Genomic DNA, 115,343 nt, shown 5'->3' with positions numbered 1-115,343 from the left:
TCCAGACCGAACCCGGTCGCCCGGTGCCGGCGCAACTGCTCGACCTCCTGGAACGAGCCCGCGTCCAGCAGCAGCTCGATCCGCTCCCGCGCGGTCAGCTTGCCCTTGGCATGCTGCGCCTCGGTCGCCTTCTCGCTGGGACCCCGCAAGGCCTCCGCACGGATGGCGTGCAGTTCCGCCACACGGCCACGCGCGTCCGTCGGCTCGCCTGTGGGGATCGTGGTGCTCGCGGTGTCGGCCTCGTCCAAAACGGTCATGTAGCGACCATACGAAGTCCGCCAAGGAAAGAGGCCCGTCGACTCTGCACAGTCCTCGGACCGTTTTCCTGGTGCCCCTGAACAGAACCACCATCACATGCAGGCGATCCGACTGCCCGGAGGGGTTCGGGTTTGTTGAGGTCACACAAACCGTTCGGCCGCGTGCCACCCGACATTCATGAGCGGCCCATGCCGTCACCGGGGTGACACGACCCCCCGTTCAGCGGTCCGCGCACCCCCGCGCGCGTCCGGGCCCGGTGCCGGGGGGCCGCGTACGCCTCACCGAGCGTCACCTTCCCTCCACCTTACGGATACTGTTGAAAGTTGAACGGAATAGGTCTACGGTGGTCCACGTTGACCTCGTTGAACATTCAACAGAACGCCGCCGTGGCTCTCCCCGGAACCGCGGCCCGTCCCCCAAGGAGCATCTGATGGGCATCTTCGGCCGCAAGACCACCGGCACCACCGAGACCTCCGCCGCCGCGACGGCCACCGCGACGACCGGCGTCGTCAGCCCGGACCTGGCCGCGCTGACCGGCGACTACACCATCGACCCGGCCCACTCGACGATCGGCTTCGTCGCCCGGCACGCGATGGTCACCAACGTCAAGGGCTCGTTCAAGGACTTCGAGGGCACGCTCCACCTGGACGGCGGCGACCCGTCCCGGTCCACGGCCTCGCTCGACATCACGATGGACAGCATCGACACCGGGTCCGCCGACCGCGACGGTCACCTCAAGAGCGCCGACTTCTTCAAGACCGACGAGTTCCCCGCGATGACCTTCCGCTCCGTCAAGGCGGAGGCCCTCGGCGGTGACGACTACCGGATCACCGGCGACCTGGAGATCCTCGGCACCACCAAGCAGATCAGCATCGACCTGGAGTTCAACGGCTCCGCGAAGGACCCGTTCGGCAACGAGCGCGTGGGCTTCGAGGGCAAGGCCGAGATCCTGCGCTCCGACTGGGGCCTCACCTGGAACGCGGCCCTGGAGACCGGCGGCGTCCTCGTCTCCGACAAGATCAAGCTGAACTTCGACATCTCGGCGATCAAGAACGCCGGCTGAGCCGCGGGCCGACGGCCCCCGCACCGCCGAACGCTGTTCTCCGGCGCCGGGCTCCCCTCACGGGGGTGCCCGGCGCCGCCGTGTGCGCGGACGACGGCACCTCGCGTGAGCTGTACGCGGCGCCCCGCGAAGCCTGTGCGCCGCACCGCGTGAGCCGTGCGCCGCATCCCTTGTAGCCCGTGCGCGGCACCGCGTAGCCAGTGCGCCGCACCCTCGTAGCCCGTGCGCCGCACCCCTCGTGAGCCGAGCGCCGCACCCTCAGAAGCCGCCCCCGAAGTCGCCACCCCCGCCGCCGAAGTCGCCGCCCCCGCCGTCGCCGAAGCCGCCTCCGAAGTCGCCGGGGTCGAAGTCCGCGCCGGAGACATCGCCTCCGTCGTAGCCGCCGCCGAAGTCGCCGTAGCCGGTGCCGTACGCCGCCCCGTACCCGGGGCTCGCCATCATGCTGCCGAGCACGGTCCCGACGAGCAGGCCCGGCAGCACTCCGCCGCCGAAATAGCCGCCCGCCCAGGGCCCGTACGCCGGGCCCGCGTCCCAGTACGGGCGGCGCCCGCGGTCCGTCTCGACCTCGCGGACCGCCGGTTCCTCACCGCCGGACAGACGCATCCAGTCCGCCTTGCAGACCGGGACCTCGCGGGGCGCGCCCCCGGCGGGCGTCCAGGCCGTGTCGGTCACGGACGGACCGTGGCGGGGGTCGAAGAAGCAGGGCGCGCGGCGCTCGGGGACCGGGCGGCCCTCGCGGCGCGCCGCGAGCACGGCGAGCGAGAAGCGGCCCTCCTCCAGCGACCGGGTGACCCCGCGTACGTCCTCCGGCCGCTGGGCCTTGGCCATGAAGGACTTCGCCTGTTCGTAGGCGTCCAGCGCGCGTTCGTAGTCCGCGCGCATCGCGTCGTCGGCGCCGGCCTCCGCCGGGTGGAAGTCCAGCCGGTCCAGTTCCTCGCCGAAGGCGGTGATGTCCTCGTCCACGACCACGCGGAGCCGGTCGAGCGCGGCCCGCTGCTCCTCCCGCTCACGGCGCCGGTTGCGGCGCACGACCGCGTAGGCGCCCGCGCCGCCGAGGACGGCCACCGCGCCGACCACGATCAGCGCTCCGGTCGGGACGCTGCTGCTGTCCATGCTGCCGCCCCAGCTCTCGGGGGCCGAACCGTGGATGTTGGCGAGAGCGCGGTCGGTGAACTCGTTCAGCTGGGTGTTCGCGTCCGAGACGCCCTGGACGCTGGTCACGAGGTTCTGGACGGCCGAGCGGGACATCACCGCGGAGTCGGCGCGGGCGTCGAAACGGTCGCCGAGTCTGATCGCGTAGAGGCCGGTGATCCCGGTGGCGGTGCGCAGGTCCTGGAAGAGGTTCGCGGTGGGGAAGCCGGCGGGGAGCACGGCGACGAAGACAGGCCGGTCCGCCTTCTCGATCTTGGCGGTCAGAGCGTCGGCCTCCGAGGCGGAGAGCTGGCCCGAGGCGGCCGGGTCCACATAGACGGGGCCCTTCCTCAGGGCCGCCGCGACGGTGGAGACATCGGTGGCGGCGTGGGCCCGGGGTGCCGGGATCCACACCATCGCCAGGGCCGCGAGCGTCAGTGCGACCAACAGGCCTGGAAGTCCTCGGGTGCGTGCGGCCCTCATGCCTTGAAGCTACCCGAACCGGAGCGAAACAGGACATCGGAACGGCTGTTCCGCGGTCGCGCGGGAGCCGGTCGGGCACCCCGGCCCCGGGCCCCGCGGCCGTCTCACACGACCTCGGGCTCGGCGTCGGACTCGGCGTCGGACTCGGACTCGGCGTCGGGCGCGGCGTCGGGCTCGGCGTCGGACCGCCGGCACGGAACGATTCGGTTCCATCTTCCGGAACTGTGGCCTCCATCACAGCCGCGCCTGACATGAACCTGCTGAAGTGGCCGGATGATCGGACTCATCCTTCGCGTGCTCCCGTTCTGGGTGCGCGAGCCGCTGCTCATCGCCGTCGGCTTCCCCTTCAGCGGTTTCCTCTTCTACGCGGCGGCCAGGGACGGGTCCGCCTTCGGCGCGTTCCTCGGCCTCGCGGTGCTCGTGTTCTCCGTGATCCGCGTGTACACCGTGGTCAAGGCCCTCCAGGCCCGCAGGCTCGCGAAGGAGCTGAGGAGCGCCGCTCCGGTGACGCCGCCCGCGACGTAGGGACCGCGGAGGAGAACGCGGGCCGGCCGGGGCCGATGTGCGGCCCCGGCCGGCCCTGCGCGTTCTCCCTCATCCCGCGCGGTACGCCTGGGCCAGCTTCGCCACCGCCTCTCCGTAGTGGCCGGTCAGGAGCAGATGGTCCGCGTCCGCGAAGGGACCCGCGTTCGCCGCGGTGACCGCCGAGCCGATCTTCTGCTGGACGAGCAGGCGGGCCTTCGTCACGGCCGCGCGGCCCGTCCCGTCGGCGCCGCGCCGCTCCGCCGCCGAGGCCACCCGGGCGAGCTCCCTCAGCGTGGCGGTCCCGCCCGAGGAGACCTTCGTCAGCGTCGTGAGGCCCCATCCGTACGGGAACTGCGGGTCGTAGGTGGTGTCACCGACGTTGATCGGCAGCTGGGCCTCCGACTTCGGCCAGGTGACCGGGAGCTGTCCGGTGAAGGCGCGCCTTCCGTAGAGGACGTCCGCGACCCCGTCGCCCTCGGTGCCCGGCAGCCACGAGGCCACCAGGGCGTTCACCGAGCCGAGCCGGTCGCCGATGAGCTGCGGGCGGCCCGAGACGATCAGCACCGCGCACTTCATGGCCGCGCAGACCTTGTCGACGGCCGCCTTGTCGGCCGCGGTCAGCTCCAGGTCGTTGCCGTTGCCGACGTCACCGACGCCCTCCGCGTACGGGGTCTCGCCGACGACGACCACACCGACGTCGTATCCGGCGGTCGGCGCCGAGGCGTCCTTGGAGTAGGTGACGTCGCCCCCGGCGTTGCGCATGCCCTGGAGGATCGTCGTGCCCTTGGTGACCGCGCCGGACGAGCCCTGCCAGGTGAGGGTCCAGCCGCCGGTCTGGTTGCCCAGGTCGTCCGCGTTCGAACCGGCGACGTACACCTTCTGGGACTTCCTCAGCGGCAGCACACCGCCGGCGTTCTTCAGCAGGACCTGGGACTCGGCCGCCGCCTGCCGCGCCACGTCCCGGTGCGCGGCCGAGCCGATCCGCGCGGCGCCGCTCGTGTCCGCGTAGGGCTTCTCGAAGAGGCCCAGCCTGAACTTCTGGGTGAGGATGCGCGACACGGCGTCGTCGATCCGCCGCTGGGTGACCCGGCCGGCCGTCACCTCGTCCATGAGCGTCGTCCGGAAGTCCTTGTACGCGTACGGCACCATCATCATGTCCACGCCCGCGTTGACCGAGGTGCGGACGTGCGCGGCGTAGTCGCCGGGGAGCTGGTCGATGGCGTTCCAGTCGCTGATCACGAAGCCGTCGAAGCCCATCCGGCCCTTGAGCACGCCGTTGATCATGTCGGCGCGGGCGTGCATCTTCACCGGGCCCTGGCCGTCACCGACGATGTCGAGCGAGGAGTACGAGGGCATGACCGTGCCGACACCCCGGTCGACGGCCGTCTGGAACGGTGCCAGGTGCACGGCTTCCAGCTGCTTCCTGGTGACCGTGGTGACGCCCTGGTCGAGGGTGTACGAACCGGTCGTGGACGTGCCGTAGCCGGTGCCGCCGTCGCCGACGAAGTGCTTGGCGGTGGCGAGGACCTTGTCGTCGTCCTTCAGGTCCCTGCCGTCACGGGCGCCCTGGAGGCCCTGGATGATCGTCTCCATGGACTTCACGAGCGCAGGGTCCTCGCCGAAGGACTCGTAGGAGCGGCCCCAGCGTTCGTCGCGGGTCACGCACAGGCAGGGCGCGAAGTCCCAGGGGATGCCGGTGGCGCGGACCTCGGAGGCGGTCACCGCGCCCGTCCGCTCGGCCAGCCGGGGATCACGGGTGGCGCCGATGCCGATGTTGTGGGGCATGATCGTCGCGCCCGCGAGGTTGTTGTGGCCGTGCACGGCGTCCACGCCGTAGATCAGCGGGATCTGGAACCGGGTGGCCCGCGCCCGCAGCTGGTAGCCGTCGATCATCCGCGCCCAGGCGGCGGGGGTGTTGGGGGTCGGGGTGGAGCCGCCGCCGGAGAGCAGGGACCCCAGGTCGTAGGAGGCGATGTCACCGCCCGTGCCGATCGCGCCGCGCTCGGCCTGGGTCATCTGCCCGGCCTTCTCCTCCAGGGACATCCGGGAGAGGAGGTCGGCGACCCGCTTCCTGACGGGCAGCTTCGGGTCCAGATACGGCAGTCCGTGGGCGTCGATGACCACCTGCGGGGTCTCGGCGGGGGCCTTGGCACCGGTCACCGTGAACGTGAGGGGGATCGTCTCGGCGGCCTCGGCTGACTTGTCGTGCCGGGTCGCGACGGTGACGGTGCGGCTCGTGCCGGACGTCGTGCCCGCCGGGAAGGTGATCTCGCCCTTGACGGGGGTGTAGTCCCGGCCCGGCTCGGCGGTGCCGCCCGCGCTCTCGTACGCGACGGTCACCGGTTCGTCGATCGGGGCGGAGCCGGTGGTGGCGACGGAGACCTTCACGGCGGCCGTGCCGCCCTCCCGTACCGGGTAGACGGCGGCGTCCGTGGTGACGGAGGCCCGCAGGGACTGGTCGGCCTTTCCGTAGAGCTCGACGTCGTCCATGGCGAACTGCCCGTGGACACCGACCGGGAGGGTCAGGGCGTAGCCCCACATCTGGCTCAGCCCGAGGACGTGGTCGATGCCGCCGACGGGCTGGTAGTCCGTTCGGTAGACGAAGTCGCCGAAGGGGATCTCGATCTGCTTCCAGCCGGTGAAGTCGTCCGTGAAGGACGTCGTCCACAGCTCGGAGGCCTCGCCGTTGACGCCACCGTCCTTGATCTCGAAGGAGATCTTCTTGGCGGTGTTCCGGCCGTCCCACCAGAAGCGGATGCCCTTGTGCGCGGACCAGTCGTGGGCCGGCTGGTCCGCGGCGAAGTCGTGGGTGAAGCCGCCGTAGCCGCTGATGTCGTAGTCGCCGGTGAGGACCTTCGCCCCCTCGGGCGCGTCGGACCACGCGGTCAGGGCCAGCTTGGGCGGGTCGTCGCTGTCGCCGCCCCAGGTGAAGAGGCCCTCGGCGGGCTGGCTCGCGAAGGGCACCTCGCCCTCGAAGCGGTCGACGGGGACCGGCGCGGGTTCATCGGCCGCCGCCGCTCCCGCCGAGGCGAGCGGAAGCAGTGCGGCGATCAGCGCGGCACCGGCCAGCAGAGCGGTTCTTCGTACGGAATTCCGATCGAGCCCGGTCAATGGGGTTCCCCTCGACTCTCACGTTGTTCTGACGACGTGCTTCCCGACGATGACGTGCTCGTTCTGTTCCCTGCTCCTCGGACGCTTTGTCTCACGGCTTAGATCACGGCGTGAGTTAACTGGCGTCCCGGCAAGGCGTCAAGACTTCACGCCAGAACCGGTACACACTCAACTCCCGTCCGGATCAGAGCAGTTGTTCCTTCAGAATCTGAACGCGCAACCCCTTGACGCGCCCCCGAAGCCGTCATTTACTCACGCCTCGCACGCCTCCCACCCCCACCTCCAGAAGGGCGGCGCTCCATGAGGAGATCCAGCAGGAGATCCACTCGGGCGGTTCGGGCGGTCCTCGCCGGGCTGCTCGTCACCGCCGGATTCACGGCGGCCGCGCCCGCGCACGCCGCGGGTGAACAGGTCACGGCCTATCTGACGACCACGGACGACGACGGCGGGCGCCATGTGGTGCGCGGGCTCCAGGCCCAGGCTCCGTTCGCCTTCCAGTCGGGCAGCGGCGGCGCCGGCGAGAACATCACCGTCGACGAGAACACCCGGTACCAGACCTTCACCGGCGGCGGCGCGTCCTTCACGGACACCGCCGCGTGGCTGATGAACAGCAGCGGGGCCCTGTCGCAGAGCACCCGCGACGCGACGATGCGCAAGCTCTTCTCCCCCACGGACGGCATCGGGCTGTCCTTCCTGCGCAACCCGATGGGCGCCTCGGACCTCGCGCGCTACGGCTACACCTACGACGACGTGCCGGCCGGGCAGAGCGACCCGAACCTGGCGCAGTTCTCCCTCGCGCACGACCTGGCCGACGTGGTGCCGCTCACGAAGCAGGCACTCCAGCTCAACCCGGCCCTGACGGTCATGGCCTCGCCGTGGACGGCACCGGCCTGGATGAAGGACAGCGGGTCGCTGAACGGCGGCTGGCTGAAGGCGGAGGACTACGGCGCGTACGCCTCGTACTTCGTGAAGTACCTCCAGGGCTACCGGGACCAGGGTGTCCCCGTCGCGTACGTCACCGCCCAGAACGAGCCGACCTGCTGCTCGGGCTATCCCTCGATGAGCTGGAACGCCTCGGGGCTCGCCTACTTCACCAAGAGCGAGCTGCTGCCGAAGCTCCAGGCCGCCGGGCTGTCGACCAAGGTGCTCGCCCACGACTGGAACTGGGACGTGTACGACTCCTACGCCGCCCAGACCGTCGACGACGCGGCGGTCCGCTCGCACCCGAACTTCGGCGGCATCGCCTGGCACGGGTACGGCGGTGACGTCACGAAGCAGACGAGCGTGCACAACCAGTACCCCGGCCTCGACGCCTTCGGGACCGAGCACTCGGGCGGCACGTGGATCGCCAACCAGCAGCGCGAGGACATGCTCAACATCGTCGACTACACCCGCAACTGGGCGAAGTCGGTGACCAAGTGGTCGCTCGCCGTGGACCAGAACAAGGGCCCGCACAACGGCGGTTGCGGAACCTGCACCGGGCTGATCACCGTGCACAACGGGGACGGCGCGAGCGGGACCGTCGACTACACGGTCGAGTACTACACGATGGGCCAGCTGACGAAGTTCGTCCGGCCCGGGGCCCAGCGGATCGCCTCCACCGCCTCCTCCGCCGTCCCGAACGTCGCCTGGCGCAACCCGGACGGCGGCAAGGCCCTGATCGCCTACAACGACGCGTCGGCCGCCAAGACGGTGACGATCAACTGGGGTTCTCAGCACGCCACTTACTCACTGCCGGGCAAGACGTCGGCGACCTTCACCTGGTCCGGCACTCCGTCGGACGGGGGCGGCCGGTCGGGCGCGTTCGTCGGGCTGGCCGGCAAGTGCCTCGACGTGGCGGGCGGTTCCGGTGCCAACGGCACGGCGGTGCAGCTCTACGACTGCAACGGCACCACCGCCCAGTCCTGGACCGTGGGGACCGACGGTTCGGTGCGCGCCCTCGGGAAGTGCCTCGACGTCACCTCGGGGTCGACGTCCGACGGCGCCAAGATCCAGCTCTACGACTGCAACGGTTCGGGCGCCCAGCAGTGGTCGTACAACTCCTCGACGGGTGACGTGGTCAACACCGCGGCGAACAGATGCCTCGACGTGACGGACAACTCGTCGGCCAACGGGGCGCGGGCGCAGATCTGGTCGTGCACGGGGGCCGCCAACCAGAAGTGGCAGTTGCAGTAGCGCGGTCCGTGTCCCGTCCCCGGCGGGGACGGGACACGGACTCCCGCCGGAGCCCTAGGAGGCCGGTTCGACGCCGGCTCGCAGCAGGCCGTACGTGTACGCGTCCTCCAGCGCCTGCCAGGACGCGGCGATGACGTTCTCCGCCACGCCGACCGTGGACCACTCCCCCGTGCCGTCGGACGTGGAGATCAGGACGCGGGTCGTGGACTGCGTGCCGTGCTTGCCCTCCAGGATGCGGACCTTGTAGTCGACCAGCTCCAGCTTGGCCAGCTGCGGGTACAGCGTCTCCAGGGCCACGCGCAGGGCGCGGTCCAGGGCGTTGACCGGGCCGTTGCCCTCGGCGGTGGCGACGATGCGCTCGCCCTTGGCGAAGAGCTTGACCGTGGCCTCGTTGGCGTGGCTGCCGTCGGGGCGGTCCTCGACGATGGCCCGCCAGGACTCGACCTCGAAGTAGGTGCGCCTGCGGCCCTCGGCCTCCTCGCGGAGCAGGAGTTCGAAGGAGGCGTCGGCGGCCTCGTACGTGTAGCCCTTGAGCTCGCGTTCCTTGACGCGCTCGACGACCCGGGCGACCAGTTCGCGGTCGTCGCCGAGGTCGACGCCGAGTTCCTTGCCCTTGAGCTCGATGGAGGCGCGGCCGGCCATGTCGGAGACCAGCATCCGCATGGTGTTGCCGACCTGCTCGGGGTCGATGTGCTGGTAGAGGTCGGGGTCGACCTTGATCGCGGAGGCGTGCAGGCCCGCCTTGTGCGCGAACGCCGACACGCCCACGTAGGGCTGGTGGGTGGAGGGGGTGAGGTTGACGACCTCGGCGATCGCGTGGGAGATGCGGGTCATCTCCCGCAGCGCGCCCTCGGGGAGCACCTTCTTGCCGTACTTGAGCTCCAGCGCCGCCACGACGGGGAAGAGGTTGGAGTTGCCGACCCGTTCGCCGTAGCCGTTGGCGGTGCACTGGACGTGGGTGGCGCCGGCGTCGACCGCGGCGAGGGTGTTGGCGACCGCGCAGCCGGTGTCGTCCTGGGCGTGGATGCCGAGGCGGGCGCCGGTGTCGGCGAGGACGGTGGAGACCACGGCCTGGACCTGGGCGGGGAGCATGCCGCCGTTGGTGTCGCACAGCACGACCACGTCGGCGCCGGCCTCGTGCGCGGCGCGGACCACGGACTTCGCGTAGGCGGGGTTCGCGCGGTAGCCGTCGAAGAAGTGCTCGCAGTCCACGAACACCCGCCGGCCCTGCGCGACCAGGTGGGAGACGGTGTCGCGGACCATCTCCAGGTTCTCCTCCAGCGTGGTGCGCAGCGCCAGCTCCACATGCCGGTCGTGGGACTTGGCGACCAGCGTGATCACCGGGGCGCCGGAGTCCAGGAGCGCCTTGACCTGGGGGTCCTCCGCGGCCTTGCCGCCTGCCCTGCGGGTCGCCCCGAAGGCCACGAGCTCGGCGTGCCGGAAGTCGATCTCCTGGGCGGCGCGGGCGAAGAACTCGGTGTCGCGGGGGTTGGCGCCGGGCCAGCCGCCCTCGATGAAGCCCACCCCGAAGTCGTCCAGGTGCCGCGCGATGGCCAGCTTGTCCGCCACGGTGAGGTTGATGCCCTCGCGCTGCGCGCCGTCGCGCAGCGTCGTGTCGAAGACGTGGAAGGAATCGTCGACTTCGCTGGTTTCCGTCATGGTCTCAAGGCTCCTGTATTGAATCTCGGTCTACCGGAATGACCGGCTCCACCGTCCCCCAATGATCCCTCGCGCTGCGCTCCCGGCTGAAGGTGGGCCAGAAAAGCGAAAAACCCCTCGCGGGTGCGAGAGGTCTGCGCGCGGGTCGAGGACGACGGTGTCCGCCCGTACCTGGTCGTACGTGGCGGTCACTGCGGACCGGCGCGCCTGCTGCCAATAATCGTGGCGAACGAGAGCACGGGGGCAGTGTGGCACATACCGCCCCCGTGATCACACGGTGTCTCAGGATGCGAGCACTGGGCTACAGGACCGGCGGGCCGGCGTCCGCTCGGCCCAGCGCCTCGTCGAGGAACTCCCGCACGTGGGACAGGACCTGCGCGCGGCTGGTGCCGCGCAGGCCGATCGCCACATGGATGGAGAAGCCGTCCAGCAGGGCGCGCAGCCGGGCACCGAAGCGGTCCGCGTCGAGGGGCCGGAACTCGCCGCGCGAGACGCCCTCGGCGAGCAGGGCGACGAGGTCGCGGTGCCAGGCGCCCTCGATGGCCACCTGCCGTTCGCGGGCGTCGTCGTCCGCGTTCTGGGAGTGGTTCCAGACCTCCAGCCACAGGGTCCAGTGCGGGTCCCGGTGGCCGTCGGGGACGTACAGGTCGACGTAGGCGTCCAGGCGTTCGCGGGCGGTTCCGCGCGCGGCGAGCAGCCTGCCGCGTTCGGCGCCGAGGCGGCCCTCGCTCCACTCCAGGGTGCGCAGCAGCAGCTCGTCCTTGGAACGGAAGTAGTACAGGAGATGGCCGCTGCTCATGCCGACCTCACGGCCGAGCGCCGCCATGGTGAGCTTCTCCAGACCGCGTTCGGCGATCATCTCCATGGCGGCGGCGAGGACCTCCTCGCGCGGTGGCGCGTTCTTCCGCGCACCGGCCATCCGTGACTCCCGTTGTCAGACCTTCGGCTGCTGCTGGGTGATGCAGTGGATGCCACCGCCGCCCGCGAAGATCGTACGTGCGTCCACCAGCGTCACGGTCCGCTCGGGGAACAGCCGGCGGAAGATGTCCGCCGCGGTCTCGTCGCGCGGGTCGTCGAAGCCGCACAGGACGACGCCGTCGTTGCAGAGGTAGTGGTTGATGTAGGAGTAGTCGGCCCAGTGGCCGTCGGCCTCCAGGACGGTCGGGGCGGGGACCTCGACGACCTCGATGGCGCGGCCGCGCGCGTCGGTCTGGGCCCTGAGCAGCCCGATGACCTCCCGGCTCACCTCGTGGTCGGGGTGCGCGGGGTCCTGCTGGGAGTGGGCGACGATCACGCCGGGCCGGGCGAAGGCGGCGACGATGTCGACGTGGCCGAGGGTGCCGAAGCCGTACGGGGGGTAGTCGCCGGTCAGGCCGCGCGGCAGCCAGATGGCCTTCTCGGTGCCGAGCTGGGCGTGGATCTCGGCCTCGACCTGCTCGCGGCTCCAGCCGGGGTTGCGCTCCGGGCCGAGCTGCACGGTCTCGGTGAGCAGCACGGTGCCCTCGCCGTCGACGTGGATCGCGCCGCCCTCGTTGACCATCCGGGAGGCGTACGTCTTCGCCCCGGCCAGGCCCGCGACCTCGGCGCCGATCTTGGAGTCGTGCTCCCAGCGGGCCCAGTCCTGGGCGCCCCAGCCGTTGAACGTCCAGTCCACGGCCGCGAGTTCACCGTGCCCGTCGGTGAGGAAGGTGGGGCCGATGTCGCGCATCCAGGCGTCGTCGAGTTCCCGCTCGACGAGGTCGATGCCGGGGCCGAGGAGTTCGGCGGCCGGCGCGGACTGGCCCGGGCCGCACACGACCGTGACCGGCTCGAAGCGGCGGACCGCACGGGCCACCTCCGCCCAGGCGGCGCGGGAGGCGGCGAGGTCCTCGGGGCTGTCGAAGGTGGGGTTGGGGCCCGGCCACGCCATCCAGGTGCGCTCGTGCGGGGTCCACTCGGCGGGCATGCGGAAGCCGTCGGCGGCAGCAGACATGGGGTGTTCCTTACGGGCTGTGTCCATCAGAGGAAGTACAGGCGGTTGAGGGAGACCGAGTCGGCGGGCTCGGAGCGCAGCGGGTCGCCGTCGAGGGTGACCAGGCCGGTGCGCTGGTCGACGTCGACCGCTCCGGTACGGGAGTTGAGGCGCAGGTCGGCGGGTCCGATGCCGCGGGTGCCGCGGACCGCGACGCGGCGGCGGCGGGTGGGCATGGTGTCGTTGCCCTGGTCGAGCGCGGCCTGGGCGACGAAGGCCACCGAGATCTCGGCGGGGGTCGCGCCGTGCGCCCCGAACTGTGGTCCGAGGACGAGGGGTTCGCAGGTGTCGGTGGCGGCGTTGGGGTCGCCGACGACTCCGTAGGCCGGGAAGCCGGACTTCAGGACGAGCTGCGGTTTGGCGCCGAAGTACTCGGGGCGCCAGAGCACGATGTCGGCGAGCTTGCCGGTCTCGATGGAGCCGACCTCGTGGGCGAGGCCGTGCGCGATGGCCGGGTTGATGGTCAGTTTGGCCATGTAGCGCAGGACGCGTTCGTTGTCGTGGTCCTCGGGGGCGCCGAACTCGGCCTTCATCTTCCCGGCCATGGCGAAGGTGCGGCGGACGGTCTCGCCTGCGCGGCCCATGCCCTGGGCGTCGGATGAGGTGATGCCGATGGCGCCCAGGTCGTGCAGCACGTCCTCGGCGCCCATGGTCCCGGCGCGGATGCGGTCGCGGGCCATGGCGGCGTCGCCGGGCAGGTCGGTCTTCAGGTCGTGGACGGAGACGATCATGCCGTAGTGCTCGGCGACCGCGTCCCGGCCGAAGGGCAGGGTCGGGTTGGTGGAGGAGCCGATGACGTTCGGGACGCCCGCCATCTTCAGCACGTTCGGGACGTGTCCGCCGCCGCAGCCCTCGATGTGGAAGGCGTGGATGGTGCGTCCTTCGAGGACCCTGAGGGTGTCCTCGACGGACAGGCACTCGTTCAGCCCGTCGCTGTGCAGGGCCACTTGGACGTCGTGGTCCTCGGCGACCCGCAGGGCGGTGTCGAGGGCGCGGGTGTGGGCGCCCATGTCCTCGTGGACCTTGAAGCCGCTGGCCCCGCCCTCGGCCAGCGCCTCGATCAGCGGGGCGTCGTGGGAGGACGAACCCCGGCCCAGGAAGCCGATGTTGACCGGCCAGGCGTCGAAGGCGGAGAACGCGTGACGCAGCGCCCAGGGCGAGTTGACGCCGACGCCCCACACCGGGCCGAACTCCTGGCCGATGATCGTGGTGACGCCGGAGGCGAGCGAGGCCTCCATGATGCGCGGCGAGAGCAGATGGACGTGGGTGTCGACGGCTCCGGCGGTGGCGACGAGTCCCTCGCCGGAGACGATGGACGTGCCGGTGCCGACGACGACGTCGACGCCGTCGAGGGTGTCGGGGTTGCCGGCCCGCCCGATCGAGCAGATGCGGCCCTCGCGGATACCGATGGACACCTTGCGGATGCCCTGGACGGCGTCGATCACCACGACGTTGCTGATGACGACGTCGCAGGTGTCCCGGACGGCGGCGGCCTTCAAGTGCAGTCCGTCGCGGGCCGTCTTGCCGAATCCGGCGAGGAACTCGTCCCCGGGGAGCTGGGCGTCGGACTCGACGCGGACGGTGAGCCCCGAGTCGCCGAGCCTGATCCGGTCGCCGGCACGGGGGCCGTGGGTGGCGGCGTACTCGTAGGGGGTGAGGCGGCGGGCCTCGGCGGGGTGGCCTCCGGGGCGGCTCATCGCTCGGCCTCCTGGTCGCGGGTGTCGGGGACGCCGAGGTATCCGCAGGCGGCGGCCCGGCGCAGGGCCTCTTCCCTGGCTCCGGGGGCGTCCAGCGGTCCGTCGACGAGACCCGCGAAGCCGATGGCGACGCGTGCTCCGCCGATGGGCCGCAGCCCGACCTCGGCGCTCTCCCCCGGGCCGAAGCGGACGGAGGAGCCGGCGGGCACGGCCAGCCGCATGCCGTAGGCGGCCGCGCGGTCGAAGTCGAGCCGCGGGTTGGCCTCGAAGAAGTGGAAGTGGGAGGTGACGGAGACGGGGACGCCGGCCGTGTTGGTCACGGACAGGCGCACGGCCGCCTCGGGCTCGGTGTGCTCGGGACCCGGCAGCAGCGCGCCGGGGGCCCGGTCGCCGAGTCCGCCGCCGATCGGGTCGGTGACGACCGCGAGGCGCGAGCCGTCGTCGAAGACGGCCTCGACATGCACCTCGGTGACGATGTCGGCGACGCCGGGCAGGACGTCGTCCGGGCCGAGGACGCAGCGGGCCGCCTCGATCGCCTCGGCGAGCCGTCCGCCGTCACGGGCGGTCTCGCAGACCGTGTCCGCGATCAGCGCGGTGGCCTCCGGCACGTTGAGCCTGAGGCCGCGCGCCCTGCGGGCACGGGCCAGTTCGGCGGCCGAGAACAGCAGCAGTCGGTCACGTTCCGTGGGGGTCAGTCTCACGCCGCGACACCTCCTCGCCTTCCTCCGTTTAGAGCATCACTCTAAACGCCCGATTCATGGAAGGGAAACATTGACGTAGCAGCATCTGAGGCGCCACATTGAGCGTCGCTCTAACTCTTGGCGCTTCCCGCGCCACGCCAGGCGGCCGTCAAAGGAGACCCAGCCATGCCGATCGAACAGCGCGGAGTCGACACGATCCCCGACGAGGAACGCACCAGCGGGCCGCGCGATCTCGTGTCGATCCTGCTCGGTTCCAACCTCTGCCTCGGGGTGATCATCTTCGGCTGGCTGCCGCCCTCGTTCGGGCTCGACTGGTGGTCCTCGGTCAGCTCGATCGTGGCAGGCACCGTGGTCGGAACCGCGCTCACCGCGCCGCTTGCGCTGGTCTCGCTGCGCACCGGCACCAACCTCTCCACCTCCTCCGGCGCGCAGTTCGGCGTGCGCGGACGGCTCGTCGGCTCGATCGTCGGCCTGCTGCTGGCGCTCGGCTACACCGCGCTGACCGTGTGGATCGGGGGCGACGTGATGATCGGCGTGCTCGGCCGCCTCTTCGGACTCCCGGCGAACGGGGTCTCGTACGCCGTGGTGTACGCGGTGCTGGCCGCGGCGACCGTCGCGGGTGCCGTCTACGGCTACCGGGTGCTGCTCGCCATGTCCCGGGCCCTCGCGATCGGCATGTCGGCCCTGCTGGTGGTCGGTGTGATCGCGTACGCCCCGCACTTCACCACCGCGGCGCTCCCGGAGGCCGGCGGCTATCTCCTCGGCTCGTTCTGGCCCACCTGGCTGCTGGCGGCGGTCGCGGCCGGCCTGTCGGGCCCGATCGCGTTCATCACGCTGCTCGGCGACTACACCCGCTACATCTCGCCCGAGCGCCACTCCTCCCGCACGGTCCTGCACGGCACCTGGCTCGGCCTGATCGCCGGTCTGCTGGTCCCCCAGCTCTTCGGCACCTTCACCGCGTACGGGGCCCGCGCGGCCCTCGACTACGCGGGACCGCTGGTGTCCGCCTCCCCCGGCTGGTACCTGGTCCCGCTGCTGCTGGCGGCCTCCGCGGGCTCGGTGGGCAACGCCGGTCTGATGCTCTACTCGATGGGCCTCGACCTCGACGCGATCCTGCCCCGCGCCTCGCGCGCCCGCGCCACCTGCGCGGTCGCCGTCGTCGCCATGCTCTGTGTGTTCGTCGGCCACTACGCCTGGAACGCCCAGTCGGCGATGACGTCCTTCGTCCTGCTGCTGACCGCGATCGGCACCCCGTGGGCGGTCATCACCCTGATCGGCTTCGTCCGCTGCCGCGGGATCTACGACGCCGACGCCCTCCAGGTCTTCAACCGCCGCTCCCGCGGCGGCGTCTACTGGTACCGGGCGGGCTGGAACGTCCAGGCCACGGCGGCCTGGGTACTGGGAGCCTGCGTCGGCCTGCTGGCCGTGTCCCTCCCGTCGTACGAGGGCCCGCTGCTGTCCCTGACCGGCGGCGTGGACTGTAGCTTCATCTTCTCCGGCCTGGTCGGCGGCCTGGTCTACCTGGCGCTCACGGCCGGCAAGCCGTCACCCGGCTTCGAGCCCCGGCAGGAACCGGCTCGCGCCGAAAGCCGGCTTTAGGTCGCTCCACCAGGTGGCGCGCTCGTCGTAGGCGGCGAAGAACGGGCGCCCCACCAGGTCCGGATCGCGGGCCTGGATGAGATGGAGCACGAAGACCTTCTCGCCCGCCACCTCCGCCGTCCCGTCCACGCACACCTTGCCCGGCATCGCCGACATGACCGGGCCGCGCACGGTCCGCGCGAGGCCCGAAACCTGGGCGTAGGCGTCGCGGAAGATCTGGTGGCAGCGGGCCAGCGGCACCCCGAAGTAGCCCTGCGGACCGGTGTCCCGCTCCACGAACTGGTAGTAGGGCACCGCCCCCAGCGCGGTCGTCTCGTTCCACAGCTCGGCCCACGCGCCGGCACTGTCGTTGATCCCCCTGACCAGGGGACCCTGGCAGCGGATCACGGCCCCCGTGTCACGCACCCGGCGCATCGCCGCGCGCACGGCCGGGGGCCGCAGCTCCTGGGGATGCGTGAAGTGGGCCATCAGGGCGAGGTTCCGGCCGCTCGCGACCACCTTCTCCAGCAGCTTCAAGAGGTCGTCCGCGTCGCGGTCGGTGAGGAAGCGGTACGGCCAGAAGGCGAGCGACTTGGTCCCGACCCGGATCGAGCGGACGGTGTCGATCTCCAGGAGCGGTTCGACGTACCGGCGCAGCACCTCGGTGCTCATCACCATCGGGTCGCCGCCCGTGATGAGCGTGCTCGTGACCTCCGGGTGGGCGCGCAGATAGGCGGAGGTGGCGGCGATGTCGTCGGTGGCGATGCGCAGGTCGGACTCGCCGACGAACTGGGGCCAGCGGAAGCAGTACGTGCAGTAGGCGTGGCAGGTCTGGCCCTGGCGCGGGAAGACCAGGACCGTCTCCGGGTACTTGTGCTGGAGACCGGTCAGGCGGACGCCCTCGTGCACGGGGACGTTGGCGTCGAGCTGGCCGGACGGGTGCGGGTTGAGCCTCATCCGGATCTCGTGGGCCGCACGCAGCACCTCGGCCTTCGGGGCCTCGTGGCGGAGCAGGTCCGCCATCTGCTTGAGGTCGGGCTCGGGCAGCATCCCGGCCTGCGGGAACGTCAGCCGGAAGATCGGGTCGTCGGGCGCGGCCGCCCAGTCGATCAGTTCGTCGACCACATAGCTGTTCGTCCGGAAGGGCAGCACGGCCGCGACGGCCCGCAGGGCGAGCCGTTCGTCGGGCGACAGCGCCACGCGCCGGAGCAGGCCGTCGAGGTCACGCGGGGTGAAGGCGCGAAAGCGGGGGCTCGTGCCGGGGAGTCGGGTGCTCGTGTACGAAGCCGGGTGGAGCGCAGAACTCATTGGTGCCGGAGCCTCTATTCCGTGAACGAAGCCGGTGGCCGGAGTTCGACGAAGGCGGTCGAGGAGGCATCGTACTTCTCCGTGAAGTGCTGGAGGAGCAAGGCGTGCAGCTCGCTCTCGTCGTCCACCACGACCAGTTCGTGTGCGCCGGGGGCGCTCAAGGCATCGCTGTGCGCCGACAGTTGATCCAGCCGGTGGCGTGCCATGTACGACACGAGGTCGTGCCCCGCGACGTACAGGGCGTCGTCCGCGTAGACGAAACGGCAGCTGAACGCCCTGCGGCCGTCGGTCGCGTCGACCAGGGTCACCGGCAGATGGGTGAACCGCTCCATGGGCTTGCCCTGCTGCCACAGTTCGTCGAACCTCTGCTCGACGAACGTGCCGAGCGGGGAACGGACGGCCACTTCGAGCTGGACGCCCTCGCCGGAGAGACGGCCGACGGTGAGGAAGGAGACGAGGGAGCGGTCGTCCCAGCGGTACAGGGTCACCCCGGGGGACGTGGAACACAGGCGTACTTCGAGGAGATGGCGGCAGTCCTCGTCGAGCCGGTGCGCGAAGCGGTCCAGGGTGCGCAGGTTGCGCATGATGTCGCGGCGGATGTCGGCGCTCTGCTCACCCAGTTCACGGCCGCGCAGGATGACCGCCAGGGAGTCCGGGTCCAGGAGCAGGATCTGGACGCGGGCGCCGTGCGCGGTGGCCGCCTTGACGCCCCGGAAGAGCCGCTCGGAGAACTGCGGGCCGAACACGCTGGAGAAGGTGTCGAGGACCTTGACGTTCGAGGTCGCGCCGTAGACCTGGGCGCTGAACCATTCGTAGTCCAGCCGGGTGTGCTCGCGGACCCGGCCCTCCTGCGCGCGGCTGATCAGCGGGCCGATCACGAACACGGTGACGACGACGCCGACGATGTCGGTGCCGAGATTCAGCGCGAGGTTCTCCCCGTAACTGTCCATGCGCCTGGCGCTCCAGAGCAGCAGCGCGGCGACGGCCGCGAGCAGGCCGAGGGCGGTGAGGCTCTGGGGACGGCGCGGTGTGCGCAGGGCGCGCAGCAGCCAGCGCGGCCGTGACAGCGGCGACCTTGCGCTCACCTGCGGCTCCCTCCGTGGCCGTGCGGGCGCACCGGAGGACACGCTCCCCCCGTGGACTGTGTGGATACCCGTGCCGCCGGGGCCCTACGCGTCGAACGAACAGCCGTTCCCCGCAAGCCTGTTGGGGCTGCGGGGACCGGCGGGGACGAGTGCGGGATCAGCCCAGCGGGTGCATCCAGCCGTGGGTGTCCTCCGTGATGCCGCGCTGGATGTCGAGCAGGGCCTCGCGGAGGCGGAGGGTGACCTTGCCGGGCTCGCCGCCGGACTGGAGCCACTCGGTGCCGTCGCGCTTGACCGTGCCGACGGGGGTGATGACGGCGGCGGTGCCGCAGGCGAACACCTCGGTGAGGGTGCCGTTCTCGGCGTCGGTCTGCCACTGGTCGATCGAGACGCGGCCCTCTTCGGCGGTGTAGCCGAGGTCGCGGGCGACGGTCAGCAGGGAGTCGCGGGTGACGCCCTCCAGGATGGAGCCGGTGAGGGACGGGGTGACGATCCGGTCGCCGTACACGAAGTACAGGTTCATGCCGCCGAGTTCCTCGATCCACTTGTGCTCGACCGCGTCGAGGTAGCAGACCTGGTCGCAGCCCTTGGCGGCGGCCTCCTTCTGCGCGAGGAGGGAGGCGGCGTAGTTGCCGCCCGTCTTCGCGTCGCCCATGCCGCCGGGGACGGCGCGGACGCGGTCCTCGGAGAGCCAGATGGACACCGGCTTGACCCCGCCCGCGAAGTAGGCGCCGGCGGGCGAGGCGATGACGAGGAAGAGGTACTCGTTGGCGGGCTTCACGCCCAGGCCGACCTCGGTCGCGATCATGAAGGGGCGCAGGTACAGGGACTCCTCGCCACCGTGGGCGGGCACCCAGTCGCGGTCCTGGCGGACCAGCGCGTCACAGGCCTCGATGAAGGTCTCCACGGGCAGCTCGGGCATGCCGAGCCGGCGGGCGGAGGCCTGGAAGCGCTTGGCGTTCTTGTCGGGACGGAAGGTCGCGACGGAGCCGTCGGGCCGGCGGTAGGCCTTGAGGCCCTCGAAGATCTCCTGCGCGTAGTGCAGGGTCATGTTCGCCGGGTCGAGGGAGAGCGGTCCGTACGGAACGAGCTGGCCGTCGTGCCAGCCACGGCCCTCGGTCCACTTGACGGTCACCATGTGGTCGGTGAAGTGGCGGCCGAACCCCGGGTTGGTCAGGATCGCCTCGCGCTCGGCGGCGGCGAGCGGACTGGCGGAGGGCTTGAGCTCGATCGTGGGCTGCGTCATGAGTGGTTTTGTCCTTCACCGGTTGTATGTGACGGGCCGCGCTCACACCCGGACCGTCCGTGGCCAGTGCTAGGACGTCCGAGCATTCCCTCGTTCCGCGGCTCCGCCTCGATTATCGCGCGCGGAGGGCCGTGGACGAAACGGTGTGAATACGGCCCGGGGGTGGCCCAGGGGACTGATGGTGGCACCCGGCGGCGGAACGGCGAAAGCCGCCGGGCGCTGATGCGACCCGGCGGCTGCTACGGAACGTAGGTGGTGCGCCGGGTCAGCCGGCTACGCGCAGGGCGAGCGCGTCGCCGATCTCCTCGGTGCTGCGGGCGGGCTTGCCGACGCGCTCGGCGAGGTCGGCGGAGACGGCCTCCTCGATCCGGGCGGCCTCGGCCTCGTAGCCGAGGTGGCGCAGCAGCAGGGCGACGGACAGCACGGTGGCGCTGGGGTCGGCCTTGCCCTGGCCCGCGATGTCGGGCGCAGAGCCGTGCACGGGCTCGAACATCGAGGGGAACTCGCCGCTCGGGTTGATGTTGCCGGAGGCGGCGACGCCGATGCCGCCGGAGACGGCCGCGGCGAGGTCGGTGATGATGTCGCCGAAGAGGTTGTCGGTGACGATCACGTCGAAACGCTCGGGCTGGGTGACGAGGAAGATCGTCGCCGCGTCCACGTGGATGTAGTCGGTGGTGACCTCGGGGAACTCCGCCGCCACCTTGTTGAAGACGTTCGTCCACAGGTGCCCCGCGAAGGTGAGCACGTTGTTCTTGTGGACCAGCGTCAGCTTCTTGCGCGGGCGGGCCTGCGCACGGGCGAAGGCGTCACGGACGACCCGCTCGACGCCGAAGGCCGTGTTGACGGAGACCTCGGTGGCGACCTCGTGCTCGGTGCCCTTGCGGATGGTGCCGCCGTTGCCGGTGTACGGGCCCTCGGTGCCCTCGCGGACCACGACGAAGTCGATCTCGGGCTGGCCGGCGAGCGGGGTGGCGACGCCGGGCAGGAGCTTCGAGGGACGCAGGTTGACGTGGTGGTCGAACGCGAAGCGGAGCTTGAGCAGGAAGCCGCGCTCCAGGACACCGGACGGGACCGAGGGGTCGCCGATCGCGCCGAGCAGGATGGCGTCGTGCCCCTTCAGGGCGTCGAGATCGGCGTCGGTGAGGGTCTCACCGGTGGCGTGGTAGCGCCGGGCGCCGAAGTCGAACTCCTTGGTCTCCAGCTTCACGTCCTGCGGGAGGACGGCGGAGAGGACTTTGAGCCCCTGGGCCACGACTTCCTGGCCGATGCCGTCACCGGGGATCACTGCGAGATCGATGCTGCGAGACATGACGGCACCGTACTCCTTGTCCCATGGAATGACACGCGATGTCCGCCATGCGGACACCATGGTGTCGCAGCACGTCTACGCTTCGACACACGTTCACCCGTACGTATGAACGCCGTTGGCGCGAGATGGGAACTTTCCAGACATGACCGCTCCCTCCACGGGGACCTCCCCCGAGCCTCCCGTCCCCGACGTCGGCATCCCGTACGAGCTCGCACGCGACATGAGCATGGCGGAGCAGTACGAGTACCTGAGGACGAGACTCACGCGGCGGCGGGCCCTCGTCGCGGCGAGCGCCTTCGCGGGCGGCGGCCTGCTGGCCGGCTGCGCCCAGGGCACCAGGGCCCCGGCCCGGGCGGCGTCCGGCTCCTCGCCGAACCCGGCCACCGGCAGGGTGCCCGGCTCGGCCGTCGCCCCGTTCGGCCGCCACCTCGCCTTCGGCGCCGACCCCAGGACGCAGATGCGGATCTCCTGGCAGGTGCCATTCGCGGTCAAGCGGCCCTACATCCGGGTGGGCCCCGCACCCTGGGCGCTGAGCCGGAGGATCGAGGCCGAGGTCCGCGCCCTGCACACCCCCGGCCTCGCCGGACAGCGGGCGGCCCTCGACCAGTACTACCTGCACGCGGCGCTCGACGGGCTGCGCCCCGGGACGACGTACTACTACGGCGTCGGCCACGAGGGCTTCGATCCCGCGAGCAAGGAGCGGCACTCCACGATCGGCCACTTCCGCACCGCGCCCGCGCATCCGGAGAAGTTCGTGTTCACCGCGTTCGGCGACCAGGGCGTCACCCCGGACGCGCTCGCCAACGACAAGGTGCTCCTCGGCCGCGGGCCCGCCTTCCATCTGCACGCGGGCGACATCTGCTACGCGGACGGGGTCGGGCTCGGCCAGACCTCGGACGTCTACGACCCGGCCGCCTGGGACCTGTTCCTGAAGCAGACCGAGACGGTGGCGCGGACGGTGCCGTGGATGGTGACGACCGGCAACCACGACATGGAGGCCTGGTACTCGCCCAACGGCTACGGCGGCCAGTCGGCACGCTGGACGCTCCCGAGCAACGGCTTCGACCCCCGCAACGCGCCGGGCGCCTACTCGTTCGTCTACGGCAACGTCGGCGTCGTCGCCCTGGACGCCAACGACGTGTCGTACGAGATCCCCGCCAACAAGGGCTACTCGCAGGGCAGGCAGACGGCCTGGCTCGACAAGCGGCTCGGGGAGCTGCGCCGCCAGGTGGACTTCGTGGTCGTCTTCTTCCACCACTGCGCCTACTCGACCTCGACGCACGCCTCCGACGGAGGGGTGCGCGACGCCTGGGTGCCGCTGTTCGCCAAGCACCAGGTGGACCTGGTGATCAACGGACACAACCACGTGTACGAGCGCACGGACGCCATCAAGGGCGGCGCCGTGGGCCGGCAGGTGCCGGTGGGCGCCTCGACCGATCCGACCCGGGACGGGATCGTGTACGTCACGGCGGGCGGCGCGGGCAAGAGCCTCTACCGCTTCCCCGTCGGGGTCAAGGACAGCTACGAGGGCAGGGTCACGCGCCGCGAGGCCGTCGAGACCTTCCACTGGACGAAGTCGAAGCAGCAGAAGCCGGACACCGTGGAGTGGTCCAGGGTGCGGTACACCGGCTTCTCGTTCCTCTCGGTGGAGGCGCAGGCCGGCCCCTCCCCCGTGCTCAAGGTGTCGGCACTGGCCCAGAGCGGCGAGCGCATCGACCACTTCGAGGTGAGGCGCGGAGCCTGAACTCCGCGGCGGGGCACGGCGGCGGGAGCCGTCGGGCCGAGGCGCGGCGCGGGACGGTGGCCCGCGCCGCTCCCCCGCGGGCGCGGCTCCCGGTACCGGGGGTGACGGGCCTCAGTGGCCCGTCGCTCCGCCGTTGTCCCTGCGGTCGAGGGCGCGCTGGAGCGCGGCGGCGGCGTTCTTGCGGTCGGACTCGCTGCTCGTGCGAGAGAGGTGACGGACTCGGCGGACGGTCGTCTCGGCCATGATGAATCGACTCCTTGCCTCCGGTGGCACCCGAACGGGCGGCCGGAAGTGCGATGAGGGATTTACGAGACGCCGGAAGGGGCGGGGAGCGGTGCCGCAGGGGTTGCCTGCCAGGGGCTCCGGCTCACGACCGCCATTCGCTTGGTCGAGCGAGACGTTCGGCTCCTACCAAGCTAGGCGAGGACCTCGCATCTGTCTCCACAATTACTCGGACTTCCTACTATCTGAGACGGCGGATTACGTCACACCGCCCCGACCTGGGACTTCGCTCAGAGCACGTCGCCCTCGCGCCAGTCGAAGACCAGCGCGTGCGCCGGGTCGAGGGGGTCACGGGCGATGCCGGGACGGACGAAGGTGGTGCCCTCCTCGTCGCGGAGGCGGACGGTTCCCTCCGGCGTGAGCACACAGACGTGGCCCGGCCACAGCCGCCAGCCCCGCGCCGCGTAGAGGGCGGCGCCCTCCTCGCTGGCGGAGAGCGCGCCGAGCCCGTAGGCGCCCTCGATGATCCGTTCCAGCTCGGCCATCACCCGTCCGCCGAGCCCCGCGCGGCGGACGTCGGCGCGTACGCCGACCGCCTCCACGAATCCGGCCCGCAGCGAGCGGCCGCGGTGCAGGACGCGCCGCTGGATCACCGAGCCGTGCGCCGCGATGCCCCGGCCGTCGTGGACCAGGACGTGCAGTCCGCCGAGCGCGTGGTCCCAGTCCTCGTCCCGGAAGTCCCCGTCGAAGGCGTCCTCCAACAGGGCGCGGGCGGCGCGGAGTTCGGCGGGTTCGAGATCCGCCGTATGGGCGATCCGCAGTCGGGTGGCCATGCGGCCAGTATTCACACGAGGGCCGGGATTCCCAGCCCTCGCACCTCCTCCTCGGCGGCAATCTAACCTTTCAAAATATCTTGACTGGTTAGACATGGACGTGCTGCACTGTTCTCACCATCGAGAAGGCTTTCAGGGGTTAGGGGAACGATCATGGGAAGTCACCCGGTCCACCACCGCGCCGTCACCGTCGACGGCCACCGGATCGCCTACCGCGAGGCGGGCCCCGCGGACGCTCCCGCGCTGCTCCTGCTGCACGGCTTCCCGACCAGCTCGCACATGTTCCGGGACCTGCTGCCGCTGCTGGCCGACCGCTACCACCTGATCGCCCCCGACCATCTCGGCTTCGGCCGCTCGGACGCCCCGGCGGCCGGCGCCTTCCCGTACACCTTCGACCGGCTGGCCGAGATCACCGGAGAGTTCACGGAGCACCTCGGCCTCAAGGAGTACGCGCTCTACATCCAGGACTACGGCGCCCCGATCGGCCTCAGGCTGGCGCTCGCGCACCCCGAGCGGGTGACCGCGATCATCACGCAGAACGGCAACGCGTACGAGGAGGGGCTGGGCGCGGACGCCTGGGCTCCGGTGCTGGCGCTGATCGCGGAGCGCACCCCCGAAACGGAGGCGCCGGTCCGGGCGATCAGCGGCCCGGACGGGATCAGGTGGCAGTACCTGACCGGCGTGGCGGACCCGAGCCTGGTCAGCCCCGACGCCTACGAGCACGACGCGGCCCTGATGGCCCGCCCCGGCCAGGCGGAGATCCAGCTCGACCTGATCTCCGACTACGGCTCCAACTTCGCGCTCTACCCCGCGTTCCAGGAGTACTTCCGCACCAGCAGGGTGCCGCTCCTCGCGGTCTGGGGCGCGGGCGACGAGATCTTCGTCCCCGAGGGCGCCCTCGCCTTCCGCAGGGACCTTCCGGACGCCGAGATCCATCTGCTCCCCACGGGGCACTTCGCCCTGGAGACCCACGCGCACCAGGCGGCCGGGCTGATCCGGGACTTCCTGGGCCGGCACGTGTGACCGGCGCGTGCGCGAGCCAGGGCGCGCGCCTCGGGACACGGGCGCGGCCCCTGGAATTGGAACCGCCCCCGCTCCACGGACGGGGGAGACCGTGAGGCGGGGGCGGAGTGGGTGACGGGCGGCCGGCCCGGGGGCCGGCCGCCGCGTTCGGCTGTCAGCCCATGTGCGGGTAGCCGTAGTCGGTCGGCGGGACCAGCGTCTCCTTGATGGCGCGGGTCAGCGTCCAGCGCATCAGGTTCTGCGGGGCGCCGGCCTTGTCGTTGGTGCCGGAGGCGCGGCCGCCGCCGAAGGGCTGCTGGCCGACGACGGCGCCGGTCGACTTGTCGTTGATGTAGAAGTTGCCCGCCGCGTAGCGGAGCTTCTCCATCGTGTACGCGGCCGCCGCGCGGTCGCCGGAGATGACCGCGCCGGTGAGCGCGTAGTCGGACGCCGACTCCATCTGGGTCAGCATCTCGTCGTACTTGTCGTCCTCGTAGACGTGCACGGCGAGGAAGGGGCCGAAGTACTCGGTCGTGAAGACCTCGTTCTCCGGGTCCGAGCACTCGACGACGGTCGGGCGCACGAAGTAGCCGACGGAGTCGTCGTACGTGCCGCCCGCGACGATCGTGCAGGTCGGGTCGGCCTTCGCGCGGTCGATGGCCGCCTTGTTCTTGGCGAAGGACCGCTCGTCGATGACCGCGCCGATGAAGTTCGACAGGTCGGTGACGTCACCCATGGTCAGGTAGTCCACCTCGGCGGCGAACTCCTCCTTGAAACCGGAGTTCCAGATGGAGGCCGGGACGTAGGCACGCGAGCTCGCCGAGCACTTCTGGCCCTGGTACTCGAAGGAACCGCGGGTCAGGGCGGTCTTGAGGACCGCGCGGTCGGCCGAGGGGTGGGCGACGACGAAGTCCTTGCCGCCGGTCTCACCGACCAGACGCGGGTACGAGCGGTACTTCTCGATGTTGTTGCCGACCGTCTTCCACAAGTACTGGAAGGTCTTGGTCGAGCCGGTGAAGTGGATGCCGGCGAGGTCGCGGTGCTCCAGGGCGACCTTGGAGACCTCGATGCCGTCACCGGTGACGAGGTTGATGACGCCCTTGGGCAGGCCCGCCTCCTCCAGGAGCTGCATCAGCAGCACGGCGGCGTGGGTCTGCGTCGGGGACGGCTTCCACACGACGACGTTGCCCATGAGCGCCGGGGCGGTGGGCAGGTTGCCGGCGATCGCCGTGAAGTTGAAGGGCGTGATCGCGTAGACGAAGCCCTCAAGGGGGCGGTGGTCCATGCGGTTCCACACGCCCGGGGAGTTCGCCGGCGGCTGCTCGGCGAGGATCTGGCGGGCGTAGTGGACGTTGAAGCGCCAGAAGTCGACGAGCTCGCAGGGAGTGTCGATCTCGGCCTGCTGGGCGGTCTTCGACTGGCCGAGCATGGTGGAGGCGGCCAGCGTCTCGCGCCAGGGACCGGCCAGCAGCTCGGCGGCGCGCAGGATGATCGCGGCGCGGTCGTCGAAGGCCATCGCGCGCCAGGCGGGAGCGGCGGCGAGGGCCGCGTCCACCGCGTCCTGCGCGTCCTGCTGCGTGGCGTTGGCGTAGGTGCCGATGCGCGCCTTGTGGTTGTGCGGCTGCACGACGTCGAAACGGTCGCCGCCGCCCATGCGCTTCTCGCCGCCGATGGTCATCGGCAGGTCGATCGGGTTCTCGGCCAGCTCCTTGAGCTTGGCCTCCAGGCGGGCGCGCTCGGGCGAGCCGGGCGCGTAGCCGTGCACCGGCTCGTTGACGGGGGTGGGGACCTGGGTCACAGCGTCCATTTTTTCCGTAACTCCTTGAGTCGAGCGGGTGTTCGGTCTCAGCCCTTGGTCAGGATCGAGCGGGCGAAGAAGAGCAGGTTGGCCGGCTTCTCCGCGAGGCGCCGCATGAAGTAGCCGTACCAGTCGGTGCCATACGCGGTGTAGACGCGCATGCGGTGGCCCTCGGCGGCGAGCCGCACGTGCTCGTCGCTGCGGATGCCGTACAGCATCTGGAACTCGTACTCGTCCAGCTTGCGCCCGGCGGTCCGCGCCAGCTCCTGCGCGATCGAGATGAGGCGCGGGTCGTGGGACCCGATCATCGGGTAGCCCTCGCCCTCCATCAGGATCTTCAGGATGCGGACGTACGCCTTGTCGGTCTCCGCCTTCTGCTGGTACGCGACCTCGGCGGGCTCCTTGTAGGCGCCCTTCACCAGACGGACGCGGCTGCCGCTCTCGGCGAGGCGGCGGGCGTCGGCCTCGGTGCGGAAGAGGTAGGCCTGGATCACACAGCCGGTCTGCGGGAAGTCCTTCCGCAGCTCCTCGTGGATCGCGAACATCGAGTCGAGGGTGGTGTGGTCCTCGGCGTCCAGCGTGACGGTGGTGCCGATCGCGGCGGCGGCCTCGACGACCGGGCGGACGTTGGCCAGGGCCAGCTCGTGGCCGCCCTCCAGGGCCTGTCCGAACATCGACAGCTTGACCGACATCTCGGCCTTCGTGCCGAGGCCCAGTTCCTCGAGGCGGCCGATCAGCTCCAGGTACGCGTCACGGGCGGCGTACGACTGCTCGGGGGTCGTGATGTCCTCGCCCACGACGTCCATCGTGACCTCCAGGCCCTTGCCCGTGAGGTCCTTGATGATCGGGACGACCTGGTCGACGGTCTCGCCGGGGATGAACCTGTCGACGACCGGCTTGGTCACCGGGGCGGCCGAGATCAGACGGCGCATCTTGTCGCTGCGCGAGGCGGCGAGAATCACGGGACCCAGCACGGGGCACCTCCACAACGAAGTCAGCAGGAGGCCGAATCCCGACGATTCGGGTACGGCACGGAGAACCACCGTGAAACCTAGGGATATCTCCGATCCTGGGCCATCGACAGCTGTCACGCATCCCTGCCCCCGATCTCAGACATATGTATGAAGGTCCCGCGGAAATGCGCGAGAATACCGGGGTGAGCGGTGAACACAGAGGCGACTACCAAGAGCTGGTCGACGAGATCTCGGCACTCCTCGGCGTCCCGGCCACGCTGGAGAACCGCGATTTCGAGCTGATCGCCTTCGGCGCGTACGACAGCGAGGGCGACCTCGACCCGTCCGCCCTGGACCCCGTCCGCACCCGCTCGATCCTCACGCGGCGTTCCACCACCGCCGTCCGCACCTGGTTCGAGGGCTTCGGCATCACCCGCGCGACCGGCCCGGTCCGCATCCCGCCGACCCCGGAGGCCGGGGTCTACCGCGGCCGGATCTGTCTGCCGGCACGCCATCGGGGCGTCGTCCTCGGCTACGTCTGGCTGCTGGAGGACGACCCGGGCCCCACCGACGCCCAGCTGGCCGGGGCCATGGAGGTGGCCTCCCGCATCGGCGCGCTGCTCGCGGACGAGGCCCAGGCCGGGGCGGACCTCACCCGGGAGCTGCGGGCCGTCCTGACCGCCGAGCGGGGCTGGCAGCTGGACATGGCGGTAGCCGAGCTGCGGACGGCGCTCGGCCCGCGCGGCGAGGGACTGCACACGGTGGTGTGCGTGGCGCCGTGGCCCTCGGCCGACCCGGACGACGCCCCTTCCGCCCGCACGGTGCCGGGGGCGACCGCTCTGTGCACCATCCCGTGGGGCACCAGTGCCCAGAGCCTGGCCCTGCTGGTCCGGCTGCGCTCGCCGGACGTCCTGGCTCCCGCGCTCACCGCGGCCGGGCGCTTCGTGCGGGAGGCCGCGGGCGTCCGCGGCGCGGGCCGGGGCGGCGGTACGGGAACGGTCTCCCCCGGAGCAACGGCCTCCCCCGGCGCAACGGCCTCCCCGGTCGGGACGGCCGCCGCCGGGGTCGCCGGGCCCCGCGAGGGACTCGGGGAGCTGGGGGCCGCCTGGCGCGAGGCCGCCGCGGCCGCCCGCGCGGTGCTGGCCGAGCCACGACTCGGTCCCGTCGCCGAGTGGGGGGCGATCGGTCCCTTCCGGCTCCTGACGGCCCTGCCGCCGGACGTGGCCCACGATCCGGCCGTGACCGCCCTGTTGGGCACCGCCCACCGCGAACTGGCGCGCACGGCCGAGGTGTTCCTCGACCGCGCGGGCCAGGCAGGGCGCACGGCGGCCGAGTTGGGCATCCACCGGCAGACGCTCTACTACCGCCTGTCCCGGGTGGAGCAGCTCACCGGCCTGGACCTGGACGACGGCGAGGACAGGCTGCTGCTGCACATGGCGCTGAAGGGCGCCCGCCTCTAGCGGATCCTGCCGGTCAGCAGGTCGGCGACGGCCGCCACTCCCTCGGCGATCGCGCGCTCCCCCACGTCGCCGAAGCCGAGCACCAGCCGGGGCGGTGTCGTCGACCCGTCCGAGCGGCACGGGCCCATGCCGTACAGGCCGACGGCACGCTCCCGGGCCGCGAGGACGAGGGAACGCTCGTCGGCGGCCGGCGGCAGATGCAGGACCGCGTGGAATCCGGCGGCCAGCCCGGTGAGCCGGACCTCGGGGGCGTGCTCGGCCAGGGCACCGACCAGGGCGGCGCGCCGGGCCGCGTAGCGCGTGCGCATCCTGCGCAGATGGCGGTCGTGGCGCCCGGACTCGATCAGCTTCGCGAGGGCCAGCTGGTCCAGGGCCGGGGAGCCGCGGTCGGCCAGCCGCTTGGCCTCGGTCAGCGGGGCGGTGAGCGCGGGCGGGCAGAGCAGCCAGCCGATGCGCAACGCCGGGGCGAGCGACTTGCTGACGGTGCCGATCGAGACGACCCGGTCGGCGGCCAGCCCCTGAAGGGCACCGACCGGCTCCCGGTCGTAGCGGAACTCGGCGTCGTAGTCGTCCTCGATCACGTACGCGTCCCTGCGCATCGCCCACTCGATCAGGGCGATCCGGCGTCCGGGGGCGAGGACGACTCCGGTGGGCCACTGGTGGGCCGGGGTGACGATGACGGCGCGGGCCCCGGTCGCGTCGAGCGCGCCCACGTCGACGCCGTCCTCGTCGACCGGTACGGGCACGGCCCTCAGGCCCGCGGCAGCGGCGGCGGCCGACGCGGTGGCGGGGCCGCCCGGATCCTCGTACGCCACCACCCGCACCCCGGCGAGCGCGAGGCAGCGCAGGGTCAGTCCGAGCCCCTGGGCGTAGCCGGAGCAGACGACGGTCCGCTCGGGGTCGGCCGCGGCCGCCCGCACCCGGCGCAGATATCCGGCCACCACCTCGCGCAGCGCCGAACTCCCGCGCGGGTCGCCGTAGTCGAGATCCGCCGTCGGCATCGCGCGGGCCGCCTCGCGGGTCGCCCAGAGCCAGTCGGCCAGCGGGAAGCTCCCCAAGTCCGGTACGCCGTGCCGGAAGTCGGCGATCAGACGCGGTACGGTCCGGTCCCGGGAGGCGGGCGCGGGCGGCACGTGCGCTCCCGCGGCGACCCGGGTGGCGGAGCCGACGCGGGTCACCAGGTAGCCCTCCGACTGGAGTTGGGCGTAGCAGTCCTGGACGAGACCGCGCGAAAGACCGAGTTCGCCGGCGAGTGCGCGGGAGGAGGGGAGCCGCTCCCCTGCGCCGAGCCGGCCCGTGCGGATCGCGTCGCGCAGCTGCCGCTCCAGCTGGGCGCGCAGCGGCTCGCCGCTGTCCCGGTCGAGGGACAGCAGCAGTTCGGGTGACAGACCGGCCCACTGCGGAGGCATGGAATTGGAGCTTACCGGCGGTCCGGCCGGCCCCTAGCGTCGATTCCATGACGCCCTCCTCGACGCCCCGGCCCTCCCGAAGGACTCCCCCGCCACCGGGGCCCGCCCCGGCTCCGGACGCGGTGCGCGCGCCCGCCGCACCGACCCCGGAACCGGCGGCCCCCGCTTCGCCCGCGTCTTCCGTGCCTCCCGCGCCCGGCGGGCCCGCCGGGCGGCCGCCGCTGCTCAGCCGGCCCCTGATGCTCCGCTTCGTGAGCATGATCGGCGCCTCGGTCAGCTTCTTCCTGCTGCTGTCGGTCGTCCCCGCCTACGCCACGGCGTCGGGGGCGGGCCCGGCCACGGGGGCCCTGATGCTGTCCACCGTGCTCGGCGAGCTGGCCGGTCCCCGTCTGGTCGGGCGGTACGGCTGCCGGGCCGTGCTGGCCGTCGGACTCGCGCTGCTCGGAGCGCCCGCGCTCGTCCTGACCCTCTCGCACTCCCTGGTGTGGATCGTGGCGGTGTGCCTGGTCCGCGGCCTCGGCTTCGCTCTCACGCTGGTGGCCGGCGGCGCGCTGACCGCCTCGCTGATCCCGGCCGGGCGTCGGGGCGAGGGGCTGGCGCTGGTGGGCGTGGTCTCCGGCGTGCCGTCCCTGGTCGCGCTGCCTCTGGGCGTGTGGCTGGCGGGGCGGGTGGGCTTCACCCCGGTCGCCCTCGCGGCGGGCGTGGCCGCGCTGGCCGCCGTCGCCTCGGTGCCGGCCCTGCCCGGCCGGGAGCGGGCGTCGGAGAAGCCGGTCGGGATGGTGGCGGCGCTGCGCACCGGCGCCCTGGCCCGGCCCGCGGCCGTCTTCGCGACCACGGCCCTGGCGACCGGGATCATCGTCACCTTCCTGCCGCTGGCGGTTCCCGCGACCGCCGCCGGGGTCGTGGCGGCGGCCCTGTTCGTCCAGCCCGCCGCGTCGACCGCGGCCCGGTGGGCGGCGGGCCGGTACGGCGACCGGCACGGACCCGCGGGTCTGGTGGTGCCGGGCCTGCTCCTGTCCGCCGCCGGGGTGCTGCTCACCGCGTTCACCGGGAACGCGGTCGCCGTCCTGGCCGGGGTGGCCGTGTTCGGGGCCGGTTTCGGCATCGCCCAGAACGCCACCCTGACCCTGATGTACGCCCGCGTCCCCGTCTCGGGATACGGCACGGTCAGCGCGCTGTGGAACCTCGCCTACGACGGCGGCATGGGCGTGGGCGCGCTCGGCTTCGGCGTCCTGGCGGCACCGATGGGCTACGCGGCGGCGTTCGCGGTCACCGGCGCCCTGATGCCGCTGGCACTGGTCCCGGCCCTGCGGGACCGGTCCGCCCCGGCCGTCCACGAGGGGTGAGCGGGAGCGACGGGCCCTCCCCCGGTCACCCCGCCTCGCGCGCTCCCCCGGTCACCCCGTCTCGCGCACCGCCTCGATCACCTGCCGCAGCCCCTCGGTCAGCGCGTCCGCGTCGGGGGCGGTCTTCGGATCGAAGGTCCACTGGGCGACGAGGCCCGTCATCAGGGTCAGATAGAAGCGGCCAAGGGTGTCCGCCCTCTCGTCGGACACCTCTTCCTCGGGGACGTCCATGAGGAGCGCGACCAGGCCCCGCCCGCCCTCCCGCTGGGCGCGGGAGAGATGGTCGCGCACCTCGGGCAGCTCGATGGTCATGACCTCCATGCTGAGCCGCCAGAGCGAGCCGGGTTCGCGCATGGTGTCGACGATGTTGGACCAGACCTCACGGAACCGCTCCAGCGAACCGGGGGCGCCGCTGATCGCAGCCGCGCCCTCGCCGTCGAAGGGCATCTCGTCCACCAGCGCGACATAGGCCTGCGCGAGCAGCGCGTCCTTCGAGCCGTAGTGGTAGCCGATGGACGCCAGGTTGGTCCCCGACTCCTTGACGATGTCGCGCGCCGTGGTGCGCGCGAAGCCCTTCTCCAGCAGGCAGCGCTTGGCGCCTTCGAGCAGATCCTCACGGTGTCCCATGCCGGTCAGCGTACCCCCGATTCAGACAACCGTCCCATACGCACGTCAAGGACGCGTGTGTGAAACGAACGTGTGAAACGAACGTCTTAAACGCACGTACTAGACAAGCGTTTAAGACGTCCGTACAGTCCCTGCCATGACGAACCCGACGAGCACGACTCCCGCCTCCGGCGCCCCCGGCGCCCTGGCCGGCCGCCGCGAATGGACCGCCCTCGGCGTCCTGATGCTCCCGCTGCTCCTGGTCTCGATGGACGTCTCCGTCCTCTACTTCGCGATCCCCTCGATCAGCGCGGACCTGGAGCCGAGCGGCACCCAGCAGCTGTGGATCTTCGACATCTACGCGTTCGTGCTCGCCGGACTGCTGATGACGATGGGATCCCTCGGCGACCGCGTCGGGCGCCGCAAGCTGCTCCTGTGCGGCGCCGCCGCGTTCGGCACCGCCTCCGTCCTGGCCGCCTACGCGAACAGCGCCGAGACCCTGATCGCCGCCCGCGCCCTCCTCGGGGTCGGCGGCGCGACCCTGATGCCCTCGACGATGGCGATCATCCGGACGATGTTCACGGACCCCGGGCAGCGCGCGAAGGCGATCGGACTGTGGTCCGGCGTCATGACCGGCGGCGTCGCCCTCGGCTCGGTGATGAGCGGTGTCCTCGTCCAGTACTTCTGGTGGGGCTCGGTCTTCCTGGTCAACCTGCCCGCGATGGCGCTGCTGCTGGTCCTCGGCCCGTTCCTGCTGCCCGAGTCCAGGAACCCGGAGCCGGGCCGCTTCGACCTGCCGAGCGTCCCGCTGTCGATGGCCGCCGTGCTGCCGGTGATCTACGGCATCAAGGAGATCCCGTCCGAGGGCTGGCGGACCGAGTACGTCGTCTCGGTCCTGGTCGGCCTGGTCTTCGCCGCCCTGTTCGTGCACCGCCAGCGCACCGCGAAGTCCCCGCTGATCTCCCCCGCGCTCTTCCACGGCCGCGGCTTCGCCCCCGCCGTCGTCCTCAACCTGATCTCCTCCTTCGGCATGATGGGCTCGGCGTACTTCACCACCCAGTACCTCCAGTCGGTGCTCGGCAAGAGCTCCATGGCCGCCGCCCTGTGGGCCCTGCTCCCCACGGTCCTGGTCGGTGTGGCCGCGCCCGTCTCGGCGCTGCTCGTGCAGAAGGGCGTCCACCGGGCCCACGTCGTCTCCGGCGGATTCGTCCTCGCCGCCTGCGGCTACGGCCTGCTCGCCCTCGCCGGCACCGACTCCCTGTGGCTCGTGCTGGCCGGAGCGGGCGTCCTCGCCTCCGGGATCGTCACCGTGATGTCGCAGATGATGGACCTGGCTCTCGGCACGGTCCCCGTCGGCAACGCGGGCGCCGCCTCCTCCCTGCTGGAGACCGGGGCCGAGTTCGGCGGCGCCCTCGGGATGGCGGTCCTCGGCTCCATCGGCACCGCGGTCTACCGCCACGACATCCCGGCCGGCGTCCCGGCCGCGGCCCACGAGACCCTGGGCGGCGCCCTGGCCGTGGCCGCGCGGCTGCCGGGCCACGCCGGGACGGCCCTGGCCGACGCCGCCCGCGAGGCGTTCACCCACGGCATGCAGGCGGCGGCCGCCGGCGGCGCGGTCCTCGTGCTGGGCGCCGCCGTCCTCGCCACCGCGAGTCTGCGCAGGGTGACGGTGCGCGAGAACGGCGACCTCCTCGGCACCGGGACGGACACCGGCACCGGCACCGGCGAGCCGCTCCCCGCGGCGGCGACCGCGCAGGGCGACGGCCCGGCACCCGCCTGACCTCCGCCCGTCCGACCTCCGACCGCCGGCCCGACACCTGCCGGCCCCGCCCGCCGGGCGGTCCGGAGCACTCCGGACCGCCCGGCGTCGCCATGCCCGCGGAAGGATCCCCGCGAGCACGGGGCACCCTTGGAACCGGTGCCCGTGGCCGGTTCCCGATCAGGGCGGCGACGCCGGGGAGTTGTCGGCGGAGCGTGCCAGGATGGGCGTGTGACACAGACATTCGGCACGCCGTTCATCGGCCGCGGGGACGAACTCTCCCGGCTCACCGGCGTGCTGGACCGCGCCAGGGACGGCGAACCCCGCGCGGTCCTGGTGGCCGGGGACGCCGGTGTCGGCAAGACCCGCACGCTGACGGAGGCCGCGGCGCACGCGGCCGCCTCCGGGACGACGGTCCTGACCGGGCACTGCGTGGACCTCGGCGACGTGGGCCTGCCCTACCTCCCGTTCACGGAGATCCTCGGCGCGGCGGCGGCCGACGACCGTCTCGCCCCGGCGTTCGCCGCCCACCCGGCGGTGGACCGGCTGACCGGCGCGGGCCAGGGGGCCGACGGCGCACCCGACCCCGGCGGCCGGCTCCGGCTCTTCGAGGCCGTCGCGGGACTCCTCGCCGACCTGGCCGGCATCGCCCCGCTCCTGTTGATCATCGAGGACCTCCACTGGGCCGACCAGTCCTCCCGCGACCTGCTGCGCTTCCTGCTCAGCCGGGGCGTCCTCCAGCGGCCCCCGGCCGGCGGCCCCGCCCGGGGACTGGCGGTCTTCGCCTCGTACCGCGCGGACGACCTGCACCGCCGCCATCCGCTGCGCCCCCTGCTCGCCGAGCTGATCCGGCTGCCGGCCGTCGACCGGCTGGAGCTGCGGCCCATGGCCGACGCGGACGTGGCCCGGCTCGTCCGCGCACTGCGCACCGGCCCCGTCTCCGACAGCACCGTCCGCGGCATCGTCGAGCGCGCCGAGGGAAACGCCTTCTACGCCGAGGAGTTGCTCGCCGCACTGCCCGGTGACGACGACCCCGCCCCGCCCTCCATGCCCAGCGGACTGGCCGACGTCCTGCTCATCCGCATCGAGCAACTCTCCGACACCGCCCAGCAGGTGCTGCGCACGGCGGCCGTGGCGGGGCGCCGCGTCGAGCACGAACTGCTGCGTGACGCCGTGCAACTCCCCGAGGAGGAACTGGAGTCGGCGCTGCGCGAGGCCGTCGGGCGCCAACTGCTGCTTCCGGGGGACGACTCGACGTACTCGTTCCGCCACGCGCTCACCCGCGAGGCCGTGTACGCGGACCTGCTGCCCGGTGAACGGGTGCGGCTGCACAGCCGGTTCGCCGCACTGCTGGCGGGGCGGGACCGTTCGGCGAAGAACGCGGCCGAGCGCGCCCATCACTCACGCGAGAGCCACGACCTGCCCGACGCGCTCACCGCCAGCCTCGAAGCGGCCGATCACGCCCAGCGCGTCGGCGCGCCCGCCGAGGAGCTGCGCCATCTGGAGGCGGCACTCGAACTGTGGCCCGCGGTGGACGCGGGCGCCCGCCCCGACGGGGGCACGGTCGCCCTCACCCTGCGCGCCTCGGCGGCGGCCGCCAGGGCCGGGGAGATGCATCGCGCGGTCCACCTCACCAGGGACGCCCTGGCCAGGGTCGGCTCGGACGCCGACTCCGAGCTCGCGGCCCGGGTCCGGTACACCCTCGCGGGCAATCTGATGCGGATCGACAGCCTGAAGGACGCGTTCACGTACAGCAGCGAGGCACTCGCGCTGATCCCCGCCGAACCGCCCTCGTACACCTGGGTGTGGGCGGCCGCGACGCATGTCATGGCGGCCCGCCACGTGGGCCGGGCCGAGGACGCGGAGCGGGTCGCCCGGCAGGCGCTCGCCACCGCCCAGCACCTCCGGCTGGCCGACGCCCAGGCCGACCTGACGATCTCCCTGGTCGGCATGGAGGCGGACGACCGGCGCACCCCGAAGGGCCGCGAGCGCCTGCGCCGGGCCCGTGAACTGGCCCACGGCGCGGGGAACTTCCCCGTCGAGATGCGGGCCCTGTTCGCCCTGGCCATCGGGTGCTACGAATCCGGTGACCTGGAGGAGTGCCTGACCTGGCTCGGCGACGGCGTGGACCGCGCCCGCCGCTCCGGTCTGCTCTCCTCCCCGTACGCCCTGGAGCTGCGCTACCTCCAGTCGCTGGTGCTCTACACGCTGGGCCGCTGGGACGCGTGCGCCCGCGCGGCCGCCGACGACGCCGACGTGCTCCCGGCGGCGGCCGGCTTCGCGACGGGCCCCGCCCTGTACGTCGCCCTGGCCCGCGGCCGGCGCGAGGCCGCCGTCGGCGGAGCCCGCGCCCTGCTGGACCGGCCCTTCGACTGGATGTCGACGCTCGTCGCGAGCATCGTGCTGACCGACGCGGCGGCCCTGGACGGCGACGCGGAAGAGGCCGTACGACGGCTGCGCACCGCGGCCGGCGCCCTCACGGACGCCTCCGGGACCGGCCCGCCCCCCGTCGTGGTGCGCCTCGCCGCGCTCGCGCTGGCGGCGGTCGCGGACGCAGCCGGGGAGGCCCGCCGAACCGGTGACCCGGCCGCCGCCGACCGCTGGGCGGACACCGCGGGCGAGCTGGTGGAACTCGCCAGGACCACGGCGGCCGCGGGCGGTAAGGGCGGCGCGCAGGGACCCGAGGGCCTGGCCTGGCTCGCCCGCGCCGAGGCGGAGTGGCTGCGTGCTCGCAGCGGTCCCGACGTCGACGCCTGGGAGCGGGCCGTGACGGCCTTCGGCTACGGCGACCCGTACGAACTGGCCAGGAGCAGAAGGCGGTTCGCGGAGGCCCTGCTCGCGAAGGGCCGCCGCGAGGAGGCCGCCGAGCAGGCCCGTGCCGCCCACGACACCGCCGTGCGTCTCGGCGCGGCGCCGCTGCGCGAGGCGCTGGAGGCGCTGCTGCGGCGCGGGCGCCTGGCCGAGTCCCCGGACGCCGGGGAGCGCATCGCCGCGCTGACCGCGCGGGAGAGCGATGTCCTGCGGCTGCTCGGACACGGACGCACCAACCGCCAGATCGGCGAGGAGCTGTTCATCAGCGGCAAGACGGCCAGCGTCCATGTCTCCAACATCCTCGCCAAGCTGGGTGCCGCGAGCCGTACGGAGGCGGTGGCCATCGCCTACCGCGAGGGGCTGATCGAACCGGAGACGACACCGTCCGCGTGAGGGTACGAAAAGGCCCGGGGGCCGGGACACCAGCTGGTGTCCCGGCCCCGGGCCGTCGTACGGGAAGCCGTCGTGAACGGCTCTCAGACCAGGTTGACCGACCGCGCCGAGGTCGCGCCGATCTCGGCGGAGAGCTCGGTGAGGACGTTCGGCGGCACCGTGTCGTCGACGGTGAGCACCGCGAGGGCCTCGCCGCCGGCGTTCGCGCGGGCGACCTGCATGCCGGCGATGTTGATGCCGGACTCGCCGAGGATGCGGCCGACGGTGCCGACGACACCGGGACGGTCCTCGTAGCGCAGGACGAGCATGTGGTCGGCGAGCGCCAGGTCCACGTCGTACTCGCCGACGGCGACGATCTTCTGGAGGTGCTTCGGGCCGGCCAGCGTGCCGGAGACCGCGACCTCCTGGCCGTCGCCGAGCGTGCCGCGCACGGTGACCACGTTGCGGTGGTCGGGGGACTCCGAGCTCGTGGTCAGCCGGACCTCGACGCCGCGCTCCTGCGCGAACAGCGGGGCGTTGACGTAGCTCACGGTCTCGTCGACGACGTCCTCGAACACGCCCTTGAGCGCGGAGAGTTCGAGCACCTTGACGTCGTGCTGGGTGATCTCGCCGTACACCTCGACGTCGAGGCGGACCGCGACCTCGCCCGCGAGGGCGGTGAAGATGCGGCCGAGCTTCTCGGCGAGCGGCAGACCCGGCTTGACGTCCTCGGCGATCACGCCGCCCTGGACGTTGACCGCGTCGGGGACGAGCTCACCGGCGAGGGCGAGGCGCACGGAGCGGGCGACGGAGATGCCGGCCTTCTCCTGGGCCTCGTCCGTGGACGCGCCGAGGTGCGGGGTGCAGACGACCTCGTCGAGCTCGAAGAGCGGGGAGTCCGTGCAGGGCTCCTTCGCGTACACGTCGAGGCCGGCGCCGGCGACGCGGCCCTCCTTGAGCGCCGAGTACAGCGCCTCCTCGTCGACGATCCCGCCGCGCGCGGCGTTGACGATGCGCACGGTCGGCTTGACCTTGTGCAGGGCCTCGTCGCCGATGAGACCGAGGGTCTCGGGGGTCTTGGGCAGGTGCACGGTGATGAAGTCCGCGACCTCGAGCAGCTCGTCGAGGGTGAGGACCTTCACGCCCATCTGCGCGGCCCGCGCGGGCTGGACGTAGGGGTCGTAGGCGACGACCTTCATGCCGAACGCCGACATGCGCTGCGCGACGAGCGCGCCGATGCGGCCGAGGCCGACGACGCCGAGGGTCTTCTCGGCGAGCTCGACACCGGTGTACTTGCTGCGCTTCCACTCGCCGTTCTTCAGGGCCGTGTTGGCCTGCGGGATGTGGCGCGCGGTGGCGAGGAGGAGACCGCAGGCCAGCTCGGCCGCGGTCACGATGTTCGAGGTGGGGGCGTTGACGACCATCACGCCTGCCTTGGTGGCGGCGGAGACGTCGACGTTGTCCAGGCCGACGCCGGCTCGTGCGACGACCTTCAGCTTCCTTGCGGCGGCGACGGCCTCGGCGTCGACCTTGGTGGCCGAGCGGATGAGGATGGCGTCGACGTCGGCGATGGCGGGCAGCAGCTCGGCGCGGTCCGCGCCGTTGCAGTGCCGGATCTCGAAGTCCGGGCCCAGGGCGTCTACGGTCGCGGGCGACAGCTCTTCAGCGATGAGTACGACAGGTTTCGAGCTCACGTGAGTCCTCACAAGTCCAATGCGGACGGCCGTCCCGACGGCCGCAGGCGGTGGAGGGTTTTAGCGGCCCCGGAATGTACCTGCACTTCTGGGGGGGTCGCTCGAGCCGCGTGGAAGACGCACGACGCTGTGGGCCTGACGCGTTGGTGATGTGGAGCAGTGTAGTGGCGCCGCGGAGGTCGTCCTGCGCCTCTGCGGAAGGATCACCCGTCCGTGGCTGGACGGGATGTCCAACACCGTGTCCACGGGTGTTACCCGGGGTTCGACGAAGGGCCGGGGCATGCCGCCCCGGCCCTTCGTCGTACGGCTCACGCCTCGTCGTCGTTGACCCACGACATGAGCTTGCGCAGCTCCTTGCCGGTGGTCTCCAGGAGGTGGTTCTCGTCCTGGGTCTTGTACTCGTTGTACTTCTTCAGGCCCGAGTGGTACTCGTCCATCCAGTTGCGGGCGAACGTGCCGTCCTGGATCTCGGCGAGGATCTGCTTCATCTCGGCCTTGGTGGCGTCCGTGATGATGCGCGGGCCGGTGATGTAGTCGCCCCACTCGGCGGTCTCGGAGACCGACCAGCGCATCTTCTCCAGGCCGCCCTCGTACATGAGGTCGACGATGAGCTTCAGCTCGTGGAGGCACTCGAAGTACGCGATCTCCGGCTGGTAGCCGGCCTCGGTCAGCGTCTCGAAACCGGCCTTGACCAGGGCGGCGGTGCCACCGCAGAGGACGGCCTGCTCACCGAACAGGTCGGTCTCGGTCTCCTCGGTGAAGGTAGTCTTGATGACGCCGGCGCGGGTGCCGCCGATGCCCTTGGCGTACGAGAGGGCGAGCTCGAAGCCGTTGCCGGTCGCGTCCTGCTCGACGGCCGCGATACAGGGAACGCCGCGGCCCTCCTCGTACTGGCGGCGCACGAGGTGGCCCGGGCCCTTGGGGGCGACCATGCAGACGTCGATGCCGGCCGGGGGCTTGATGAAGCCGTAGCGGATGTTCAGGCCGTGGCCGAAGAACAGCGCGTCGCCGTCCTTCAGGTTGTCCTTGATGGACTCCTCGTAGACCTGGGCCTGGATCGGGTCCGGCACCAGGATCATGATGACGTCGGCCTCGGCCGCGGCCTCCGACGGGGTCACCACGCGCAGGCCCTGCTCCTCGGCCTTCGCCTTGGACTTGGAGCCCTCGTGGAGACCGACGCGGACGTCGACACCCGAGTCGCGCAGGGACAGCGCGTGCGCGTGGCCCTGGCTGCCGTAGCCGATGACCGCGACCTTGCGGCCCTGGATGATGGACAGGTCAGCGTCGTCGTCGTAGAACAGCTCGGCCACTGGGGTTCTCCTTGTTTTCCGGTATTTCCGGTGTTGCGTCCCACCGTACGGCGGGCGGGGGAAGGGAAGTTCTCTGGTCTCGGCATACGGGCGGGCCGGGTGGGCGGCCCGCCCGTACGACCGGGGTTCTCCTGGCTCAGGCCGACCGGTCGAGCGCGCGCAGCGACCGGTCGGTGATCGAACGCGCCCCGCGTCCGATCGCGATCGTGCCGGACTGGACGAGCTCCTTGATGCCGAAGGGCTCCAGCATCTTGAGCATGGCCTCCAGCTTGTCGGCGCCGCCGGTGGCCTCGATGGTGACGGCCTCCGGGGAGACGTCGACGGTCTTGGCACGGAACAGCTGCACGATCTCGACGATCTGGGAGCGCGTCTCGTTGTCGGCGCGCACCTTCACCAGAACGAGTTCCCGCTGAACGGCCGAACCGGGTTCCAGTTCGACGATCTTCAGGACGTTGACGAGCTTGTTGAGCTGCTTGGTGACCTGTTCGAGCGGGAGTTCCTCGATCACGTTCACCACGATGGTGATGCGGGAGATCTCGGGGTGCTCGGTGACACCGACGGCGAGGGAGTCGATGTTGAAGCCGCGCCGGGAGAACAGGGCGGTGATCCGGGCGAGGACACCGGGCTTGTTCTCGACGAGGACGGAGAGGGTGTGCTTGCTCATGGGTCTGACTCGGCTCTCTCTCAGTCGTCTTCGTTGTCGCCGAAGTCGGGGCGGACGTCCCGGGCGAACATGACCTCGTCGTTGGAGGTGCCTGCGGCGACCATCGGCCACACCATCGCGTCCTCGTGGACGATGAAGTCGACCACGACGGGGCGGTCGTTGATCGAGTTCGCCTCCTCGATCACCTTGTCGAGGTCGTCCGGGGACTCGCAGCGGATGGCGTGGCAGCCCATCGCCTCCGACAGCTTCACGAAGTCGGGGACGCGGGTGCCGGCGCTCGGCTGCTTGCCGTCCGCGTCCGGGCCGCTGTGCAGCACGGTGTTGGAGTAGCGCTGGTTGTAGAAGAGGGTCTGCCACTGGCGGACCATCCCGAGTGCGCCGTTGTTGATGATGGCGACCTTGATCGGGATGTTGTTCAGGGCGCAGGTGGTGAGTTCCTGGTTGGTCATCTGGAAGCAGCCGTCGCCGTCGACCGCCCAGACCGTGCGGTCCGGCTGTCCGGCCTTGGCGCCCATCGCGGCCGGGACCGCGTAGCCCATCGTCCCGGCGCCGCCCGAGTTCAGCCAGGTCGAGGGCTGCTCGTACTGGATGTAGTGCGCGGCCCACATCTGGTGCTGGCCGACGCCGGCCGCGAAGATCGTGCCCTCCGGGGCGAGCTGTCCGATGCGCTCGATGACCTGCTGCGGGGACAGCTGGCCGTTTTCGGGCTGCTCGTAGCCGAGCGGGTAGGTCTCGCGCCAGCGGTTGAGGTCGCTCCACCAGGCGGTGTAGTCGCCGGCGTTGCCCTCGCTGTGCTCCTTCTGGACCGCCTGGACCAGGTCGGCGATGACCTCGCGGGCGTCTCCGACGATCGGCACGTCGGCGGCGCGGTTCTTGCCGATCTCGGCCGGGTCGATGTCGGCGTGGACGATCTTGGCGAAGGGGGCGAAGCTGTCCAGCTTGCCGGTGACGCGGTCGTCGAAGCGGGCGCCGAGGGCGACGATCAGGTCGGCCTTCTGGAGCGCGGTGACGGCGGTGACCGAACCGTGCATGCCCGGCATCCCCACGTGCAGCGGGTGGCTGTCGGGGAAGGCGCCCAGTGCCATCAGGGTGGTGGTGACGGGCGCTCCGGTGAGTTCCGCGAGGACCTTCAGCTCGGCGGTGGCGTGTGCCTTGAGGACGCCGCCGCCGACGTACAGCACGGGCCGCTTGGCCTGGGACAGCAGCTTGGCGGCCTCGCGGATCTGCTTGGCGTGCGGCTTGGTCACCGGGCGGTAGCCGGGCAGGTCCTGGGTGGGCGGCCACTGGAAGGTGGTCTTGGCCTGGAGGGCGTCCTTGGCGATGTCGACGAGGACCGGGCCCGGGCGGCCGGTGGAGGCGATGTGGAAGGCCTCCGCGATCGTCCGCGGGATGTCCTCGGCCTTGGTGACCAGGAAGTTGTGCTTGGTGACCGGCATGGTGATGCCGACGATGTCCGCCTCCTGGAAGGCGTCCGTGCCGATCGCCTTGGACGCGACCTGTCCGGTGATCGCCACGAGCGGCACCGAGTCCATGTGGGCGTCGGCGATCGGGGTGACCAGGTTGGTCGCGCCGGGGCCGCTGGTCGCCATGCAGACGCCGACCTTGCCGGTGGCCTGCGCGTAGCCGGTGGCCGCGTGGCCGGCGCCCTGCTCGTGGCGCACGAGCACGTGCCGCACCCTGCGGGAGTCCATCAGCGGGTCGTACGCCGGAAGGATCGCACCGCCGGGAATGCCGAATACGGTCTCGGCCCCGACCTCCTCGAGCGAGCGGATGAGGGACTGCGCACCCGTGACGTGCTCGGGGGCGGACTGCTGTCCTCCGGAACGGGGCCGCGGCTGCGGATGGTGGGCCCCGGTGGCCTGCTCGGTCATCGGCATTCTCTTCTCGATGCTGAGGGTTTTTGCGACTTTTGTGCGGTGTACGACTGGTGCCTGTGCAACAAAAAACCCCTCGTGCCGTGAGGCAAGCGAGGGGAGCGCGCCGGGTGCGGTCGCCGGGTGTTCCGGATCGATCCGGTGTCCACCTGGCTTCAGCCGACGCGCTTTCCAAGTACGAGAATTCGGGTGCGCATGGCATTGACCCTCCCCCCGGCACGCACCGACTGTCAAGTGGGTGGGACGGGAGTCTCATTATGTGAGCGGAGGGCCGTTCCGCCCCCCAGGACCATGGGCACACCACTCGTATACACCCCGGCGCCGCCTCCGCCCGCGAACACCGGCTCGGCGGGGCCGTTGGGCACCGGATAATGACCGGAAGACAGCGCTCTGCGCAGCCGGTACTCGTCCAGCGGCCCGGAGAACGCCATGCCCTGCCCATGGGTGCATCCCATCGCGCGCAGGGCGACCACCTGCTCGGGAAGATCCACCCCGTCGGCGACGGACTGCATCCCCAGATCGGCGGCGATCCGCAGCAGCCCGCTGGTGATCTTGTGCAGCCGGGCGGACTCGACGACCCCCTCGACCAGACTCCGGTCGAGGCGCAGGACGTCGACGGGAAGCCGCCGCAGCGCCGTGATCGCCGCGTAGCCGCTGCCGAAGCCGTCCAGGGCGATCCGCACGCCGAGCCGCCGCAGGGCGTTCAGCCGGCGCTCCAGCTCGTCCAGGGGGACTCTCGGATCGGTGTCGGACAGCTCGATGATCAGGCCGCCCGAGGCGAGCCCGTGCCGGGTGAGCAGGGACTCCACGGAGCCCAGCGGCATCGAGCGGTCCACCAGGCGCCGGGCGGTCATCCGGACCGTGACGGGCACGGCGACCCCCGCGGCGGTGCGCTCGGCGGCCTGCTCGACGGCCTCGTCGAGCATCCAGCGGCCGAGTTCGGCGGTCCGCTCGCTGTCCTCGGCGACGCGCAGGAACTCGGCGGGCGTGAAGAGCACCCCCTGGGAGGAACGCCAGCGCGCCTGCGCGGTGACCGACGCGATCCGGCCGTTCTCCAGCGACACCACGGGCTGGTGCAGCAGGGCGAACTCGCCGTCCTGGAGGGCGGAGCGCAGCCGGGTCGCCAGTTCCGCCCTGCGGACGACGTCCTGCTGCATCTGGGGGGCGTACAGCTCGACGCGGCCCTTGCCCGCCGCCTTCGCGCGGTACATGGCGAGGTCGGCGTTGCGCAGCAACTCACCGGCGCCGAGGCCCGGTTCGGCGAAGCCGACGCCGATGGAGGCGGCAACCCGGACATCGTTGCCGTCGATACAGTAGGGCTGGGAGAGCCTGATCCGCAGACGGTCGGCGAGTTCCCGTACCTGCTGCTCACGGGCGGTGCGGTCGCGGCCTCCGTCGCCGACGATGAGGGCCGCGAACTCGTCCCCGCCGAGCCGGGCGGCGGTGTCGCCGTGCCGGACGGAGTCCTGGAGTCTGCGGGCGGCCTGGACGAGCAGCTCGTCCCCGGCCTGGTGCCCGATGGTGTCGTTGACGGCCTTGAAGCCGTCGAGGTCGATGAACAGGACGGCGGTGCCCCGGTCGCTGGAGCGGCGCCCGGACAGGGCCTGCTGGACGCGCCGGGTGAACAGCGCGCGGTTGGGCAGGTCGGTGAGCGGGTCGTGCTCGGCGTTGTGCTGCAACTGCGCCTGGAGCCGCACGCGTTCGGTGACGTCCCGGCTGTTGAAGATGAGGCCGCCGTGGTGCCGGTTGACGGTGGACTCCACGTTGAGCCAGCCGCCGTCGCCGGAGCGGAACCGGCACTCGATCCGGGTGGTGGGCTCCTCGGCGTGGCTGGCGGCGAGGAAGCGCCGCACCTCGTGGACCACGCAGCCGAGGTCCTCGGGGTGGATGAGGGAGGCGAGTTCGGAGCCGACGAGTTCCTCGGCGTCACGGCCGTAGACCCCGGCGGCGGCCGGGCTGACGTATCTCAGGATGCCGTTCGGGGCGGCGATCATGATGACGTCGCTGGAGCCCTGCACCAGGGAGCGGAAGTGGTTCTCCTTCTGGGCCAGTTCCTGGGTGAGGGTGATGTTGTCGAGCAGCATGATGCCCTGGCGCACCACGAGGGCGAGCACGACGAGTCCGGCGGTGACGAGCACCACGCGGTCCACCCGACGGCCGTTCAGGATGTTGTAGAGGATCCCCAGCGTGCAGACGGCTGCGGCCAGGTAGGGCGTCAGCGCGGCCAGTGATCCGGTGATCGGCCGTGCCGCCGCCGAGCGGCCCGGCCCCGGGTCCTGGGCGTCCTCGTGCCCGGGCTCGTCCTGCCGGGGTCCGCCGGGCGGGTCCGGCTCCGTCCGCCGTCCCGGGCCCTCGTGGGAGCCGGCGCCCCGGCGCGGGGCGCCGTGGCCGTACCCCGGAGGGATCTCCCGGGGTCCGGGCGAGGCGTGGCTTCCCGGGGGGCCGTGCTGCCCTTCCCTGCGCTGCCCCGGGATGCCCTCGTGCACCAGGCGCGCGTGCTCCCGCGAGCCCTGGTCTTCCGGTCCTCGCGGGTCGGGCCCGTGCGGGTCCGGGCCGTACGCGTCGATGTCGTGCTCGCCGGTGCCGTGCTCCTCGCCCTCGCCGCCGTGCCGGGTGACGACCCAGGGGGCGTAGGCGAGGAGCAGCGAGCCGGCGAACCAGCCCGCGTCCAGGAGCTGGCCCGAGTGGTAGCTGTTGTGCAGCAGGGGCGAGGTGAACAGCGCGTCGCACATCACGGTCAGGGCGAGCGCCCCGATGGCCGTGTTCACCGCCGACCTGTTCACCGACGAGCGCCTGAAGTGCAGCGCGAGCACCATGCTGACCAGCGCGATGTCCAGCAGGGGGTAGGCGAGGGACAGCGCGGTGTGCGCGACGCTCGGCCCGTCGAACTTGGCCGCCTGGGCGAGCGCCAGACTCCAGGACAGGGTGAGCAGCGATCCGCCGATCAGCCAGGCGTCCAGTGCGAGACACACCCAGCCCGCCTTGGTGACGGGCCGCTTGGCGAGCACCAGCAGTCCCACGATGGCGGGCGGGGCGAAGCAGAGGAAGAAGAGATCGGCGTAACTCGGTGTGGGCACCGGGCGGTCGAGGACCACCTCGTACCACCCCCAGACCAGGTTTCCGAGCGAGGCCATCGCCGAGGAGAGCGCGAACAGCAGCCACGCGGGCCGAAAGCGGCTGCGGCGGCCACGGGCGTAGAGCAGGCAGGAGACCGCCGCGGTGCCCGCGGCGACGCTCAGCCCGAAGTCGCCCATGACCAGCGCGAGACTCGTGGAACCCCAGCCGAGCGCGGAACCGACGGCGTAGGCCGCGCACAGCAGGGCCAGCACGAGTTGCGAGAGCAGGCCCGTCCCGCCGTCGAAGACCGTCCGACGGGTCAGCAGCACCCCTGGGGAGCTCACCGGGCCCACCGGGTCCGTGCTCCGGGGTCCCGCTGGTCCCGGTGCGCCGGATGCCCGTGCCTGCGGCGGCCCGGGTGCCTGCGCTGGTGATGGCCGGCGTGACCGCGGCTGTGCGTGGCCGCGCGCCAGGGTCGTCGTCGGCGGCCCCGCCGCGTCGGATCGTTGGTCCATAGGCCGTGCATCGCCCGTCGCCCCCCTCGCAGTCTCATGTCCGTCCCCGGCGCCGAACGGTGCGCGGCGCAGCCCCTGTCGGGACGATACACCAGTCTCGTCACTCAGGGACATAGTTCCTCTACGCTCCGTGACGACCAGGGACTATGCCGACACGGCCCGCATCCGGAGGACTGCGGAGGGTGTCCGAGGGGACGCGGGGCGGGCGGCGGCCGCTCAGGTGCCGGTGGTAAGGACCACGTTGCGCAGCGGCTCCCGGTTCACGAAACGGGTCAGCTGATCCGCGAGGAGCCGGGTGGCGCGCGGCCGGAACGCCGAGGTCGGTCCCCCGACGTGGGGGCTGAGGAGCAGGCCGGGCGCGTGCCACAACGGGTGGCCCGGGGGCAGCGGTTCGGGGTCGGTGACGTCGAGGGCCGCGGTGATGCGCCCGCTCCCCAGCTCGGCGAGCAGCGCGTCCGTGTCGACGACGGGGCCGCGGGCCACGTTCACCAGGAGCGCGCCGTCCCTCATCCGCGACAGGAAGCCGGCGTCCACCAGGCCGTGGGTGCTGTCGGTGAGCGGCACGGACAGGATGACGACGTCGAACTCGGGCAGCAGGGACGGCAGTTCGGTGAGGGGGCGCACGGGACCGCGCGCCGTGGCACGGGCGGAGCGTGCGACGCGCTCGACCCGCGCGAGCTCGAACGGCGTGAGCCTGTCCTCGATGGCGGACCCGATCGACCCGTATCCCACGATGAGCACGGACCTGTCGGCGAGCGAGGGGCGGAAGCCCGAGCGCCACGCCTGCCTGTCCTGGCCGCGCACGAAGTCGGGGATCCCGCGCAGCGAGGCGAGGACCAGGGCGAGGGTGAGTTCCGCGGTGCTCGCCTCGTGCACCCCGCGGGCGTTGCACAACACCACCCCGGGCGGAAGGGACGTGACGCCCGGCAGGACGTGGTCGACGCCGGCGGAGAGCGTCTGCACCACCCGGAGCGACGTCATTTCGGCCATCGGCCGCAGGGAGACGGCGGGGGGCTTCATGTACGGCACGACGTAGAACGCGCAGTCGGCGGGATCCGCGGGGAACTCCTCGCCCCCGTCCCAGAAGCGGTAGTCGGGGCCCTCGGGCAGTCCGTCGATCTCGTCCGCGTGGAAGGGGAGCCAGACATCGGAAGTCATGGTCAGGAGGTTATGCCAGGCGCTCATGCGCGCAGAGGTTAGGTTGGGGGCCGGCAGAAGGAGGATCACGGCCAGGTGGAGCGCAGAACGATCGGGGCCGCGGCGCTCGATGTGGGGGCGGTCGGACTCGGATGCATGCCGATGAACTGGGCCTACACCGGGTCGCAACAGCGCGGCGAGGAGTCGCTGCGCGCGGTGAACGCGGCACTGGACCGGGGGTCGACGCTGCTCGACACGGCCGACATGTACGGGCCCTTCACCAATGAGCTGCTGCTCGGGCGCGTCCTGAGGGAGCGGCGCTCCGAGGCCTTCGTGTCGACCAAGGTCGGCCTGCTGGTGGGTGATCAGCACCTGGTGGCCAACGGCCGCCCCGGCTATGTGAGACGGGCGTGCGACGCCTCGCTGCGCCGGCTCCAGACGGATGTGATCGACCTCTACCAGTTGCACCGCGCCGACCCGGAAGTGCCGGTCGAGGAGACCTGGGGCGCGATGGCCGAGCTGGTCGCGGCCGGAAAGGTCCGCTCGCTCGGGCTGTGCGCGGTGGGTGCCGGGTCCGGCCGCCGGACGGACGCGCGGCCGCACGACGGAACGATCCGCCTGCTGGAGCGGGTGCAGCAGGTCTTCCCGGTGAGCACCGTGCAGGCCGAGCTGTCGGTGTGGTCGACGGAGGCGCTGGAGGCGCTGCTGCCGTGGTGCGTGGCCCGCGGCGTCGGGTTCCTGGCAGCGATGCCGCTCGGCAACGGCTTCCTGACCGGCACGCTGACCCCGGGCGAGGGCTTCGAGCCCGACGATCCGCGGGCCCGGCATCCTCGCTTCACCGCCGAGATGATGGCCGCGAACCAGCCCATAGTCGTCGGTCTGCGGCGGGTCGCGCGTCGGCACGGGGGCGGTGACCTTCCGGTCACGCCCGCGCAGGTGGCGCTGGCGTGGGTGCTGGCGCAGGGGCCGCACGTGGTCCCGGTGCCGGGGGCCAAGCGGGAGCGCTGGGTCACCGAGAACGCGGGGGCGGCCGGGCTGCGGCTGACGGCCGAGGATCTCTCCGAGGTGGCGCGGCTGCCGGGGGCCCTGGGATCCTGGGACTGAGCAGCGCTTCCGGATCCGGGCGCGGATCTCGTGCCCGGGACCGGGAACCCGTGGAACGCGAGCGGTGTATGAACAGGAGGACCGCCGCTTCGAAGGGACACTGATGGTGCAAGTCCGAACAGTGACAGTCGTGTTGGCTGCGAGCGCGCTTCTGCTGACGGCCGGATGCTCCTCCGGCGGTCCGGGCCCGGCGGGTCCGGACACCTCCGCCGGTACGGGGAGCACGTCGTCGTCGCACGCGTCGTCCGCCCCGAGCGCCTCTGCCCGGCAGACGCCGCCGGCGAAGGGCTCGGTGAAGGTCCTGCGCACCGTCACCGAGGACCTCAACACCCCCTGGGGCCTGGCGCCGCTGCCCGGGGACGGCCTGCTGGTGGCCTCGCGGGACAAGGGGACGATCACCCGGATCGACGAGAAGACCGGCCGCAAGACGCTGCTCGGGGACGTTCCCGGGGTGGCCCCCGCGGGCGAGGGCGGTCTCCTGGGCCTGGCGCTCTCGCCGGACTACGCCTCCGACCACCTGATCTACGCGTATCTGACGACGGCCTCCGACAACCGCATCGTCCGCATGCTCTACGACGGGCGGAAGCCGTCCGGCGAGCAACTGGGCGCGCCGGACACGATCTTCAGGGGCATCCCCAAGGGAGTGATCCACAACGGCGGCCGGATCGCCTTCGGGCCCGACAGGATGCTGTACGCGGGCACGGGCGAAACGGGTGACCGGGGGCTGGCCCAGGACACGAAGTCGTTCGGCGGGAAGATCCTGCGCATGACGCCGGAGGGCGAGCCCGCGCCGGGCAATCCGTTCCCCGACTCGGTGGTGTACTCGTACGGCCACCGCAACGTCCAGGGTCTCGCCTGGGACGACCGACAGCGGCTGTGGGCCTCGGAGTTCGGCCAGGACACCTGGGACGAGCTGAACCAGATCAAGCCCGGCGACGACTACGGCTGGCCCGTGGTGGAGGGCATCGGCCACAACCCCAAGTACCACGATCCCGTGGTCCAGTGGCACACCGACGAGGCCTCCCCCAGCGGGATCGCGTACGCCCAGGGATCCATATGGATGGCGGCGCTCAAGGGGCGGCGGCTGTGGCGCATCCCGTTGGACGGCACCAAGGCGTCCGCGGCTCCCGAGGCCTTCCTGACGGACACGCACGGCCGGCTCCGCACGGTCGTCTCCGCGGGCGGCGACAGGCTCTGGCTGACCACGAGCAACACCGACGGCCGCGGCAGCCCGGTGAAGGGCGACGACCGGATCCTGGAGCTGAAGGTGACGTAGAGGGACGGAGGGGCGGGCAGGACGGAGGGGCGGGCTCTCAGCCCGCCGCCCTGGCGGACGGGCCGCCCGGGGTGATCGTGGCGTCCGGGCGGTCCTCGCCGTCCGGGAAGAGCCGCAGCCTGTGGGCCAGGGCCGCCGCCTCCCCCCGTCCCGAGACGTCCAGCTTGGCCAGGATGTTCGAGACGTGGACGCTGGCCGTCTTCGGCGAGATGAACAGTTCCCCGGCGATCTGGCGGTTGCTGCGGCCCGCGGCGACCAGACGCAGGACATCGCGCTCGCGGCTGGTCAGACCGAACGCGGCCGCGGGGTCGGCGGGGGCGGTACGGGACCGGGCCGGGGCGTGCTCCAGGGTGAGTCGGGCCCGCTGGGCGAGCAGGGCGACGGCCTCGGCGAGCGGACGGGCGCCGAGGTGCCCGGCCGCGGCACCCGCCAGCCTCAGGAGTTCGGCGGCGCGGGCGCGCCTTTCGTCGTCCGCGCCCGAGAGCAGCAGCGCCTCGGCCAGCCGGAGCCTGACCCGGGCGAGGTCGTAGGGGCGCTCCAGCGGTTCGAGGGCCTCGACCACCTCGGACCACTGCTCCGGGCCGCCCGCCCCGTCGGCCCGGCGGAGTTCGGCGCGCAGCCATTCGGCGTGGGCCAGCCAGACGGGCGCTCCGGTGGCCAGGTTCCTCGCGGCCGCCCGGATGCGTGCCATGGTCGGGGCGCGGCCCGGGACGGCGACGGGCAGTCCGCGGGCGTCGGCCTCGGCGGTGACGGCGGCCAGCAGCAGGGGCCAGGCGTAGCGCTGGGTGCCGGGCGGGAAGCCCGCGGCCAGGGCTTCCTCCAGCGCCGCGCGCGCGTCGAGGAAGCGGCCCTCGCCCGCGGCGATGGAGACGGTGGCGCACAGCAGCGGCAGGGAGTGCTGGGGCATCGGGTCATGGGTGCCGAAGTGGCCTCGGGCAGCGGCCAGTTGACGTCCGGCCTCGATGAGGTCGCCGCGGGCCAGGGCGACGAACGCGAGACGGGAGGCGCCCACGCCCGAGGCCTTGCCGCCGAGTCCGATGGCCAGGGCGCTGCGGGCGGCCTCGGCCGCCTCGTCCCAGCGGCCGAGCGCGTACAGCGATTCGGAGAGATTGCCCCAGACCCAGGCCTGGGTGTCCAACAGGCCGTTGCGGAGCGCGAGTTCGATGCCCTCGCGGAGGATGGCGACGGCCTCGCGGGAGCGGCCGACGGACTCCAGATGGGAGGGCAGATTGATGTGCAGCCTGCCCACGACGTACGCGGCGCCCTGGCGGTTGGCCCGCTCCCTGACCCGGTACATCTCCGCGAGCCCGTCCTCGATCTGTCCCGCGTCGACCATCAGGCCGCCGAGGGTGAGCCGGGCGTTCAGCTCGGTGTCCCTGGCGCCCACCATCCGCGCGTACTCCACGGCCCGTTCGGCCGCGGACAGGGCACCGTGGCCCGGCTGGTGCACCATGCACCAGGCGGCGACCATCGACAGGACCTCGGCGTGCACCTCGGAGGGCGGCAGACCGCGCACCAGGTCCTGGGCGGTGGCGAGTTCCTTCCAGCCGTCGCCGCGGACCTGGGCCTGGACGAGCCGGGACCGCTGGACCCAGAACCAGGCGGCGCGCAGCGGGTCGCCCTCGTCCTGAAGGAGGTGCAGCGCCCGCTTGGTCGTCCTCAGGGCGCGTTCGCGTTCCCCGCACAGCCGGCCCGCGACGGCGGCCTCGGCCATCAGGTCGAGGTAACGCAGGGGCTTGGCCGCGGAGTCGCGGCCGTCCGGGTCCTGCCCGCACTCCTGCGGCGGCGGGGGCGGGTATGCCTCCACGTAGTCGATGGGGCGCAGTCCGGCCCTTACGGTGTCGGGGACCGCCTCCCAGAGCTCCATCGCCCGTTCCAGGAGCCGCAGTTGCTCGGCGTGGGCGTGCCGGCGGCGGGCCTCGACCGAGGCGTCGAGGACGGCGGGCAGGGCCTTGGCGGCGTCATGGGCGTGGTACCAGTAGCTGGCCAGCCGGGTCACGCGCTCGTCGGCCGGCACGAGCGCCGGGTCGGCCTCAAGGGCCTCGGCGTAGCGGCGGTTGAACCGGGAGCGCTCGCCGGGCAGCAGATCGTCGCTGACGGCCTCGCGCACCAGGGAGTGGCGGAAGCGGTAGCCGTCGCCGCCGGGCGTCGCGATGAGGATGTTGGCGCCGACGCAGGCGCGCAGGGCCTCGATGAGGTCGTCCTCGGCGAGCAGGGCCACGGCGGCGAGCAGGGAGTACTCGACGGTGCTGCCGCCCTCGGCGACGGTCCGGGCGACGCGCTGGGCGCTCTCGGGCAGCCCTTCGACGCGGACGAGGAGCAGGTCGCGCAGGGTGTCCGTGAGTCCGGTGGGACAGCCCTCGCGTGCGGCGACGGCCAGTTCCTCGACGAAGAACGCGTTGCCGTCGGAGCGGGCGAAGATCTCGTCGGCCTGGGCGGTGTCGGGTTCGCGGGCGAGGATGCCGGCGATCTGGCGGCCGACCTCGGCCCGGTTGAAGCGGCCCAGTTCGATGCGGCGGACGGTACGGAGCCGGTCGAGCTCGGCGAGCAGGGGGCGCAGCGGGTGGCGGCGGTGGATGTCGTCGGCGCGGTAGGTGGCGATCACGACGAGGCGGCCGGCGCGCAGCGTGCGGAAGAGGTAGGCGAGCAGATGGCGGGTCGAGGCGTCGGCCCAGTGCAGGTCCTCCAGCACGAGCACGACCGTGCGGTCCGCGGCGACCCGTTCCAGCAGGCGGGCGGTGAGCTCGAAGAGGCGGGCCGTGCCGTCCTCCTCGTACTGCCTGCCCCTGCTGGTCTGCGCGAGTTCGGGGAGCAGACGGGCGAGTTCCTCCTCCTGTCCGGCGGCCGCGGCGGCGAACTCGTCGGGCAGGGTGCGGCGCAGGGCGCGCAGGGCGGTGGAGAAGGGGGCGAAGGGCAGGCAGTCGGCGCCGATCTCGACGCAGCCGCCGCAGGCCACGACGGCACCCTCGCGGGTGGCGGTCGCGGCGAACTCCTCCAGGAAGCGGGTCTTGCCGACGCCGGCCTCGCCGCCGAGCAGGAACGCCTGGGGCTCTCCCCCGGTGCCGGGCGCCTCGGAGGCGCCGCCCGCGGCGGCGCGGGTGAGCGCGTCGCGCAACACCTCCAGTTCGTCGGCGCGTCCGACGAACACCGGGCTGACGGACCTGGTCTCCACGGGCCCGAGCATGGCACAGGCGTCCGGCGGGGCGGCAGCGCTTATCGGGACGACGGGCGGCACCGGCCCGACCGCCAGAACCCCGCTACGCCTGCCCTCCCGGCCGCCGCTACGCCTGCCGTCCCGGCCTCCGCCGCCGGCGAGCCGGTCGACGGCGTCCGTGCGTCCCTCGGTTCCGCCCGCCGTCCGGCTGCCCTCCTCGGCCGTCCGGAGCGTGGCGGGTGGGAGGCGGACGACCGCCTTGGGAGCGGCGTCCCCCGCACCCCGTGGAGGGCCGGACGGTGTCCGGCCCTCCACGGGTGCCCCGGCGCTCACGCGGTGCGGGCGAACCGGTGCCGACGGGGACGGCCGCCATGGGCCCGTTCCTCGGCGTCTTCCTGTGCGGTCCTGCGGGCGGCGCGGCGCGCGGCCCGGCGGCCGGACACGGCCTCCCTGGCGAGCCGGTGGCTCCGGGCCTGGCGGATCAGTTCCTCGGACCGCATGCGGTGCAGCTCGTACTCGAACATCTCGTACCCCTGGTGGAGAGTCGGTTTCGGTCTCGCCCTTCGGCGATGCCTCAACCTTCGTCTCCCAGGGGGGTGCCTCACATCGGGAGAGTTCCGCATCTTGGGAACGCGAAGGGCCTTAGGGCGGCGGCCGTTTTCCGGCGCCGGCCCTAAGGCCCCTCAGAGTCGTCCCGGTTTCCGGGGTGGGGTCAGCTGGTGGACGGCAGTCCGAGGAGGACGTCCGAGTACTTGGCGACCGCGAGCACCAGCCCGACGACGCCGAGCGACACGCCCGCCCAGGCGACGGACTTGATCCAGGCGGCCTGCGGCCTGCCGGGGGCGCCGAACGCGGGCCGGACCAGCACGAAGACGCCGACGATCAGCGCGGCCAGGGCGAACAGGCCGCCGATCAGCGCGGTAGTCGCCCAGGCGTCGCCGTAGACCGCCTTGACCTGCGCGGCGACGCTCGCGGTGGAGGAGGTACGGAGCTGGCCGACCAGGGTCTCGCGGGCGGCGGCCACGGTGGCGACCCAACTGCCGGTCAGCGACACCACGCCGAGCCCGGCGGACACGACGGCCGCGGCCCCCTGGCCGACACCGGCGTCCCGTCCCTCGGCGCCGACGGGGTTCTCGTCCCGCTCGCCCTGCCCGTCGAGGTCCTCGACGGCCTCGTCCCGCTCCTCGGTCGCGGTCTCCTCGCCGGTCACCGCGGCCGGGCCGGCCTCGGTGACGTCCACGGTCCGCTCGTCGCGCTTCGCCTCGGTACCGGTCTCGGCCCCGGTCTCGTCAACTGTCTTGGTTCCCATGCGCGCACCGTACGGACGCTGTCTGAGAGGTTCCTTAATGATCGTCGCGGGCCGTGTCCCCGCGGGCGGCACGCCACTCGGGGGCGAGCACGGACCACACCTCCACGTCGTGCCGCACGCCGTGGTGGAGGTGCTTCTGGCGCAGCACGCCGTCCCGCCTCATGCCGAGGCGGCGGGCCACGTTCAGGCTCGGGACGTTGCCCGCCGCGGCGACCCACTCCACCCGGTTGATCCCGCGCTCCTCGACGGCCCAGTCGACGAGGATCCGCATCGCGCGGGTCACCAGACCGCGTCCGGAGGCGGCGGGTTCCAGCCAGCAGCCGACCTCGCAGTTGCCCTGATCGGCGTCGAAGTTCAGGAAGAGGACACCGCCGACGAGCTTCCCGTCCAGCCAGAGGCCGTGCAGGGACCCCGTGCCGGCGGCGCGCATGTCGGCGTACCTCTGGAGCTGCGCCCGCGCGGACGGCACGTCCGTGGACCGGGCGCCGAAGGGGATGAACCGCCCGATGAACTCGCGTCCGCGGTCCAGGTGTGCGAGGAACTCCTCGGCGTGCCAGGGCTCCAGGGGCCGCAGCTCCGCTCCGTCGTCGCCCAGGGATATGGCGTACATCCCGTCACCGCTCCTTCGTCGTCACATCCGTCGCCCCGGAGTCGGTCGCCCCGGCGTCCCGCGCCTTTGCGTCCACGGCTCCGGCGTCCGCCGCCGCGCGGCCCAGTACGTCGGCCGCCTCGGCGTCCGTGGCCTCGGCCAGCCTCTCATGCGCGGCCCGGCACTCGGGCGGCTCGATGCTGATGCGCGGCAGCCTCTTGTCGAGTGCGCGGGGCAGCCACCAGTTGGCGTCGCCGAGCAGGTGCATGAGGGCGGGGACCAGGAGCGTGCGCAGGACGAAGGCGTCCAGGGCGACGGCCGAGGCGAGGGCGATGCCGAACATCGCGATGACGCGGTCCCCGCTGAGCACGAAGGCGAGGAAGACCGAGATCATGATGACGGCGGCGGAGTTGATCACGCGGCTGGTCTCGGCGAGGCCGACCCGGACGGCGCGCCGGTTGTCACCGGTCTCCAGCCACTCCTCGTACATCCGGCTGACCAGGAAGACCTGGTAGTCCATGGAGAGCCCGAAGAGCACCGACACCATGATCACGGGCAGGAACGGCTCGATCGGGCCGGCGCGGCCGAGGCCGAGCAGTTCGCTCCCCCAGCCCCACTGGAAGATCGCGACGACGACCCCGAAGGCGGCGGCGACGGCGGCGATGTTCATGACCGCCGCCTTGAGCGGGATGCCGATGGAACGGAACGCGAGCAGCAGCAGGACACAGCCGAGGCTGATCACCACGCCGACGAAGAGCGGGAGCTTGCCGATGATGACACCGGCGAAGTCGTCGTAGCTCGCCGTCACACCGCCGACCTGTACGTCGAGACCGGTGCCCGACTCGGCGCGCGGCAGCACCTCGGTGCGCAGCCGGTCGACGAGGTCGCTGGTCTTCTGGGACTGCGGGGCGGAGTCCGGGACGACGGTGAGGAAGGCGGTGTCGCCGGAGCTGTCGTACGTCACCGGGGTCGCCGAGGCGACACCCTGGGTGGACCGCAGAGTGGTGTCCAGGTTGTCCAGGGCGAGCCTGTCCTCGGCGCCGCCGACCTTGGTGACGAGGGTCAGGGGTCCGTTCAGGCCGGGTCCGAAGCCCTCCGAGATCCGGTCGTAGGCCTGCCGGGTCGTCGTGCCCTTCGGGTCGTTGCCCTGGTCGGAGGTGCCCAGGTGGAGGGAGAACGTGGGGAGGGCGAGCACGGCCATGACGACGACGGCGACGACGCCGAGCAGCTTGGGGTGGCGCTCCACGAAGGCGGACCAGCGGGCGGCGAACCCGGTGGCCATCTCGGGCTCGGGACCGTGCTCCTCGAGCCGCCGGCGCTCGCGGCGGCTGAGCGCGCGCGGTCCGATGAACGACAGCAGCGCGGGCAGCAGGGTCACGGAGGCCGCGACGGTGAGGACGACGGTCAGGGAGGCGGCGATCGCCACGCCGTTGAGGAAGCTGAGCCGCAGGATGAGCATGCCGAGCAGGGCGATGCAGACGGTGGCCCCGGCGAAGACGACCGCGCGGCCGGTGGTGGCCACGGCGTTCTGCGCCGCCTCGGCCACCGACAGCCCGCGTTTGAGGCCACGCCGGTGTCTGGTCACGATGAACAGCGCGTAGTCGATCCCGACGCCGAGGCCGACCAGCATGCCGAGCATGGGGGCGAAGTCGGCGACGGTCATGGCGTGCCCGAGGAGCTCGATGCCGAAGTACGCCGTGCCGACGCCGATCAGGGCGGTGGCGATGGGCAGCATGGAGGCGGCGAGCGAGCCGAAGGCGAGGAAGAGGACCACGGCGGCCACGGCCACGCCGACGATCTCGGCGGTGTGCCCGCCGGAGGGCTTCGTCAGAGCGATGGCGGTGCCGCCCAGCTCGACGTCGAGCCCCTTGGCCTCGGCGGCCTTCGCGGTGCTGACGACGGCCTGGACCTCGCCCTTGTCGAGGTTCTCGGCCCGGTCGGCGAAGGTGACGGTCGCGTACGCCGTCCGGCCGTCCTGGCTGATCCGCCCCGCCGCGTCGGTCCGGCCCGAACCCTGGTGGCTGTACGGGCTGTCGACCGAGGCCACTCCGGGCAGCTTCTCGACCTTGTCGAGGGTCTGGGTCATGGTCTGTTCGACGTCGGCCGAGCGCACGGTGCCCGAGCCGGTGTGCCAGACGATCGTGTCGCTGTCGCCGCCGAGGCCGGGGAAGCCCTTGTTCAGGAGCTGCGTCGCGTGGCCCGACTCGGTGCCGGGGACCTCGTAGTCGTTGGAGTACGCGGAGCCCGTCACGGCAGCGGCGGCGGTGACGCCGCCGAAGGCCAGAAGCCAGAGCAGAACGGCGACGAGGCGATGCTGAACGCACCACCGTGCAAGGGCTGCCACGAGCGAGCTCCCTGGGGGGATTTGTGGATCTTTATCGGGAACTGCCCGCAAAGAACGCATGACTAATGCGTCATCACTCTTGCAGTCGGAAATGATCCTTTGTCGCATTCGTGGGCTTACTCACAGGACTGCGACCGAGGTCACAGCGGTTTCACGTGGCCTCTGTCACCCCATCGGCCGCACCTCAGTCCAGCTGGTCACCCACAGCCATGACCATCACACCGGCGATCATCAGAAACAGCGCCCGCCCGGTGCGGCCCTTGGCGCCGAGCACCGACGCTCCCGCACACAGGACGGCGCCCGAGGCATAGGAGAGGGGTACGAGAACCGTTCCGGAGACGGAGGTGCGCATCACCGACGCGGCGAGTCCGGCGACGGTGAGCAGGGCTCCCGTCCCGGCGGCGATCCAGCGGGCCCGGCGCGCCTCGGGGTCGCGATCCTCGTCACCCGGGTCGTCGTCGCTCTCTTCCTCGCCGCTCCCTTCCTCGCCGCCCGTTCCCTCGGCGTCGGGACCGACCGGGGTCGGGTCCTCGGCATCGGGGTCGGCGGGGGTGGGGTCCTCGGCGTCGGGGGCGGCTGGGGTGAGGGTGGGGGTGGGGGTGGGGGTCTCGGCGTCGGGCTCCGGTGGGGTCCGGGTCTCGCTGTCGCGGGTCTCGCCGTCTCGGATCTCGCTGTCGCGGGTCTCGCGATCGCCGGTCTCGCGGTCCCGCGTCGTACGGTCGTGCGTCGTACGGTCGTGCGGCTTGGAGTCGGTGCTTCCACTCATGGCGCGGGAGCGTAGCGCGTTGACCTGAGCACGCCGACACAGACCCCGGGGGGTGCACCGGTCGCGGCGCACCCCCCGGGGTGTGGGAAAACCCGGACCTCAGCCCTCGGAGACGCCCAGCTTCTCCAGGATGAGCTCCTTGACGCGAGCCGCGTCGGCCTGACCGCGGGTGGCCTTCATGACCGCGCCGACCAGCGCGCCGACGGCCTGGACCTTGCCGCCGCGGATCTTGTCGGCGATGCCGGCGTTCCCCGCGATGGCCTCGTCGACGGCGACGGTGAGCGCGCCCTCGTCCGAGACGACCTTCAGACCGCGCTTGTCGACGACCTCGTCCGGGGTGCCCTCGCCGGCGAGGACGCCCTCGATGACCTGACGGGCCAGCTTGTCGTTCAGGTCACCGGCGGTGACCAGCTCGGACACCCGGGCGACCTGGGCCGGGGTGATCGGCAGGTCCTCCAGGGCCTTGCCCGACTCGTTGGCGCTGCGGGCCAGCTCGCCCATCCACCACTTGCGGGCGGAGGTGGAGTCGGCACCGGCCTCGATCGTCGCGACGATCGAGTCGATCGCGCCGGCGTTGAGCATCGACTGCATGTCGTGGGCGTTGACGTCCCACTCCTCGCGCAGCCGGTTGCGGCGGGCCAGCGGCTGCTCGGGCAGCCCGGCGCGCAGCTCCTCGACCCAGTCGCGGGACGGAGCGACGGGGACGAGGTCGGGCTCCGGGAAGTACCGGTAGTCCTCCGCCTCCTCCTTCACGCGGCCCGAGGTCGTGGACCCGGTGTCCTCGTGGAAGTGGCGGGTCTCCTGGATGATCGTGCCGCCGGAGTTCAGCACCGCGGCGTGGCGCATGATCTCGAAGCGGGCGGCACGCTCGACGGAACGCAGCGAGTTGACGTTCTTCGTCTCGGAGCGCGTACCGAACTTCTCCCGCCCGTGCGGACGCAGCGACAGGTTCACGTCGCAGCGCATCTGGCCCATCTCCATGCGGGCGTCCGACACGCCGAGCGCCCGGATGAGCTCGCGCAGTTCGGCGACGTACGCCTTGGCGACCTCGGGGGCCCGCTCGCCCGCGCCCTCGATCGGCTTGGTGACGATCTCGATGAGGGGGATGCCCGCGCGGTTGTAGTCGAGCAGGGAGTGCGAGGCGCCGTGGATGCGGCCGGTGGCACCGCCGACGTGCGTCGACTTGCCGGTGTCCTCCTCCATGTGGGCGCGCTCGATCTGGACGCGGAAGACCTCGCCGTCCTCCAGCTGGACGTCCAGATAGCCGTTGAAGGCGATCGGCTCGTCGTACTGGGAGGTCTGGAAGTTCTTCGGCATGTCCGGATAGAAGTAGTTCTTCCGGGCGAAGCGGCACCATTCGGCGATCTCGCAGTGCAGCGCGAGGCCGATCTTGATGGCGGACTCGACGCCGGTCGCGTTGACGACCGGGAGGGCGCCGGGCATGCCGAGGCAGGTCGGGCAGGTCTGCGAGTTGGGCTCGGCGCCCAGCTCGGTCGAACAGCCGCAGAACATCTTCGTCTTGGTGCCGAGTTCGACATGGACTTCGAGGCCCATGACGGGGTCGTACGACGCGAGCGCGTCCTCGTACGACACCAGGTCGGTCGTGGTGGTCACGGTGAAAACTTCCCTCTCAGCCCAGCAGGACGTCGTCGTCGCCCAGGCGCTTGAGCTCCCGGTAGAGGATGGCGAGGCCTGTGACGATGGCGGCGGCGGACACGGCCGCGTCGATGAGGCGCAGCGTGTCGTGTTCCTTGCGGGCCTTCTTGACCTGCTTGGCGACACCGAAGGCACCGAACGCCGTGCCGGCGATGGACAGATACGTGCCGGACTTGGACTTCTTGAAGCCCTTGGCCTTGGACATTGCCTTGCTCACAGCGACGGAGCCTCCTCAAGCAGCGGGTGCCCCCACTTTTCCACGAAGGCGGCCTCGACGGCGGCTCCGACCTTGTACAGACGGTCGTCCTTCAGCGCCGGGGCGATGATCTGGAGTCCGACCGGGAGGTTGTCCTCCGGGGCGAGACCGCAGGGCAGCGACATCGCGGAGTTGCCGGCCAGGTTGGTCGGGATGGTGCACAGGTCCGCGAGGTACATCGCCATCGGGTCGTCGGCGCGCTCGCCGATCGGGAAGGCGGTGGTGGGCGTGGTCGGGGAGACGATCACGTCGACCTGCTCGAACGCCTTGTCGAAGTCGCGCGAGATGAGCGTACGGACCTTCTGGGCGCTGCCGTAGTACGCGTCGTAGTAGCCGGAGCTGAGCGCGTACGTGCCGAGCATGACGCGGCGCTTGACCTCGGGGCCGAAGCCGGCCTCGCGGGTGAGGGCGGTGACGTCCTCGGCGGAGCGCGTGCCGTCGTCGCCCGACCGCAGGCCGTAGCGCAGGCCGTCGAAGCGGGCGAGGTTGCTGGAGCACTCGGACGGGGCGATCAGGTAGTACGCGGAGAGCGCCAGGTCGAAGGACGGGCAGTCCAGCTCGACGATCTCGGCGCCCAGTTCCTTCAGCAGCTCGACGGACTCGTCGAAGCGCTGGATGACACCGGCCTGGTAGCCCTCGCCGCGGAACTGCTTGACGACACCGACGCGCATTCCCGCGACGCTGCCGTTGCGGGCGGCCTCGACGACCGGCGGGACCGGGGCGTCGATGGAGGTGGAGTCGAGCGGGTCGTGCCCGGCGATGACCTCGTGCAGGAGGGCGGCGTCGAGGACCGTACGGGCGCAGGGGCCGCCCTGGTCGAGGGAGCTGGAGAACGCCACCATGCCGTAGCGGGAGACCGCGCCGTACGTCGGCTTGACGCCGACCGTGCCGGTGACGGCGGCCGGCTGGCGGATGGAGCCGCCGGTGTCGGTGCCGATGGCGAGGGGCGCCTGGTACGAGGCGAGGGCCGCGGAGGAGCCGCCGCCCGAGCCGCCGGGGATCCGGGTGAGGTCCCAGGGGTTGCCGGTCGGACCGTACGCGCTGTTCTCGGTCGAGGACCCCATGGCGAACTCGTCCATGTTGGTCTTGCCGAGGATGACGACGTCGGCGGCCTTGAGCCGCTTGGTGAGGGTCGCGTCGTACGGCGGGATCCAGCCTTCGAGGATCTTGGAGCCGACGGTGGTCGGGATGCCCTCGGTGGTGAAGATGTCCTTGAGCGCGAGCGGGACGCCGGCGAGCGGGCCGAGCTTCTGGCCGGCCTCCCGCTTGGCGTCCACGGCGCGCGCCTGGGCGAGGGCGCCCTCGCGGTCGACGTGCAGGAAGGCGTGCACCTTCTCGTCGACGGCCTCGATCCGCGCGAGGTGGGCCTCGGTGACCTCGACCGCCGTCAGCTCGCCCGCGGCGATCTTCTCGGCGGTCTCGGCGGCGGTGAGCTTGATGATGTTGACGTTGGTGTCCGTCATGGTGATTAGTCCTCCCCCAGGATCTGCGGCACCTTGAAACGCTGCTGCTCCTGGGCCGGGGCGCCGGAGAGCGCCTGCTCGGGGGTGAGCGACGGACGGACCTCGTCCACGCGCATGACGTTCGTCAGCGGCAGCGGATGAGAGGTCGGCGGTACGTCTTGGTCGGCGACCTCGCTGACGCGGGCGACCGCGCCGATGATGTCGTCCAGCTGGCCTGCGAAGTGGTCGAGCTCTTCGCCCTTCAGCTCCAGACGCGCCAGCCGTGCGAGGTGGGCGACCTCCTCGCGCGTGATGCCAGGCATGCAGCGATCCTCTGGGGTGAGTGCGGTGTGGTTTGGCCCAATCCTATGGGGCCCGGCCCCATGCCCGCGCCCGGGTTTGCCGCCGCCCGCCCCGGCCCCGCCCAAACCGACGTCTCCGGCACGACCGTCCCGCCGCTACGGCGTCCCGGCGCCGGGGACGTACCGCGGGTCGACTCGGCCTGCGGCCGGAGGTCTCCCACCCACGCACCACCCGTGACCCCCGACGCCCAGCCGAGCTCTCCCCAGGAGGGTCCCCCACCATCGGCGGCCACCGGGCCCGTGCGACGAACCGGTCCGCCGCCGACGGCGAGACGCCCGAACGGGCGACGCCGGCTTCTCGGGAGGGGTTGAACGGGCGGTGCGCGGGCGGGAAACGCCCGGCCGCAGGCCGGAAAGACCACCCGCCGCCAACGGCGCGACACCCGAACGCGAGAGCCCGACTTCCCGGCGAACGGCGAACGGGCGGAGCGCGGGCGGGAAACGCCCGGCCGAAAGCCGGAAAGACCACCCGCCGCCAACGGCGCGACACCCGAACGCGAGAGCCCGACTTCCCGGCGAACGGGCGTTGCGCGGGCGGGAGACGGCCGGCCGCAGGCCGGGAAGTGGGCTGGCGGCCGCAGGCCGGGAAACCGGGGCCGACCCGGGCGAGGGTTACTCGGCGGCCGGGAGCGCGGCTCGGGGGCGCTGCCAGCCACGGACACCCCGGGCGAGCAGCCACGCCGTGGCCTCCTCCGGCGGCATCGCCGCGGCGACGAGCCACCCCTGGACGGCGTCACACCCCAGATCCCGCAGCCGCTCCCACGTCTCGTCGTCCTCGACCCCCTCCGCCACGACGAGAAGCCCCAGCGAATGGGCGAGATCGAGAGTGCACCGCACGATCTCGGCGTCCTCGGCGTCCACGGCGAGCCGCGCCACGAACGAGCGGTCGATCTTCAGCTCGCTGACCGGCAGCCGGCGCAGATGGACCAGGGAGGAGTACCCGGTGCCGAAGTCGTCCAGCGACATCTTCACTCCGTGCCCGGTCAGCGCCGCGAGGGTGTCGGCGGCACGCTGCGGGTCCTCCAGCAGCACATGCTCCGTTATCTCCAGTTGGAGCGCTCCCGCGGGAACTCCGTGCCGGGCCAGACGGGCGGCGACGGCGCCGGCGAACCCCGGCGTGTGGACGTCACGCGGCGACACGTTGACCGCGACGGGAACGTACAGCCCCTGCGCCCGCCAGCGGGCGACCTGCCCGAGCGCCGTCTCCAGGACGTACTCGGTGAGGTGGGGCATCAGCCCGGACGACTCGGCGATGGCGATGAACTCGTCCGGCGGGACCTTGCCGCGCTCGGGATGCACCCACCGCACCAGCGCCTCGAGACCCGCCACCTGCCCGTCGAAGCGGACCTTGGGCTGGTAGTGCAGTTCGACGTCACCGGTGTCCAGGGCCCGGCGCAGATCGCCGAGCAGACCGAGCCGGTCGGGCGTGTTGGAGTCCCGCTTGGACTCGTACACCTCGACGCCCGTACGGTCACGCTTCGCCTGGTACATCGCGATGTCGGCGAGACGGAGCAGCCCCTCCGCGTCGAGCGCGTGGTCGGGGAAGACGGCGAGCCCGGCGCTGGCCTCCAGGACGAGGGTGAGTCCGTCCAGGTCGAGCGGCGAGCCGAGGGTGGCGACCAGATTGCGGGCGACCCGGGTGGCCGAGGTGGTGGAGTCGACGACCGGCAGTAACACGGCGAACTCGTCACCTCCGAGCCGCGCGGCCTCCGCCCCGCGCGGCAGGGCCAGCCGCAGCCGCTCGGCTATCTGGAGGAGCAGCCGGTCCCCGGCGAGGTGTCCCAGCGTGTCGTTCACCGAACGGAAGCGGTCGAGGTCGATGAGCATGAGGGCGGAGCGGGCGCCGATACGCTCGGCGTCGTCCAGTGCCGTCCACGTCCGCTCCAGCAGCCACTGACGGTTCGGCAGTCCGGTCAGGGGGTCGCGCAGTTGTTCCTCGGCCCGTGCCCGGGCTATCCACAGGGTGGAGTCGAGGGCGATCAGCGGGATCGAGAACAGCGGCAGCAGGGTCGGCTGGGCCATCGCGACGACACAGACCAGCGGGGCGATGCCGAGCAGTGCCACGGCCACCAGACCGTGCCGGACCAGGGCAGTACGGGCGACGGTCGGCAGGCCGCCGCCCGGGGTGTTGAGGTACCAGAGCAGGACGCGGGTGACGGCGAGATAGGCGCCGGCGACCAGCACCAGCTGGGGGGCGGTGTAGAAGGTCCAGGTGGCGGGGGCCCAGGGCGTCTCGACGCTCGGGAACCGCCCGAACGCGGCGAGGACCAGGGCTCCGGCGCCGATGCCGAGGATGTCGGCGGCGCCGTGCAGGATGCCCTGGCGCCAGCGGTTGCGGCGGGCCATGCCCACCAGGACCACGACGGTGAGGCTGACCATGCCGGCCGGGACCCAGCCGTACAGCAGCAGGACCGCGAGGGTGAGCGCGGCGCCGGAACCGGTGCCGCCCCACCAGCGGGCCCGGCCGAGCGCGACCAGGTGACCGACGATGACACCGGTCAGCAGCGCCAGGGCCCAGCCGACGGTGCCGCACGGGAAGAGCGCGTGGTGACCGCTGAACGCGCGGTAGAAGCCGGCGCCCAGGACGAACGCGGCGGTGGCCACGACCGCCGACGGCAGTGCGGGCCAGGACGGTTGCCGTTCGGGGTCCTGGCCCGGCAGGCCGGTGTCGCGTGCGGCGGTGAGGGTGCCGGGGACGGCGGTCGGGGCGAACGGTGCGGCGCCGGGCCCGGTCCGGGCCTGGCGTTCCGAAGGCCGTCCCGTCCGCAGGCCGGTCAGCCATGCGCCGGTCGTCCGGCGCAGGCGCAGCCGTGAGTCGGGAGCGGCGCTCTCGGTCGGTTCCATTCCCGTCCCTCTCACTGCCGGCGGTGCCCACGCGACACGATCCGTTGCCGGCGACGACTGCCAGCGGTGTCGCGTCGGAAAACCCTTCCTGCCGGCTCGCGCCGAGCGGAAGGATGCGCCGACCGCGGCCGGGCACGGGGGGCGCACACGTCAACAGTAGGCCGCGGAAGGCTTCCACGGGCAGCGGTCGCCGACGGTTGCCCGAATGCGCCCTGGTCACCCGTATGGAGACGATTTGCGCCGAACGGGTGGACCTGTGCCCCTATTCCTCGATCGGAAGCGCGGCCTCCGCCGCCGCGTCCGGACCCTGCTCCAACAGGACGGCGAAGCCCTCCTCGTTCAGGACAGGAACCTTCAACTGCATCGCCTTGTCATACTTCGAGCCGGGATTGTCGCCCACCACAACGAAGGATGTCTTCTTCGAAACAGATCCGGTCACCTTTGCTCCACGGCTCTGGAGCTCCTCCTTCGCCCCGTCCCGTGTGTGGTGTTCGAGCGTGCCCGTGACCACGACGGTGAGGCCTTCGAGCGGACGCGGTCCCTCGTCCTCGCCCGCGCCCTCGTCCTCCATCCGGACGCCGGCCGCCTTCCACTTGCGGACGATCTCGCGGTGCCAGTCCTCGGCGAACCATTCCTTGACCGAGGTCGCGATGATCCCGCCGACCCCGTCGACCGCGGCGAGTTCCTCCTCGGTGGCCTGCTCGATGCGGTCGACGGAACGGAACTCGCGGGCCAGCGCCTCGGCGGCCACCGGGCCCACGTGGCGGATCGAGAGCCCGTTGAGGAACCGGGCGAGCGGTCGCGTCCGCGCCTCGGCGATCTTCTCCAGCAGGGCAAGCGTGTTCTTCTTCGGCTCACCTTTCTGGTTGGCGAAGACCGTGACGACCTTCTCCTCACCGGTCTTCGGGTCCCGCTTGGGCAGGCCGCTGACCTGGTCGAGGACGTACGCCTTGATCGGGAGCAACTGCTCGACGGTGAGGTCGAAGAGGTCGCCCTCGTCGACCAGCGGCGGGGCCACGGGCTCCAGCGGGCGGGTCAGCGCCGCGGCGGCCACGTCACCGAAGTGGTCGATGTCCAGGCACTCCCTGCCCGCGAGATAGGAGACGCGCTCTCTCAACTGGGCCGGGCAGGAACGGCCGTTGGGGCAGCGCAGATCGATGTCGCCTTCCTTCATGGCGCGCAGCGGCGTACCGCACTCGGGGCACTCGGCCGGCATCACGAACTCCCGCTCGCTGCCGTCGCGCAGGTCGGCGACCGGTCCGAGGATCTCGGGGATGACGTCACCGGCCTTGCGCAGCACCACGGTGTCCCCGATGAGGACGCCCTTGGCCTTCACCACCTCCTGGTTGTGCAGGGTGGCGAACTCGACCTCGGAGCCCGCGACCGTCACCGGCTCGACCTGCGCGTACGGGGTGACCCGGCCCGTACGGCCCACGCCGACGCGGATGTTGACCAGCTTGGTGTTGACCTCCTCGGGCGCGTACTTCCAGGCGATCGCCCAGCGGGGTGCGCGCGCGGTGGAGCCGAGCCTGCCCTGGAGGGGGATCTCGTCGAGCTTGACGACCACGCCGTCGATCTCGTGCTCCACGGAGTGGCGGTTCTCGCCGTAGAACGCGATGAACTCCCGTACGCCGTCGAGGTCGTCGACCACCTTGGCGTACCGGGTGGTCGGCAGTCCCCAGGAGTGCAGCAGGCCGTAGGCCTCGGAGAGCCGGCCCAGACCCTCGAACCCCTCCAGGGCGCCGATGCCGTGGACGACCATGTGGAGCGGCAGCGTCGCGGTGACCTTGGGGTCCTTCTGACGCAGCGAACCCGCCGCCGAGTTGCGGGGGTTGGCGTACGGCTTCTCGCCGGCCTCCACGCGACGGGAGTTGAGCCCTTCGAACTCCTCCATCGGGAAGTAGACCTCGCCGCGGATCTCGACGAGCCGGGGAACGTGATCACCCTTCAGGCGGTGCGGGATCTCCGCGATCGTCATGACGTTGGGGGTGATGTCCTCACCGGTCCGGCCGGTTCCCCGGGTGGCCGCGCGGGTGAGCCTGCCGTCCTCGTACGTCAGGTTCACGGCGAGGCCGTCGACCTTGAGTTCGCACAGGAAGTGGTAGTCGGACGAACCCACGTCCTTGGCCACACGGGTGGCCCAGGCCGCGAGCCCCGCGTCGTCGAAGACGTTGTCGAGGGAGAGCATGCGCTCGCGGTGCTCGACCTCGGCGAGATCGGTCTCGTACTCGACGGCGACCTTCTGGGTCGGCGAATCCGGTGTCCGCAGTTCCGGGTACTCGTCCTCGAGCGCTTCGAGCGAACGCAGGAGCGTGTCGAACTCCGCGTCACTGATGACGGGAGCGTCCTTCGCGTAGTACCGGAAGCGGTGCTCCTCGATCTGCTCAGCGAGCTGCGCGTGCTTCTCCCGTGCCTCGGCGGGTACCGATGTGGGCTCTGCGTGCTCTTCGCCGGCCACCGTTGTGTCCTCCCGTTACTCTGGGTTGTCCGCGAGGGATCTCGCCGCCCGGACGCAGTGGGCCAGCGCCCTGCGCGCGAAGTCGGGGGAGGCCCCCGCGAGTCCGCACGACGGAGTGAGCGTGACCGCCTCCGCCAGAAGACCCGGCCGCAGCCCCAGACTGCGCCACAGCGTCCTGACACCCATGACGCTACCGGCAGGGTCCGACAATGGGACGTCCACGCCGGGGACGACACCGGCGAACAGCCGCGTACCGCCCTCGACCGCCTCGCCGATCGCCTCGTCGTCACGTTCGGTGAGGAGGGAGAAGTCGAAGGAGACCCCTGCCGCGCCCGCACGGCGCAGCAGGGCGAAGGGGACGTCGGGCGCGCAGCTGTGGACGACGACGGGACCGCCCGCGTTCACGGCGACGATGTCGCGGAGCGTGGCCTCGGCGATCTGGCGGTCCACCGCGCGGTGGGTGCGGTAACCGCTGGCGGTGGGCACGGCGCCGCGGAGCACGGCGACCAGGGAGGGTTCGTCGAGCTGGAGGACGACCCGGGCCCCGGGGATCCGCCGGCGCACCTCGTCGAGGTGGATGCGCAGGCCCTCGGCGAGTGATCCGGCAAGGTCGCGGCAGGCGCCGGGGTCGGAGAGCGCGGACTCGCCGTTCCTCAGCTCCAGTGCGGCGGCCAGGGTCCAGGGGCCGACGGCCTGCACCTTGAGGGGGCCCTCGTAGCCCTGGGTGAACTCCTCCAGGGCGTCGAGGTCCTCCCCCAGCCACGACCGGGCCCGCCTGGTGTCGCGGCCCGGCCGGTCCCCGAAGCGCCAGCCGCTGGGCTCCACGCGCGCGAACAGCTCGACGAGCATCCCCGCGGTCCGGCCGATCATGTCCGCCCCGGGCCCGCGTGCGGGCAGTTCGGGGAGGAAGGGGAAGTCCTCGAAGGAACCGGTGACGGTCTTGGCGGTCTCCCGCGCGTCACCGCCCGGCATGGACCCGATCCCGGTGGCGGCGCCGAACCTGAACTCGCTGTTTTCGCTCACCCCGGAAGCCTACGGAATCCCGCGTCCGCCTCAGCCTCCCGGGCGCACCGTCAGATCGTTGACCTCGGCGTCCCGGGGCAGGTCGAGCGCCATCAGGATGGTCGTGGCCACCGACTCGGGGTCGATCCACTTCGAGGCGTCGTACGCCTTGCCCTCCTGCTGGTGGACCTTGGCCTGCATGGGGCTTGCGGTGCGGCCCGGGTAGACGGAGGTCACCCGGACCCCGGCCGCGTGCTCCTCGTGGCGCAGGGAGTCGGCGAGGGCCTTCAGGCCGTGCTTGGAGGCGGCGTAGGCGGACCAGTCGGCGTGGGCGCTCAGGCCGGCACCGGAGTTGACGAAGATCACGTGCCCCTGGGAGACGCGCAGCTGGGGCAGGAAGTGGCGGGTCAGCTCGGCGGGGGCGATCAGGTTGACGTTGAGCTGATGGCGCCAGGACTTCGGGGTCAGTTCTCCGACCGGGCCGAGGTCGACCACGCCCGCGATGTGCAGCAGGGAGTCGACCCGGCCGGGGAGCGCCTGGTGCGAGAACGCCCAGGAGAGCTTGTCGGGGTCCGCCAGGTCGCCGACGAGGGTCTTCGCGCCGGGGAACGCGGCGGCCAGCTCCTTCGCGCGGCCGGCGTCGCGCGCGTGGAGCACGAGTTCGTCCCCGCGCGCGTGCAGACGGCGGGCGACGGCCGCGCCGATGCCGGAACCGGCCCCGGTGATCACATGTGTAGCCATGGACGCCATGCTCGCATCACCGGAGGCCGGCCACCGACCAGGTGCCGGTGTCTCAGACGGTGCCGGTGCTCTCCTCCAGGTAGGCCAGCGCGCCCACCGGCTCCTCGGCGAAGAACACCAGGTCGGTGAGCGGAACCGGCAGGAAGCCCTCGGCGTCCATCCGCAGGAACTGCTCCCTGAGCCCGTCGTAGAAACCGGCCGTGTTGAGCAGGACCACCGGCTTGTCGGTCTTCCCGTGCTTCTTCAGCTCCAGGATCTCGGTCGCCTCGTCCAGGGTGCCGGTGCCTCCGACCATGACGACCACCGCGTCGGCCTTCGCCAGGAGCAGCGCCTTGCGCTCGGCCAGGTCGCGCGCGACGACCATCTCGTCGGCGCCGGGGCGCGCCTTGGCGGCGAGGAACTCCACGGAGACGCCCACCAGCCGTCCGCCCGCCTCCTGCACTCCGTCGGCGACGACCTTCATCAGCCCAACGTCGGAGCCGCCCCACACGAGGGTGTGGCCGCCCTTGCCGAGGAGTTCGGCGAACTCCCGCGCGGGGCGCGTGTAGCGGTCGTCGAGGTCGGCGGCGGAGAGGAAGACACAGATGTTCATGGCTTCACGGTACGCGGGAACGAATCGGGGCCCGCGAGCGCTTTCCGAGTATGGCTGAAGGACACACGATCACCATCGAGCGGGAAGCGCGGCACGTCCGCGTCGTGCACGGCGGACAGGTCCTGGCGGAGAGCGACCGCCCCCTGGTGCTGCGCGAGACGGGCTGTCCGGTGCGCTACTACCTCCCGCCCGAGGACGTCAGACTGGATCTGCTGACGCCCTCCGACACCCACACGTACTGCCCGTTCAAGGGCACCGCGTCCTACTGGTCCCGTCCCGGCGCCGCCGACCTGGTGTGGGCCTATCCCGATCCCAAGCCCGATGTCGCCGAGATCAGGGACCACCTCTGCTTCTACGAGACGGACGTGTCCTGAGATCCGGCCGGGCGCGGGCGTGGTGACACGACGAGTTCCCGCCGACCCGGCAGTCTCTTCGGACATGGACAAGAAGACGATCTCGCGCGACGGCACCACGATCGCGTACGAACGGCACGGTGAGGGCCCCGCGGTCGTCCTGGTCGGGGGCGCCATGTGCACGGGCGCCACGCTGGCGCCCCTCGCCGAGGCCCTCTCGGACCGCTTCGCCGCGGTCACCTACGACCGGCGTGGCCGCGGCGGCAGCGGTGACACGGCACCGTTCGCGGTGGCCCGTGAGGTCGAGGACATCGCGGCGCTGATCGAGGTCTGCGGGGGCGGCGCGGCGCTGTACGGCATCTCCTCGGGAGGCGCGCTGGCCCTGGAGGCGGCGATGAGCGGGCTGCCCGTCCGCGAGGTCGCGGTCTACGAGACGCCGTTCGCCGTCGACGAGACGGCGGGCAGGCGGCGGACGGAGTACACCCGGCGGCTGACCGAACTGCTCGGGCAGGACCGGCGCGGCGAGGCGGTCGAGCTGTTCCTGGCCCTCGTGGGCACACCCCCGGAGATGATCGCCGGGGTGCGCATGTCCCACGCCTGGCCCGGCATGGAGGCCCTCGCGCCGACCCTGGCGTACGACGACGCCGCGATGGGCGAGAACCGGGTGCCCCGGGAACGGCTGGCCGCGCTCTCCGTGCCGCTGCTGTCGGTCGCGGGCGACGCGAGCCCCGCGTGGATGCGCGAGGCGGCCCGGACCGTCGCGGAGGCGGCGCCGAAGGGGTCGTACCGCACGCTGGCGGGGCAGACCCACATGGTCGATCCCGTGGCGCTCGCCCCGGTCCTGGCGGAGTTCTTCGGCACGGACGCCTAGGCCGGCCCGTCGGCCCGGCCCGGGGCGTGTCCGGCTCCTAGACGTCCGCCGTCGCGCGGGTGGTCGTCGCGATCGTCGCCGAGCCGACCACGCGGGTGTCGTCGTACAGGACGATCGCCTGGCCGGGGGCGACACCGCGGACCGGCTCGGTGAAGGTGACCCGCAGTTCGCCGTCCACCAGCTCGGCGTTCACCTCGGTCTCGCCGCCGTGGGCGCGGAGCTGGGCGGTGTAGGTGCCGGGGCCGGTGGGGGCCGCGCCGCACCAGCGGGGCTTGATCGCGGTCAGCGCGGACACGTCCAGGGAGGCGGCCGGGCCCACGGTGACCGTGTTGTTCACCGGCGAGATGTCGAGGACGTAGCGGGGCTTGCCGTCGGCGGCCGGGGTGCCGATGCGCAGTCCCTTGCGCTGGCCGATCGTGAAGCCGTACGCGCCCTCGTGGGTGCCGATCCTGAGGCCGGCCTCGTCGACGATGTCGCCCTCGGCCTTGCCGAGCCGGTCCGCGAGGAAGCCCTGGGTGTCGCCGTCGGCGATGAAGCAGATGTCGTGCGAGTCCGGCTTCTTGGCGACGGCCAGGCCCCGCCGCTCGGCCTCGGCGCGGATCTCGTCCTTGGTGGTGACCGTGTCGCCGAGCGGGAACAGCGCGTGGGCGAGCTGGCGGTCGTCCAGGACACCGAGGACGTACGACTGGTCCTTGGCCATGTCGGAGGCCCGGTGCAGCTCGCGCGTGCCGTCCTCGCGGACGATCACCTGCGCGTAGTGGCCGGTGCAGACCGCGTCGAAGCCCAGCGCGAGCGCCTTGTCCAGCAGGGCGGCGAACTTGATCTTCTCGTTGCAGCGCAGGCAGGGGTTCGGGGTGCGCCCGGCCTCGTACTCGGCGATGAAGTCCTCGACGACGTCCTCGCGGAAGCGCTCGGCGAGGTCCCAGACGTAGAACGGGATGCCGATGACGTCGGCGGCCCGGCGGGCGTCGCGCGAGTCCTCGATGGTGCAGCAGCCGCGCGCTCCGGTCCGGAACGACTGCGGGTTCGCCGAGAGGGCGAGGTGAACGCCCGTCACGTCGTGCCCTGCCTCGGCGGCACGGGCGGCGGCTACGGCGGAGTCCACTCCGCCCGACATGGCGGCGAGGACGCGGAGGGGGCGCTGCGAGGTGTCAGTCATAACCCCTCCAGGGTACGGGGCCGCGGGAACCGGAACCCGCGAGTATCCGTTGAAGATCGCATGGGGGCGAAAAAGGGGAAGGCGGGAGCGTCACGGAGCGGCGGTTCCGGGGGCGCCAAGGACGCGGACCGGCCGGTCGGGCGGCGGGTGCTGCTGATCGGCGGTCTGGCGGCCGGCGTGAGCGCGGCGGGGCTCGCCCGCGAGGAGCTGTCGCATCTGTGGTGGCGGCTGCCGGGTGTGGAGAAGGCGCGCGTCGCGGGGGCCGTGGACTTCCGGGGCGCGCAGTGGGTGGCGGCCTCGGCGGCGAACTGGCGGCGGGCGGACCGCCCCGCCGACTACGTCATAGACCGCGTGGTCGTGCATGTCACCCAGGGCAGTTTCGCGAGCGCGGTGCGGGTGTTCCAGGATCCCCGGCACGGGGCGGCCGCTCACTATGTCGTCCGCAGGGACGGTCACGTCACCCAGATGATCCGCGAGCTGGACGTGGCCTTCCACGCGGGCAACCGCGCGTACAACGAACGCAGCGTCGGCATCGAGCACGAGGGCTTCGTCGACCGCCCCTCCTCGTTCACGGACGCGATGTACGAGGCCTCGGCGCGGCTGACGGCCGGGATATGCGGCCGGTACGGCATCCCGGTGGACCGCGAGCACATCATCGGCCACGTCGAGGTCCCGGGCACTGGGACCGGTACATACGGCTCGTGCGGCGGGCCCGGTCGGCCCGGGCCTGACGAGGGTTCCCCGGCACTTCCCGGCGCCCGGATCCCGGGCCGGGCCGACCGGCCCGGGTCAGGTCAGGCCCGCCCTGCGCGCCCGTTCCACCGCCGGGCCGATCGCGCGCGCCACGGCCGCCACGTCCGCCCGGGTGGAGGTGTGGCCGAGGGAGAAGCGCAGGGTGCCCCTGGCGAGGTCCGGGTCGGTGCCGGTGGCGAGGAGGACATGGCTCGGCTGGGCGACCCCCGCCGTGCAGGCCGAGCCGGTGGAGCACTCGATGCCCTGCGCGTCGAGCAGCAGGAGCAGCGAGTCGCCCTCGCAGCCCGGGAACGTGAAGTGCGCGTTGGCGGGCAGCCGGCCCCCGGGTGCCGGGTCGCCGCCGAGGATCGCGTCGGGCACGGCCTTGAGGACGGCGTCGACGAGGTCGTCGCGCAGGGCGCCGATCTCGGTGGCGAACCACTCGCGCCGTTCGGCGGCCAGCCGCCCGGCGACCGCGAAGGAGACGACGCCGGGCACGTCGAGCGTGCCGGAGCGGACGTGTCGCTCCTGGCCGCCGCCGTGGAGCACGGGCACGGGGCTGTACTCGCGGCCCAGGAGGAGCGCGCCGATGCCGTAGGGGCCGCCGATCTTGTGGCCGGAGACCGTCATCGCGGCGAGGCCCGAGGCCGCGAAGTCGACGGGGACCTGGCCGAACGCCTGGACCGCGTCGGCGTGCAGCGGGATCCCGAACTCGGCCGCGACGTCGGCCAGTTCACGCACCGGCATGAGGGTGCCGATCTCATTGTTGGCCCACATGACCGTGGCGAGGGCGACGTCGTCGGGGTTGCGGGCGACGGCCTCGCGCAGGGCGCCGGGGTGGACACGGCCGTACGCGTCGACGGGAAGGTACTCGACCGTGGCGCCCTCGTGCTCGCCGAGCCAGTGGACGGCGTCGAGGACGGCGTGGTGCTCGACGGGGCTCGCCAGGACGCGGGTACGGGCCGGATCGGCGTCCCTGCGGGACCAGTACAGGCCCTTCACCGCGAGGTTGTCCGCCTCGGTGCCGCCGGAGGTGAGGACCACCTCGCTGGGGCGCGCGCCGAGGGCGTCCGCCAGGGTCTCGCGGGCCTCCTCGACCGCACGCCGTGCGGTGCGGCCGGCGGCGTGGAGGGAGGAGGCGTTGCCCGTGACGGTCAGCCGGGCGGTCAGGGCCTCTACTGCCTCGGGAAGCATGGGCGTGGTCGCGGCGTGGTCGAGGTAAGCCATGGTGGGCTCGATTCTACGGGCCCGCTCCCCCTCGTCCCCCGCTCCCCCTCGTCCCCCGCCCCTCGCGGCCGGACGGCCGGCTCCGTGCCCGGAGCCCCGGCTGCCGTCGCCGTCTCAGAAGCTCCAGGACACCGTGTTGTCGAACTGCATGAAGGCGACCAGGACGGCCAGGTCGGCGATTCCCAGGCCGAGGCCGAGGAAGGCGCGGCCCCGGCGGGCCGTTCCGCGCCAGAGGGCGACGGAGGCGAGGGCGATGGCGACGGGGCCGAGGAAGACGTTCAGCACGAGCAGGCCGAGCAGGCCGAGGACGAAGGAGGCGACGGCCATGCCGTCCGCGTCCTTGACTCCGGTCCGGCGCACGGCGGCCGCCTCGGTGGTGCGGGGCGTGCCGGTGGCACGGGCGGGACGGGTCGTGCCGGTGCTGCGGGTCGTGCCGGTGGTTCGCGTGGTGAGTTCCATGACGTGAATCAGCTCCCAACGGTCAGTCGGTGCGGGGTGGGACCAACGGCCGGTCGGCAATGGTGCGGGACCAACGGTCAGTTGGCGGAGGAGTGGCGCCGGCGGGCCCCGCGCTCGCGCAGCGCGAAGACGATCAGCCAGACGCCGATGACGGCCGCGGCGGCGAGGCTGACGGTCAGCGGCGCGTGCGCCACGGAACCCATCACAACGCCGAGCAGCAGGAGTGCGGCGACGAGGAACAGCATGGGATGCCTCTCGAAGAAGTCTCGAAGTCCGGTCCTGGAACGTCCGGCACCTCAACGGTGAGGGCCCGTTGTTTCCGGGACTTGACGACTCAGTGAACGGTTGTAGTAACACTTGTTCACTGACTCTTGAGTCTAGCGTGCCCCACGGCTTTAAAATTCCAGAGAACAGTTGTTAACTGCATGGCATGAGTCACACTCTCGGCATCCGCCAGGCGCAGAAGCAGAAGACCCGGCAGGCGCTGCTGGACGCGGCGTTGGGGCTCCTGGAGGACCAGAGCCTGAGCAGCCTGGGGCTGCGGGAGGTCACCCGCGCCGTGGGAGTCGCCCCGACCGCCTTCTACCGGCACTTCCGCTCGACGGCGGATCTCGGCGCGGCGCTGGTCGAGGAGGCGCTCGGCAGCCTGCACCCGATGATCGAGGACATCGTGTCCACGGCCGGCGACAGCGACGAACGCATCGGCCGTGCCGTGGAACTGATCGCCCACCACGTCGGGGCGCACCCGGCGCACGTCCGCTTCATCGCGCGCGAGCGGCACGGCGGGGTCCAGCCGGTGCGGGACGCGATCCGCGAGCAGCTGGCCCGGTTCGCCGAGGAGGTCCGCGACGCGCTGGCCGAGCACCCCGAGTCGGCGGGGTGGAGCCGGGACGATCTGCTGATGCTGGCGGGGCTGTACGTCGACCACATGCTGATGGCCGCCTCGGCGTTCCTGGAGGCGCTGGACGGCTCCGAGGAGGAGCGCGAGCGGGTGGCCGGGGTCGCGAGCCGTCAGATGCGGCTGATCAGCATCGGCCGCCACCACTGGCTCGGCTGACCGCCGCGGCGGCCCGGCCCGGGCACGGGGCTGTACCGCGAGGAGCCTCGTGCCGGGCCACGCCCCAGGGGTGGTCGGCCCTGTCCGGGCCCGGCTCTCAGCCTTGGCCCTGGCCCTGGCCCTGGCTCTGGCCCGTCTGGCCGCCGCTGGGGCCGCCGCAGCCGCCCTCGCCGCCGCCCTGGCCCCCGCCCGTGCCACCGCCCGTGCCACCGCCGGGAGCGCCGCTCGGCATGCCCGAGGGGAACCCGGAGGGTGCCTTCCCGGTGGGCACGCCCGAGGGGGTGCCGGACCGCGAGGGCATGCCCGTGGGGGCGCCGCCGGGACGGCCGCCGGGCCCGCCGCTCGGCATCCCGGACGGGCGGGTGCAGTTCCGCCCTCCGGAGCCGGTGCCGTCCGAGGACGACGAGCCGCCCGAGCCACAGGCCGCGAGGAGGGGCGAGAGCGCGAGGAGGGCGACGAGGGGAACGAGTCGTGCACGACGGTTCATGGGGCAACTCCCGGTCAGGTCACGTGGGTCGGCCGACGAGAGCCGGACGAGCGGGAGACAGCGGACCAGATCCACGTAGGGCCGCGCTGTGCCGAGGCTGTGTCTTGCTGTGCGGCGCGGCCCGGCGCCGGGCGCTCAACCCCCGTCGTACACCGCGCTGATGGCCGCGGCCGTCGCCGCCAGCTCCCGCCGGGCCTCCGCCGGCGCGAGGACCTCGAGCGCGTCCCCGAAGGCCAGCAGCGTGCGGGTCTCGCGCACCGAGCCGAGCGAGAGGCGCGCGGTCACCCACTCGCCGGCGCCCTCGTCCTCGGGCAGTTCGGCGAGGGAGGCCGCGTGGAGGCGTACGAACATGTCCAGGCGGGAGCGGCGCACCCGGACGGTGACCTCGACACCCCCCGGCCGCTCCTCGACCTGCCGGCGCAACACCTCCCAGGCGTCGGCGAGTTCGACGCCTGGCCGGCGCCGGACCGGGTCGGTCAGCAGGGTCGCCGAGCGGACCCGGTCGGCACGGAACAGCCGTGGTTCACCCCGCCGGTCGGCGACCAGGTACCAGACCCCGGCCTTGGAGACGAGGCCGTACGGATCGACGGTGTAGGTGCGCGGTTCGGCGTCGCCGCCGTGGCGGTAGCGCAGCCGCAGCCGGCGGTCGGAGAAGACGGCGTCCTGCAACACGTCCAGATCGGCGGCCCGCCGGGGGCCGCCCTTCCAGCGGGTGGCGTCGACGAGGACCCGGCGGCTGGTGACCTCGGCGGCGGGCCTGAACGGCGCGGGCAGCGCGGCCATCACCTTGCGCAGCGCCGAGCCGAGCGCGGCGTCCAGACCCAGGGCGGCGTGGGCTCCCTGGGCGGCCAGGATGAACAGCGAGCGGGACTCGTCCGCGGTCAGTCCCGTGACGTCCGTACGGAATCCGGCGAGCAGTTCGATCCCGCCGTGCCGCCCGCGTTCGGCGTAGACCGGGACGCCGGAGGCGGACAGGGCCTCGATGTCCCGGTAGATCGTGCGCACCGACACCTCAAGACGGTCGGCGAGTTCGTGCGCCGGGACCCGGCCGCGGGTCTGGAGCAGCAGCAGGATCGACAGGAGCCGGTCGGACTTCACGGGCCCAGGATCGCGCTCCGCGCGGACCGTCCGCAAATGCTGACGGAAACTGTCAGGTTATGCGCCGAGGGTGGGAGCACACCGAGACCCGGAAGAGGTAGTCATGAACGCCATGGACCCCCGCCCCCTGTACGCCCGCGCCGCCGCCCAGATCGCCTCGCTCGTCGCGGCCGTCCGGCCGGAGCAGCTGGACGGCCCCACCCCGTGCGCCGAGTTCGACGTACGGCTGCTGCTGTCGCACATGGTCGGCGGAACCCGCCGGATCGCCGTGATCGGGGAGGGCGGCGACGGCCTCGCGGTGCGCCCGTTCGCCGACGGGGTGCCGGACGACGGCTGGGAGGCCGCGTACGACGAGGTCGGGACGCGGGTCCGCGAGGCCTGGGCGGACGACGCGCGGCTGGACGCCCCGGTGACGGTGCCCTGGGGCGAGGCGACCGGACGTATCGCGCTGGCCGGCTATGTCATGGAGGCGGTCACGCACACCTGGGACCTCTGGGAGGCGCTCGGCCGGCCCCTCGAACTCGACTCGGAACTGGCCGAGTTCGCGCTCATGATCGCCCAGCGGGTACTGCCCGACGAGGGACGCGAGGACCCCGAACTCCCCTTCGGCGCGGTGACGCCGGCAGCCGAGGACGCCGACGCCTACGGACGGCTGGCGGCCTGGACGGGCCGCAGCCCGCTGGTGACCGTCTGACGGCTCGGGACGCCGTGCCCGGGCACCGGACGGGGCGCCGGCGCGAGGGGCGCGCACCGGGACGACGGGAGCGGCACGGACGGACCTGTGCCGCTCCCGCCGCCGGAGGACCGCGCGGGCGTCAGGCGAGCCGGGCGCGGGCCAGCTGGCGGGACTGGGCGACCAGGCGGTCGGCGCTGTCCCAGACCTCCGCGTCCTCCTCCAGGAAGCCCCCGGCGAGATTGCGGGTGGTGATCGAGACGCGCAGCGGGCCGGGCGCCGGGCGGCAGCGCACGTGCACGGTCAGCTCGACGGTCGGGACCCAGCCGGAGAGGCCGATCTCGAAGGCCGTCGGCGGCAGCGCGTCGACCGCGAGGAGCAGCGAGAGCGGATCGGCGTCGCGGCCGTCGGCGAGCCCGAACCACGACCGCATCTCGCCCTTCCCGGACGGAGCGCCGAGCGCCCAGCCGAGGGTCGCCGGGTCCAGCTTGAGGAACAGCCGGTCGGTGATCGCCGAGCTGCCGGGGATGGGCGCGGGGGCGTCCTGCGGACCGAAGCACTGGTCCATGGGCGGGATCGCCGGCGGCACCGCGGTCGTGCGCACGTCGTCGGGCAGGGCGTCGAGATCGCCGTACGAGGCGAGCACGCGGATGCGCTCGACCTCGCGGCCCTCGTCGTCGTACTGGAAGAGGGACGCCTGTCCGGTCGAGAGCGTCCGGCCGGTGCGCACGACGTCCGTGCGGACGACCGCGGGACCGGGCTGGGACGCGGTCAGATAGTGCGCGGAAACGGTGAACGGGTCGGAGTGCGGGAGGGCGTCGGCGAGCGCGCGGCCGAGGACGGCCAGGAGGTAGCCGCCGTTGACGGCGGTGATGATCGTCCACCCGGCGGAGAGGTCGACGTCGTAGACGCCGGCCCCGCGCGGGGTGACGGCGGTGTCCCGGTCGAACTCGCTGTCGCCGATCGTGGCCCGTACGGCCTGTACCGAAGCTGCTTCTGGCATACGTGAACCGTACAACAGGAAATTACTAAGCGGTAGCTTTCGGAACGGCGGTCGCGCGGGCGTCCCGTCGTCCGCCCATCCAGGTGAGGATTCGGCAATTTCTTGTTAAGTGTCCGCAATCATCCGTGACCAATCGGTCCGGGATCTCCTCTGATGGGACATGAGCCTCACCGGGACGACGTTCCTTCTGACCTGCCTCGTGCTGTGCGTGTTCGCACTTCTGCTGCCCCTGGTCCTGTGGTCCCGGGTGCCCGGACCGGCGCCCGTGCGCGCCGCGAGCCGGCTTCTGATGCTGCTGTTCGCCCAGGGGACGGCGATCAGCCTGGTGTTCGTCCTCGTGAACAACGCCAACAACCTGTACGACAACTGGGCCGACCTGCTCGGCACCGGCAACCACGTCCAGCAGGCCGCCGACCTCGGCGTCGACGGCACCGGAGGGATCTCTCTGAAGACCCTGCCCAGGATGCGCCAGACCTTCGAGCCGGCCCAGGGCCCGCGCATGGGGTCGGCCGGCGGGGTGCGCGTCACCGACCTGAAGGGCCGGGTCTCGGGCGTGAACGCCGAGGTCTACGTCTGGCTGCCGCCGCAGTACAACGAACCCGCCTACCGGCACCGGAGGTTCCCCGTGGTGGAACTGCTGCCGGGCTATCCCGGCTCGGCCAAGGCATGGTTCGGTTCCCTGCGGGTGCACGAGCAGCTGCGGCCGATGATGCTCGACGGGCGGGTCGCGCCGTTCATCCTGGTCGCGCCGCGCACCAACCTGGTGGCCCGCGCGGACACCGGCTGCGCGAACATCCCGGGAACGGTGAACGCGGAGAGCTGGCTGAGCATCGACGTCCCGCGGATGGTCATGGACAACTTCCGCGCCGAGTCCGCCCCGAACGGCTGGGCCACGGCCGGGTACTCGGCCGGGGCGCACTGCGCCACCAAGCTGGCCGTCGCCCACCCCGACCGCTTCCGGGCCGCGGTGAGCATGTCCGGCTACAACGACCCGAAGGGCGAGCGCGGTTCGCTCGCCGCACGGACCCTGGAACTGCGCCGGCGCAACAACCCCTACCTGATGCTGCGCGCCGACCGCGTCCCCCCGAGGGTCGCCCTCTACTTCTCCGGCGAGTCCGGTGACGGGTACCAGGCGGGCGCGGCGATCCAGGCGATCGCCAAGCCGCCGACGACCGTGGACGTGGTGCTGCTGCCGCGCAGCGCGGGCGGCCACGACATGGGGCTGTGGCGGCCCCAGCTGCCGGAGGTGTTCCGCTGGCTGACCGAGCAGTTCCGTCACGGCGGGCGGGCCGCGGCGGGCACGGGAGGCACCGCGGGCACGACGGGCGGAAGGGCGGGTACGGCCGGCACGGCGGGCGGACTCGGCGGCACGACCACCACCGGAGGTGCCGGCACGGCGGCCGGCACCGACCGGATCAGGAGCTCTCGTCCTCTCGCACCGTCGAGCGGCGGTTCCACGCGCGCGGAGCTCGCCAGTGGAACCGCATCGCGAACAGGCGCAGCACGAAAGCCGTGACGATGGCCAGGCCGCTGGTGAACGGGGTGAGCGCGTCGTAGCGGATGCACAGGACCACCATCGTGGCGCCGACGATCGCGGGGACCGCGTAGAGGTCGCGGTCCCAGCGCAGCAGCGAGGGGACCTCGTTGGCGAGGACGTCCCGCAGCACACCGCCGCCCACGGCGGTCGCGAGGCCGAGGGCGGCGGAGGCGGTCAGGCCGAGCCCGTAGTCGTACGCCTTGACGGTGCCGGTGACGCAGAACAGTCCGAGTCCGGCCGCGTCGAAGACGTTCACGCCGACCTGGATGCGTTCCACCTGCGGGTGCAGGAAGAACACGAGCAGGGCGGCGACGAGCGGTGTGGTGAAGTACCCCAGGTCGGTGAAGGCCGCCGGGGGTACCGCACCGATGATGATGTCGCGCAGCAGCCCTCCGCCCAGCGCGGTGATCTCCGCGAGGACGGCGATGCCGAAGACGTCGAAGTTCTTGCGGACGGCCAGCAGGGCGCCGGAGATCGCGAAGACGAAGATGCCGATCAGGTCGAGCGTGTGCTGGACGGAGGGGCTGAACAGTTGCTGGAACACCCCCACATTCTCACCTGTCGCGGGGTGTGCGCCTTACGAAGGACGGGTCAGAGGGCGGGCTTGCCTGTGGTGAACAGCCAGGTCTGGAAGAGATCGTCGAGCTGCTGCCCGGAGATCTTCTCGGCCAGCGCGATGAACTGGGAGGTGCTCGCGTTGCCGTACCGGTGCAGCTTCGTCCACGCGGGCAGCAGCTTGAAGAACGCGGTGTCGCCGATGCGCTCGCGCAGCATCTGGAGCGTCATCGCGCCCCGCTGGTAGACCGCGGAGGCGAACATGGTGTCGCGCTGCGGGTCGGCGACCGTGGTCTGCCAGAAGGAGGAGTCCGCGGGCCGCTGGTTGTACCCGGCGAGGAACGAGTCGTGCGCCGAGCGGGTGCCCCTGTGCTCCGCCCACAGCCACTGGGCGTAGGTCGCGAAGCCCTCGTTCAGCCAGATGTCCTTCCAGTGGGCCACCGAGACGGAGTCGCCGAACCACTGGTGGGCCAGCTCGTGCACGATGGTCGTCTCCGAACGCACCGCCGAGTACGCGGGCTTGGACTGGACCTCCAGCGAGAAGCCGGCCTCGGGCATGTCGTCGACGATGGCCCCGGTCTCCTCGAACGGGTACGGGCCGAACAGCTGCGACCAGTAGTCGGTGGCCTCGGCGGTGACGGCGTACACGTCGACGCTGTTGCTGCCCGCGAGCACCGGGTCGACGGCGACGTAGATCGGCGTCCCGGCCGGGGTCTTCCCGGTCCTCACGTCGAACTTCCCGATGGTCGCCGTCGCGAGGTAGGTGGCCATGGGCCGGCTCTCGCGCCAGTGCGTGACGGTCAGGCCGCCCTTGTCCCGGGTCGATATCAGGCGTCCGTTGGAAACCCCCGTCAGGCCCTTGGGCGCCGTGATGCGGATGTCGTAGGTCGCCTTGTCGGAGGGGTGGTCGCTGGAGGGGAACCAGGTGGAGGCGGCGTTGGGCTCGCAGGCGACGAAGACGCCGTCCGGGGTCTTCATCCACCCGTAGTCGGAGCCGAAGACGATCGGGCCGTTCAGGGCCTCGGGGACGCCGCCGTAGGTGACGGTCACCGTGAAGTCCTTGCCCTTGGCCAGCGGGCCGCGCGGGGTGATGTGGATCTCGTCGCCCTCCCGCGTGAAGCGGGCCGTTCTGCCGTTCACCTCGATCCTCGTGACCTCCAGCTTCTGGAGGTCGAGGTCGAAGGCGGAGAGGTTCTGGGTGGCGCGGGCGGTGAGGGTGGTGCGGCCGTCGAGACGGTCGGTGTCGGGGTTGTACGCCACGTCCAGGGCGTAGTGGCGGGCGTCGAAGCCGCTGTTGCCGAGCTGGGGGAAGTACGAGTCACCGATGCCGTCCGCGCCGGGGGTGGGGGCGGAGGAGGCGGCGACGAGGAAGAGGGAGGCCGCCGCGGTGGCGAGCGAACCTAAACGTGCCGAACGGGAGAGTGCCATTTCGCGTCCCTTTCGTACGTGTGCCGATCGTTTCCGATCAGACGGACACGCAGGACTCTGCACTCTCCCGCTCGGGCATGTTCATGACTTTGCCAAGTCGTCACGGCCTACTTGCCGGTTGACTCCTGACGATCGGCTTCCGCACCACCGTCCACCACCGCCCCGGACACCCACCACCCGCGAACCGCACGAATTCCGGGAGACCAGTTCCTGATCGGCGCATGCCGGATGGAACGCATCGGCGTCGGCAGCTGATCCATGTTCACCAACACGTATGCCCCGGCGGCCAGTTCCCTGGCCGCCGGGGCATACGTGTGGGCATGGTCGCGTCGTCCGCGACGCTGCGCCTCTCCTACTTCTGGGGGTCGCTCGCCGATTCCTCCGACGCGCCCGGTTCCTCGGAGCCGGCCTCGTCGGAGGGCTCCTCGGCCGCGGCCTCCGTGGATCCCTCGGCGGGGGTCTCGCCGGTCTGTCGTTCCGCGGCCACCGCCGCCGACGTCTCCGCGGACTCCGCCAGCACCTCGTCGGCCACGAGCTCGGCCGCCTTCTTCGCGACGGACAGCAGCACCGTGTCCTGCGGGGCCTGGTCCTCGAAGTTCTCGGGGTGGTGACAGGCGACCTGCTGACCGGGCTTCAGCTCCAGGAGCGGCGGCTCGGCCGTCTTGCAGATCTGCGTCGCCTTCCAGCACCGCGTGTGGAAGCGGCAGCCGCTCGGCGGGGAGATCGGCGAGGGCACGTCCCCTTGCAGGAGGATGCGCTCGCTCTTCTCGTTCTTCCGCCGCGGGTCCGGGATCGGCACCGCCGACATCAGAGCCTTGGTGTACGGGTGCATCGGCGCCTTGTACAGCGACTCGCGGTCCGCCAGCTCGACGATCTTGCCGAGGTACATCACCGCGATCCGGTCCGAGACGTGCCGGACGACCGAGAGGTCGTGCGCGATGATCACGTACGTCAGTCCGAGCTCCTGCTGGAGGTCGTCCAGCAGGTTGACGACCTGAGCCTGGATCGACACGTCCAACGCCGAGACCGGCTCGTCCGCCACGACCAGCTTGGGGTTGAGCGCGAGCGCGCGGGCGATACCGATGCGCTGCCGCTGACCGCCGGAGAACTCGTGCGGGTAGCGGTTGTAGTGCTCGGGGTTCAGGCCGACCACCGACAGCAGTCGCTGGACTTCCTTCTTGATACCGCCCTTGGGGTCGACACCCTGGAGCTTGAAGGGCGCACCCACGATGGTGCCGATGGTGTGGCGCGGATTGAGCGACGAGTAGGGGTCCTGGAAGATCATCTGCACGTCACGGCGCAGCGGACGCATCCCGCCCACACCGAGGTGCGTGATGTCCCTGCCCTCGAACTCGATCTTGCCACTCGTCGGTTCGAGCAGCCGAGTGATCAGCCGACCCATCGTCGACTTGCCGCAACCCGACTCTCCGACGACACCGAGCGTCTCGCCGGCCTTGACCTCGAAGTCGATCCCGTCCACCGCGTGCACGGCGCCGACCTGCCGCTGGAGCAGGCCCTTCTTGATCGGGAAGTGCTTCTGGAGCCCGGTCACCTTCAGCAGGGTCTCACCGGAAGCGGCGGGCTGGGAGCCTGTGCTCTGCGCAGGAATGCTCACTGCTTTGTTCTCGCTCACAGCTTCGGCGCAATCTCTTCGGTCCAGATACGCTCCCGCTGCTCCTGCGTCATGTGGCAGGCGGCCCAGTGCTGGCTGCCGACCTCGGTCAGCTCGGGGCGAACCGTGCGGGTGACGTTGTCCTTCGGCAGGTCCGCGTACGGGCAACGCGGGTTGAAGGCGCAGCCGGACGGGATGTTGATGAGGGAGGGCGGAGAGCCCTTGACCGGGATGAGGCGCTCCTGCTGATCGCGGTCGAGCCGCGGCATCGAGCCGAGCAGGCCCCACGTGTAGGGGTGCCGGGGCTCGTAGAACACCTTCTCGGCCGGCCCGCGCTCGATGCAGCGCCCGCCGTACATCACCAGGATGTCGTCGGCCAGTTCGGCGACGACGCCCAGGTCGTGGGTGATGACGATGACCGCGGAGCCGAACTCCTTTTGCAGGTCGCGAATCAGGTCGAGGATCTGCGCCTGGACGGTCACGTCCAGGGCAGTCGTCGGCTCGTCCGCGATGAGCAGTTCGGGGTTGTTGACCAGCGACATCGCGATCATCGCGCGCTGGCGCATACCGCCGGAGAACTCGTGCGGGTAGTTGTCGACACGCTTGTCCGGCTGGGGGATGCCCACCCGGTCGAGCATCTCGACGGCTCGGCGCTTGGCCGTCTTCTTGTCCACCTTGTGGTGGATGCGGTACGCCTCCACGATCTGCTGACCGATCGTGTAGTACGGGTGCAGCGCCGACAGCGGATCCTGGAAGATCATCGCCATCTGCCGGCCACGCAGCTTGCGCACGTGGTCGGGGTCCGCGGACAGCAGCTCCGTGCCGTCCAGCCAGATCTCACCCGAGATCTGCGCCTTGCGCTTGCCGTACTGCCCGGCGGTGTGCAGCCCCATGATGCCGAGCGAGGTGACCGACTTGCCGGAGCCCGACTCGCCGACGATGCCGAGGGTCTTGCCTCGCTCCAGCTTGAAGCTGAGTCCGTCGACGGACTTCACGAGGCCGTCGTCGGTCGGGAAGTGGACCTTCAGGTCACGTACTTCGAGGAACGAGCTCGATGCGGGCGACGTGGCCGTGGGCTCGCCCACGGCCGCTCCGCTCTTGCTGAGTTCGGTCATGAGAGCCTCACTCGAGGGTCGATCACGGCATACAGAACATCCACCAGCAGGTTGGCTATGAGCACCGCCAGCGAGGTGATCAGGGTGACGCCCAGAATGATGGGCAGGTCCTGGTTCTTGATGCCGTTGAGCACGGCCTGGCCGAGACCCGGCAGGCTGAACGTCGTCTCGGTCAGGATCGCGCCGCCGATGAGGGCGCCGAGGTCCATACCGAGCATGGTGAGGATGGGCGTCATCGTGGAGCGCATGGCGTGCTTGCCGATGACGACTCGCTCGCCGAGACCCTTCGCGCGGGCGGTGCGGATGTAGTCCTCGCCGAGGATCTCCAGCATGTTGGCGCGGGTGATCCGGGCGTACATCGCCGCGTAGAGGAACGCGAGGGTGATCCAGGGAAGGATCATGCCGCCGAGCCAGCCGGTGAAGCTCTGGTCGAGCGGCACGTACTCGCCGTCGAACCACTTCAGCCCGAAGACGAAGACGGCCAGGCTGAGCAGGCCGGTGAAGTAGATGGGAAGGGAGACACCCGCCAGGGCGACGACCATGGCACCGCGGTCCCACAGGCTGCCCCGCTTGAGCGCGGAGAGCACGCCCGCGGCGACACCGAAGACGAGCCAGAGCACTGCGGCGCCGAGCGCGAGTCCCAGGGTCACCGGGAAGCGGTCGGTCAGCACCGGCCAGACGGCCTGCTCGCTGCGGAAGGAGTAGCCGAAGCACGGCGCGGCACAGTGTGTGACGTCACCGCCGCCCGCATAGGTGCGACCCACGAAGATGCCCTTGAAGAACGCCCAGACCTGCTGGTAGATCGGGTCGCCCAGGCCCAGCTTCTGCCGTACGGCTTCTACGGCCGCGGGGTCGGCCTGCTTGCCCACGAAGCTTGTGGCGACGTCGACGCCCGCCCACTTCGGGACGAGGAAGAAGATGCAGAAGACCACCATGACGATGACCACGAGCATCACTGCGGCGGCGAACAGCCGCCTGATGAGGTAAGCGAGCACAGCTTACGGCCCGCTGCGGGACCGCGGGCCATCGGAGGTCGTCCGATGGCCCGCGGTCACGCCGCGCCGGCCTTCACCTGCCTTTCGTGCCGTACGGCGGGTGTGCCGGGTTTACTTCGCGGACTTCAGGCCGAGGTTGACGAAGTCGTACATACCGCTGTAGCCATCGGTGGTGTACACGTTCGCCAGGTTGTTCCCGCGCCAGTTGATGAACTTCTCGAAGGTGAAGGGCAGGTAGTACGCGCCCTCCATGACCTTGTGGTTGATCTCCGTGGAGATCTTGGTCTTGCCCGCCGCGTCCAGGGTGGTGACGTAGCTGTCGAACAGGCCGTCGATCGCCTTGTCCTTGATCAGCGAGTAGTTCGAGTTACCGCTGTCGAGGATGTACTTGCTGTCCCACAGCGGAAGACCGAAGCCCTGCACGGACGGGAAGTCCGGGCCCCAGCCCATCACGATGATGCCGTAGCCCTTCTTCTTCACGTTGGCGGGGCTACCGATGATGCCGGTGGTCTGCGAGCCGTCGTACTGGTCGATCTGGGCGGTGATGCCGATCTTCTTCAGCGACGCCTGGAGCGACTGGGCCGTGGCCACCTCGACCGGCTTGTTGTTGCGCACGGCGATGGTGGTCGAGAAACCGTTCGGCTTGCCGCAGGCCTTCAGGGCCTCCTTGGCCTTGGCCACGTTGCCGTTCTTGTTCTCGCCCGCGATGGCGTAGGGGTCGTACTTCTGACCCTCGGCACCCGCGACCGACGGCGGCAGCATGTTGGTGCCGATGTCGCCACCGGCGACCGGGCCACCGCGCGCGGTCTGGAGCGAGACGTGGTCGGCGCCGTAGATCACGGCCTTGCGGCACTCGACGTTGTCGAACGGCTTCACGCTCTGCGGGAAGGCGGCGTAACGGACGTAGCCGGAGACCGGGTTGTCCAGGTTGGCCTTGTGCTGCTTCAGGGCGGTGGTGCGGCCCTGCGGCGACATGCCGGTCTGGTTGATGTCCAGGTCCAGGTCATTGTTGATCAGACGCTGGTCCAGGTCGTTGGCGTTCGAGAAGAACTTGACCGTGATCTTGTCCGGGTAGGCCTTGCGGATCGGGTCCGAGGCGGCCTTCCACGAGGTGTTGCGGACCAGGGTCAGGTCCTTGCCGGGGTTGTACGAGTCGAACTTGTACGGGCCCGAGGAGAACGGGTGCAGGCCGTACTTGGACTTGGTGTCCTTGTCCTGGCGGACCGGGGACGCCGAGACCAGGGCCAGCATCTCCTCGAAGTCCGAGTTGGCCTTCGGGAGGTGGAAGACGATGGTCTTGTCGTCCGGCGTGTCGATCGCCTTCAGACCGAGCTTGTCCTTGGAGGTGTCCTTGTACGGGCCCTTGTACTCGCCCTTGGGGTCGAGGACGTCCTTCAGGTAGACGGGACCGCCGGACAGCACGTCCTGCGCCCAGACGCGCTCGATGCCGTACTTGACGTCCTTGGACGTGATCGCCTGGCCGTCCTCCCACGTGACACCGTCACGCAGGGTGTACGTGTAGGTCTTGCCGCCGTCGGTGACCTTCGCGACGCCGGTCGCGAGGTCCGGGGTGACCTCGGCGCCGGTCTTGCCCGCCTCGGTCTTGTTCGTGACAAGCTGACGGCTGTAGTAGCGGGCGAAGTTCCACATGAAGCCGTAGTAGCCGCGCGTGGTGTCCCACGAGTCGGCGTCCTGGGCGCCACCGAACCGGAGCGTCCCGCCCTTCTTGGCCAGCGAGGCCTGGGCGACCTTGTTGTTGGCGGCATCGAAGCCGGCCGCGCCGTTCTTGGAGCCGCCGCCGTTGCCGTCATTGCCGCCGCCGCACGCCGCCGTGGTCAGCAGCGCGGCGACCGCGACAGCAGCGGCCAACGCCTGCTTGCGCCGCCCTGAGGTGCGTTGGGTAGTCACGATCTCGGATCCTCCGGATTTGATGAGAAAACCCGTGTATGTGCCACGGGAGGCTGGGGGTACGGCGGTTCAGCGGGAACCCTTCGGGTCCAGCGCGTCCCGCACGCCGTCGCCGAAGAGGTTGAAGGCAAGAACGGTGATGAAGATCGCCACACCCGGGACCACCATGTACATCGGGTCCGAGTCGTAGTAATCGATCGCGTTCGAGAGCATCTGTCCCCAGGAAGCGGTGGGCGGCTTGACGCCCACGCCCAGGAAGCTGAGCGCCGCTTCGGTGAGGATGTTGGTGGGGATCATCATCGTCGTGTAGACGATGATCGGGGCCACCAGGTTGGGCAGCAGTTCCTTGAAGAGGATGTACAGCCGCCCGGCACCCAGGGAGCGGGCCGCCTCGACGTACTCGCGCTCACGCATCGAAAGCGTCTGGCCTCGGACGACGCGCCCGATATAGGGCCAGCCGAAGAAACCGATGACCAGGATCATCACGAACACCCGCACGCTGGAGCCGGTCAGGCCGAGCATGGCGTTCGGCATGACGGAGACCAGAGCGATGATGAACAGGAGCTGCGGGAAGGCCAGCAGGCCGTCCATGACACGGCTGATGAGCGAGTCGACCCAGCCACCGAAGAAGCCGGCCAGGATTCCGAGGACGGTGCCGAAAATGACGGCGACGACCGCGGACAGGAAGCCGACGAGCAGGGAGATCTGAGCGCCGTAGAGGATGCGGGCGAAGATGTCACGGCCGTTGACCGGCTCGACACCCAGCAGGTGGTCACCGCTGACCCCGCCCAACGATCCCCGGGGGGTGCCGAAGAGCGGGTCGATCAGGTTCTCGTGGTAGGCGTCCGGGTCCTGCCCGACCAGGTGGGTGAGCACCGGTGCGAGCAGAGCGACCACGATGAGGGCGAGTACGACCACACCGCCCGTCAGAGCGAGCTTGTCCCGCTTCAGGCGCTCCCAGGCGATCCGGCCCAGGGAACGTCCCTGTACGGCCTTTTCGTCGACGGTGGCAACCGTCGCTTCCTCGGCCGCGCCTGGGGCCGCTTCCGCGGTCGGCTCGTGCAATGGTGCCGTCATCTGGCAGGGACCCCTCTCAACCGGCGGTAGCCGGCCCGCGCTTGCCGCTGTGGCGGCGTGATCAGTCCGTAGTACTCAGGAGTTAAACCCCTGGAGACCGGAAGTCTTCAGTGCTTTGGCGATCCGTTGCCAGACTTGGCAGTCAATGGATGCGCAAACGTGACGCCATCTGGAAGGTTCCGTTATTCGGACGGCGGATATCAAGGAGCGAACTGTCGCAACCAGGACATCTCGGCGCACAGTCGGATGACACCGGTCACGCTTGCACCAAATCGCCACACGATCCCTTCCAGCCACCCATGGACCACGATCGGTCACCTTCGCCACGCGAGACCTCTTCCCTTGCCCCTCAATGTGAAGATCCGATAACTTTCCCAGGAAATCGATCAACCGATCGATTACGAAACTGGGGGCTGTTTTGCGGAAGTTGACCACTCGGACGCTCTTGGGCGGCGCCTGCGCCGTGCTCCTGACCATGGCCACGGCCGGAGCCGCGCACGCCGGAACACCCACCGGACGCGTCGCGTACGTCACCAACAGCAGCGGCAGGGTCGTGGGCGAGCTGACGTTCAACGACGACGCGGACAATTTCTTCGTGTGGGACACGTACGCCGACGGGCACGGTGTGCGCGGGGAGATCCACTACGCGGGCCAGAGGCTCGCGTGGGCCTACGACGGAACGGGCGCGGACAGCACCATCGCCTCGTTCCACTACGACATCCAGGCGGGGACGACGTACTTCGTCGAGGTGTGCACGGTCGACGGAGCCAACGACACCACTCCCGTGGCGTGCGGAACAGGCACGGTCACGGAGTAGATCCCGCCGTGTGACGGCGACAAAAAGCCGCCCCGCCCCGGTCGAGGGCGGGGCGGCTTCCTTCTTGCGACGTCAGGCCGGTCACGCCGGGAGCCCGGCGCGGCCGGTCAGTACGCGGCGCCGCGCGGCGCCGGGCCCCCGTGTCCGTGCGCCGGGGCCCCGTGGGCCTCTCGGTCGTAGAACGGGCGTGCGTTCGCGCGCAGCCACATCGCCACCGGGTCGAACTCGTCCGACATCGCGACGGTGGAGACCGGGAGCCCGTCCGGGACGGCGCCGATCGACCGCTGCATCATCGCCCGCACCGAGTCGACGGCGGGCGGTGAAGTGTCGTACACGTCAAGGCCGATGGCCAGGTACGGCGTGCCGAAGGCGGGCTGGACCCAGGCGCGGCGCAACGACCGCACGGCCGGGGTGAGATGGGCGTTCTGCGTGATCAGCGCGTAGAACTGCGGGATCTCGATGGCGGGTTCGGACAGCCGGAGCGGACCGGCGGGCTGGCGCTCGAGGCCCGTGGCGATGCGGCGCAGATCCAGCCAGGGCACACCGAGGCCGCCGCCCGGAGCGTGCGGATTGAGCCAGAGCCCGAACTGGTCGGGATACAGGGTCCGGGCGACGTCCAGCGCGTCCACGACCTCGTAGCTGCGGTTCCAGCCGCTGGCCGAGAGTTCCTGGGCCGAGGTGACGCAGGGCGCGTACCCGAAGCCGTCCACCGGCATGTTCCCGTACTGGGCGTCCGGGGAGCCGGCCTGGCCGTGCCACAGGAGCATCCACACCTGGCCGGAGGACGGGGTCGCGAGCGCGCGAAGGAGCGCCTCGTAGGCGTCGTAACGCCCGGGCGTCACCTGGCGCAGCATGTGCTCGACCTGCCCGGCCGCGGCCGTGCCCGACGCGCTCACCCTCAACCGCCCCTTCGCGAACAATTCACGACGAACTCATCCCTTACGCCCGAGGCACCGGTCACCGATGTGCGTCAACGCCTCGTCCAGGCCATGAAACCAGCTTATGCGGCGATCGTGCTCCGCCGGGGGAAGCGGGAGAGAGCCGGAAACCGCCGTGCGGGCCGGCCCGGCCCCCGTGCCGCGGGCGGACGCCCCCGCCCGGCGTCCTCCGGGCGGCCGCCGCTCAGTGACCGTGCTGGTAGAAGGGGCGCACCTGGGCCCGCATCCAGTCACCGACCGGGTCCTGCGTCACGTCGAGCAGGACCAGGTTCACCGGAATGTTCACCGGAACCCGGCCGAGGGCGCGGCCCAGGGCGTCCAGCGGCAGGGCCCGGACGTCGCCCTCCCACGTCGACAGCTCGACGCCGACGAACATGACGGGTTCGTCGCCCTCGATGCTGGCCAGACAGCGGCGGGCGCTCAGGACGACGCCGGTCGCGGCGAACTCCGCGGAGGCCGCCGCCAGGAAGTCCATCGGGTCGTCCTGCCAGTCGGGCTCGAAGAGCCGCACCCGGCCCCCGCCGGCCGACCCGTCCAGCTCGGTCCGCCCGGCCCGGCACAGTTCGGCGACGGCTGGCGGCGGCAGCGGCACGCCGACCACGCCGTCCGGGTTCACCGCGATGCCCACCTGCGGCGGAAGTCCGCGGGCGAACTCCACGGCGGGCGCGATCGTGAACGACATGTGGCTGCCGACGACCTGGCGGAACTGCTCCTCGGAGCTGAAGACGGGGACGTACACCTGGCCCCCGAGGTCCATCGTGGGCAGGTCGAGCGCGCCGCTCTGCGGGCCGCCGCCGTTCGGCAGCGGCACCCAGACGAAGCTGCGGCCGAGCACCTCGACGATGCGAGCCGCCGCCGAGGGCCCCGCGGGCACGCCGAGGGAGGAGGACAACACCTCCTCCAGCTCGTTGCCGGGCCAGCCGCCGTGCGGCTGGGGGTGCGCCTGTGCCGGGAAATCCATCTGTCCACCGCCCGCTTCGAACCACTGTTCCGGCTGGAAAGGTTAGGGCCTGTCCGGCGCATCGGGCCCACGGGCCACCGCCGCCGGTCAGCCGCCGAAGTCGATCCTGCGCAGCACGTCCGCCGCGTGCCGGTCGATCAGCACCGCCGAACCGCAGCCCTCGGGCAGGTCCCCCCGCTCGGCGGCGCTCAGCAGCCGGGCGAGCGCGCCGCGATGACGGGCGAAGGCGTAGCGCGAGACGCCCCGGCCGCGCTCGCGCTGGCCCTCCAGGGCGGTGCCGGGCGTGACGTCGAGCAGCAGCAGGTGCAGCGCCCCGCCTCGGCGCCTGGCCTCGCGGGCCAGCCAGCGGCGCACCCAGGCCTGCGTACCGCAGTCGTGCACGACGAGTCCGCCGCCCGTGCGCAGGGCCCGGCGCAGACCGGCGTAGTGCGCGAGGCGGACCAGGGGGCGGTAGACGGCGTACGGCAGCAGTCCGGCCATCCGGCCGTCCCAGCGGTCGCGGGTGTCCTGCGAGTCGACGCGCGTGCCCCGCACCGCCCGCCGCATCAGCGTCGACTTGCCGCTGCCGGGCAGTCCGGTGACCACGACGAGGTCGCGCTCGCCGAAGCGCAGCCCGTGCGGACTGCGTCCGACCCGGTCGCGCAGATCCCGTACGACGGCCGCCGGGCGCGGTCCGCGGGCCCCCCGGGCCGGTGCGCCGGGCTGCTCGGGCAGGGCGAGACCCGAGGTCGTCGCGTACGCCGTGGTCCTGTCCACCGTGGCCGTCCTCCCCTTGGACATGGAGTCCATCTCCTCGGACATGGAGTTCCATCTCCCCCGAGTGTAAAGAGAAGGTAATGCCCGGCGCTTCTCCTTTCCGTGCACGGACCGCCACAGCCGTGTCACAGATGGCGGGCTGCCGTGATCGGGGAACGCGTGCGATGATGGCCGCGCCAACTGCATACCGGCCGCTTGAATCCGCGCGGGAGAGTCCTGGGTACGTGTACCCGGGCGCCGAAGGAGCAAGTCCCTCCCTTGAATCTCTCAGGCCCCGTTACCGCGCGGGCGAGGCACATCTGAAAAGCGGGCCGCTCACCGTGGCTCCACCCAAGGTGCAAGTCAGGACCACCGTTTCGTGGGGTCCTGATGAACCTCTCAGGTTCCGATGACAGATGGGGAGGAACGACCTCGCCGTCATGCCTTGGGAGCCAGACCGATGAGCAGCAACGCACCCCGCCACACCGCGCTCGATGCCCTGCATCGTTCGCTCGGCGCGACCATGACCGACTTCGCGGGCTGGGACATGCCCCTGCGCTACGGCTCGGAGCGCGACGAGCACGTCGCCGTCCGTACGAAGGCCGGCCTCTTCGACCTCTCCCACATGGGCGAGATCACCGTCACCGGCCCGCAGGCGGCGGCTCTCCTGAACCACGCGCTGGTCGGCAACATCGCCACCGTCGGCGTCGGCCGCGCCCGCTACACCATGATCTGCCAGGAGGACGGCGGCATCCTGGACGACCTGATCGTCTACCGCCTGGCCGAGCACGAGTACATGGTCGTCGCCAACGCCTCCAACGCCCAGGTGGTGCTGGACGCGCTGACCGAGCGCGCCGCCGGTTTCGACGCCGTCGTGCGCGACGACCGTGACGCCTACGCGCTGATCGCCGTGCAGGGCCCCGAGTCCCCCGGCATCCTCAAGGCGGTCACCGACGCGGACCTGGACGGCCTGAAGTACTACGCGGGCCTGCCGGGCACGGTGGCCGGTGTCCCGGCCCTGATCGCCCGCACCGGCTACACGGGCGAGGACGGCTTCGAGCTGTTCGTCGCCCCCGCCGGCGCCGAGAAGGTCTGGCAGGCGCTGACCGACGCGGGCACCCCCGCCGGTCTCGTCCCCTGCGGTCTGTCCTGCCGCGACACGCTGCGCCTGGAGGCCGGCATGCCGCTGTACGGGCACGAGCTGACCACCTCGCTGACCCCCTTCGACGCCGGTCTCGGCCGGGTCGTGAAGTTCGAGAAGGACGGCGACTTCGTGGGGCGCTCGGCGCTCGAGGAGGCCGCCGCCCGTGCCGAGCAGAACCCGCCGCGGGTCCTCGTGGGTCTGATCGCCGAGGGACGCCGGGTGCCGCGCGCCGGCTACCAGGTCGGCGCCGGCGGCGAGGTGATCGGTGAGATCACCTCCGGCGCCCCCTCGCCCACGCTGGGGAAGCCGATCGCCATGGCGTACGTCGACGCCGCGCACGCCGCGCCGGGCACCGCCGGTGTGGGCGTGGACATCCGGGGCAGCCACGAACCGTACGAGGTCGTGGCCCTGCCGTTCTACAAGCGGCAGAAGTGACACCGGTCCGCACCGGACACGACACGGATGCCCGCGGGCGCCGGTCCTGACGGGCGCCCCTCCCCGGGCCCCGGACGTGACCCTGGGCACATCCGCCCGGTCACCCACGCTTCCCTCCATCAGCACTCCACCGCGTACAGGAGAATTCAGGCCATGAGCAACCCCCAGCAGCTGCGTTACAGCAAGGAGCACGAGTGGCTGTCCGTCGCCGAGGACGGCGTCGCGACGGTCGGCATCACCGAGTTCGCGGCCAGCGCGCTCGGCGATGTGGTCTACGCCCAGCTCCCGGAGGTCGGTGACACGGTGACCGCGGGCGAGTCCTGCGGCGAGCTGGAGTCGACCAAGTCGGTCAGCGACCTGTACTCCCCGGTGAACGGTGAGGTCGTCGAGGCCAACCAGGACGTCGTGGACGACCCGGCCCTGGTCAACTCCGCTCCCTTCGAGGGCGGTTGGCTGTTCAAGGTGCGCGTCGCGGACGAGCCCGAGGACCTGATGTCCGCCGACGAGTACACCGCCTTCACGGCCGGCTGAGGAGTCACCCGCATGTCGCTTATGAACACCCCTCTCCACGAGCTCGACCCGGACGTCGCCGCCGCCGTCGACGCCGAGCTGCACCGCCAGCAGTCCACCCTGGAGATGATCGCGTCGGAGAACTTCGCTCCGGTCGCGGTCATGGAGGCCCAGGGCTCGGTCCTGACCAACAAGTACGCCGAGGGCTACCCGGGCCGCCGCTACTACGGCGGCTGCGAGCACGTCGACGTGGCCGAGCAGATCGCCATCGACCGGGTCAAGGACCTGTTCGGCGCCGAGTACGCCAACGTGCAGCCCCACTCGGGCGCCTCCGCCAACCAGGCTGCGCTGTTCGCGCTGGCCCAGCCCGGCGACACCATCCTCGGCCTGGACCTGGCGCACGGCGGCCACCTGACCCACGGGATGCGGCTGAACTTCTCCGGCAAGCAGTTCAACGTGGTCGCGTACCACGTGGACGAGGCCGGACTGGTCGACATGGCCGAGGTCGAGCGGCTCGCCAAGGAGCACCGCCCCAAGGTCATCATCGCGGGCTGGTCGGCGTATCCGCGGCAGCTGGACTTCGCCGAGTTCCGCCGGATCGCGGACGAGGTCGAGGCCTTCCTGTGGGTCGACATGGCCCACTTCGCGGGTCTGGTCGCGGCGGGTCTGCACCCGAACCCCGTCCCGTTCGCGGACGTGGTCACCTCCACCACGCACAAGACGCTCGGCGGCCCGCGCGGCGGGATCATCCTGGCGAAGCAGAGCTTCGCCAAGAAGCTGAACTCCTCGGTCTTCCCGGGCTTCCAGGGCGGCCCCCTGGAGCACGTGATCGCCGCCAAGGCCGTCTCCTTCAAGGTCGCCGCCTCGGACGACTTCAAGGAGCGCCAGCAGCGCACGCTGGACGGCGCGCGCATCCTGGCCGAGCGTCTGGTCCGGGACGACGTGAAGGCCGTCGGCGTGGACGTCCTGTCCGGGGGCACGGACGTGCACCTGGTCCTGGTCGACCTGCGCAACTCCGAGCTGGACGGGCAGCAGGCCGAGGACCGCCTCCACGAGGTCGGCATCACGGTCAACCGCAACGCCATCCCGAACGACCCGCGCCCCCCGATGGTCACCTCCGGCCTGCGCATCGGCACGCCCGCCCTCGCCACCCGCGGCTTCACCGCCGAGGACTTCACCGAGGTCGCGGACATCATCGCCGAGACGCTGAAGCCGGCCTACGACACGGACTCGCTGAAGTCCCGTGTGTCCGCTCTGGCCGACAAGCACCCGTTGTACCCCGGCCTGAAGTAGTTTCGTAGGCTTCTCGCCATATATTTGTCACCCGTACGGTCTGTGTTCGTACGGACATCCGGGGCACCGCGCACACTGGAAGCAGAGCGCGGTGCCCCGTTCCATGCAGTCCCGCACCACCTCCACCGGACAACGGCGTCCGGTGAAACCAGCAAGGAGTTCCCGTGGCCATCTCGGTCTTCGACCTGTTCTCGATCGGCATCGGCCCGTCCAGCTCCCACACGGTGGGCCCGATGCGCGCCGCGCGCATGTTCGCCCGGCGCCTGCGCAACGAGGACGTACTGGCCCAGGTCGCGTCGATACGCGCCGAGCTGTACGGCTCGCTGGGCGCCACCGGCCACGGCCACGGCACCCCCAAGGCGGTGCTGCTCGGTCTGGAGGGCGCCTCGCCCCGCACGGTGGACGTGGAGGGCGCCGACGAGCGCGTCGAGCAGATCAGGACCTCGGGCCGGATCCGGCTGCTCGGCGAGCACGAGATCGGCTTCTCCTTCGACGACGACCTGATCCTGCACCGCCGCAAGGCCCTGCCGTACCACGCCAACGGCATGACGATCTTCGCGTACGACGCCTCGGGCGACCTCGTGCTGGAGAAGACGTACTACTCGGTCGGCGGCGGCTTCGTGGTCGACGAGGACGCGGTCGGCGAGGACCGCATCAAGCTCGACGACACGGTCCTGAAGTACCCGTTCCGCACGGGCGACGAGCTGCTGCGGCTCACCAAGGAGACCGGTCTGTCGATCTCCGCCCTGATGCTGGAGAACGAGCGGGCCTGGCGCACCGAGGAGGAGATCCGCGAGGGGCTCCTCGGGATCTGGCGCGTGATGCAGGCCTGCGTCTCGCGCGGCATGACCCGCGAGGGCATCCTGCCCGGCGGTCTCAAGGTCCGCCGCCGTGCCCCCCTCTCCGCCCGCCAGCTGCGCGCCGAGGGCGATCCGCTGGCCCACGCGATGGAGTGGATCACCCTCTACGCGATGGCCGTGAACGAGGAGAACGCGGCGGGCGGCCGGGTCGTCACCGCCCCGACCAACGGCGCGGCGGGCATCATCCCCGCGGTGCTGCACTACTACATCAACTTCGTGCCGGGCGCCGACGAGGACGGGGTCGTACGGTTCCTGCTCGCGGCCGGAGCGATCGGCATGCTGTTCAAGGAGAACGCCTCCATCTCGGGCGCCGAGGTCGGCTGCCAGGGCGAGGTCGGCTCGGCCTGCTCCATGGCGGCCGGAGCGCTCGCCGAGGTGCTGGGCGGCAGCCCCGAGCAGGTCGAGAACGCCGCCGAGATCGGGATGGAGCACAACCTCGGCCTGACCTGCGACCCGGTCGGCGGCCTGGTCCAGATCCCGTGCATCGAGCGCAACGGCATGGCCGCGGTGAAGGCCGTGACGGCGGCCCGGATGGCGATGCGCGGCGACGGCTCGCATCTGGTCTCCCTCGACAAGGTCATCAAGACCATGAAGGAGACCGGCGCCGACATGAGCGTCAAGTACAAGGAGACGGCCCGCGGCGGTCTCGCGGTGAACATCATCGAGTGCTAGGAAACGCGTGCCGGGGATGCGGGCGCCGACCTGAGCGTTCGCTTCCTTCGGCGCCGTCAGCGCCAGGAGACGGGGCTGCGGTAGCCGGCCACGCGCTCCAGGCGGCGCCAGCGGGCCTGCGGGCGGCGGCTGCCGTGGGCGAACCGCGGAGCGGCGGCGCCCTGCGCGGCGGTGCGGGCCGCCAGGACCGCGATCAGCGCCGCGAGTTCCTCGGGCGTGGGGTCGCCGTGGATGATGCGGAGGTCCCCCTGGTCCATCTGCTGCCCCTTCGGTGCGCTCACTGGGGTGGGTTGCCGTGCTTGCGGGCGGGGAGGTCCGCGTGTTTGGTGCGGAGCATCTGGAGGGAGCGGATGAGCACCTCGCGGGTGCCGGCGGGGTCGATCACGTCGTCGACCAGGCCGCGCTCGGCGGCGTAGTAGGGGTGCATCAGCTCGTCCTTGTACTGCTGCACCAGCTCGACGCGCTTGGCCTCCGGATCGTCCGCGGCGGCGATCTCGCGGCGGAAGACGACGTTGGCGGCGCCCTCGGCACCCATCACCGCGATCTCGTTGGTCGGCCAGGCGAACGCGAGGTCCGCGCCGACCGAGCGCGAGTCCATGACGATGTACGCGCCGCCGTACGCCTTGCGCAGCACCAGCGAGATCCGCGGCACGGTGGCGTTGCAGTACGCGTACAGCAGCTTGGCGCCGTGGCGGATGATCCCGCCGTGCTCCTGGTCCACGCCCGGCAGGAAGCCGGGCACGTCCAGCAGGGTGACCAGCGGGATGTTGAAGGCGTCGCACAGCTGCACGAACCGCGCGGCCTTCTCCGAGGCGTGGATGTCCAGTACACCGGCCAGCGACTGCGGCTGGTTGGCGACGATGCCGACGACCTGCCCGTCCATGCGGGTGAGCGCGCAGATGACGTTGGTGGCCCAGCGCTCGTGGATCTCCATGAACTGGCCCTCGTCGGCCAGCTCCTCGATCACCGTGCGCATGTCGTAGGGGCGGTTGCCGTCGGCCGGGACCAGGTCGAGCAGCGCCTCGCAGCGGCGGTCGGCCGGGTCGAAGGTCATCTCCACCGGCGGGGTCTCGCGGTTGTTCTGCGGCAGCATCGACAACAGGAAGCGGACCTCCTCCAGGCAGGTCCGCTCGTCGTCGCAGGCGAAGTGCGCCACCCCGGAGACCTCGGCGTGCACGTCCGCGCCGCCCAGACCGTTCTGGGTGATCTCCTCGCCGGTGACGGCCTTGACCACGTCCGGTCCCGTGATGAACATCTGCGAGGTCTCGCGGACCATGAACACGAAGTCGGTCAGCGCCGGCGAATAGGCGGCGCCGCCCGCGCACGGGCCCAGCATCACGGAGATCTGCGGGATGACACCCGAGGCGCGGGTGTTGCGCTGGAAGATGCCGCCGTAGCCGGCGAGCGCGGTGACGCCCTCCTGGATCCGGGCGCCCGCGCCGTCGTTCAGCGAGACCAGCGGCGCACCGGTCGCGATGGCCATGTCCATGATCTTGTGGATCTTCGTGGCGTGGGCCTCGCCCAGCGCCCCGCCGAAGATCCGGAAGTCGTGCGCGTAGACGAACACCGTGCGGCCGTGGACGGTGCCCCAGCCGGTGATCACGCCGTCGGTGTAGGGCTTCTTCGCCTCCAGGCCGAAACCGGTCGCCCGGTGCCGGCGCAGCGGCTCGACCTCGTTGAACGAATCCTCGTCCAGCAGCAGCCCGATCCGCTCCCGCGCGGTCAGCTTCCCCTTGGCGTGCTGCGCCTCCGTCGCCGCGGCACTCGGCCCCGCCAACACCTGCTCACGAATCGCGAGCAGCCCGGCCACGGCGGACATCCCGTTCTCCCCTCACTGTGATCTGAAACCCACCCGAGCGGCGGGCACCACCAGGTCCCGGTGCCACTTGAGGTTCGTCGCGGGGGCTTCCTTCGCTGAACTCTCGTCGAGTCCGGCGAAGGAAGCGGCGGTGATGTGCAGGAACGCGCTGCCTGGGGCCGAACCCCAGAAGGAACACCGTGATTAATCGTGAACTCTTGGAATTCACGAATAATCGACGTCAGCCGACCGGCGTCTCACTGGTCGCGAGGAGCCTGCGGTATTCCTTGGCGTTCAGGAGGAGATCCTCGTCCAGCGGGTCGAAGATCATGCCGTAGACGGAGTGGAAACCCTGGTAGTCGAGCTGGCAGAACTCCAGCGTCTGAGCGACCGGGGCGAGGTACTGCTCGAGGGTCCGCCGGGCGAGGCCGTCCTCGGCGTAGGTCTCCAGGGTGCTGCCGACCGTGACGGCCAGCCAGGCCTTCTTGCCCTGGAGCGCCGAGGCGGAACCGTCGAAGGTGAAGGCGAAACCGTGCACGAGCACCGCGTCGAACCAGGCCTTGAGCAGCGGGGTCACGCTGTACCAGTAGACCGGGAACTGGAGAACGATGGTGTCGTGCTCGCGCAGCAGTTCGTGCTCGCGTGCGGCATCGATCTTGAAATCGGGGTAGGTCTCGTAGAGGTCGTGGACGGTGACGTTGTCCAGGTCCTTGATCCCGGCGAGCCAGGTGGCGTTGCCACGGGATTCCGCGAGGTTCGGGTGGGCGACAATGACGAGGGTGCGATTCGTGGTCACTGACTGGTCCATTTCTCGTGTAGGACGCGAACCCGTATGCGTCATCACCGTCAATGCCGGCGAGCGGGTCGGTCGTGTCCGCGGTCATGCGTTCTTCTCGAGCGCTGCGAAAGGGCGATCGTTTCGGAACGAGCGGCTGTGTCTCTTTAAGTAAAGGCAGTCGATGATCCGAGGGGAATTCATCACGCGATATTGACGGACTCGTTCCACCGACGACCGTCCTGGTGGTGGATATTCACGCGCACCCGCCCTCAGGGGCTCGCGGAGCCGGTCAGGAGCGGGCGGCACCGGCGATGACGCGCGGACAGGCACGGTCCTCCGCTCGGATCACGGGGCGTGGAGAAGCCCATGATCGGGAAGACCGTGCCTGTCGACCTCGCCGGCCCACCCCGCCCGCTGGACCGTCACGCGGTGCCGCTCCGGGAGATGGCCCGAAGGGACTCACGGGGTGAGGATTTCGCACTCCTTGATGACCAGCACCGTTCCGTCCTCGCTGAAGACCCGGCACTCTCCCCTGACGGTGACGGGGACGCCCAGGGGGACGCTTCGCACGAGCCGGAAGGATTCCTTGATCCGGTGGTCGAAGGGCAGCACGAAGATGGCGAGGTGGGGGCCTCCGGCGGAGTCCGACACGTCCACCACCGGCGTGCCGTACTGGCTCTCGCCCGTACGGATGGAGACTCCCTCGAGCGTGAGGTACTTCCCGTAGTAGGCGCGCTCGGCGGCGGCGCGGTCGGCGGTGAACTCGTTGTGGAGGTCTCGAATGTTCATGGGTTGCCGCCTTCTCTAGTGTCGCGTGGTCCTGCTGGTCTGGTTCGAGTCTGCCGTCGATGCGGGTGCGGAACCTGGAGTTGAGGTCCAGCGGCTCCCGCGGTCCGCACACGGGCCCACGGGGTCACTGCCCGACGGTGTCGAGTTCGGCGATCGCCTCGTCGGGCAGTCGCAGGTCGGCCGCGGCGATGTTCTCCCGCAGGTGAGCGACGCCGGAGGTTCCGGGGATCAGCACCGTCGTGGGCGAGCGCCGCAGCAGCCAGGCGAGCGCCACCTGTTGCTCGGTGGCGCCGAGGCGGCGGGCGACGTCGCGCAGGGTCCGTGACCGCAGGGGGTGGAATCCGCCGCCGAGGGGGAAGAACGCGGCGTAGGCGATGTTCTCCTCGGCGCAGCGGTCGACGAGGGCGTCGTCGGCGCGGTCGGCCAGGTTGTACTGGTTCTGCACGGTGACCACGGGGGCGATGGCCTGGGCCTCGGTGAGCTGGGCGCCGGTGATCCCGCTGAGGCCGAGGTGACGGATCAGGCCCTGCTCCCGCAGGTCGGCCAGGGCGCCGAACGACTCGGCGACCGAGGACCCGTCACCGCCGAACGCGGCCGTGCGCAGATTGACCACGTCCAGGGTCTCCAGGCCGAGGTGCCGGAGGTTCTCGTGGACCTGGGCCTTGAGGTCGGCGGGGTCCAGGGAGGTGATCCAGCCGCCGGTGGCGCTGCGGCGGACGCCGACCTTGGTGACGATGTGCAGACCGGCCGGGTAGGGGTGCAGGGCCTCTTTGATCAGTTCGTTGACGACGGTCGGCCCGTAGAAGTCGCTGGTGTCGATGTGGGTGACGCCGAGCTCGACCGCTGCGCGCAGCACGGCGATCGCCCGAGTGCGGTCCTTGGGGGGTCCGAAGACACCGGGACCGGTCAGCTGCATCGCGCCGTATCCCATCCGCGTGATGCTCAGGTCGTCGGCGAGGGTCAGCGTCTGGAGGGCGGGGATGGTCATCAAAAGGCCTCTCGCGTCTGTTCGCGGCATCGTTGCGGACCGCTCGGCGCGTCCATTGGGTACGTGTCCATCGGTGCGGCGGAGGCAGGGACGCGGTCGGGTGGCCGGGGGCACGAGCCCCCGGCCACCCGACCGGTGGAAGACGAGCGGGTCACGTCATTTACTCCGAGGCCGAGCCTCGGACCCCTCGTTCCTGCACGTCACCGGCGGTCTCATGCGACGGCCGCTGCCGGATTGCCTCCGGTGGCCGCCTTGACGGTGTCGTCCTGCGGCGAGGTTCGACGGACCGTCGCGAAGTTGAACGCCTTGTCGCGAATGGTGATGGTCCACGAGAGCCCGGACCTCTCGCCCACGGTGAGCCCCAGCACGATGAGCGGCATGTGCCACTCGTACTTCACGAGCGTGCCCTGGTCCGCACGGGCGTCCGTTCCGTCGTGCGCCGATACGTTGCCGTAGTTGTTGACGGCGAAGACGTCGGGCGTGGCGATCATCTTCCCGATGCGGGCCTGGCCGGCCTCGACGAAGTCCTCTCGCCGCTCGATGCGGGACAGCGCGTCGATCTCGCGCTCCTCCTCGGCGCGGTAGTAGTCACGGATCTGGATTCCCGAGCTCTGCTCGATGACGCTGCGCGGCACCGTCAGGAACCGAAGCGTGTTGCCGAGGGGCAGCTTCGGCGAGTAAAGGCTGTTCTTGAGGACGAACATGTTCGCGCTGTCGCGGTCGAGGAAGTCCGTCCTCATCCTTTCCAGGAAGGAGCCGATCCTGACCGGCGCGGCGGAGCCTTCGGTGAAGGTGACCGGGAGCTCCTTGGTCGCACCGGAGGGCGAGGACTGAGCGGGCGGCAGGAAGGCTTCCAGCTCGTCGGCCCTGATCTCCAGCTCCGCGAGGCCTTCGGCGATCCGGAAGCCGTCCTGCCGAGTCTTCAGGGTGCTCATCAGCGCCTGGTGGAACCGGAAGACCTTGTATCCGTCCTGCAAGGGGAACGGTATGCAGGTGAAGATGCCCTGGAGGTGCGGGTCGGAGCGATAGGTGACGGAGGCGAGCAGGAAGCTGTCGTAGTAGCTCTCGTACTTTTCCGCGAGGAGTTCCTGGAAGGACGAGAGGGGGAAGTCCTCGGGAGTGTCGAAGGTCAGCTCCACCAGGTGGCACTTGGAGAAGAGCGGGTTCCCCCGGAAGAAGTGCTTCATGGCCTCCTCGAACTCGGCGAGCTCGAAGGCCCTGTCCACCTTGTACGTGGAGAGCGACGGAAAGAACTGCGACGCATCGATGAACGGGAACGTGGTCAGGGAGAGCCGAAGGATTTTGTCGGCGATGGAGAGGGGCATTTCGTTACCTCCATTAACTGGTGTGTGCTGCGGAGCGCCGCCGGCGATTGGCCGTGAAAACGCGCCACATGATGCCCGGGGTGCACACCGCTGTCGGCGGTTCGAGCAAGTACTGGACTTTCAGGAATTTCTCGGCCACGACCATGTCCGTCTCGGCCGCGGCGAGCACCTTGTCCATGTAGGAGTTGATGAGCCGCACGGGAAGCGGCCTCGGGCCCTCGATCTGAGGAAGAGCCAGGTCACTGCCGGTCGCCATCTTCCAGGCGACACCGATGGGCTTGGCGGCCTTGCGGAAGAACCGTTGCGCGACCTGATCGAGGTCACCGCTCAGCGAGTCACGCAGCGCCATCGCCTGGAGCGAGGCCACCGTCATCCCCTGGGCGTAGATGGGGTTGAAGCTGGATATCGCGTCGCCCACCACCAGCAGCCTGCGCGGGAAGCGGGTCAGCTTCTCGTAGCGGCGGCGCACGCTCGCCGGGAACCGGTGCGCTGATATCTCGCTGAGCGGCTCGGCGTCGCGGATCGCCGCGAAGACGTGTTCGGGGACCAGCGGCCTGGCGAACTCCACCCACCCGGCCGGGTCGGTCGGCGGATGGTGGTCGCGGTATCCGATCAGCGTCAGGACCCAGCGGCCGTCCTCTTCCTCCAGGAACTCCGCGCCCTTGGGGCTCCCCGGTGCGTGCCCGATGATCACGACCTTCTCACGGCCCATCGAACCGGGGGCCGGCCGCAGATAGCGGCTGGTGTACATGATGTCGACGTCGATACGCTCCTCGAGCGGCGGCTCGTATCCCATCTCGACCAGCCACTTGGTGGTCCGTCCGGACCGGCCGGTCGCGTCCACCACCAGGTCGGCGGGGATCACGTCCTCGGAGCCGCTGCCCACGTACCGGACGCACACACCGGTGACGGCGTCCTTGTCCGAGGTGGTCTCCAGGCCGGTGACCTGGCACTCGTCGATGACCTTGATCTTCGCGAGATCCCCGATGCGGGCGCGGAGCCGGCTCTCCAGATGCGGCCGGCTCGGCTGGTAGGTGCGGGACAGATCGGCGTACTCGCCGTCCATGCACAACAAGTGCCCGCCCAAGCTCATCCGCAGCTCGGAGGGTCCGTCGATGACGGGCGCGCCACCGGAAACGAAGTCGTCGAGTATCCCGGGGAACAGCTCCTCGAAGATCTTCGCGCCCTTGGAGAGCAGGCCATGGGCGTGGCGGCCCTGCGGCACACCTCGCCGCTGCGTGCGCTGCCCCTCCGGCAGCTGGTCACGCTCTACCACCGTTACCCGGTCGAATGCCTCGGAGAGCACCCGGGCGGCGAGTAGACCCGAGATACTCGCTCCCAGCACCACCGCATGTTCGCCGATACGCTTCACTGGAATTCCTTCTGGTTGGGCAAGTGTCCTGTGTGGGGTACGTCCTGCAATAAATGGGTGATCGGGCCGACGCCCGGGCGATGGTTTCCCGAATCCTTCGATTTGGAAATCATCGAGATGTGCGGTGCGCACCCGCGAACATAAGTGCCCCCACGTTTGGCCACCGCACAGGGCGCCGTATTGGCTTGTTCGTTCCATCGAGCCCGGCTCGTGTGGCCAAAATTCACGTCGGACGCGAGGCGCGGGCGCGCCGGCGGCACGTGTCCGGGCACCTGGTGCCGGGCCGGAGCTCCGGGCCGGCACCAGGAGTGGTCGCGGGCGTCCCTATAGAGGGGACAGGAGTGCAGGCCGACGGGCGGGCCGGCTTCCGGCCGGTCGACGGGCCGTCGCTCCGGGATCCGATCGGTCGAGCGGGGTCACCGGGAGGGACGCGCGCCGCTCGGGTGGCCGGCCCGGCCGGCCGGCCGCGGACGGGACGCCGTCGACCGGGTCTCCCGGGCGGGCCCACTCTCCTGGCGGCCCCCTCTTTCCGCGGTCCTCGCCGCCCTCATCGCACCCGCCATGGAGCAGATCCGTCAGACAGTGATACCGGCTGGAATTTTTCGGTCAGACAGCGGTCATCGGCTACCCGAACCAGCCAGGGTGTGAACAAGATTTCGCCTACCCGCCGGGCGCGGGAGGGGGGCTCAACAGAAATCGCATGAACCAATGCATGATGGTGCTCTTTCGGCGTCGTCATGCCTGGTTTTGTCTGCCCTTGTGCGCGCGGTGATCCCGCTTTACTTCGGCACTACAAGGAAGAGCCAATGGTCGACATCACCGGCACCGCCGAAACCACCGATACGTTGTCGAGTTCCCGCGGTGACGCGGAACTGCGAGCGAACAACCGCGCGATCGTGGCGCAGTACATGAATACCCGCGGGGAGGATCGCCTGCGCCGCCATCTTCTGTTCACCGAAGACGGCACCGGTGGTCTCTGGACGACCGAAACCGGGGAGCCGATCGTCATCACGGGCCGGGACCGACTGGGTGACCACGGCCAGTGGTCGCTCAAGTGCTTCCCCGACTGGGTCTGGACGAACGTCGAGATCTTCGACACGCAGGACCCCAATCAGTTCTGGGTCGAATGCGACGGCGAGGGAACGATCCGCTTCGCCGACTATCCCGACGGCCACTACCGCAATCACTTCCTGCACTCCTTCCTGTTCGAGAACGGGAAGATCAAGCGCCAGCGCGAGTTCATGAACCCCTGCCAGCAGTTCAGGGCCCTGGGCATCGCCGTCCCTCAGGTCAAGCGGGCCGACATACCGACCTGAACGCCGTTCGCCAGGCGTCTTCTTATCAATCAACGGAGAAGGTCGTTATGGGAAACATCCTTGCCGACATCGACAGGGCCCAGGCACGCCATCAGCCCGAATGGGACAGTCCCTCACAGGTCGAGCTCGTACGGGCGATGCTGTCGTCCGTCACACCGCTGGTGACCGCGGCGCAGGTGGAGAACCTCCGCTCCCACCTGGCCCGCGTCGCCACCGGCGAGATGCAGGTGCTCCAGGCCGGGGATTGCGCGGAGGACCCGGCCGAGTGCACCGCCGGGCACATTCGAGGCAAGACCGGACTCATCGATCTGCTCGCCCAGAACCTGGAGACCGCAACCGGCAGGCCCGCGCTGCGGGTCGGGCGGATCGCGGGGCAGTTCTGCAAGCCCCGCTCCAGCCAGGTCGAGAAGCTCGGCGACGACGAACTGCCGTCCTTCTTCGGGCACATGATCAACGGGCCGGAGCCCACCCGCGAGAGCAGGCGTCCCGATCCACTGCGCATGCTCACGGGCTACATGGCGGCGCGGGAGATCACGACGCGGCTCGGGTGGGTCGGATCGGCACCCCGGCCCCACGGGCCCGTCGTCTGGACCAGCCACGAAGCGCTGCTTCTGGACTACGAGATGTCGATGCTCCGCGAGCTCGACGGCGGCCGGTACCTGCTCGGCTCCACCCACTGGCCGTGGATCGGCGAACGGACCCGGCAGATCGACGGCCCGCACGTCGCACTGCTCGCCCAGGTGGCCAACCCGGTCGCCTGCAAGGTCGGCCCGTCGATGACCGCCGGCGAGATCGTCGAGCTGTGCGACCGGCTGGACCCGGAGCGGGAGCCGGGCCGGCTCTCACTCATCGTGCGCATGGGCGCCGACCTCGTCGCCGACAGGCTGCCCCGGCTCGTCGAGGCCGTGCAGTCGGCCGGGCACCCGGTGATCTGGCTCAGCGACCCGATGCACGGCAACACCGATTGCGCGGCCGACGGCACCAAGTACCGGCTCGTGGAAACCGTCGCCCGGGAAGTCCGCGGCTTCCGGCGGGTCCTGGACCTGGCGGGGGTTCCGGCCGGGGGACTTCACCTCGAGGCGACCCCCGACGACGTGACCGAGTGCGTGCTGGACACGGCCGAGCTGGGGTCGGGCCCCGTCACCAGCCTGTGCGATCCGCGGCTCAACGCCCCCCAGGCCATCAAGGTGGTCGCGGCGTGGTCCGAGTACTGAGATTCCTAGAGAGGGAGCCTTGTGATGACGGGAATACCACCGATCGCGCCGTACAGACTGCCGCCGAGGGACGCGCTGCCGGAGAACACCGTGCGCTGGACCGTGGACCCGGACCGGGCCGTGCTCCTCATCCACGACATGCAGAGCTACTTCCTCAAGCCCTTCGAGGACGGCATGCGCACCGAGTTGGTGAGCAACATCGCCGACCTCAAGAAGCGCTGCGGAGCGCTGGGGGTGCCGGTGGCCTACACCGCGCAGCCCGGCGGGATGACGGACGAGCAGCGTGGGCTCCTGAAGGACTTCTGGGGCCCCGGCATGCGCACCGACGAGACGGAACGCGCGGTCGTTCCCGAACTCGAACCCGACGCGGACGACTGGGTCAGCACGAAATGGCGCTACAGCGCGTTCTTCAAGTCGGAGCTGCTCCAGCGCATGCGCGCACTAAGGCGTGACCAGTTGATCATTTGCGGCGTCTACGCGCATATCGGTGTGCTGTCGACCGCCCTCGAGGCGTTCTCCAACGACGTCCAGCCCTTCCTGGTCGCCGACGCGCTCGGCGACTTCTCCGAGGACCGCCACAAGATGACCCTCGAATACGCGGCACGGTGCTGCGCCATGGTGGTCCGGACCGAGGACGTGCTGGCATGAGCGCCCTGCTGGAGCAGGTACTCGCGCTGGAACTCCCCGCCTTCGCGATCATCCACCGGCCCGAAAGCGGCTCCCCCGGCACGCTGGACGTCCTGACCGGCCAGGTGACCGAGTACAAGTCGCTGGACGACATCCCGTTGGCCGACGACTCCGGGCCGGGTCCCGCACTCGACACACTGGTGCTCGTCCCCTACCGGCAGCTGGCCGACCGCGGCTTCGCCGCACGGGACGACGCCACGCCCCTGCTCGCGATGGGCCTCACCGCTCGCGACACGGTGCCGGCCGCCGCAGCGCTCGCCGGTTTCCCGCAGGTCCCGACGGAACTGACCGACGGTCACTTCGACATGGACGACGACGCCTACGCGCAGATGGTGCGCCGGATCGTCACCGAGGAGATCGGCACCGGCGAGGGCGCCAACTTCGTGATGAAGCGCTCGTTCGTCGCGGACATCGGCGACTACTCACTGACCAGCGCCCTCTCGTTCTTCCGGCGGCTGCTGGAACGCGAGGAGAAGGCCTACTGGACCTTCATCATCCACACCGGCCGCAACACGCTCGTCGGTGCGACACCGGAGCGCCACGTCTCGCTCGTCGGCGGTACGGCCGTCATGAACCCGATCAGCGGCACGTACCGCTATCCGTCCGGCGGCCCCAGCCTGAAGGGGGTCATGGAGTTCCTCGCGGACACCAAGGAGACCGACGAGCTCTACATGGTCCTCGACGAGGAACTGAAGATGATGGCCCGGCTGTGCGACGACGGAGGGCGCGTCCACGGGCCGTACCTGAAGGAGATGGCACGCCTCGCGCACACCGAATACCTGATCGAGGGCAGGACCAACCGCGATGTGCGCGAGGTCCTGCACGAGACGATGTTCGCCCCGACCGTCACCGGAAGCCCGCTGGAGAGCGCCGCCAAGGTCATCTCACGCTACGAGCCGAACGGACGCGGCTACTACAGCGGGGTGGCCGCGCTGATCGGACGGGACGCGGCCGGACAGCAGACGCTCGACTCGGCGATCCTGATCCGGACGGCCGACATCGATCCCGGCGGCCGGATGAACATTTCCGTGGGGGCCACGCTGGTGCGCCACTCCGACCCGATGGCCGAGGCCGCCGAGACCCACGGCAAGCTGGCGACCCTGCTCAACGCGCTCAAGTCGGACCGTCCGTCCGGCTACGCGGCCGACCCGGAGGTCCTCGCCGCCCTGGAACGCCGCAACGAGGGGATCGCCGGCTTCTGGCTCCGGGACAGGGACAAGGACGACCGCCCGTCGGCCGCGACCCCGCTGGACGGCATGACGGCACTGGTCGTGGACGCGGAGGACACCTTCACCGCGATGCTCGACCAGCAGTTGCGGTCACTGGGGCTGTCCGTGGAGGTCCGCCGCTTCGACGAGCCGTACGACGTGGCGGGCTACGACCTGACGGTCTTCGGCCCCGGTCCCGGAGATCCGCGGGCGACCTCCCACCCCAAGATCGCCAAGCTGCGGCAGTCGATCGACACCGCGCTGGCGAGTCGCCGGCCGATGCTGGCCGTGTGCCTGAGCCATCAGGTGCTCAGCACGAAGCTCGGCTTCGAGCTGCACCGCCGCGAGGTACCCAACCAGGGCGTACAGCGTGAGATCGAACTGTTCGGCCTGCCCGAACGCGTGGGCTTCTACAACACGTTCGCCGCGCACAGCGCGCTGAGCCGGCGAACCGTCGACGGGATCGGCGTGGTCGAGGTGAGCCGGGACCAGGAGACAGGCGAGGTGAACGCGCTGCGCGGACCGGGCTTCGCCTCGATGCAGTTCCACGCCGAGTCGGTACTCACCGTCGACGGCCCGCGCATCATCGGAGAGGCGATACAGGGGGTGCTCGGACGATGAGAGTGGATGTCGTCTGGTGGGACCTGGCCAGGTCCCAGCAGACCGTCGAATCCCTGGAGAAGGATCTTCGTGACGGCTCCGTCGAGCCGTGGCACGAGGTCAGGGGACTGCGCCTGAAGCTGTGGATCGCCGACCGTGAACGCGGCCGTTGGGGCGCGGTCATGTGGTGGGACTCGGACGTTCCGGCGGATCAGCAGCTGCCCCCCAACCGGGCGGCCGAGCTGATCGGGTACGCACCCGACCACCGCACCGGATTCGACGTCGCAGCGGTGGCCGAGGGGATCGACGCGCTCGGCCTCGCCTTCTCCGCCGGGCCCTCGGCACCGGCACAAGCCCTGGAGTGCCCGTAATGCACCGATACATGGTCGTGGACGCCTTTGCCAGCGAGCCCCTGCTGGGCAACCCGGTCGCCGTCTTCTTCGACAGCGAGGATCTGACCGGCGAGACGATGCAGCGCATCGCGAAGGAGATGAACCTCTCCGAGGTCACCTTCGTGCTGCCGGCCGAGCAGGGCGGCGACGCACGGATCAGGATCTTCACCCCGGTCAACGAACTGCCGTTCGCCGGGCACCCGATGCTCGGCACGGCCTACGCGCTCGGCCGGACCCGGGGACGCGACACGCTGCTGCTGGAGACCGCGATGGGTGCCATCCCGTTCGAACTGGGCACCCGCGACGGCGCGGCGTGGGTCCGGATGGAGCAGCCGGTTCCCACTTCGAAGCCCTACGATCTCGCCGCTGAACTCCTGGCCGCACTCGGGGTCGAGTCGTCGACGGCCCCGGTCGAGATCTACCACAACGGGCCGCGTCACGTGTTCGTGGGCTTGAGCGACGTCGAGGCGCTCTCCGCTCTCCACCCGGATCACCGTGCCCTCTCGCGCTTCCCCGACATGGCCGCCAACTGCTTCGCCGAGGCGGACGGGGGCTGGCGGACTCGGATGTTCTCCCCCGCCTACGGCGTGGTCGAGGACGCGGCGACCGGTTCCGCCGCCGGGCCTCTCGCGATTCACCTGGCCCGGCACGGATTCGCCGCGTACGGGCAGGAGATCACCATCACCCAGGGCGTGGAAATGGGACGCCCGTCGGTCATGAGGGCGACCGCCGAAGGGGTCGGCGAGTCCGTCGGCTCGGTCCACGTCGGCGGACACGCCGCCCTGGTCGCCGAGGGAACCATCAATGTCTGACGGGAGCCCTGTCATGGACGCAAGCGGATACGAGTCCCTCAGCGGGAAGGTCGATCTTCCCTTCCCCGAGTACGACAAGCCGCCGTCGGAGCCTCTCCGACTGGTGCGCGGCTGGCTCTCCGAGGCACGGGACATCGGAGTCCGCGAGCCCAGCGCGCTGGCCCTGGCCACCGCGGACTCGCGCGGCCGCGCCTCCAACCGGATCGTCGCCATCACCGAGGTCACCGATCTCGGTCTGGTGTTCACCAGCCACAGCTGTAGCCAGAAGGGACGCGAACTCGCCGCCACGGGGTGGGCCTCGGGGCTGCTGTACTGGCGGGAGACCGGTCAGCAGATCATCGTCTCCGGTCCGGTCGAGCTGCTGCCCGACGCCGAGTCGGATGCCCTGTGGTCCGCCCGGCCGACTCCGTTGCACGCCATGTCGACGGTCACCGAGCAGAGCGAGCCGCTGGAGGACGTCGAGGCTCTGCGCGCCAGGGCACGCACCCTGGAACTGGCCGGGGAGCCCCAGCCGCGGCCCGAGTTCTTCGTCGGCTACCGGCTCCGGCCCGACGTCGTCGAATTCTGGTCCGCGAGCTCGGACCGACTGCACCGCAGGCTGCGCTACGACCGCGACGCGCTCCGGTGGCGTACGAGCCGGCTGCAACCGTAGTCCCGCTCCTTGGGCGAACTCCCCTGACGTTCAACGCCTTTCACGGCCCCGGCGGCATCGTCGTCGTGCCCGGACACACCCGACCCTTTCCATGAGGAAGAGACAATGCCTCTTACCGCAGACCAGATCCTGGATCTTCCGTACGACGTCCAGCCCGACCCGGACGAGTTCATCCGCGCCGCCATGGAGTGGCACTTCAACCCCGAGACCGGCTGCACGTTCTGGCTGGACCGGGCCGCCACCCTCGGCTTCGATCCGCGAGCCGACGTCAAGACGCACGAGGACCTCCGGCTCTTCCCGAACGTGGCCGCGGAGCTTCGTGACGTCCGTGGCGAGGACCTGATTCCCAGGGGATACGGAAAAGACCCCGACGTGATCGGGTTCTTCGAGAGCGGCGGCACCACCGGCGCCCCGAAGCGGGTCGTTCTGATGCGGGACTGGCTGCACCGCATGGTGAGCTGGAGCAACGCGAACCTGGACCGCCACGGTGTGCCGCGCGGAGGAAACTGGCTGGGAATCATCCCGACCGGGCCGCACGTCGTGGGCACCCTGTTCCGGCAGCACGCCGTGACGCACGGCCGCCACGGCTTCACGATCGACCTCGACCCGCGCTGGGTGAAGCGGCTCATCTCCGAAGGCCAGTTCGGGCAGGTCGACGCCTACGCCCAGCACCTCATCGACCAGGCCGCCGACGTCCTGCGGACGCAGGACATCGGCCTGCTCACCATCACTCCCCCGCTGCTGGAACGGCTGTCCAGGGACGAGAAGCTGGTCGCCCTGGTGAACGAGCGGGTGAAGTGCATCAGGTGGGGAGGCACGCAGATGGACGCCGACTCCCGGCACCTCTTCAAGACCGAGGTGTTCCCCGAGGTCGCGCTCTGCGGCGAGTACGGAAGCACGATGATCATCGGGGTCGCGGGCGAGCGCGCCGGGATCTCCCTCGACGATCCGTGTGTCTTCGACTCGCTCTCCCCCTACGTGACCTTCACGGTCGTCGACGCCAAGGGCCTCGAACCGGTGCCCTACGGAGAGCGGGGCCGGGTGCTGGTCAACCACGTCAGCAAGTCCTTCCTGCTGCCCAGCAACCTGGAACGTGACCTGGCCACCCGGATTCCCCAGGTGAACGGCCTGGTCGGGGACTCGGTCGCCGACATCTCCACGGTCGCGGTCTTCGAGGACGAGGACGTCATCGAGGGGGTCTACTGATGATCGGCCTCCCCGCGCTCGGCGCGACGGGTGCCTACCGCGCCAGGAACATCCAGACGGTCACCGATGTGGCGGGCACCGCCGTCGCGGAACTGAGCCTCGTGCCGCCGCTGTACGTCAACCGCACCATGGCGGCGCTGCGCCGGAGCAGCATCCTGCCGGCCGACGAACGGGCCGGCGCGATGATCCGTGCGGCCGAGCTCTTCGCGACCGCGACGCTCGACGGCCTGACCGTCGAGGAGTACCAGCACGCTGTCAGCCGGGTCGGCGGCGTCCCGGTCTCCTCCGTCGTCACGGCGACCACGACGGTCGCCGAGCGGGTGGCGAAGGCTCATGCGAGCATCCAGTACGCGCGCCCCCGGGGGGCGGTCGACGACTGGCGCGATCCGCTGACGCGGACCGGGCGTTCGGTGTGGACACGGCGCGGAGACGTGTTCGCCGTGCACGCCGCGGGCAACCATCCCGGCACCCACAGCCTGTGGCCGGAGGCACTGGCGCTGGGCTACCGCGTCGCGGTCCGCCCGTCGAGCCGCGATCCCTTCACCCCGCACCGGCTCGTGTCGGCACTGCGGAGCGCGGGATTCGCCGACGACCAGGTGGTGCTCCTGCCCACCGACCACGCCGGTGCCGACGCCGTCCTGCGCGGCGCCGACCTGGGGATGGTGTACGGCGGCGAGGAGGTGACCCGCAAGTACGGCGGGGCCGCGACGGTGCTGCCGCAGGGGCCGGGCCGGTCGAAGATCCTCATCACGGCCGACGTGGACTGGCGCGACCACCTCGACGTGATCGTCTCGTCCGTGAGCGGCCACGGCGGGACCGGATGCGTGAACACGACGGCCGTCTTCGTGGAGGGCGACCCGGCTCCGCTCGCCGAGGCGGTCGCGGCGCGGTTGTCCGCCGCGACCCCCCTGCCGCCCGAGGACGACAAGGCCGTACTCCCCGTACAGCCGGTCGCGGTCGCCAGGGCGATCGAAGCGCACCTGCTCAAGAAGGCGGCCGGTGCCAGGCCCTGGCTCGGCGGCGACGGCGTCGTGGGCGAACTCGGCGACGGGAGCGCCGCGTTGATGCCCGCCGTCTTCCAACTCGACGATCCGGCCGCGCCGCAGACCGGAGTGGAACTGCCGTTCCCCTGCGTGTGGATCGCGCCGTGGACACCCGAGGCCGGCACGGAGCCGTTGAGGAACACGCTCGTGCTCAACGCGATGACCCACGACAGCGGCCTCGTCGACCGCCTGCTCGACGAGCCGACCATCAGCAACCTGTACCTGGGAAGCCAGTACACCCACTGGATGGATCCCTCGGTACCGCACGACGGCTACCTGGCCGACTTCCTCATGCGGAACAAGGGCGTCATCCGGAACTGAACGTGGTTCCGGGACGCTCCCTCCGACTCCAGCGAGACCGAAAGGTTCCTACCTTGTCCCATTCCGTCGAACCGGCCGACGTCCTGATCGTCGGCGGCGGGTCGGCCGGCGCGGTGCTCGCCGCGCGCCTGAGCGAGGACCCCGCCCGGCGCGTCGTGCTGCTCGAGGCCGGGCCGGACTACGGCCCCACCCGGTTCCCCGACGCGCTGCTCGACGCCAACCGCATCGCCGATCTCGATCACGACTGGGGATACACCTCGCGGGGCGGGCGGCTGACCCCCTCGATGACCGCCCTGCGCGGCAAGGTGATGGGCGGGAGTTCCGCCGTCAACGCCGGTGCCGCCCTCCGCGCCCGCGCCCGCGACTTCGCCCGCTGGGCCGAGGACGGGCTCGACGACTGGAGCTTCGCCGACGTCCTGCCGTACTTCCGCGACCTGGAGAACACCCCCACCGGCGAGGACGAGTTCCACGGGCGAAGCGGGCCGATGCCCGTGCGCCAGCTGACCGACTCCGAGCTGACCCCCGCGCATCGTGGCTTCATCGACGCCGCGGTCGCCCGTGGCCACAAGCGGATCAGCGACTTCAACGGTGCCGAGCAGGACGGCGTCGGGGCCTTCGCGGTCAACGTCCTCGACGGGATCCGGCAGAACACCGCACTGGTCTACCTCACCACCGAGGTGCGCGCTCGCCCGAATCTCACGGTGCAGGGTGCCGTCAGCGTCGACCGGGTCCTGTTCCGCGGCGGCAGTGCGACCGGAGTGGTCACCGCCGACGGGACCGTGCACCATGCCGACGAGGTGATCCTCTCCGCCGGGACCTACGGAAGCGCGGCGATCCTGCTGCGCTCCGGCATCGGCCCCGCCGGCGAACTGGCGTCGCTGGGCATCGAGCCCCTCGCCGACCTGCCCGTCGGACAGCACCTGCAAGACCACCCCTTCTGCCCCGCGGTCCACGCACTCGCCCCGGGGCGGGGGGAGATGTCCCCGGCCCTCGGCGCACTGCTGTGGACGGCCTCCAGCGAGGCCGCGGACGGTGAACTCGACCTGAACGTCGTCGCCGTGCATCCAGGCGGGGCTCCGTTCATGCCCGACGGCGGGGTCATCGCCCTGTCGACGGCCCTCGTGCTCCCCGAGGCGCAGGGCACGGTGCGTCTCACCAGCCGCGATCCGCTCGCCCAGCCCTTGATCGACCACAACTACCTCGGCACCGGGCGCGACCGCCGTCGCATGCTCGAAGGCGTACGAATCGCCCGTGATCTGGCCCGTGACCCGGCACTCGCGCCGTCGCTCGCCGGGCTGCTGATGCCGCGTGAACTGCCGGACGACGCCGA

At 71.1% G+C, this 115,343-nt stretch carries 95 protein-coding genes, 1 pseudogene and 1 riboswitch (2 of these 97 only partly in view); of the genes and pseudogenes, 33 read left to right on the top strand and 63 right to left on the bottom strand.

The genetic code is table 11. The annotated features are described in order from the left end of the window. Positions 1 to 257: the 5' portion of an acyl-CoA carboxylase subunit beta gene (locus tag WJM95_RS23535; RefSeq protein WP_339131794.1), read on the bottom strand. The gene continues 1,351 nt to the left of window position 1, outside the view; 257 of the gene's 1,608 nt are visible here — the first part of the coding sequence; the start codon lies at positions 255 to 257; its stop codon lies off the left edge, out of view. Positions 258 to 688: 431 nt separating this feature from the next. Here WJM95_RS23535 and WJM95_RS23530 point away from each other — a divergent pair, with 431 nt between their 5' ends. Continuing rightward, a complete protein-coding gene (locus tag WJM95_RS23530; protein ID WP_339131793.1) occupies positions 689 to 1,321 on the top strand; it encodes a YceI family protein in 633 nt (210 codons plus the stop codon). A gap of 258 nt (positions 1,322 to 1,579) precedes the next feature. On the opposite strand, the gene WJM95_RS23525 is transcribed toward WJM95_RS23530, so the two are convergent. Beyond that, positions 1,580 to 2,935: a hypothetical protein gene (locus WJM95_RS23525; RefSeq protein ID WP_339131792.1), complete on the bottom strand. Its 1,356-nt coding sequence runs from the start codon at positions 2,933 to 2,935 to the stop codon at positions 1,580 to 1,582. Between the two features lie 273 nt (positions 2,936 to 3,208). Here WJM95_RS23525 and WJM95_RS23520 point away from each other — a divergent pair, with 273 nt between their 5' ends. Further along, positions 3,209 to 3,460: a hypothetical protein gene (locus tag WJM95_RS23520; protein ID WP_339131791.1), complete on the top strand. Its 252-nt coding sequence runs from the start codon at positions 3,209 to 3,211 to the stop codon at positions 3,458 to 3,460. 69 nt (positions 3,461 to 3,529) lie between these two features. On the opposite strand, the gene WJM95_RS23515 is transcribed toward WJM95_RS23520, so the two are convergent. After that, positions 3,530 to 6,571: a glycoside hydrolase family 3 N-terminal domain-containing protein gene (locus WJM95_RS23515; protein WP_339131790.1), complete on the bottom strand. Its 3,042-nt coding sequence runs from the start codon at positions 6,569 to 6,571 to the stop codon at positions 3,530 to 3,532. A gap of 300 nt (positions 6,572 to 6,871) precedes the next feature. On the opposite strand from WJM95_RS23515, the gene WJM95_RS23510 reads away from it, so the two are divergent. Continuing rightward, entirely contained in the window at positions 6,872 to 8,746 is a 1,875-nt protein-coding gene (locus WJM95_RS23510; protein ID WP_339131789.1) for a ricin-type beta-trefoil lectin domain protein, read from the top strand. A 54-nt stretch (positions 8,747 to 8,800) separates the two neighbouring features. Here WJM95_RS23510 and cimA read toward each other — a convergent pair whose 3' ends face one another. From cimA to ureA, 5 genes are all read right to left on the bottom strand, one after another. Further along, a complete protein-coding gene (cimA, locus tag WJM95_RS23505) occupies positions 8,801 to 10,405 on the bottom strand; it encodes a citramalate synthase (protein WP_339131788.1) in 1,605 nt (534 codons plus the stop codon). Between the two features lie 301 nt (positions 10,406 to 10,706). Next, the gene (locus WJM95_RS23500; protein ID WP_339131787.1) at positions 10,707 to 11,324 is read right to left on the bottom strand and encodes a TetR/AcrR family transcriptional regulator; all 618 of its coding nucleotides are present in this window, start codon (positions 11,322 to 11,324) and stop codon (positions 10,707 to 10,709) included. Positions 11,325 to 11,339: 15 nt separating this feature from the next. Next, a complete protein-coding gene (locus WJM95_RS23495; RefSeq protein WP_339131786.1) occupies positions 11,340 to 12,377 on the bottom strand; it encodes an agmatine deiminase family protein in 1,038 nt (345 codons plus the stop codon). 26 nt (positions 12,378 to 12,403) lie between these two features. Then, positions 12,404 to 14,113, bottom strand: a complete 1,710-nt coding sequence (locus tag WJM95_RS23490) for an urease subunit alpha (protein WP_339131785.1) — start codon at positions 14,111 to 14,113, stop codon at positions 12,404 to 12,406. Next, entirely contained in the window at positions 14,110 to 14,814 is a 705-nt protein-coding gene (gene ureA, locus WJM95_RS23485; protein ID WP_339131784.1) for an urease subunit gamma, read from the bottom strand. The genes WJM95_RS23490 and ureA overlap by 4 nt, the downstream gene beginning before the upstream one ends. A gap of 165 nt (positions 14,815 to 14,979) precedes the next feature. On the opposite strand from ureA, the gene WJM95_RS23480 reads away from it, so the two are divergent. Then, entirely contained in the window at positions 14,980 to 16,413 is a 1,434-nt protein-coding gene (locus WJM95_RS23480) for a cytosine permease (protein ID WP_339131783.1), read from the top strand. Here the strand turns inward: WJM95_RS23480 and WJM95_RS23475 are convergent. The 4 genes from WJM95_RS23475 to WJM95_RS23460 all read right to left on the bottom strand — a co-directional run bounded on the left by WJM95_RS23475 (position 16,360) and on the right by WJM95_RS23460 (position 21,340). Continuing rightward, positions 16,360 to 17,700, bottom strand: a complete 1,341-nt coding sequence (locus WJM95_RS23475; RefSeq protein ID WP_339131782.1) for a lysine 2,3-aminomutase — start codon at positions 17,698 to 17,700, stop codon at positions 16,360 to 16,362. The genes WJM95_RS23480 and WJM95_RS23475 overlap by 54 nt on opposite strands. Positions 17,701 to 17,714: 14 nt before the next feature. Beyond that, complete coding sequence (locus WJM95_RS23470; protein ID WP_339131781.1) at positions 17,715 to 18,785, bottom strand: hypothetical protein; 1,071 nt, start codon at positions 18,783 to 18,785, stop codon at positions 17,715 to 17,717. A 157-nt stretch (positions 18,786 to 18,942) separates the two neighbouring features. Beyond that, positions 18,943 to 20,031 (bottom strand): branched-chain amino acid aminotransferase, encoded by a 1,089-nt coding sequence (locus WJM95_RS23465; protein ID WP_339131780.1) that lies wholly within the window; start codon positions 20,029 to 20,031, stop codon positions 18,943 to 18,945. A gap of 265 nt (positions 20,032 to 20,296) precedes the next feature. After that, positions 20,297 to 21,340, bottom strand: coding sequence for a 3-isopropylmalate dehydrogenase (locus WJM95_RS23460; protein WP_339131779.1), 1,044 nt, complete (start codon positions 21,338 to 21,340; stop codon positions 20,297 to 20,299). A gap of 142 nt (positions 21,341 to 21,482) precedes the next feature. On the opposite strand from WJM95_RS23460, the gene WJM95_RS23455 reads away from it, so the two are divergent. Next, positions 21,483 to 23,084, top strand: a complete 1,602-nt coding sequence (locus tag WJM95_RS23455) for a metallophosphoesterase family protein (RefSeq protein WP_339131778.1) — start codon at positions 21,483 to 21,485, stop codon at positions 23,082 to 23,084. 111 nt (positions 23,085 to 23,195) lie between these two features. On the opposite strand, the gene WJM95_RS23450 is transcribed toward WJM95_RS23455, so the two are convergent. Continuing rightward, a complete protein-coding gene (locus WJM95_RS23450; RefSeq protein WP_103550476.1) occupies positions 23,196 to 23,327 on the bottom strand; it encodes a hypothetical protein in 132 nt (43 codons plus the stop codon). A gap of 269 nt (positions 23,328 to 23,596) precedes the next feature. Then, a complete protein-coding gene (locus WJM95_RS23445; RefSeq protein WP_339131777.1) occupies positions 23,597 to 24,139 on the bottom strand; it encodes a GNAT family N-acetyltransferase in 543 nt (180 codons plus the stop codon). A gap of 153 nt (positions 24,140 to 24,292) precedes the next feature. Between WJM95_RS23445 and WJM95_RS23440 the strand changes: the two genes are divergently transcribed. Beyond that, positions 24,293 to 25,162, top strand: coding sequence for an alpha/beta hydrolase (locus WJM95_RS23440; RefSeq protein ID WP_339131776.1), 870 nt, complete (start codon positions 24,293 to 24,295; stop codon positions 25,160 to 25,162). 154 nt (positions 25,163 to 25,316) lie between these two features. Here WJM95_RS23440 and pruA read toward each other — a convergent pair whose 3' ends face one another. Together pruA and WJM95_RS23430 are read right to left on the bottom strand one after the other, a co-directional pair. After that, complete coding sequence (gene pruA / locus WJM95_RS23435; protein WP_339131775.1) at positions 25,317 to 26,948, bottom strand: L-glutamate gamma-semialdehyde dehydrogenase; 1,632 nt, start codon at positions 26,946 to 26,948, stop codon at positions 25,317 to 25,319. A 38-nt stretch (positions 26,949 to 26,986) separates the two neighbouring features. Next, positions 26,987 to 27,913: a proline dehydrogenase family protein gene (locus WJM95_RS23430; protein WP_339131774.1), complete on the bottom strand. Its 927-nt coding sequence runs from the start codon at positions 27,911 to 27,913 to the stop codon at positions 26,987 to 26,989. 164 nt (positions 27,914 to 28,077) lie between these two features. Between WJM95_RS23430 and WJM95_RS23425 the strand changes: the two genes are divergently transcribed. Further along, positions 28,078 to 29,352, top strand: a complete 1,275-nt coding sequence (locus WJM95_RS23425) for a helix-turn-helix domain-containing protein (RefSeq protein WP_339131773.1) — start codon at positions 28,078 to 28,080, stop codon at positions 29,350 to 29,352. On the opposite strand, the gene WJM95_RS23420 is transcribed toward WJM95_RS23425, so the two are convergent. Beyond that, a complete protein-coding gene (locus WJM95_RS23420) occupies positions 29,349 to 30,761 on the bottom strand; it encodes a PLP-dependent aminotransferase family protein (RefSeq protein WP_339131772.1) in 1,413 nt (470 codons plus the stop codon). The two genes, WJM95_RS23425 and WJM95_RS23420, sit on opposite strands and share 4 nt — an antisense overlap. A 257-nt stretch (positions 30,762 to 31,018) precedes the next feature. On the opposite strand from WJM95_RS23420, the gene WJM95_RS23415 reads away from it, so the two are divergent. After that, a complete protein-coding gene (locus WJM95_RS23415) occupies positions 31,019 to 32,107 on the top strand; it encodes an MFS transporter (protein ID WP_339135792.1) in 1,089 nt (362 codons plus the stop codon). Between the two features lie 51 nt (positions 32,108 to 32,158). Here WJM95_RS23415 and WJM95_RS23410 read toward each other — a convergent pair whose 3' ends face one another. Beyond that, the gene (locus tag WJM95_RS23410) at positions 32,159 to 32,734 is read right to left on the bottom strand and encodes a TetR/AcrR family transcriptional regulator (RefSeq protein ID WP_339131771.1); all 576 of its coding nucleotides are present in this window, start codon (positions 32,732 to 32,734) and stop codon (positions 32,159 to 32,161) included. A gap of 136 nt (positions 32,735 to 32,870) precedes the next feature. On the opposite strand from WJM95_RS23410, the gene WJM95_RS23405 reads away from it, so the two are divergent. Together WJM95_RS23405 and WJM95_RS23400 are read left to right on the top strand one after the other, a co-directional pair. Continuing rightward, the gene (locus WJM95_RS23405; RefSeq protein WP_339131770.1) at positions 32,871 to 34,493 is read left to right on the top strand and encodes an MFS transporter; all 1,623 of its coding nucleotides are present in this window, start codon (positions 32,871 to 32,873) and stop codon (positions 34,491 to 34,493) included. Positions 34,494 to 34,703: 210 nt separating this feature from the next. After that, positions 34,704 to 37,676 carry an AAA family ATPase gene (locus tag WJM95_RS23400; RefSeq protein WP_339131769.1) on the top strand — a complete coding sequence of 991 codons (2,973 nt, stop codon included), beginning with the start codon at positions 34,704 to 34,706 and terminating at the stop codon, positions 37,674 to 37,676. An 83-nt stretch (positions 37,677 to 37,759) separates the two neighbouring features. Here WJM95_RS23400 and serA read toward each other — a convergent pair whose 3' ends face one another. From serA to WJM95_RS23370, 6 genes are all read right to left on the bottom strand, one after another. Beyond that, the gene (gene serA, locus WJM95_RS23395; protein WP_339131768.1) at positions 37,760 to 39,349 is read right to left on the bottom strand and encodes a phosphoglycerate dehydrogenase; all 1,590 of its coding nucleotides are present in this window, start codon (positions 39,347 to 39,349) and stop codon (positions 37,760 to 37,762) included. Positions 39,350 to 39,657: 308 nt separating this feature from the next. Further along, positions 39,658 to 40,659 carry a ketol-acid reductoisomerase gene (gene ilvC, locus WJM95_RS23390; protein WP_339131767.1) on the bottom strand — a complete coding sequence of 334 codons (1,002 nt, stop codon included), beginning with the start codon at positions 40,657 to 40,659 and terminating at the stop codon, positions 39,658 to 39,660. Between the two features lie 136 nt (positions 40,660 to 40,795). Further along, positions 40,796 to 41,323: an acetolactate synthase small subunit gene (gene ilvN, locus WJM95_RS23385; RefSeq protein WP_037622651.1), complete on the bottom strand. Its 528-nt coding sequence runs from the start codon at positions 41,321 to 41,323 to the stop codon at positions 40,796 to 40,798. Between the two features lie 20 nt (positions 41,324 to 41,343). Beyond that, positions 41,344 to 43,200, bottom strand: a complete 1,857-nt coding sequence (locus WJM95_RS23380) for an acetolactate synthase large subunit (protein WP_339131766.1) — start codon at positions 43,198 to 43,200, stop codon at positions 41,344 to 41,346. Positions 43,201 to 43,427: 227 nt separating this feature from the next. After that, positions 43,428 to 46,598: an EAL domain-containing protein gene (locus WJM95_RS23375; RefSeq protein ID WP_339131765.1), complete on the bottom strand. Its 3,171-nt coding sequence runs from the start codon at positions 46,596 to 46,598 to the stop codon at positions 43,428 to 43,430. Between the two features lie 387 nt (positions 46,599 to 46,985). Beyond that, positions 46,986 to 47,927, bottom strand: a complete 942-nt coding sequence (locus WJM95_RS23370; protein WP_339131764.1) for a 2-hydroxyacid dehydrogenase — start codon at positions 47,925 to 47,927, stop codon at positions 46,986 to 46,988. Positions 47,928 to 48,002: 75 nt separating this feature from the next. Between WJM95_RS23370 and WJM95_RS23365 the strand changes: the two genes are divergently transcribed. Next, complete coding sequence (locus WJM95_RS23365) at positions 48,003 to 49,010, top strand: aldo/keto reductase (RefSeq protein WP_339131763.1); 1,008 nt, start codon at positions 48,003 to 48,005, stop codon at positions 49,008 to 49,010. Positions 49,011 to 49,113: 103 nt separating this feature from the next. Beyond that, a complete protein-coding gene (locus tag WJM95_RS23360; RefSeq protein WP_339131762.1) occupies positions 49,114 to 50,286 on the top strand; it encodes a PQQ-dependent sugar dehydrogenase in 1,173 nt (390 codons plus the stop codon). A 37-nt stretch (positions 50,287 to 50,323) separates the two neighbouring features. On the opposite strand, the gene WJM95_RS23355 is transcribed toward WJM95_RS23360, so the two are convergent. From WJM95_RS23355 to WJM95_RS23285, 15 genes are all read right to left on the bottom strand, one after another. Beyond that, the gene (locus WJM95_RS23355) at positions 50,324 to 53,470 is read right to left on the bottom strand and encodes an AAA family ATPase (protein ID WP_339131761.1); all 3,147 of its coding nucleotides are present in this window, start codon (positions 53,468 to 53,470) and stop codon (positions 50,324 to 50,326) included. A gap of 299 nt (positions 53,471 to 53,769) precedes the next feature. Next, a complete protein-coding gene (locus WJM95_RS23350) occupies positions 53,770 to 53,964 on the bottom strand; it encodes a hypothetical protein (RefSeq protein WP_339131760.1) in 195 nt (64 codons plus the stop codon). A gap of 188 nt (positions 53,965 to 54,152) precedes the next feature. Further along, positions 54,153 to 54,749 carry a hypothetical protein gene (locus tag WJM95_RS23345; protein ID WP_339131759.1) on the bottom strand — a complete coding sequence of 199 codons (597 nt, stop codon included), beginning with the start codon at positions 54,747 to 54,749 and terminating at the stop codon, positions 54,153 to 54,155. Positions 54,750 to 54,783: 34 nt separating this feature from the next. Next, positions 54,784 to 55,359 (bottom strand): GNAT family protein, encoded by a 576-nt coding sequence (locus WJM95_RS23340; protein ID WP_339131758.1) that lies wholly within the window; start codon positions 55,357 to 55,359, stop codon positions 54,784 to 54,786. 4 nt (positions 55,360 to 55,363) lie between these two features. Beyond that, entirely contained in the window at positions 55,364 to 57,682 is a 2,319-nt protein-coding gene (locus WJM95_RS23335; protein WP_339131757.1) for an MMPL family transporter, read from the bottom strand. A gap of 184 nt (positions 57,683 to 57,866) precedes the next feature. Continuing rightward, positions 57,867 to 58,448, bottom strand: coding sequence for a hypothetical protein (locus WJM95_RS23330; RefSeq protein ID WP_339131756.1), 582 nt, complete (start codon positions 58,446 to 58,448; stop codon positions 57,867 to 57,869). A gap of 99 nt (positions 58,449 to 58,547) precedes the next feature. Beyond that, positions 58,548 to 60,062 carry an Asp-tRNA(Asn)/Glu-tRNA(Gln) amidotransferase subunit GatB gene (gatB, locus tag WJM95_RS23325; RefSeq protein WP_339131755.1) on the bottom strand — a complete coding sequence of 505 codons (1,515 nt, stop codon included), beginning with the start codon at positions 60,060 to 60,062 and terminating at the stop codon, positions 58,548 to 58,550. A gap of 16 nt (positions 60,063 to 60,078) precedes the next feature. Further along, positions 60,079 to 60,321, bottom strand: a complete 243-nt coding sequence (locus WJM95_RS23320) for a hypothetical protein (RefSeq protein ID WP_339131754.1) — start codon at positions 60,319 to 60,321, stop codon at positions 60,079 to 60,081. After that, positions 60,318 to 61,823, bottom strand: coding sequence for an Asp-tRNA(Asn)/Glu-tRNA(Gln) amidotransferase subunit GatA (gene gatA, locus WJM95_RS23315; RefSeq protein ID WP_339131753.1), 1,506 nt, complete (start codon positions 61,821 to 61,823; stop codon positions 60,318 to 60,320). The genes WJM95_RS23320 and gatA overlap by 4 nt, the downstream gene beginning before the upstream one ends. A gap of 5 nt (positions 61,824 to 61,828) precedes the next feature. Then, positions 61,829 to 62,125, bottom strand: a complete 297-nt coding sequence (gene gatC, locus WJM95_RS23310; protein WP_037622623.1) for an Asp-tRNA(Asn)/Glu-tRNA(Gln) amidotransferase subunit GatC — start codon at positions 62,123 to 62,125, stop codon at positions 61,829 to 61,831. Between the two features lie 651 nt (positions 62,126 to 62,776). Further along, the gene (locus tag WJM95_RS23305) at positions 62,777 to 65,008 is read right to left on the bottom strand and encodes a bifunctional diguanylate cyclase/phosphodiesterase (protein WP_339131752.1); all 2,232 of its coding nucleotides are present in this window, start codon (positions 65,006 to 65,008) and stop codon (positions 62,777 to 62,779) included. Positions 65,009 to 65,270: 262 nt separating this feature from the next. Further along, complete coding sequence (gene ligA / locus WJM95_RS23300; protein ID WP_339131751.1) at positions 65,271 to 67,466, bottom strand: NAD-dependent DNA ligase LigA; 2,196 nt, start codon at positions 67,464 to 67,466, stop codon at positions 65,271 to 65,273. Positions 67,467 to 67,481: 15 nt separating this feature from the next. After that, positions 67,482 to 68,489 carry a methionine synthase gene (locus WJM95_RS23295; RefSeq protein ID WP_339131750.1) on the bottom strand — a complete coding sequence of 336 codons (1,008 nt, stop codon included), beginning with the start codon at positions 68,487 to 68,489 and terminating at the stop codon, positions 67,482 to 67,484. Positions 68,490 to 68,519: 30 nt separating this feature from the next. Further along, positions 68,520 to 69,218: an SDR family oxidoreductase gene (locus tag WJM95_RS23290; RefSeq protein ID WP_339131749.1), complete on the bottom strand. Its 699-nt coding sequence runs from the start codon at positions 69,216 to 69,218 to the stop codon at positions 68,520 to 68,522. 43 nt (positions 69,219 to 69,261) lie between these two features. Further along, positions 69,262 to 69,801: a TIGR00730 family Rossman fold protein gene (locus WJM95_RS23285; RefSeq protein WP_339131748.1), complete on the bottom strand. Its 540-nt coding sequence runs from the start codon at positions 69,799 to 69,801 to the stop codon at positions 69,262 to 69,264. 50 nt (positions 69,802 to 69,851) lie between these two features. On the opposite strand from WJM95_RS23285, the gene WJM95_RS23280 reads away from it, so the two are divergent. Together WJM95_RS23280 and WJM95_RS23275 are read left to right on the top strand one after the other, a co-directional pair. Continuing rightward, complete coding sequence (locus tag WJM95_RS23280) at positions 69,852 to 70,175, top strand: DUF427 domain-containing protein (protein ID WP_339131747.1); 324 nt, start codon at positions 69,852 to 69,854, stop codon at positions 70,173 to 70,175. A 64-nt stretch (positions 70,176 to 70,239) separates the two neighbouring features. Continuing rightward, entirely contained in the window at positions 70,240 to 71,025 is a 786-nt protein-coding gene (locus WJM95_RS23275; RefSeq protein ID WP_339131746.1) for an alpha/beta hydrolase, read from the top strand. A 37-nt stretch (positions 71,026 to 71,062) separates the two neighbouring features. Here the strand turns inward: WJM95_RS23275 and mnmA are convergent, their stop codons facing one another. Beyond that, entirely contained in the window at positions 71,063 to 72,184 is a 1,122-nt protein-coding gene (mnmA, locus tag WJM95_RS23270) for a tRNA 2-thiouridine(34) synthase MnmA (protein ID WP_339131745.1), read from the bottom strand. A 60-nt stretch (positions 72,185 to 72,244) separates the two neighbouring features. On the opposite strand from mnmA, the pseudogene WJM95_RS23265 reads away from it, so the two are divergent. Next, a pseudogene (locus WJM95_RS23265) lies at positions 72,245 to 72,915 on the top strand (N-acetylmuramoyl-L-alanine amidase). A gap of 58 nt (positions 72,916 to 72,973) precedes the next feature. Here WJM95_RS23265 and WJM95_RS23260 read toward each other — a convergent pair. The 3 genes from WJM95_RS23260 to WJM95_RS23250 form a co-directional block, all read right to left on the bottom strand. Continuing rightward, complete coding sequence (locus tag WJM95_RS23260; RefSeq protein ID WP_339131744.1) at positions 72,974 to 74,143, bottom strand: cysteine desulfurase family protein; 1,170 nt, start codon at positions 74,141 to 74,143, stop codon at positions 72,974 to 72,976. A 114-nt stretch (positions 74,144 to 74,257) separates the two neighbouring features. Next, positions 74,258 to 74,470, bottom strand: coding sequence for a DUF4190 domain-containing protein (locus tag WJM95_RS23255; protein ID WP_339135790.1), 213 nt, complete (start codon positions 74,468 to 74,470; stop codon positions 74,258 to 74,260). Positions 74,471 to 74,679: 209 nt separating this feature from the next. Then, complete coding sequence (locus WJM95_RS23250) at positions 74,680 to 74,847, bottom strand: hypothetical protein (protein WP_339131743.1); 168 nt, start codon at positions 74,845 to 74,847, stop codon at positions 74,680 to 74,682. A gap of 185 nt (positions 74,848 to 75,032) precedes the next feature. Here WJM95_RS23250 and WJM95_RS23245 point away from each other — a divergent pair, with 185 nt between their 5' ends. After that, positions 75,033 to 75,659: a TetR family transcriptional regulator gene (locus WJM95_RS23245; protein WP_339131742.1), complete on the top strand. Its 627-nt coding sequence runs from the start codon at positions 75,033 to 75,035 to the stop codon at positions 75,657 to 75,659. 97 nt (positions 75,660 to 75,756) lie between these two features. Here the strand turns inward: WJM95_RS23245 and WJM95_RS23240 are convergent, their stop codons facing one another. Both WJM95_RS23240 and WJM95_RS23235 read right to left on the bottom strand, forming a co-directional pair. Next, entirely contained in the window at positions 75,757 to 76,146 is a 390-nt protein-coding gene (locus WJM95_RS23240; protein WP_339131741.1) for a hypothetical protein, read from the bottom strand. A gap of 135 nt (positions 76,147 to 76,281) precedes the next feature. After that, positions 76,282 to 77,244, bottom strand: coding sequence for a YafY family protein (locus WJM95_RS23235; RefSeq protein ID WP_339131740.1), 963 nt, complete (start codon positions 77,242 to 77,244; stop codon positions 76,282 to 76,284). Positions 77,245 to 77,347: 103 nt separating this feature from the next. Here WJM95_RS23235 and WJM95_RS23230 point away from each other — a divergent pair, with 103 nt between their 5' ends. Then, positions 77,348 to 77,938, top strand: coding sequence for a TIGR03086 family metal-binding protein (locus tag WJM95_RS23230; RefSeq protein WP_339131739.1), 591 nt, complete (start codon positions 77,348 to 77,350; stop codon positions 77,936 to 77,938). Between the two features lie 121 nt (positions 77,939 to 78,059). Here WJM95_RS23230 and WJM95_RS23225 read toward each other — a convergent pair whose 3' ends face one another. After that, complete coding sequence (locus WJM95_RS23225; RefSeq protein WP_339131738.1) at positions 78,060 to 78,920, bottom strand: thioesterase family protein; 861 nt, start codon at positions 78,918 to 78,920, stop codon at positions 78,060 to 78,062. A 160-nt stretch (positions 78,921 to 79,080) separates the two neighbouring features. Between WJM95_RS23225 and WJM95_RS23220 the strand changes: the two genes are divergently transcribed. Next, complete coding sequence (locus WJM95_RS23220; protein WP_339131737.1) at positions 79,081 to 80,436, top strand: alpha/beta hydrolase-fold protein; 1,356 nt, start codon at positions 79,081 to 79,083, stop codon at positions 80,434 to 80,436. Here WJM95_RS23220 and WJM95_RS23215 read toward each other — a convergent pair. The 7 genes from WJM95_RS23215 to WJM95_RS23185 form a co-directional block, all read right to left on the bottom strand. Then, the gene (locus WJM95_RS23215) at positions 80,336 to 81,001 is read right to left on the bottom strand and encodes a trimeric intracellular cation channel family protein (RefSeq protein ID WP_339131736.1); all 666 of its coding nucleotides are present in this window, start codon (positions 80,999 to 81,001) and stop codon (positions 80,336 to 80,338) included. The genes WJM95_RS23220 and WJM95_RS23215 overlap by 101 nt on opposite strands. A 47-nt stretch (positions 81,002 to 81,048) precedes the next feature. Further along, complete coding sequence (locus WJM95_RS23210; protein ID WP_339131735.1) at positions 81,049 to 82,440, bottom strand: M1 family metallopeptidase; 1,392 nt, start codon at positions 82,438 to 82,440, stop codon at positions 81,049 to 81,051. 352 nt (positions 82,441 to 82,792) lie between these two features. Then, entirely contained in the window at positions 82,793 to 84,055 is a 1,263-nt protein-coding gene (locus tag WJM95_RS23205) for a dipeptide ABC transporter ATP-binding protein (RefSeq protein WP_339131734.1), read from the bottom strand. A gap of 14 nt (positions 84,056 to 84,069) precedes the next feature. Then, positions 84,070 to 85,167 carry an ABC transporter ATP-binding protein gene (locus WJM95_RS23200; protein ID WP_339131733.1) on the bottom strand — a complete coding sequence of 366 codons (1,098 nt, stop codon included), beginning with the start codon at positions 85,165 to 85,167 and terminating at the stop codon, positions 84,070 to 84,072. Then, on the bottom strand, positions 85,164 to 86,162 hold the full coding sequence (locus WJM95_RS23195; protein ID WP_339131732.1) for an ABC transporter permease: 999 nt from the start codon (positions 86,160 to 86,162) through the stop codon (positions 85,164 to 85,166). Before WJM95_RS23195 ends, WJM95_RS23200 begins: the two co-directional genes overlap by 4 nt. Positions 86,163 to 86,273: 111 nt before the next feature. Further along, positions 86,274 to 88,070 (bottom strand): ABC transporter substrate-binding protein, encoded by a 1,797-nt coding sequence (locus WJM95_RS23190; protein WP_339131731.1) that lies wholly within the window; start codon positions 88,068 to 88,070, stop codon positions 86,274 to 86,276. 69 nt (positions 88,071 to 88,139) lie between these two features. Next, on the bottom strand, positions 88,140 to 89,147 hold the full coding sequence (locus tag WJM95_RS23185; protein WP_339131730.1) for an ABC transporter permease: 1,008 nt from the start codon (positions 89,145 to 89,147) through the stop codon (positions 88,140 to 88,142). Between the two features lie 427 nt (positions 89,148 to 89,574). On the opposite strand from WJM95_RS23185, the gene WJM95_RS23180 reads away from it, so the two are divergent. Then, positions 89,575 to 89,964: a hypothetical protein gene (locus WJM95_RS23180; protein ID WP_339131729.1), complete on the top strand. Its 390-nt coding sequence runs from the start codon at positions 89,575 to 89,577 to the stop codon at positions 89,962 to 89,964. 107 nt (positions 89,965 to 90,071) lie between these two features. Here WJM95_RS23180 and WJM95_RS23175 read toward each other — a convergent pair whose 3' ends face one another. The 3 genes from WJM95_RS23175 to WJM95_RS23165 all read right to left on the bottom strand — a co-directional run bounded on the left by WJM95_RS23175 (position 90,072) and on the right by WJM95_RS23165 (position 92,664). Continuing rightward, positions 90,072 to 90,860 (bottom strand): enhanced serine sensitivity protein SseB C-terminal domain-containing protein, encoded by a 789-nt coding sequence (locus WJM95_RS23175; RefSeq protein WP_339131728.1) that lies wholly within the window; start codon positions 90,858 to 90,860, stop codon positions 90,072 to 90,074. Between the two features lie 226 nt (positions 90,861 to 91,086). Next, entirely contained in the window at positions 91,087 to 91,863 is a 777-nt protein-coding gene (locus WJM95_RS23170; protein ID WP_339131727.1) for an enhanced serine sensitivity protein SseB, read from the bottom strand. An 87-nt stretch (positions 91,864 to 91,950) separates the two neighbouring features. Further along, the gene (locus tag WJM95_RS23165; RefSeq protein ID WP_339131726.1) at positions 91,951 to 92,664 is read right to left on the bottom strand and encodes an AAA family ATPase; all 714 of its coding nucleotides are present in this window, start codon (positions 92,662 to 92,664) and stop codon (positions 91,951 to 91,953) included. A 151-nt stretch (positions 92,665 to 92,815) separates the two neighbouring features. Then, a riboswitch (glycine riboswitch) is annotated at positions 92,816 to 92,912 on the top strand. Positions 92,913 to 93,058: 146 nt separating this feature from the next. Here WJM95_RS23165 and gcvT point away from each other — a divergent pair. The 4 genes from gcvT to WJM95_RS23145 all read left to right on the top strand — a co-directional run bounded on the left by gcvT (position 93,059) and on the right by WJM95_RS23145 (position 97,512). Beyond that, a complete protein-coding gene (gene gcvT / locus WJM95_RS23160; protein WP_339131725.1) occupies positions 93,059 to 94,177 on the top strand; it encodes a glycine cleavage system aminomethyltransferase GcvT in 1,119 nt (372 codons plus the stop codon). A 153-nt stretch (positions 94,178 to 94,330) separates the two neighbouring features. Next, positions 94,331 to 94,708: a glycine cleavage system protein GcvH gene (gcvH, locus tag WJM95_RS23155; protein WP_339131724.1), complete on the top strand. Its 378-nt coding sequence runs from the start codon at positions 94,331 to 94,333 to the stop codon at positions 94,706 to 94,708. 12 nt (positions 94,709 to 94,720) lie between these two features. Continuing rightward, positions 94,721 to 95,980, top strand: coding sequence for a serine hydroxymethyltransferase (gene glyA / locus WJM95_RS23150; protein ID WP_339131723.1), 1,260 nt, complete (start codon positions 94,721 to 94,723; stop codon positions 95,978 to 95,980). 164 nt (positions 95,981 to 96,144) lie between these two features. After that, positions 96,145 to 97,512: an L-serine ammonia-lyase gene (locus tag WJM95_RS23145; protein ID WP_339131722.1), complete on the top strand. Its 1,368-nt coding sequence runs from the start codon at positions 96,145 to 96,147 to the stop codon at positions 97,510 to 97,512. Between the two features lie 56 nt (positions 97,513 to 97,568). Here the strand turns inward: WJM95_RS23145 and WJM95_RS23140 are convergent, their stop codons facing one another. From WJM95_RS23140 to WJM95_RS23110, 7 genes are all read right to left on the bottom strand, one after another. After that, positions 97,569 to 97,769 (bottom strand): acyl-CoA carboxylase epsilon subunit, encoded by a 201-nt coding sequence (locus tag WJM95_RS23140; protein WP_339135788.1) that lies wholly within the window; start codon positions 97,767 to 97,769, stop codon positions 97,569 to 97,571. Positions 97,770 to 97,789: 20 nt separating this feature from the next. Then, positions 97,790 to 99,331 (bottom strand): acyl-CoA carboxylase subunit beta, encoded by a 1,542-nt coding sequence (locus WJM95_RS23135; RefSeq protein WP_339131721.1) that lies wholly within the window; start codon positions 99,329 to 99,331, stop codon positions 97,790 to 97,792. 220 nt (positions 99,332 to 99,551) lie between these two features. Continuing rightward, positions 99,552 to 100,106, bottom strand: a complete 555-nt coding sequence (locus WJM95_RS23130; RefSeq protein ID WP_339131720.1) for an NAD(P)H-dependent oxidoreductase — start codon at positions 100,104 to 100,106, stop codon at positions 99,552 to 99,554. Between the two features lie 441 nt (positions 100,107 to 100,547). Continuing rightward, a complete protein-coding gene (locus tag WJM95_RS23125; protein WP_339131719.1) occupies positions 100,548 to 100,877 on the bottom strand; it encodes a hypothetical protein in 330 nt (109 codons plus the stop codon). 124 nt (positions 100,878 to 101,001) lie between these two features. Beyond that, on the bottom strand, positions 101,002 to 101,865 hold the full coding sequence (locus WJM95_RS23120) for an oxidoreductase (RefSeq protein ID WP_339131717.1): 864 nt from the start codon (positions 101,863 to 101,865) through the stop codon (positions 101,002 to 101,004). Between the two features lie 212 nt (positions 101,866 to 102,077). After that, complete coding sequence (locus WJM95_RS23115) at positions 102,078 to 103,190, bottom strand: hypothetical protein (protein WP_339131715.1); 1,113 nt, start codon at positions 103,188 to 103,190, stop codon at positions 102,078 to 102,080. Positions 103,191 to 103,203: 13 nt separating this feature from the next. Next, positions 103,204 to 104,466 carry an FAD-binding monooxygenase gene (locus WJM95_RS23110; RefSeq protein WP_339131713.1) on the bottom strand — a complete coding sequence of 421 codons (1,263 nt, stop codon included), beginning with the start codon at positions 104,464 to 104,466 and terminating at the stop codon, positions 103,204 to 103,206. A gap of 902 nt (positions 104,467 to 105,368) precedes the next feature. Here WJM95_RS23110 and WJM95_RS23105 point away from each other — a divergent pair. From WJM95_RS23105 to WJM95_RS23060, 10 genes are all read left to right on the top strand, one after another. Next, positions 105,369 to 105,878, top strand: a complete 510-nt coding sequence (locus WJM95_RS23105) for a PhzA/PhzB family protein (protein ID WP_339131711.1) — start codon at positions 105,369 to 105,371, stop codon at positions 105,876 to 105,878. A gap of 47 nt (positions 105,879 to 105,925) precedes the next feature. Then, entirely contained in the window at positions 105,926 to 107,092 is a 1,167-nt protein-coding gene (locus WJM95_RS23100; RefSeq protein WP_339131709.1) for a 3-deoxy-7-phosphoheptulonate synthase, read from the top strand. A gap of 24 nt (positions 107,093 to 107,116) precedes the next feature. Continuing rightward, positions 107,117 to 107,740: an isochorismatase family protein gene (locus tag WJM95_RS23095; protein WP_339131708.1), complete on the top strand. Its 624-nt coding sequence runs from the start codon at positions 107,117 to 107,119 to the stop codon at positions 107,738 to 107,740. Then, positions 107,737 to 109,608: an anthranilate synthase family protein gene (locus tag WJM95_RS23090; RefSeq protein ID WP_339131707.1), complete on the top strand. Its 1,872-nt coding sequence runs from the start codon at positions 107,737 to 107,739 to the stop codon at positions 109,606 to 109,608. Before WJM95_RS23095 ends, WJM95_RS23090 begins: the two co-directional genes overlap by 4 nt. Continuing rightward, the gene (locus WJM95_RS23085) at positions 109,605 to 109,958 is read left to right on the top strand and encodes a hypothetical protein (RefSeq protein WP_339131706.1); all 354 of its coding nucleotides are present in this window, start codon (positions 109,605 to 109,607) and stop codon (positions 109,956 to 109,958) included. Before WJM95_RS23090 ends, WJM95_RS23085 begins: the two co-directional genes overlap by 4 nt. Next, positions 109,958 to 110,791, top strand: coding sequence for a PhzF family phenazine biosynthesis isomerase (locus tag WJM95_RS23080; protein WP_339131705.1), 834 nt, complete (start codon positions 109,958 to 109,960; stop codon positions 110,789 to 110,791). The genes WJM95_RS23085 and WJM95_RS23080 overlap by 1 nt, the downstream gene beginning before the upstream one ends. 13 nt (positions 110,792 to 110,804) lie before the next feature. After that, the gene (gene phzG / locus WJM95_RS23075; protein WP_339131703.1) at positions 110,805 to 111,443 is read left to right on the top strand and encodes a phenazine biosynthesis FMN-dependent oxidase PhzG; all 639 of its coding nucleotides are present in this window, start codon (positions 110,805 to 110,807) and stop codon (positions 111,441 to 111,443) included. 105 nt (positions 111,444 to 111,548) lie between these two features. Beyond that, positions 111,549 to 112,649: a phenazine antibiotic biosynthesis protein gene (locus tag WJM95_RS23070; protein WP_339131701.1), complete on the top strand. Its 1,101-nt coding sequence runs from the start codon at positions 111,549 to 111,551 to the stop codon at positions 112,647 to 112,649. Beyond that, positions 112,649 to 114,013: an aldehyde dehydrogenase family protein gene (locus tag WJM95_RS23065; protein ID WP_339131699.1), complete on the top strand. Its 1,365-nt coding sequence runs from the start codon at positions 112,649 to 112,651 to the stop codon at positions 114,011 to 114,013. The genes WJM95_RS23070 and WJM95_RS23065 overlap by 1 nt, the downstream gene beginning before the upstream one ends. A 53-nt stretch (positions 114,014 to 114,066) precedes the next feature. Next, a protein-coding gene (locus tag WJM95_RS23060) for an FAD-dependent oxidoreductase (RefSeq protein ID WP_339131697.1) crosses the window boundary here: on the top strand, positions 114,067 to 115,343 show its 5' portion. 238 nt of this gene lie beyond the right edge of the window; the window shows 1,277 of its 1,515 coding nt (coding positions 1-1,277); its start codon is at positions 114,067 to 114,069; its stop codon lies off the right edge, out of view.

Source organism: Streptomyces sp. f51 (assembly GCF_037940415.1).
GTDB lineage: Bacteria > Actinomycetota > Actinomycetes > Streptomycetales > Streptomycetaceae > Streptomyces.
This window is presented reverse-complemented; position numbering and strand designations above follow the sequence as displayed.

Excerpts from the sequence above, each read along its gene's own strand:
- WJM95_RS23530 (WP_339131793.1), top strand. The coding sequence starts at position 689 with ATGGGCATCTTCGGCCGCAAGACCACCGGCACCACCGAGACCTCCGCC.
- WJM95_RS23525 (WP_339131792.1), bottom strand. The coding sequence starts at position 2,935 with ATGAGGGCCGCACGCACCCGAGGACTTCCAGGCCTGTTGGTCGCACTG.
- WJM95_RS23520 (WP_339131791.1), top strand. The coding sequence starts at position 3,209 with ATGATCGGACTCATCCTTCGCGTGCTCCCGTTCTGGGTGCGCGAGCCG.
- WJM95_RS23510 (WP_339131789.1), top strand. The coding sequence starts at position 6,872 with ATGAGGAGATCCAGCAGGAGATCCACTCGGGCGGTTCGGGCGGTCCTC.
- cimA (WP_339131788.1), bottom strand. The coding sequence starts at position 10,405 with ATGACGGAAACCAGCGAAGTCGACGATTCCTTCCACGTCTTCGACACG.
- WJM95_RS23500 (WP_339131787.1), bottom strand. The coding sequence starts at position 11,324 with ATGGCCGGTGCGCGGAAGAACGCGCCACCGCGCGAGGAGGTCCTCGCC.
- WJM95_RS23495 (WP_339131786.1), bottom strand. The coding sequence starts at position 12,377 with ATGTCTGCTGCCGCCGACGGCTTCCGCATGCCCGCCGAGTGGACCCCG.
- WJM95_RS23490 (WP_339131785.1), bottom strand. The coding sequence starts at position 14,113 with ATGAGCCGCCCCGGAGGCCACCCCGCCGAGGCCCGCCGCCTCACCCCC.
- WJM95_RS23480 (WP_339131783.1), top strand. The coding sequence starts at position 14,980 with ATGCCGATCGAACAGCGCGGAGTCGACACGATCCCCGACGAGGAACGC.
- WJM95_RS23475 (WP_339131782.1), bottom strand. The coding sequence starts at position 17,700 with ATGAGTTCTGCGCTCCACCCGGCTTCGTACACGAGCACCCGACTCCCC.
- WJM95_RS23465 (WP_339131780.1), bottom strand. The coding sequence starts at position 20,031 with ATGACGCAGCCCACGATCGAGCTCAAGCCCTCCGCCAGTCCGCTCGCC.
- WJM95_RS23460 (WP_339131779.1), bottom strand. The coding sequence starts at position 21,340 with ATGTCTCGCAGCATCGATCTCGCAGTGATCCCCGGTGACGGCATCGGC.
- WJM95_RS23455 (WP_339131778.1), top strand. The coding sequence starts at position 21,483 with ATGACCGCTCCCTCCACGGGGACCTCCCCCGAGCCTCCCGTCCCCGAC.
- WJM95_RS23450 (WP_103550476.1), bottom strand. The coding sequence starts at position 23,327 with ATGGCCGAGACGACCGTCCGCCGAGTCCGTCACCTCTCTCGCACGAGC.
- WJM95_RS23445 (WP_339131777.1), bottom strand. The coding sequence starts at position 24,139 with ATGGCCACCCGACTGCGGATCGCCCATACGGCGGATCTCGAACCCGCC.
- WJM95_RS23440 (WP_339131776.1), top strand. The coding sequence starts at position 24,293 with ATGGGAAGTCACCCGGTCCACCACCGCGCCGTCACCGTCGACGGCCAC.
- pruA (WP_339131775.1), bottom strand. The coding sequence starts at position 26,948 with ATGGACGCTGTGACCCAGGTCCCCACCCCCGTCAACGAGCCGGTGCAC.
- WJM95_RS23425 (WP_339131773.1), top strand. The coding sequence starts at position 28,078 with ATGCGCGAGAATACCGGGGTGAGCGGTGAACACAGAGGCGACTACCAA.
- WJM95_RS23420 (WP_339131772.1), bottom strand. The coding sequence starts at position 30,761 with ATGCCTCCGCAGTGGGCCGGTCTGTCACCCGAACTGCTGCTGTCCCTC.
- WJM95_RS23415 (WP_339135792.1), top strand. The coding sequence starts at position 31,019 with ATGATCGGCGCCTCGGTCAGCTTCTTCCTGCTGCTGTCGGTCGTCCCC.
- WJM95_RS23410 (WP_339131771.1), bottom strand. The coding sequence starts at position 32,734 with ATGGGACACCGTGAGGATCTGCTCGAAGGCGCCAAGCGCTGCCTGCTG.
- WJM95_RS23405 (WP_339131770.1), top strand. The coding sequence starts at position 32,871 with ATGACGAACCCGACGAGCACGACTCCCGCCTCCGGCGCCCCCGGCGCC.
- ilvN (WP_037622651.1), bottom strand. The coding sequence starts at position 41,323 with ATGAGCAAGCACACCCTCTCCGTCCTCGTCGAGAACAAGCCCGGTGTC.
- WJM95_RS23380 (WP_339131766.1), bottom strand. The coding sequence starts at position 43,200 with ATGCCGATGACCGAGCAGGCCACCGGGGCCCACCATCCGCAGCCGCGG.
- WJM95_RS23370 (WP_339131764.1), bottom strand. The coding sequence starts at position 47,927 with ATGACTTCCGATGTCTGGCTCCCCTTCCACGCGGACGAGATCGACGGA.
- WJM95_RS23360 (WP_339131762.1), top strand. The coding sequence starts at position 49,114 with ATGGTGCAAGTCCGAACAGTGACAGTCGTGTTGGCTGCGAGCGCGCTT.
- WJM95_RS23355 (WP_339131761.1), bottom strand. The coding sequence starts at position 53,470 with ATGCTCGGGCCCGTGGAGACCAGGTCCGTCAGCCCGGTGTTCGTCGGA.
- WJM95_RS23350 (WP_339131760.1), bottom strand. The coding sequence starts at position 53,964 with ATGTTCGAGTACGAGCTGCACCGCATGCGGTCCGAGGAACTGATCCGC.
- WJM95_RS23345 (WP_339131759.1), bottom strand. The coding sequence starts at position 54,749 with ATGGGAACCAAGACAGTTGACGAGACCGGGGCCGAGACCGGTACCGAG.
- WJM95_RS23340 (WP_339131758.1), bottom strand. The coding sequence starts at position 55,359 with ATGTACGCCATATCCCTGGGCGACGACGGAGCGGAGCTGCGGCCCCTG.
- WJM95_RS23330 (WP_339131756.1), bottom strand. The coding sequence starts at position 58,448 with ATGAGTGGAAGCACCGACTCCAAGCCGCACGACCGTACGACGCACGAC.
- gatA (WP_339131753.1), bottom strand. The coding sequence starts at position 61,823 with ATGACGGACACCAACGTCAACATCATCAAGCTCACCGCCGCCGAGACC.
- gatC (WP_037622623.1), bottom strand. The coding sequence starts at position 62,125 with ATGCCTGGCATCACGCGCGAGGAGGTCGCCCACCTCGCACGGCTGGCG.
- WJM95_RS23305 (WP_339131752.1), bottom strand. The coding sequence starts at position 65,008 with ATGGAACCGACCGAGAGCGCCGCTCCCGACTCACGGCTGCGCCTGCGC.
- WJM95_RS23290 (WP_339131749.1), bottom strand. The coding sequence starts at position 69,218 with ATGGCGTCCATGGCTACACATGTGATCACCGGGGCCGGTTCCGGCATC.
- WJM95_RS23285 (WP_339131748.1), bottom strand. The coding sequence starts at position 69,801 with ATGAACATCTGTGTCTTCCTCTCCGCCGCCGACCTCGACGACCGCTAC.
- WJM95_RS23280 (WP_339131747.1), top strand. The coding sequence starts at position 69,852 with ATGGCTGAAGGACACACGATCACCATCGAGCGGGAAGCGCGGCACGTC.
- WJM95_RS23275 (WP_339131746.1), top strand. The coding sequence starts at position 70,240 with ATGGACAAGAAGACGATCTCGCGCGACGGCACCACGATCGCGTACGAA.
- mnmA (WP_339131745.1), bottom strand. The coding sequence starts at position 72,184 with ATGACTGACACCTCGCAGCGCCCCCTCCGCGTCCTCGCCGCCATGTCG.
- WJM95_RS23260 (WP_339131744.1), bottom strand. The coding sequence starts at position 74,143 with ATGGCTTACCTCGACCACGCCGCGACCACGCCCATGCTTCCCGAGGCA.
- WJM95_RS23255 (WP_339135790.1), bottom strand. The coding sequence starts at position 74,470 with ATGGCCGTCGCCTCCTTCGTCCTCGGCCTGCTCGGCCTGCTCGTGCTG.
- WJM95_RS23250 (WP_339131743.1), bottom strand. The coding sequence starts at position 74,847 with ATGCTGTTCCTCGTCGCCGCACTCCTGCTGCTCGGCGTTGTGATGGGT.
- WJM95_RS23245 (WP_339131742.1), top strand. The coding sequence starts at position 75,033 with ATGAGTCACACTCTCGGCATCCGCCAGGCGCAGAAGCAGAAGACCCGG.
- WJM95_RS23240 (WP_339131741.1), bottom strand. The coding sequence starts at position 76,146 with ATGAACCGTCGTGCACGACTCGTTCCCCTCGTCGCCCTCCTCGCGCTC.
- WJM95_RS23230 (WP_339131739.1), top strand. The coding sequence starts at position 77,348 with ATGAACGCCATGGACCCCCGCCCCCTGTACGCCCGCGCCGCCGCCCAG.
- WJM95_RS23225 (WP_339131738.1), bottom strand. The coding sequence starts at position 78,920 with ATGCCAGAAGCAGCTTCGGTACAGGCCGTACGGGCCACGATCGGCGAC.
- WJM95_RS23220 (WP_339131737.1), top strand. The coding sequence starts at position 79,081 with ATGAGCCTCACCGGGACGACGTTCCTTCTGACCTGCCTCGTGCTGTGC.
- WJM95_RS23210 (WP_339131735.1), bottom strand. The coding sequence starts at position 82,440 with ATGGCACTCTCCCGTTCGGCACGTTTAGGTTCGCTCGCCACCGCGGCG.
- WJM95_RS23200 (WP_339131733.1), bottom strand. The coding sequence starts at position 85,167 with ATGACCGAACTCAGCAAGAGCGGAGCGGCCGTGGGCGAGCCCACGGCC.
- WJM95_RS23185 (WP_339131730.1), bottom strand. The coding sequence starts at position 89,147 with ATGACGGCACCATTGCACGAGCCGACCGCGGAAGCGGCCCCAGGCGCG.
- WJM95_RS23170 (WP_339131727.1), bottom strand. The coding sequence starts at position 91,863 with ATGGATTTCCCGGCACAGGCGCACCCCCAGCCGCACGGCGGCTGGCCC.
- WJM95_RS23165 (WP_339131726.1), bottom strand. The coding sequence starts at position 92,664 with ATGTCCGAGGAGATGGACTCCATGTCCAAGGGGAGGACGGCCACGGTG.
- gcvT (WP_339131725.1), top strand. The coding sequence starts at position 93,059 with ATGAGCAGCAACGCACCCCGCCACACCGCGCTCGATGCCCTGCATCGT.
- gcvH (WP_339131724.1), top strand. The coding sequence starts at position 94,331 with ATGAGCAACCCCCAGCAGCTGCGTTACAGCAAGGAGCACGAGTGGCTG.
- glyA (WP_339131723.1), top strand. The coding sequence starts at position 94,721 with ATGTCGCTTATGAACACCCCTCTCCACGAGCTCGACCCGGACGTCGCC.
- WJM95_RS23140 (WP_339135788.1), bottom strand. The coding sequence starts at position 97,769 with ATGGACCAGGGGGACCTCCGCATCATCCACGGCGACCCCACGCCCGAG.
- WJM95_RS23135 (WP_339131721.1), bottom strand. The coding sequence starts at position 99,331 with ATGTCCGCCGTGGCCGGGCTGCTCGCGATTCGTGAGCAGGTGTTGGCG.
- WJM95_RS23125 (WP_339131719.1), bottom strand. The coding sequence starts at position 100,877 with ATGAACATTCGAGACCTCCACAACGAGTTCACCGCCGACCGCGCCGCC.
- WJM95_RS23120 (WP_339131717.1), bottom strand. The coding sequence starts at position 101,865 with ATGACCATCCCCGCCCTCCAGACGCTGACCCTCGCCGACGACCTGAGC.
- WJM95_RS23115 (WP_339131715.1), bottom strand. The coding sequence starts at position 103,190 with ATGCCCCTCTCCATCGCCGACAAAATCCTTCGGCTCTCCCTGACCACG.
- WJM95_RS23105 (WP_339131711.1), top strand. The coding sequence starts at position 105,369 with ATGGTCGACATCACCGGCACCGCCGAAACCACCGATACGTTGTCGAGT.
- WJM95_RS23100 (WP_339131709.1), top strand. The coding sequence starts at position 105,926 with ATGGGAAACATCCTTGCCGACATCGACAGGGCCCAGGCACGCCATCAG.
- WJM95_RS23095 (WP_339131708.1), top strand. The coding sequence starts at position 107,117 with ATGACGGGAATACCACCGATCGCGCCGTACAGACTGCCGCCGAGGGAC.
- WJM95_RS23090 (WP_339131707.1), top strand. The coding sequence starts at position 107,737 with ATGAGCGCCCTGCTGGAGCAGGTACTCGCGCTGGAACTCCCCGCCTTC.
- WJM95_RS23085 (WP_339131706.1), top strand. The coding sequence starts at position 109,605 with ATGAGAGTGGATGTCGTCTGGTGGGACCTGGCCAGGTCCCAGCAGACC.
- WJM95_RS23080 (WP_339131705.1), top strand. The coding sequence starts at position 109,958 with ATGCACCGATACATGGTCGTGGACGCCTTTGCCAGCGAGCCCCTGCTG.
- phzG (WP_339131703.1), top strand. The coding sequence starts at position 110,805 with ATGGACGCAAGCGGATACGAGTCCCTCAGCGGGAAGGTCGATCTTCCC.
- WJM95_RS23070 (WP_339131701.1), top strand. The coding sequence starts at position 111,549 with ATGCCTCTTACCGCAGACCAGATCCTGGATCTTCCGTACGACGTCCAG.
- WJM95_RS23065 (WP_339131699.1), top strand. The coding sequence starts at position 112,649 with ATGATCGGCCTCCCCGCGCTCGGCGCGACGGGTGCCTACCGCGCCAGG.